This is a genomic window from Pseudomonas gingeri (assembly GCF_013385425.1).
Lineage (GTDB): Bacteria > Pseudomonadota > Gammaproteobacteria > Pseudomonadales > Pseudomonadaceae > Aquipseudomonas > Aquipseudomonas gingeri_D.
In genome coordinates this window covers 26547-126228 of record NZ_JACAQA010000012.1, presented here as the reverse complement: position 1 = coordinate 126228, position 99682 = coordinate 26547, and the positions used below count along the sequence as shown (strand labels likewise).

Genomic DNA, 99682 nt, shown 5'->3' with positions numbered 1-99682 from the left:
GTCAAGACAGTTGCTCCTACAGTTCCGTGTCGTATATGAGGCTTATGTACGCCACAAAATTGTAGGAGCAGAGCTTGCTCGCGAAGGGGCCCTCAAGACCGCCAAAAGCTTCGCGGCGAAGGCTTGGCGCCCGTCAGCGACTCTGGCGCTGTTGCAGCAGCAGATTGTTGAAACCGCTGCCGGCCAGTTGTTTCTGTGCCTTGGTCAGTTGTTCGCGATTGCTGAACGGTCCGACCAATACCCGGTACCAGGTCTCGTCCTTCACCGTCCCGGACTCCACCGCCACGGCCTGCCCGAGCAGGATGATCTGCGCCCGGACCTTGTCCGCATCGGCTTCCTTGCGGAACGAGCCGGCCTGCAGGAAGAACTGTGTCACCGCTGCCGGCTTGGCTACGGCCACGGGCGGCGGCGGTGGGGGGGTAATCCCGGACAGCGCGGCCTGGGCCCGCGCGGTGTCGATCTTCGCCGCCTCGGCCGGGGTCACCGGGGTGGTCGGCGTCGGCACGGTCTGCGGCGTCGGCAGGGTTTTCTCCGGCACGGCTTCCGGTGGCACGATGACTTCCGATTCCGGCAGCAAGGTGTAGAAGTCGTACTTGGGCTTGACCGGCTGGGTCGGGCTCGGTGGGGTCTTGTTGGCTTCGGCGATCTTGCTCGCCTTCAGCTGTTCCTGCTTGACCCGCTTGATGTCATCGCCCTTGCCCGGCTCCAGCTTCATCAGGAACACGATAAACGCGCCCACGCCGAGGCCGATCGCCAGCCACAACCAGCCCGGGATCGGCTTTTTCGCAGGAGCTTGGTAACGGCTGGCGCCACGTTTGGGTGCTGGGGTTTTCTTGGCAGCCAACTTACATACGCTCCAGGGTTTCCAGACCCAGCAACTCCAGGCCTTGCTTGAGGGTGCGACCGGTCAGCGCGGCGAGGCGCAGGCGGCTCTGTTTCTGTTCGGCGGTATCGGCGGACAGGATCGGGCAGTTCTCGTAGAAGCTGGAGAACAGCCCGGCGACATCGTACAGGTAGGTGCACAGCACGTGCGGCGTGCCTTTCTCGGCAACGCTGCCGAGCACTTCGCCGAACTGCGCCAGTTTGGCGGCCAGTTCGTGCTCGTGGGGCGCTTCAAGGACGATCTGCCCTTCGACCTGGCTGAAATCCGTGCCCAGTTTGCGGAATACACCGGCCACGCGGGTGTAGGCGTACAGCAGGTACGGCGCGGTGTTGCCTTCGAAGTTGAGCATCAGCTCGAAGTTGAAGCTGTAGTCGCTGGTGCGGTGCTTGGACAGGTCGGCGTACTTGACCGCGCCGATGCCCACCACGCGGGCGATAGTGCGCAGTTCGTCTTCGGCCAGCTCCGGGTTCTTTTCCTTGACCAGCAGATAGGCGCGGTCCATGGCCTCGGTCAGCAGGTCGATCAGCTTCACGGTGCCGCCGTCGCGGGTCTTGAACGGGCGGCCGTCGGCGCCGTTCATGGTGCCGAAGCCCATGTGCTCCATGTCCATCGGGTGGCCGACGAAGCCGGCCTTGCGTGCCACCGCGAACACCTGCTGGAAGTGCAGGGCCTGGCGCTGGTCGACGAAATACAGCGCGCGATCGGCTTTCAGCACATTGCTGCGGTAGCGCACGGCGGCCAGGTCGGTGGTGGCATACAGATAGCCACCATCGGCCTTGACGATGATCACTGGCAGCGGTTCGCCTTCGGCGTTCTTGAACTCGTCGAGGAACACGCACTGGGCGCCGTTGCTCTCGACCAGCATGCCCTTGGCCCTGAGGTCGTTGACCACGTTGATCAGGTCGTCGTTGTAGGCGCTTTCGCCCATCACGTCGGCCATGGTCAGTTTGACGTTCAGCAGTTCGTAGATCTTCTGGCAGTGGGACAGCGAGATGTCCTTGAAGCGGGTCCACAGCGCCAGGCAGTCCGGGTCGCCGGCTTGCAATTTGACCACCAGGCCGCGGGCGCGGTCGGCGAACTCCGGGGATTCGTCGAAGCGTTTCTTGGCCGCGCGGTAGAAGTTTTCCAGGTCCGAGAGTTCGTCGCTGGTAATCGGGTTTTCCTGCAGGTAGGCCATCAGCATGCCGAACTGGGTGCCCCAGTCGCCGACGTGGTTCTGGCGGATCACGGTGTCACCGAGGAACTCGAGGACGCGCGCCACGCCGTCGCCGATGATGGTCGAACGCAGGTGGCCGACGTGCATTTCCTTGGCCAGGTTGGGGGCCGAGAGGTCGACCACTACCCGTTGCGCCGGGCCTGCCTTGTGCACGCCGATGCTGGCGTCGGCCAGGGCGGCGTCGAGGCGCGCGGCCAGGGCCTGGGTGTTCTGGAAGAAGTTGATAAAGCCGGGGCCGGCGATCTCGGCCTTGCTCACGCTGTCGGCGACGGGCAGGGCGGCGATGATTTTTTCCGCCAGGTCGCGGGGTTTGAGACCGGCCGGCTTGGCCAGCATCATCGCGATATTGCTGGCGAAGTCGCCGTGGGTCTTGTCCCGGGTGTTTTCCACCTGGATCGCCGGCGTCAGCCCTTCAGGCAACACACCTTCGGTGACGAGTTGGGTGATGGCTTGTTGGATCAGCTGGCGAATGGTGTCTTTCATGGTCTTCTCTTTCGACCGCATGCGCGGCGGCGCTTCGATGCGCAGGTGGAAAAACTGGGCATTATCCGTTGCCGGGACGAGCTTGCCAACCGGTTACGGACTTGTGGCGTCTGGGCGGGCCTATTCGCGGGCAAGCTCCGCTCCCACAGGTTCTCGGTTGTACGCAAGGTTGCGGTATGGCTCGGACATTATGGGACTGATGCCACAAGTCCCGAGTCGTTTACAGTATTTGCATACAACTCGGACCTGTGGGAGCGGAGCTTGCCCGCGAAGGGGCCGGTCCGATCAATACAAATCCACCGGATCGACATCCAACGACCAGCGCACCTGCCGCCCGCTGGGCATTTGCTCCAACACCAGCAACCAACTGCTCAACAATCGGTGCAGCGAGGCCCGGCCATTGGCCTGCAACAACAACTGCGCCCGATAACGTCCGGCCCGGCGCTCCATGGGCGCCGGCACCGGCCCCAGCAGTTCGATGCCGCCCAGGTTCATCTCGGCCAGCAAACGCTCGGCCTCGCTGCAGGCTTCATCGAGAAAGCTCTCGGCCTGCCCCGGCTTATGGGCTTCGGCCCGCAGCAGGGCCAGGTGTGCGAACGGCGGCAAGCCAGCCGCCCGACGCTCGCTCAAAGCCTGTTCGGCAAAGGCGAAATAACCCTGCTCGGTCAGCTGAATCAACAGTGGATGGTCCGCCAGGTGCGTCTGGATAATCACTTTGCCCGGCTCTTCCGCCCGCCCGGCCCGGCCCGCCACCTGGACGATCAACTGGGCCATGCGCTCGCTGGCGCGGAAGTCGCCGGAGAACAGGCCGCCGTCGGCATCGAGGATCGACACCAGGGTCACCCGGGGAAAGTGATGGCCTTTTGCAAGCATCTGCGTGCCCACCAGGATGCACGGCTGGCCTTTCTGGATAGTAGCGAACAGCTGGTTCATCGCGTCCTTGCGCGAGGTACTGTCGCGGTCGACCCGCAGCACCGGGTAATCGGGAAACAGGATGCCCAGGCGCTCCTCGGCGCGCTCGGTCCCGGCACCCACCGGACGCAGGTCGACCTTGCCGCACTGCGGGCAATTGCGCGGCACCCATTCGACATAACCACAGTGATGGCAGCGCAGTTCGCCGGAGCGCTGGTGCACGGTCATGCGTGCATCGCAGCGCGAGCATTCGGACATCCAGCCGCAGTCGTGGCACAGCAGTGTCGGCGCAAAGCCGCGGCGATTGAGGAACACCAACACCTGCTGGCCGGCGGCGAGGGTCTGGCCGATGGCCTGCTGCATCGGTCCGGAAATGCCGCTGTCCAGGGGGCGACTTTTCACGTCCAGGCGCAGGAAGCGCGGTTGCTTGGCCCCGCCCGCGCGTTCGTTCAGGCGCAACAGGCCATAACGCCCGGTGTAGGCGTTGTGCAGGCTTTCCAGGGATGGCGTGGCCGAACCCAGCACAATCGGAATGTTTTCCTGGCGCGCGCGTACCAGCGCCAGGTCGCGGGCGTGATAGCGCAGGCCTTCCTGCTGTTTATAGGAACCGTCGTGCTCTTCGTCGATGATGATCAGCCCGGGGTTTTTCATCGGGGTGAACAGCGCCGAGCGCGTGCCGATAATGATGTCGGCTTCGCCGTCGCGGGCGGCGAGCCAGGCGTCCAGGCGCTCGCGGTCGTTCACCGCCGAGTGCAGCAGGGCGATGCGGGCGTTGAAGCGTTGCTCGAAACGCGCCAGGGTCTGCGGCCCCAGGTTGATTTCCGGGATCAGCACCAGCGCCTGCTTGCCGGCTTCCAGGGTCTCGCGGATCAGTTGCAGATAGACTTCGGTCTTGCCGCTGCCGGTGACCCCGGCCAACAGGAAGGCATGAAAACTGTCGAACCCGGCGCGGATCGCTTCGCAGGCGGCGCGTTGCTCGCTGTTGAGCGGCAGCTCCGGTTGCGCCAGCCAGTGTTCGTGACGCTCGCTCGGCGCATGGCGACGAACCTCCACCTGCACCAGGTCCTTGGCCAGCAGCAGGTCGAGGCTGTCCTTGCTCAGCATCAGCTTGCTCAGCAGTTGATGGGCCACGCCGTGGGGATGCTGCGCCAGGGTCGCCAGGGCTTCGCGCTGGCGCGGGGCGCGGGCGATGCGCGGATCGTCGAGGCGGGCGCCGGGGACCATCGACCAGAAGCGGTCCTGGCGCGCTTCGGCCGGCTCGCCCTGGCGCAGCAGCACCGGCAGCGCCCAGCTCAGGGTGTCGCCGAGGCTGTGCTGATAATACTGGGCGGTCCACAGGCACAGCTTGAACAGCGCCGGCGGCAGCGGCGTGCTGGCGTCGAGCAGGGCCGTGGCGCGCCTGAGCTTTTCCGCCGGGACTTCACTGTGCTCGGCGATTTCCACCAGGATACCGATCATCTCCCGGCGGCCGAACGGCACCCGCAGGCGCATGCCGGGCTGCAACGCGCTACGCGGCACACCCTCCGGCGCCCGGTAATCGAACAGGCGGCGCAGTGGCGAGGGCAGGGCAAGGCGCAGGATGGCGTCGGGCACGCGGTTCTCTCTGGGAGGGGTTCGTGGAGGGCGCGAGCCTAGCAGACGGCTCGGGCAGTGTCTTCCCGACGGAGGGCGCGCTGGCCACTTGCGCCGGGCAAAAGGTCTGGTATGATCGCCGGCTAAATTACGTGCGGTGTTCAACAATCGTGTTGAGCGGCGGCACGCCAGCCTGAGGAAGTCCCCATGAAAGCCGATATCCATCCAGCATACGTAGACATCGACGTTACCTGCAGCTGCGGTAACAAGTTCGTGACCCGTTCGACCCATGGCAAAGCTCTGCCAATCGACGTGTGCAACGAATGCCACCCGTTCTACACCGGTAAGCAGAAGACCCTGGACACTGGCGGCCGCGTACAGAAGTTCGCCGACCGTTTCGGCATGTTCGGCGCTGTCAAAAAGGCCTGAGGCTGATCGCTCCGGGAAAAACCGCTGGTTTTTCCCGGTCGATAAAAAAGGCGTCCCCCGTGGACGCCTTTTTTGTGGGCGCTGTTTGTATCGGCGGCCGCCGCATAAAAAATTGTAGACATTTTTCTGCTTGATTGTGAACAGTTTATCCCTTGTGTTTCCTGGCTCTTGGGCCAAAGTCGTAGGGACAGGCGCTTGACACCTGTGACTGGTCAGTCTTGTGAGGACTTGGCGACACGCGTATCCTCGGCGGTCCGTCTGTCCCACAGTAAAAAGCGGAATGCCCACATGTCAGATTTGAAAACTGCCGCTCTCGAATATCATGCCAATCCTCGTCCGGGGAAGCTGAGCGTCGAGCTCACCAAAGCCACCGCCACCGCCCGTGACCTGTCGCTGGCCTACAGCCCTGGCGTCGCCGAACCAGTACGCGAAATCGCCCGCGATCCTGAGCTGGCCTACAAGTACACTGGCAAGGGCAACCTGGTTGCAGTCATTTCCGATGGCACCGCGATTCTCGGCCTGGGTAACCTCGGCCCATTGGCCTCCAAGCCAGTGATGGAAGGCAAGGGCGTGCTGTTCAAGCGTTTCGCCGGTATCGACGTGTTCGACATCGAAGTCGATTCGGAAAGCCCGCAAGCCTTCATCGACACCGTCAAGCGTATCTCCATCACCTTCGGTGGCATCAACCTGGAAGACATCAAGGCCCCTGAGTGCTTTGAGATCGAACGTGCTCTGATCGAGCAGTGCGATATTCCGGTGTTCCACGATGACCAGCACGGCACCGCGATCGTCACCGCGGCCGGCATGATCAATGCCCTGGAAATCGCCGGCAAGACCCTGCCGGAAGCCAAGATCGTCTGCCTGGGCGCCGGCGCTGCCGCCATCTCCTGCATGAAATTGCTGGTGAGCATGGGCGCCAGGATCGAAAACATCTTCATGGTTGACCGTACTGGCGTGATCCACGCTGGCCGTGACGACCTGAACCAGTACAAGGCGGTGTTCGCCCACGCCACTGAGAAGCGCACCCTGGCTGACGCCCTGAAAGGCGCTGACGTGTTCGTCGGTCTGTCCGGCCCGAACCTGCTGGACGCTGAAGGCCTGCTGTCGATGGCGGCCAACCCGATCGTGTTCGCTTGCTCGAACCCGGATCCGGAAATCTCGCCAGAGCTGGCTCACGCCACTCGCAACGACGTGATCATGGCCACCGGTCGTTCCGACTACCCGAACCAGGTCAACAACGTCCTCGGCTTCCCGTTCATCTTCCGTGGTGCCCTGGACGTTCGCGCCAAGCGTATCAACGAAGAGATGAAAGTGGCTGCCGCCAACGCCCTGCGCGAACTGGCCAAGCTGCCGGTGCCTCAGGAAGTGTGCGACGCCTACGGCGGTATCAAGCTGGAATTCGGTCGTGAGTACATCATTCCGAAACCAATGGATGCCCGCCTGATCACCCTGATCTCCGATGCCGTGGCCAAGGCCGCGATCGAGACCGGTGTGGCAACCCTGCCGTATCCGAAGAACTACCCGCTGAAAAGCGTGGATGACGTGTTCAACGGCTAAGCTGTTGTAGCGTCAAACAAAAAGCCCCGGCTCGAATGAGTCGGGGCTTTTTTGTGGCTGCCGTTTGAGCGGTGTGGGTCAGCCAGGCTGAACGCGGTCCTTTGTAGGAGCCTGGCTTGCCAGCGAAGAGACCCTTGAGCCTTGCACCGTTCATGCGGACGCCATCGCTGGCAAGTCAGGCTCCTGCAAGGGCGGCACTGTGGCCGCTCTCTCGGATCAGAACAGATCGATCGGCGCCGCCTCGTCCGCCGGCAGCGGGCTGCCCGGGGCGCTACCGCCATTGCCGATCTCGTTGACCGACGGCGGTGTGTCTTCGCTCTTGAACAGCTCGAAGTAGGCATTCGGCGTGCCCGGGGTTGCCGCGCGACCGCTGATCGGATCCACCCGCAGGCTGAGGATGCCTTCCGGCTCCGCCTGGGTGTGCAACGGCTTGCCCTTCAGTGCGGCGCCCATGTAGTCCATCCAGATCGGCAGCGCCACGGTGCCGCCGAACTCGCGACGGCCCAGGCTTTCGGGCTGGTCGAAACCGGTCCAGACGGTGGTGATGTAGTCGGCGTTGTAACCGGTGAACCAGGCGTCCTTGGAGTCGTTGGTGGTACCGGTCTTGCCCGCCAGGTCGCCACGGCCCAGGGCCAGGGCACGACGCCCGGTACCGAGCTTGATCACGTCCTCGAGCATGCTGTTGAGGATAAAGGTAGTCCGTCCGTCGACGATCCGCTCGGCCACCGCTGGGGCTTGGGCTGCCGGTGCTGGGGCTTCACTGGTGCTGTTGACGGTGAACGACGGTTGGCTTGGTGCCGCGATGCCGCTGCTGGCCGCCGCGCCGGTCGGCACGCTTGGTGGATTGGCGACGAACAGGGTGTCGCCGTTGCGGCTTTCGATCTTGTCGATCAGGTAGGGGGTGATCTTGTAGCCGCCGTTGGCAAAGGTGCTCCAGCCGGTGGCAATTTCCATTGGCGTCAGGGTTGCGGTACCCAGGGCCAGGGACAGGTTGCGCGGCAGGTCCTGCTTGTTGAAGCCGAATCTGGCGATGTAGTCGATGGTCTTGTCGACGCCCAGGCTTTGCAGCAGGCGGATCGAGACCAGGTTACGCGACTTGTACAGTGCCTCGCGCAAGCGGATCGGGCCGAGGAAGGTGTTGGTGTCGTTTTTCGGCCGCCAGACCTTGTCCAGGTATTCGTCGACGAACACGATCGGCGCATCGTTCACCAGGCTGGCCGGGGTGTAGCCGTTATCCAGCGCGGAGCTGTAGATGAACGGTTTGAAGCTCGAACCCGGTTGGCGCTTGGCCTGGGTGGCGCGGTTGTAGTTGCTCTGTTCGAAGGCGAAGCCGCCGACCAGTGCACGGATCGCGCCGTTTTGCGGGTCAAGCGAGACCAGGGCACCCTGGGCCACCGGTACCTGGCTGAACTTCAGGCTGTTGTCGGCCTGGCGCTGGACGCGGATCAGGTCGCCGACCTGGGCTACGTCGGACGGTTGCTTGGGGGCGGCACCGAGGCTGTTGGTGTTGAGGTACGGACGGGCCCACTTCATGCTGTCCCAGTTGACGATTTCCGGGCCGTTGCGGGTCAGCACGTGCAGGCTGGCCTTGTCCACCTGGGTGACGATGGCTGGGTCCAGACCGCTGATGGTGCGCTGCTTGCCCAGCTCGGCGATCCAGGCGTCACGGGTCTTGCCCGGCAGCCGCGATTCCGGTCCACGGTAGCCGTGGCGCTGGTCGTAGGCGATCAGGCCTTCTTCAATCGAGTGGTTGGCCAGCTCCTGCAGGTTGCTCGGCACGGTGGTGGTGACGCGGAAACCTTCGGTGTAGGCTTCGCTGCCATAGCGACCGACCATTTCCGCACGGGCCATTTCGGCGATGTACGGCGCGTTCACTTCCGGCGTCGGTACGTGATAGCTGGCGTTGATCGGCTCGACGATGGCGGCCTGGTAGGCGGCCTCGTCGATCTTGCCCAACTTGTACATGCGGCCGAGGATCCAGTCGCGGCGCTCTTTGGCGCGCACCGGGTTGGCCAGCGGGTTGAACCGCGACGGCGCCTTCGGCAGGCCGGCGATCATGGCCATCTGGGCCAGGGTGATGTCACGGATCGACTTGCCGTAATAAACCTGAGACGCCGCTTCGATACCGTAGGCGCGGTTGCCCAGGTAGATCTTGTTCACGTACAGCTCGAGGATCTCGTCCTTGGTCAGCTGGCGCTCGATTTGCAAGGCGAGAAGAATTTCGTTGGTCTTGCGCGAGAAGCTACGCTCGCTGGACAGGAAGAAGTTCTTCGCCACCTGCATGGTGATGGTGCTGCCGCCGGACTGGATATGCCCGCTCTTGACCAATTGGGTCGCGGCGCGCATCAGGCTGCTGGGGTCTACGCCATAGTGGTTGGCGAAGTTGTCGTCTTCGGCGCTCAGCAGGGCGTTGATGAAATTGGGCGGAATATCTGCGAATTTAAGGGGCGAACGGCGCATCTCGCCGAATTCGGCGATCAGCTTGCCATCGCTGGTGTAGACCCTGAGCGGAATCTGCAATTGTATGCTGCGCAAAGTCTCGACGGACGGCAGGCCCGGACTAAGATAAAGAAAAGCGCCGCTCAGGACGAGCAGCAGCCCGCAGAACACGGCGACGAAAGACCACCCGAAAAACTTCAGCAGACGAATCAAGGCTTGTGGATTTCCAGATAAAAGAATGGGTTAGGCGTCAGGCTAAATTCGCAGCAAGCGCTGGTTCGGCGATTCGGAAAAAAACGCTGGGCATTATAAGCATTTTTGGGCGTGAGCGTCATTTGCGCTTATGTCAAGACTGCTATTAAATGCCCATCATCATAAAGGGTCCGTAAGTCGCGGATAGTAATAGGGAATCGGTAGTGCTTGGACTCTTTGGCAAAAAAGCGCATTCGCTCCTGGGGATCGACATCAGTTCCACCTCGGTAAAGCTCCTCGAATTGAGCCGCTCAGGCAATCGATATCGGGTCGAGTCCTACGCCGTGGAACCGTTGCCAGCCAATGCCGTGGTCGAAAAGAACATCGCCGAGCTCGAAGGCGTCGGGCAGGCCCTTGCACGGGTGCTGCTCAAGGCCAAGACCCATGTGCGCGGCGTGGCCGTGGCCGTGGCCGGTTCCGCGGTGATCACCAAGACCATCGAGATGGATGCCGGGCTTTCCGATGACGAAATGGAAAACCAGCTGAAGATCGAGGCCGACCAGTACATTCCCTATCCCCTGGAAGAAGTGGCCATCGACTTCGAGATCCAGGGTTATTCGGCGCGCAATCCCGAGCGTGTCGAAGTCCTGCTTGCCGCCTGTCGGAAAGAAAACGTCGAGGTCCGCGAGGCAGCCCTCGCCCTGGCCGGGCTCGAAGCCCAGGTGGTCGATGTCGAGGCCTACGCCCTGGAACGCTCCTTCGGCCTGCTCGCCGCGCAACTGGCCAGCGACCACGAGAAGCTGACGGTGGCGGTGGTGGACATCGGCGCGACCATGACCACCCTCAGCGTCCTGCATAACGGCCGCATCATCTATACCCGCGAACAATTGTTCGGCGGTCGCCAGCTCACCGAGGAAATCCAGCGCCGCTACGGCCTGTCCAACGAGGAGGCGGGGCTGGCGAAGAAACAGGGCGGCCTGCCCGACGACTACGTCGCCGAGGTGTTGCAGCCCTTCAAGGATGCGGTGGTCCAGCAGGTGTCGCGTTCCCTGCAGTTCTTCTTTGCCTCCGGACAGTACAACGATGTCGACTACATCCTGCTCGCCGGCGGCACCGCGTCGATTGCCGGGCTCGATCACCTGATCCAGCAGCGGCTCGGTACGCCGACCCTGGTGGCCAACCCCTTCGCCGACATGGCCTTGAGCAGCAAGGTCAATGCCGGGGCCCTGGCCAGTGATGCGCCGGCCCTGATGATCGCTTGCGGTCTGGCCTTGAGGAGTTTCGACTGATGGCGCGGATCAACCTTCTGCCCTGGCGCGAGCAACTGCGTGAAGAGCGCCGCAAACGTTTCCTCACCGCCCTGGTCGGCGTATTGGTGGCGGCGGTCGGCGTGGTGTTGCTGACCGACCAGTACTTCAGCGGTGCCGTCGACCGCCAGGTCGCGCGCAATGCCTACATGAACAAGGAAATCGCCCAGCTCGACGGCCGGATCAAGCAGATCAGCGAGCTCAAGGCACGTCGCCAGCAACTGATCGAGCGCATGAAGATCATCCAGGACCTGCAGGGCAACCGCTCCATCAGCGGGCGGATCTTCGATCAACTGGTGCGGACTCTGCCGGACGGCGTGTATTTCACAGAAGTGAAGATGACTGACAAGACCATCGCGATCACCGGCGCGGCCGAGTCCAACAACCGGGTGTCGGACCTGATGCGTAACCTCGAGGCCTCCGATTGGCTGACCGCGCCGACGCTGACCGAGGTCAAGGCGACCACCGCCGGCGCGGTGGACCAGGCCAACACTTTCCAGCTGAGCGTGCGCCAGACCCAGCCGAAATCAGAGGGGGCGGTTAAATGAATGTCTCCCTCTGGTTGGAAAACCTGCGCAAGGTCGATCTCGGCGACCTCGATATGCAGAACATCGGCTCCTGGCCGGCGGTGGTCAAGGTCGCTAGCGGCATACTGACCGCGATCCTGGTGCTGGCCCTGGGCTACAACTTCTACATCAAGGACCTCACCGATCAACTGGACCAGCAGCGTTTGACGGAAGTGACCCTCAAGGAGCAGTTCGCCACCAAGGCCCACCTGGCGGCGAACCTTGAAGCCTATACGCGGCAGATGGAGGATATGGAAACCTCCTTCGGCACCCTGCTCAAGCAGTTGCCGAGCGACACCGAGGTGCCGGGGCTGCTGGAGGACATCACGCGCACGGGGCTGGGCAGCGGGCTGGAGTTCGAGGAGATCAAGCTCCTGCCGGAAGTCACCCAGCAGTTCTATATCGAGCTGCCGATCCAGATTACCGTGACCGGCGCCTATCACGACCTGGCCACCTTCGTCAGCGGCGTGGCGGCCCTGCCACGGATCGTGACCCTGCATGATTTCGAGATCAAGCCGGTCGTAGCCTCACCGGCCGGCGGCAGCAAATTGCGCATGAGCATCCTGGCCAAGACCTATCGCTACAACGACAAGGGGCTGCAGAAATGAGCCGCTTGCATGGGATCTGCCTGGCCCTGTTGACGCTGATGCTGGCCGGTTGCGGCAACAGCAACGACTTCAGCGACCTCGATGCGTACATGAAGGAAGTGCGCGCGCGGCCGGCGGGCAATATCGAGCCGACGCCGAAATTTCGCGCCTTCGAGATGTTCACCTACAGTGCCGCTGCGCTACGCAGCCCGTTCCAGCCGCCGATGAAGATCGATCTGGTCAATCGCCAGAAAGGTTCCCACGAGGTCAAGCCTGATCCGAATCGGACCAAGCAATTCCTCGAAGGCTTCAACATCGAGCAGTTCGAAATGGTCGGTACCCTCTCCAACGCCAGTGGCACCTTTGCCCTGGTGCGTGGGGCCGGCGGTGTCCATCGATTGAAAGTGGGCGACTACCTGGGCCGCAATGATGGCCGTATCGTGGCTATCACTGATTCCCAGGTCGAGGTGATCGAGATCGTTCCGGACGGCGAAGGCGCCTGGCTGGAACGACCGCGCTCCATCCCTTTGAAAGAGCACTCATAGTGGAATTCGATATGAACAGGATTATTTCATCCCTCGGCATTTCGCTATGGATAGCGCTGGTGTCGCCGATGGTGTTGGCGGCCAACCTGCAAAGCCTGGATGTGGCGGCGCTGCCCGGAGATCGGGTCGAACTGAAGCTGGGCTTCGACAGCCCGCCTGCCGCGCCCCACGGCTACACCACCGACCAGCCGGCGCGTATCGCCCTGGACCTGACCGGTGTCACCAGCCAATTGGTCAAGAAGACCCGCGACCTGGGCGTGGGCAACGCGCGCAGCGTGACCGTGGTCGAGGCCAAGGATCGCACGCGGCTGATCATCAACCTGACCAAGCTGGCGCCTTACAGCACGCGTATCGAAGGCAGTAACCTGTTCGTGGTGGTAGGCCAGGGCGGCGGTTCGAGTGCTCCGGTCCAGGCCGGCGCGTCAAGGCCCGCCGCGGCGGTATCGGTGCCACCGCGAGCGGTGCCCAGGCCCTATGTGGCGGCAGGCCGGGCGATCCGCAATGTCGACTTCCAGCGCGGCGAGCAGGGTGAAGGCAATGTGGTCATCGAACTGTCCGATCCGACCATCAGCCCGGATATCCAGGAGCGTGGCGGCAAGATCAGCGTGGATTTCGCCAAGACCCAGTTGCCCGATCCCCTGCGGGTGCGCCTGGATGTGAAGGATTTCGCCACCCCGGTGCAGTTCGTCAACGCCAGCGTGGTCGCCGACAAGGCGAGCATTTCCATCGAGCCCAGCGGCGCCTTCGATTACTCGACCTACCAGACCGACAACAAGCTGACCATCAGCGTGCGCCCGCTCACCGTCGACGACCTGCAACGACGTAATGCCGAGCGTTTTGTCTACAGCGGCGAAAAGCTCTCGCTGAACTTCCAGGACATCGACGTGCGTTCGGTGCTGCAACTGATCGCCGACTTCACCAACCTCAACCTGGTGGCCAGTGACACGGTGCAGGGCGGCATCACCCTGCGCCTGCAGAATGTGCCCTGGGACCAGGCGCTGGACCTGGTGCTGAAAACCAAGGGACTGGACAAACGCAAGATCGGCAATGTGCTGCTGGTGGCCCCGGCGGACGAGATTGCCGCCCGCGAGCGCCAGGAGCTGGAGTCGCAGAAGCAGATCGCCGAACTGGCGCCCTTGCGCCGCGAGCTGTTGCAGGTCAACTACGCGAAAGCGGCGGATATCGCCAAATTGTTCCAGTCGGTGACCAGTGCCGAGTCCAAGGCCGACGAGCGCGGCTCGATCACCGTGGATGATCGCACCAACAACATCATCGCCTACCAGACCCAGGACCGCCTCGACGAACTGCGGCGCATCGTCGCCCAACTGGACATCCCGGTGCGCCAGGTGATGATCGAGGCGCGGATCGTCGAAGCCAACGTCGGTTACGACAAACAGCTCGGCGCCCGTTGGGGTGGCAAGATCAGCGGCGGCAACTGGAACACCTCGGGCGGCTCGCCGACTCTTTCCAAGCTGACCGGCCAGAGCGCCAGCACCCCGTTCGTCGACCTTGGCGCCACCACCGCCACTTCCGGGATCGGCATCGGTTTCGTGACCAACAACACGACCCTGGACCTGGAACTCAGTGCCATGGAAAAAACCGGTAACGGCGAAGTGGTGTCCCAGCCCAAGGTGGTCACTTCCGACAAGGAAACCGCGAAGATCCTCAAGGGTACGGAGATTCCGTACCAGGAATCCAGCTCCAGCGGCGCGACCTCGGTGGCCTTCAAGGAGGCCTCGCTGTCCCTGGAAGTGACCCCGCAGATCACCCCGGACAACCGGATCATCATGGAAGTGAAGGTGACCAAGGATGAACCGGACTACCAGAACGTGCTGAACAACGTGCCGCCGATCAAGAAAAACCAGGTCAACGCCAAGGTCCTGGTCAATGACGGCGAGACCGTGGTGATCGGTGGCGTGTTCTCCAATACCCAGAGCAAAACCGAAGAGAAGGTGCCATTTCTCGGCGATGTGCCGTATGTTGGCCGCCTCTTCCGTCGAGACATCGTTTCGGAAGCAAAATCCGAGCTGCTGGTATTCCTGACTCCGCGTATCATGAATAACCAGGCGATTGCTGTGAGTCGTTGATTCTGTGCGAAATTTGATTCTTGTAGGGCCTATGGGGGCTGGAAAGAGCACCATAGGCCGATTGCTGGCCAAAGAGCTGCGCCTGCCTTTCAAAGATTCCGACAAGGAAATTGAACTGCGTACCGGTGCGAATATTCCGTGGATCTTCGACAAGGAAGGCGAACCCGGCTTTCGCGACCGCGAGCAGGCGATGATTGCCGAGCTGTGCGCGGCCGACGGCGTGGTCCTGGCCACCGGCGGCGGCGCGGTCATGCGCGGCGAAAACCGCCAGGCCTTGCACGCCGGCGGTCGGGTGGTCTACCTGCACGCTTCGGTGGAGCAGCAGGTCGGGCGCACGGCCCGTGACCGCAACCGGCCGTTGCTGCGCACCGCCGACCCGGCCAAGACCCTGCGCGACCTGTTGGCGATCCGTGATCCGCTGTACCGGGAAATCGCCGACCTGGTGGTGGAAACCGATGAGCGGCCGCCACGCATGGTGGTATTGGACATCCTTGAACGCTTGCAGCAGCTGCCTCCCCGTTAAAGCGCGGGAGGAAATGCGCTATCCTCGACCACCGACATGCTCGGTGTCGGTCATGGCTTGAAGCCATCGGGCCGCGTCGATACCAGACGCCGCCGACAATCGTTAATCCTGAGACTGGACGCACGCGTCCATCTTCACTGTGGGGACACATGCAGACACTTAAGGTCGATCTTGGCGAGCGTAGCTACCCGATTCACATTGGCGAAGGGCTGCTGGACCAGCCTGGGCTGCTGACGCCGCACATTGCCGGTCGGCAGGTTGCGATCATCTCCAATGAAACCGTCGCTCCGCTCTACCTCGAGCGTCTGACCCGCAGTCTGTCAGCCTATTCCGTGGTTTCGGTGGTGTTGCCCGATGGCGAGGCCTTCAAGACCTGGGAAACCCTGCAACTGATCTTCGACGGCCTGCTGACCGCCCGTCATGACCGCCGCACCACCGTGATCGCCCTCGGCGGCGGGGTGATCGGCGACATGGCCGGCTTTGCCGCGGCCTGCTACCAGCGCGGCGTGGATTTCATCCAGGTGCCGACCACCCTGTTGTCCCAGGTCGACTCGTCGGTGGGCGGCAAGACCGGGATCAACCATCCGCTGGGCAAGAACATGGTCGGTGCCTTCTATCAGCCCAATGTGGTGCTGATCGACACCACCACCCTCAACACCCTGCCGCCGCGCGAGCTGTCGGCGGGCCTGGCGGAAGTGATCAAGTACGGCCTGATCTGCGACGAGCCGTTCCTGACCTGGCTGGAAGAGCACGTCGACCAGTTGCGCGCCCTTGACCAGAGTGCCCTGACCGTCGCCATCGAGCGCTCCTGCGCGGCCAAGGCCGCGGTGGTCGGTGCCGATGAGCGCGAGTCCGGCGTACGCGCCACCCTCAATCTCGGGCACACCTTCGGCCATGCCATCGAAACCCACATGGGCTATGGTGTCTGGCTGCACGGTGAAGCCGTGGCGGCGGGTACCGTGATGGCGCTGGAAATGTCCATGCGGCTGGGCTGGATCAGTGCCCAGGAGCGTGATCGCGGTATTCGCCTGTTCCAGCGTGCCGGCTTGCCGGTGATTCCGCCGGAAGAAATGACCGAAGCCGATTTTCTCGAACACATGGCAATTGACAAGAAAGTGATCGACGGTCGCCTGCGCCTGGTGTTGTTGCGCCGAATGGGCGAAGCCGTGGTAACCGACGATTATCCGAAAGAAGTTCTACAGGCCACGCTGGGGGCGGACTACCGCACTCTGGCTCAGCTTAAAGGTTGATAGGATTCCGATGACCAGTTTGCATGCCGACGAGGCTTTCCTCGGCCATTACCAGTTAAGTCACGACCCTTTCGCTCCCCGGGTGCCTGGCTTCAAATTCTTCCCCGCCCAGCGCAAGCCGGTGCTCGGGCAATTGCACCACCTGGCCCGCTACAGCCAGTTGCTGCTGGTGGTCACCGGCCCCCAGGGCAGCGGCAAGACCCTGCTGCGCCAGGCGCTGGTGGCGAGTACCAACAAACAGTCGGTACAAAGCGTGGTGGTCTCTGCGCGCGGTGCCGGCGACGCAGGCGGTGTGCTGCGCCAGATCGCCCAGGCGCTGAATGTCGCCCAGGCCGAGATCCAGGAGATCCTCAAGCAGGTGGTGCAACTGGCGCTGACCGGCCAGGAAGTCTACCTGCTGGTGGACGATGCCGAGTCGCTCGACGACTCCGCTGTCGAGGCCCTGCTGGCCCTGGCGGCCGGCGCGCCGGAAGGTCGCCCGCATGTCTTCCTGTTCGGTGAATCGTCGCTGATCGCGGCGCTGGAGCAGCACGGCGCGGAGGAAGAACGCTTCCACGTGATCGAATTGCAGCCCTACACCGAAGAAGAAACACGTGAATACCTGGCCCAGCGTCTTGATGGCGCGGGTCAGGGAATCGAACTTTTTTCCGCTGAGCAGATCACTGAGATTCACGAAAGCGCCGAAGGTTGGCCTGGCAACATCAACCAGGTCGCCCGTGACGCCATGATCGAAGCGATGATCGCCAGCCGCTCCGCGGTGAAGCGTCCAAGTATGGGGTTCAAGATGCCTAAGAAGCAGGTATTGGCGTTGTCCGCCGTGGTGGTGGTTGCCGTCGCGGCGGCCTGGATGATTCCGGGGCGCAACAAGGCGCCGGCCACCGCCGGCACAACCGCCAGCGAGCAGGCGCAGCTGCCATTGGGGCAGGCGCCGAAACCGAACGCCTCGGGTAATCCGACGGTGGAATTCGCCGGCAATTCGCAGCCGATGCCGCTACCGTTGGTCGGCCAGTCGCAGCCGGTGATGCGCGGTCCGCTGGCTGAAGCGGCGGGTGGCAGTATTGAAGGCGATGATGGCATCGCGCCTCCGGTTGACGGTGGTCCGGCCAAGCCGCCGACCGTCACCACCACCTCGCCGCCTGTCGGCGTGCCAGCAGGCCCGACACCGACTCCGGTAGCCAAACCAGTGCCGGCCCAGGCAGCGGCCGCCAAACCGGCCCAGACCCCGGTTCCGGTGCCCAAGCCGGTCGCCAAGGCGCCGGAGAAGGCCGTTGAGAAGCCAGCCGTGGTAGCCAAGGCTGCCGCGACCGGCCACAGCTGGTACACCGGCCAGGCGCCGGGCAACTATGTGGTGCAGATCCTCGGTACCAGTTCCGAGACCACCGCGCAGAATTTCGTCAAAGAACAGGGCGGCGAGTACCGTTATTTCAAGAAAGTGCTTAACGGCAAGCCGCTTTACGTGATCACCTACGGCAGCTTCGGCAGCCGCGATGCGGCCGTCAGCGCCATCAAGGCCTTGCCAGCGAAGGTTCAGGCTGGTAAACCTTGGCCTCGTACTGTCGCCAGCGTCCAACAGGACCTGGCCACAACTCGCTGAAGAATCGGCGGCCTTATCCAGGCCGCCTTCCCGGCACCTCAAAATTTCCGCAAGGGCATGCTGCTTCCAAAGCCGCGTGCCTTGTGGTGTCTGCGTCACAGTGGGTTTGAGTCGTCACGGTCAAAATTCAAAAATGTTTTGACTAGCACGAGATATCGCTTTAAACCTTTCATAAATGCGACATGAATTTTCGACATTTCGTCGCTAAATTTGTGAGCGTGAATGTCGGTGTGTACAATGACCTCCCTTTTGCCCCTGCAAAGCCGGCGTACGTTCGGCGTGGATGGTAAGCGGTTGAATTGAAAAGAAATTTGCCTCGATAAAGAGGCAGCCTGGTGAGAAAGTGTCTATGAAAGCAGGTCTGTACCAACCAGATGAATTCAAGGATAACTGTGGTTTCGGCCTGATTGCCCATATGCAGGGCGAACCCAGTCATCACCTGTTGCAGACGGCCATTGAGGCCCTGACCTGCATGACCCACCGCGGTGGGATCAACGCCGACGGCAAGACCGGTGACGGTTGCGGCCTTCTGATCCAGAAGCCGGACCAGTTCCTGCGCACTGTCGCCAAAGCGACATTCGGTAGCGATTTGCCCAAGCAATATGCGGTGGGCATGGTGTTCTTCAACCAGGACCCGGTCAAAGCCGAAGCCGCCCGCGAACACATGAATCGCGAAATCCTCGCGGCCGGCCTGCAACTGGTGGGCTGGCGCAAGGTGCCGATCGATACCAGCGTCCTCGGCCGCCTGGCCCTGGAGCGTCTACCGCAGATCGAACAGGTGTTCATCGGCGGCGAGGGCCTGAGTGACCAGGCCTTCGCCATCAAGCTGTTCAGTGCCCGTCGTCGCTCGTCGGTGGCCAATGCCGCCGACACCGATCACTACATCTGCAGCTTTTCCCACAAGACCATCATCTACAAAGGCCTGATGATGCCGGCGGACCTCACCGCCTTCTATCCGGACCTCAGCGACCCGAGCCTGAAAACCGCGATCTGCGTGTTCCACCAGCGCTTTTCCACCAACACCCTGCCGAAATGGCCGTTGGCGCAACCGTTCCGCTTCCTGGCGCACAACGGCGAGATCAACACCATCACCGGCAACCGCAACTGGGCCCAGGCCCGGCGCACCAAGTTCGCCAACGACCTGATCCCCGATCTCGACGAGTTGGGCCCGCTGGTCAACCGTGTCGGTTCCGACTCCTCGAGCATGGACAACATGCTCGAGTTGATGGTGACCGGCGGTATCGACCTGTTCCGTGGCGTGCGGATGCTGATTCCGCCTGCGTGGCAGAACGTCGACACCATGGACGCCGACCTGCGCGCGTTCTATGAATTCAACTCCATGCACATGGAGCCGTGGGACGGCCCGGCGGGCGTGGTGATGACCGAAGGTCGTCACGCGGTCTGCCTGCTCGACCGCAACGGCCTGCGTCCGGCCCGTTGGGTGACCACCAAGAACGGCTATATCACCCTGGCGTCGGAAATCGGCGTGTGGAACTACCAGCCGGAAGACGTGATAGCCAAGGGCCGTGTCGGTCCTGGGCAGATCTTTGCCGTGGACACCGAAACCGGCCAGATCCTCGACACCGATGCCATCGACAACCGCCTGAAGTCGCGCCACCCGTACAAGCAGTGGCTGCGTAAACACGCCCTGCGTATCCAGGCGACCATGGAAGACAACGACCATGGTTCGGCGTTCTACAACGTCGAGCAGCTCAAGCAGTACATGAAGATGTACCAGGTCACGTTCGAAGAGCGCGACCAGGTGCTGCGTCCGTTGGGCGAACAGGGCTACGAAGCGGTTGGCTCCATGGGCGACGACACGCCGATGGCGGTGCTGTCCCAGCGCGTGCGCACGCCGTACGACTATTTCCGCCAGCAGTTCGCCCAGGTGACCAACCCGCCGATCGACCCGCTGCGTGAAGCCATCGTCATGTCGCTGGAGATCTGCCTCGGTGCCGAGCGCAACATCTTCGAAGAGTCGCCGGAACACGCCTCGCGGGTGATCCTCAGCTCGCCGGTGATCTCCCCGGCCAAGTGGCGCTCGCTGATGAACCTCGAGCGTCCGGGTTTCGCTCGCCAGGTCATCGACCTGAACTACGACGAGAGCGTCGGGCTGGAAGCGGCGGTGCGCAACATCGCCGACCAGGCTGAAGAAGCCGTGCGCGCCGGGCGGACCCAGATCGTCCTCAGCGACCGCCATATCGCCCCGGGCAAGTTGCCGGTGCACGCGTCCCTGGCGACCGGTGCCGTGCACCACCGCCTGACCGAGAAAGGCCTGCGCTGCGACAGCAACATCCTTGTGGAAACCGCCACCGCGCGCGACCCGCACCACTTTGCCGTGCTGATCGGCTTCGGTGCGTCGGCGGTCTATCCGTTCCTGGCCTATGAAGTGCTGGGCGACCTGATCCGTACCGGCGAAGTGCTGGGCGATCTCTACGAAGTGTTCAAGAACTACCGCAAGGGCATCACCAAGGGCCTGCTGAAGATCCTCTCGAAAATGGGGATTTCCACCATCGCGTCCTACCGAGGTGCGCAACTGTTCGAAGCCATCGGCCTGGCCGAGGAAGTGGTCAACCTGAGCTTCCGTGGTGTGCCGAGCCGGATCAAGGGCGCGCGTTTCGTCGACCTCGAAGCCGAACAGAAACTGCTGGCCGGCGAAGCCTGGAGCGCGCGCAAGCCGATCCAGCAAGGCGGCCTGCTGAAGTTCGTCTACGGTGGCGAATACCATGCCTACAACCCGGACGTGGTCAGCACCCTGCAAGCCGCCGTGCAGCAGGGCGACTATGCCAAGTTCAAGGAATACACCGCGCTGGTGGACAACCGTCCGGTGTCGATGATCCGCGACCTGTTCCAGGTGAAAACCCTGGAGACGCCGCTGGCAATCAGCGAAATCGAACCGCTGGAGTCGATCCTCAAGCGCTTCGACTCGGCGGGGATTTCCCTCGGCGCCCTGTCGCCGGAAGCCCACGAAGCCCTGGCCGAAGCCATGAACCGCCTCGGTGCGCGTTCCAACTCCGGCGAAGGGGGTGAAGACCCGGCACGTTACGGCACCATCAAGAGCTCGAAGATCAAGCAGGTGGCCACCGGCCGTTTCGGTGTAACCCCGGAATACCTGGTCAACGCCGAAGTGCTGCAGATCAAGGTGGCCCAGGGCGCCAAGCCCGGCGAAGGCGGGCAACTGCCCGGCGGCAAGGTCAACGGCCTGATCGCCAAGCTGCGTTATGCGGTACCCGGCGTGACCCTGATCTCGCCTCCGCCGCACCACGACATCTACTCCATCGAGGACTTGTCGCAGCTGATCTTCGACCTGAAACAGGTCAACCCCAAGGCGCTGGTCTCGGTGAAGCTGGTGGCGGAAGCCGGTGTCGGCACCATCGCCGCCGGTGTGGCGAAAGCCTATGCCGACCTGATCACCATTTCCGGTTATGACGGCGGCACCGGTGCCTCACCGCTGACCTCGATCAAATACGCCGGTGCTCCGTGGGAACTCGGCCTGGCCGAAACCCACCAGACCCTGCGTGGCAACGACCTGCGCGGCAAGATCCGGGTGCAGACCGACGGCGGCCTGAAAACCGGCCTCGACGTGATCAAGGCGGCCATCCTTGGCGCCGAAAGCTTCGGCTTCGGCACCGCGCCGATGATCGCCCTGGGCTGCAAATACCTGCGCATCTGCCACCTGAACAACTGCGCCACCGGCGTTGCGACCCAGAACGAGAAGCTGCGCAAGGACCACTACATCGGTACCGTCGACATGGTGGTGAACTTCTTCACCTACGTCGCCGAAGAAACCCGTGAGTGGCTGGCCAAGCTCGGCGTACGTACCCTTGAGGAACTGATCGGGCGTACCGATCTGCTGGAAATCCTCAAAGGCGAAACCGCCAAGCAGAACCACCTGGACCTGACGCCGCTGCTGGGCAGCGATCACATCCCGGCGGACAAGCCGCAGTTCTGCCAGGTCGAGCGCAACCCGCCCTTCGACAAGGGCCTGCTGGCCGAGAAGATGGTCGAGATGGCCCTGCCGGCGATCAACGACTTGAGCGGCGCGGACTTCTCCCTGGATATCTGCAACTGCGACCGTTCCATCGGCGCGCGGATCTCCGGTGAAGTCGCCCGTCGTCACGGCAATCAGGGCATGGCCAAGGCGCCGATCACCTTCCGCTTCAAAGGGACGGCGGGTCAGAGCTTCGGTGTGTGGAACGCCGGTGGCCTGCACATGTACCTCGAAGGTGACGCCAACGACTACGTGGGCAAGGGCATGACCGGCGGCAAGCTGGTGATCGTTCCGCCTAAAGGCAGCATCTACAAGACTCAAGACAGTGCCATCATCGGCAACACCTGCCTGTACGGCGCAACCGGCGGCAAGCTGTTTGCGGCGGGTACGGCGGGTGAGCGTTTCGCGGTGCGTAACTCCGGTGCCCACACCGTGGTCGAAGGCACGGGCGACCACTGCTGCGAATACATGACCGGTGGTTTTGTCGCGGTTCTGGGCAAGACGGGCTACAACTTCGGTTCGGGCATGACCGGCGGTTTCGCCTACGTGCTCGACCAGGACAACACCTTCGTCGACAAGGTCAACCACGAGTTGGTCGAGATCCAGCGGATCAGCGGCGAAGCGATGGAATCCTATCGCAACCACTTGCAGCATGTGCTGGACGAATACGTCGAGGAAACCAACAGCGAATGGGGTCGCAACCTCGCTGAAAACCTTGATGATTACCTGCGTCGTTTCTGGCTGGTCAAGCCCAAGGCTGCCAACCTGAAATCGTTGCTTTCCAGCATCCGTGCGAACCCGCAGTGATATGCGCCTGAAGAGTTTGATGAGGTTTTTGTAATGGCTGAACGTCTGAGTAACGACTTCCAGTTCATCGATGTCGGGCGCAAGGATCCGAAGAAGAAACTGTTGCGTCAGCGCAAGAAAGAGTTCGTGGAGATCTACGAACCCTTCAAACCCCAGCAGTCGGCCGACCAGGCCCACCGCTGCCTGGGTTGCGGTAACCCGTATTGCGAATGGAAGTGCCCGGTGCACAACTTCATTCCCAACTGGCTGAAGCTGGTGGCCGAGGGCAATATCCTCGCCGCCGCCGAGCTGTCCCACCAGACCAACACCCTGCCGGAAGTCTGCGGCCGGGTGTGCCCGCAGGATCGTCTGTGCGAGGGTGCCTGCACCCTCAACGACGGTTTTGGCGCGGTGACCATCGGTTCGGTGGAGAAGTACATCACCGACACCGCGTTCGCCATGGGCTGGCGTCCGGACATGTCCAAGGTCAAGCCGACCGGCAAGCGGGTCGCAATCATCGGTGCAGGGCCTGCGGGCCTGGGCTGTGCCGATGTGCTGGTGCGCGGCGGGGTGACCCCGGTGGTGTTCGACAAGAACCCGGAAATCGGCGGTCTGCTGACCTTCGGCATCCCCGAGTTCAAGCTGGAAAAGACCGTGCTGAGCAATCGTCGCGAAGTCTTCAGCGGCATGGGCATCGAGTTCCGCCTCAATACCGAGGTGGGCAAGGATGTGACCATGGAGCAACTGCTCGCCGAATACGATGCCGTGTTCATGGGCATGGGCACCTACACCTACATGAAGGGCGGCTTTGCCGGTGAGGATCTGCCGGGTGTTTACGACGCCCTTGATTTCCTCATCGCCAACGTCAATCGCAACCTGGGCTTTGAAAAGTCGCCGGAAGATTTCGTCGACATGAAGGGCAAGAAGGTCGTGGTACTGGGTGGTGGCGATACGGCGATGGACTGCAACCGCACCTCGATCCGCCAGGGCGCCAAGTCGGTGACCTGTGCCTATCGTCGTGATGAAGCGAACATGCCCGGCTCGCGCAAAGAGGTGAAGAACGCCAAGGAAGAAGGCGTGAAATTCCTCTACAACCGCCAGCCGATCGCGATTGTCGGTGAAGACAAGGTCGAAGGCGTGAAGGTGGTCGAGACCCGTCTCGGCGAACCGGACGCCCGTGGCCGTCGCAGCCCCGAGCCTATCCCGGGTTCCGAGGAGATCATCCCGGCCGACGCCGTGGTCATCGCCTTCGGTTTCCGTCCGAGCCCGGCGCCGTGGTTCGAGCAGTTCAGCATCGAGACCGACAGCCAGGGCCGCGTGGTGGCTCCGGAACAGGCCCAGTTCAAGCACCAGACCAGCAATCCGAAGATTTTTGCCGGTGGCGATATGGTGCGTGGTTCCGACCTGGTGGTGACGGCGATCTTCGAAGGGCGCAATGCCGCCGAAGGGATCCTCGACTACCTCGGTCTCTGATCTGTACCTGACCCTCTGTAGGAGCGAGCTTGCTCGCGATGGACGTCAACGATGACGCGGGGCACCTGATGCCCCGCGGCGCCTGAGCCACCATCGCGAGCAAGCTCGCTCCTACAGGGGCGCGCATCGCCTGATGCCCGCGACAAATTGACCCGATAGACAAAAGGCACGGCTCTTGCCGTGCCTTTTGCGTCGCGCTCTGAGAAAATGCCCGCACTTTTTCTCCGGATGCCGACATGACTGCCCTGAAGAACGACCGTTTCCTGCGTGCCCTGCTCAAGCAACCCGTGGACGTCACCCCTGTGTGGATGATGCGCCAGGCCGGTCGCTACCTGCCGGAATACCGCGCCAGCCGCGCCAAGGCCGGCGACTTCATGAGCCTGTGCATGAACCCGTCGTTCGCCTGCGAAGTCACGATGCAGCCCCTGGACCGTTATCCGGGCCTGGACGCCGCGATCCTCTTCTCCGACATCCTGACCATTCCCGACGCCATGGGCCAGGGCCTGTACTTCGAAACCGGTGAAGGCCCGCGCTTCAGAAAAGTCGTCGGCACCCTGGCCGATATCGAGGCCCTGCCGATCCCCGATCCGCAGAAGGACCTGGGTTATGTCATGGACGCGGTCAGCACCATTCGCCGCGAACTCAATGGCCGCGTGCCGCTGATCGGTTTCTCCGGCAGCCCCTGGACCCTGGCCACCTACATGGTCGAAGGCGGTTCGTCGAAAGACTTCCGCAAGACCAAGGCCATGCTCTACGACAACCCCCAGGCCATGCACCTGCTGCTGGACAAGCTGGCGCAGTCGGTCACCTCCTACCTCAACGGCCAGATCCTCGCCGGGGCCCAGACCGTGCAGATTTTCGACACCTGGGGCGGCAACCTCTCGGCAGCGGCCTACCAGGAGTTCTCCCTGGCCTATATGCGCAAGATCGTCAGCGGTCTGATCCGCGAGCACGAAGGGCGCAAGGTGCCGGTGATCCTGTTCACCAAGAACGGCGGCCTGTGGCTGGAAAGCATCGCCGAGGCCGGGGCCGATGCCCTGGGCCTGGACTGGACCTGCGATTTGGGCGAAGCCCGTCGTCGCGTCGGTCACCAGGTCGCCCTGCAGGGCAACATGGACCCGACCGTGCTCTACGCCAAGCCCGAGGCCATCCGTACCGAAGTGGCGCGTATTCTCGCCAGCTACGGTGAAGGTTCCGGCCATGTGTTCAACCTCGGCCACGGCATCACGCCGGAAGTCGACCCGGAACATGCCGGTGCGTTTATCAACGCGGTGCACGAGTTCTCCGCGCAATACCATCGCTGATCCTCCCCGCGTTTTCTCAATGACCCCGCCTCGGCGGGGTTTTTGCGTTTAGTCCTTCGCGTTTTTGCTTTTCCTGATGCTACCGGTTCATTCGGCGTCATATATTCGGATCGCCATCCGGACATCTGGTCGGATTGTCAAAATGCCATACCGTCTTCTTCCATGAGATGTCGGAGTATTCTTTTTCTGAACGTTAATACGGAGACATTTGTTCTATGTCTTCAAGGTTTGTCGCGTCTAGTTACAGAATCTTAGGCAAAATCGAGGCGCTCGTGTGAATAAGTGAAGTGCAGAGCTGTCGCGCGTCTTCATGGGACCTTTCCTACATATAAAAAAATGTAAGTTCGTACAATGCGTACTCCGACATTCAATGTGTGGAGCGGCACTCAAGGCTCCAGATTTCTGATAGTCAATATTTTTGAACGTAATCGTTTATACGGCGCTGGCGTTTGTCCGGCGGACGAGGATGTTTTTGTAAGAATGGTTTTTGTAAGAGGCCCAAGAAGTGACGCCGGTGGGGCGTGGAACTTTCGCGGTTGATCTTTGCAGTCAGGACGGCGGCTCGGATTGATTGAACACCGATGGAAGTAGAAAGGGAGTCGTTCATCTTGGAGGGATGTCCGGCAACCCGATAAACAGGATAAGTCTGGAGTTGAATCGCATGAAAAGAAAGATGTCGGCACTTGGCAAGGCGTCGGGGTGTGTCTCTTCCCTGGCGGTGATCGCGGCCCTGGTCGCCTCACAGCATGTCGCCGCGCACGGTTATCTGAATGATCCGCCGTCCCGGGCGTTTGCCTGCCAGAAGGGCTTGAACAATGACTGCGGTCAAGCGCAGTACGAGCCGCAAAGCGTCGGTGAAACCACCAAGGGTTTCCCCAATGGCGGGGTGGCTGACGGCAAGATCGCCAGTGGTGGGATCGCGTTGTTCTCGCCCTTGGATATCCAGTCGGCGAGCCGCTGGTACAAGACCGAAATCACGGACCGTACGATCAACTTTGACTGGTACTACAGGGCCACTCACCCGGCGACCAAGTATGAGTACTTCATCACCAGGAACGGTTGGAACGCCAACCAGGCCCTGACACGCGCTTCGTTCGACCTGACTCCGTTCTGCTCCGTGGATGCGGGCGGGCGGTTGCCCACCGATCAGCCTCAGGGCAGTGACGGGCCAGCTCGCGAGAAGCACCCGTGCGAGATTCCCGCCGACAAGAGCGGGTATCACGTGATCCTCGGCATGTGGACCGTGGCCGACACCGGCGGCGCGTTCCACAACGTGGTCGACGTGAATATCGTGGCCGAGGAACAGGCCCCGGATGGTTGGAAAACCGTCGGTAATATAACACCGACCCAGGCCCTGTTGGCCGGCGACAAGGTCAAGGCCCGCGCCATGACCGGTGAGGGCGAAAGTGCCGAGTACAGCACTGAAATCACCATCGCCGACAGCGAGGAGGGCAAGCCGGAGAATTGGTCGTTCAAGCTGGCCGAGCAAATCAACCGGAGCCAGACGCTGGTCCGTGCCGGTGTCCGTGGCGAAGACGGTGCCATTGAACCGATCAAGGGCGTTAACCAGCTGTTCGCCAAGGCTGAAAGCGGTGTGAATCGTTATGAGCTCGATGTGCTGATGCAGGAAGACGCTGATGCGAGCATGCGGATTTCCGCTATCGGCACCAATTTTGAGCTCAAGGAAGGACGCTTGGCGATGCCTTTCCCGGTGCTAACCAACCGTAAAATGGATATCAAGGCCGAGCTCTTCGATGCCGCCAACAATCCAGTTCCAGTGGGCACCCTGACACAACTCGTGGAGGCCGGCAGCACCTGGCTGAACATGGACGTGCATAGCGAGCCGGGTATCCACCAGCTCAAGTTGATCGGCGTGACCGTCGATGGCCGTACCACTCGTCAGGATCTGGCATCCGTGGAGCTCGGCGGTGAGGGTGGCAGCCAGGATTACGACTTCAAATATCCGCAAGGTATTGCAAGTTATCAGCCCGGGACCAAGGTCTTGTCCAGGGACGGTAACGTCTACGAATGCAAGCCGCTCCCCGTAGGTGACTGGTGCAAGATCGACAGCCATCACTATGTACCCGGTGTCGGATCAAGCTGGACGGATGCCTGGATCGCTAAATAACCCCTGGCGTTCAGCGCCGGGCTGCTGGGCAGCCCGGCGTATTCGGTTTATGGGCGATATTGTTACCGGGTTTTGGGTGAGCGAAATTGTTTTACTCTAGAACGCAAATTTTTCTTCACTGGTTGTCAGCCGTCGTTATTTTATGGGCGCTGATCAGTGGCTTTTATATGGCCTTTTTGAGTACTTCGCCGGCGCTTAAAGCGGTCGTAGGTTCTTTTAATGTGTCTCTCACGGCGCTGTTTATTCCGTTTTTTATTATCAGGGTTTTTCTTTCTTTTTTTTCGAGAGGACAGACTGACCGAACACTTGCGCAGTGGACGGCTTTTTGGGTTCATAAAGTTATTTATCTGGTGACCGCCATCGTATTGGCAACCGGAGTCATGATGATGGACCGGGCCATCAATCTATTTGATCTTTTCTTGATACCCGCACCGGTTGAAAGTGTCGGGCTCATCGCTGTTTTCAAAAAAATCCACGATATTTCCTGCGTTGTTCTGGCGGTCTTGGTGGTTTTGCATATTGGCGCGGTTATCCGCCATGAAGTTTCCGGTCATCGAATACTCAGGCGGATGCTGTGGTGAGTGCGCGAACCTTCAAGGACCGAATGGGTGTCCTGAGCCTGGCGCTATGTGCGTTGCCGCTGGGTTATGCCGCGCTGTCGTTGTGGGGCGAGCGGGTCTTCCGTCAGACATTGCCGACGTTACCCACCGAGCAGGCCAACAACCGAGCCGCGCCTGCCGAACGTGCGCCGCTCAATCATGCCGCCGTTGCCACGGTGATGGGGCTGGCCGCCCAGGGGGCCTTGGCCCGCAGTGCCGAGCCGTTGAAGTTGCGGGCCAGCTTTGTTTCCAGCGCGGGTGACTCCCGTGCGCTGCTGGCGGGGGCCGAGGGCCAGCGGATCTACCGGGTGGGGGAAAGCCTGCCGGGCGGCAGCGTCCTGCGGCGGATCGAGAGCGGCCGGGTGGTGCTCTGGCGCAATGGTCGCGAGGAGCTGTTGGCCCTGGATCCGCCGGGCCGTACCACCTTGCAGGTGCTCAAGGGGCCCGTTCCTGACGCCGTCGCCCCGACTTCTTCCCTTTATCTGCGACCGACGGCCACGCCGCGTCAGAGTGAGTAAATGAACAGATCCTTCGAATCCGGGCGGCACGGCCTGAAGCTCTTGAGCCTGATCGTCAGCCTGCTGTTGGCGTCGGGTCTGCGGGCCGATGAGCCGCAATGGCAACTGGCGATGAACGATGCCGAGTTGCGCGACGTGGTGCGGGAAATGTCCTCGATTCTCGGCACCACGGTGGTCCTTGACCCCCGGGTGCAGGGGCGGATCACCGTCCTCTCCGAGCAGGCCCTGGACCGTGAAGGGGTACGCCGGTTGTTCTATTCGGTGCTCGACGCGCATAACTTCACGGTGATCGACGAAGGCGACCGCATTCTTATTGCCCCCGTGGCCGATGCCCGCACCCGCGCCAGCAGTGCCGACAGTGCCAGCGCCCAAGGCGGCCAGTTCGTCACCGAGGTGGTGGCGCTGGGCAGCAGCGTCGCGGCGGATATCGCCGGGCTGGTGCGGCCACTGGTCTCGGTCAACGGTTATGTCGGCCCGTCGGCGTCGGCCAATGCCCTGGTCATCACCGATAGCGCGGCCAACGTCCGGCGTATCGCGAAGATCGTCCGGCAGTTGGACCTCGGGCAGAAGAATGCCCATGAGGTCATCCAGTTGCGTCACGGGCTGGCGAATGAGCTGGCGCGGATGATGGAGCAATCCCTGGGGCGGCAAGGCGCTGAGTCGGGGAGCCAGGTCATCGCCGATTCGCGCAACAACCGTTTGGTGATCATCGGCACCCAGGACGTACGCAAGCGTCTGGCTGACCTGGCCCGCTCCCTCGATACCCCGTCGGCGGCCGTTACCGACAATGCACGGGTGATCCGTCTGCGTCACAGCGATGCCAAGCAGCTGGCCGAGGTGCTCGAGGCCATGGGCCAGGGACTTGCTCAGGAAGCCGGCGCTGCCGCCAGCCGGGACGCGGCTGCCGCCAAGGCCCTGGTCAAGGCCGATGAAAGCCAGAACGCCCTGGTGCTGATCGCCGAGCCGAGCCAGATCCGCACCCTGGAAAACATTGTCCGGCAACTCGACCAGCCGCGCTCGCAGGTGTTGATCCATGCGGCGATTGTCGAGATATCCGGGGATATCCACGATGCCCTGGGTGTGCAGTGGGGCGGCAAGGCCGGTAGTGCCCAGGGTGGAGTCACCTTTGCCGGAGCCGGCATTACCTTGCCGAAACTCAGTGGCAACGATGCCACGTTGCCCGACGGTGCGGTGTTGCGCGTCGGTAATGACCGTTTCGGCATGCTGGTGTCCGCCCTGGCGAGCAACACCCACAACAACGTGCTGTCCACCCCCAGCCTGCTGACCCTGGACAACCAGGAGGCGGAGATCCTGGTGGGTCAGAACGTGCCGTTCCAGAGCGGTTCCTACCAGACCGGTACGGATACCGAGCGGCCCTTCAACACGGTCACGCGCCATGATATCGGGATCAAGCTGAAGGTCCGCCCGCATATCAACGAAGGGTCGACCCTGCGTCTGCAGGTCGAACAGGAAAACTCGGAACTCGCCCCGAATACGGTGGTTCCCGGTGACCTGATCACCAACAAACGCACCCTGAAAAGCACCATCCTCGCCGATGACGGCGAGATCATCGTGATCGGCGGGCTGATCAAGGACAGCGTCCGTGTCCAGGAAAGCGGTGTGCCGCTGCTGCGGGATATCCCCTACCTGGGGGCGTTGTTTCGCTGGAACAGCGAAAAGCATGAAAAAACCAACCTGATGGTATTCCTGCGGCCGACCATCGTCCGCTCCAAAGAGGATATCTCCGAAGTCAGCGAGCAGCGCTACAACAGCTTGCGCCAGCTCAGTCAACCCGCCGATGGGAAGAGCAACTCACTGCTGTTGCCGCGCGAGGCCCGGGAACTGTTCGATGGTTCTGACAGCGAGCCGGCGATAGACCTGCGACGGCAGAAGGTCGGGGCACCATGAAGCCGCGCCTGCCGTTCGGCTTTGCCCGCCGCTACGGGGTCTTGCTGGAACCGCAAGGCGCGGGCGCGTGCCTGTCGATTCGTGCCGACACACCGTTGACCGCCGTGTCCGAAGCCCGCCGCCTGATCGCCGGCGTACTGCCGTTGCAAGTGCTCGACGAGCCGGTATTCGCCGCCCGCCTTGCAGCGGCCTACAGCGATGGCCATAGCGCCGCGCAGCAGGTGGCCCAGGGCCTGGACGATGAACTCGACCTGATGAGCCTGGCCGAGCAACTGCCGCAGACCGCCGACCTGCTGGAGCAGGAAGGCGACGCGCCGATCATCCGCCTGATCAACGCGCTGCTCGGCGAAGCGGTGCGCGAGAAAGCCTCGGATGTACACCTGGAGACCTTCGAGCACAGCCTGTCGGTGCGCATGCGCATCGACGGGCAACTGCGTGAAGTGCTCAAGCCAAGGCGCGAGCTGGCCAACCTGCTGGTGTCGCGGATCAAGGTCATGGCCCGGCTGGATATCGCCGAGAAGCGCGTGCCCCAGGACGGACGGATTGCCCTGCGGCTGGCCGGGCACGAAGTCGATGTGCGGGTTTCCACTTTGCCCTCGGCCCATGGCGAACGGGTGGTCCTGCGCCTGCTGGACAAACAGGCCGGACGTCTCGACCTGCAACGCCTGGGCATGCCGCCGCAGACCCTGGAGCGCTTCCGGCATATTCTCGGCAAACCCCACGGCATCTTTCTGGTCACCGGCCCCACCGGCTCGGGCAAGACCACCAGCCTCTACGCGGCGCTGAGCAGCCTCAACGACCAGACCCGCAATATCCTCACCGTCGAAGACCCCATCGAGTATCACCTGCCGGGCATCGGCCAGACGCCAGTCAATCCCAAGGTCGAGATGACCTTTGCCCGTGGCTTGCGGGCGATCCTGCGCCAGGACCCGGATGTGGTCATGGTCGGTGAGATCCGCGACCGCGAAACCGCCGAGATCGCCGTGCAGGCTTCGCTGACCGGGCACCTGGTGCTGTCGACCCTGCACACCAACAGCGCGGTGGGCGCGGTCACGCGGTTGCTGGACATGGGCGTGGATGCCTATCTGCTGGCCTCGTCCCTGGTCGGGGTGTTGGCCCAGCGCCTGGTCCGTACCCTGTGCCGCGAGTGCCGGAGCGCCTATGCGGCGGATGCGGCCGCCTGCCGGCGCCTGGGTGTCGACTCGAACCATCCGCCGAGGCTGTTCCGGGCCACGGGCTGCGAGCACTGCCAGCAAGGCTATCGCGGTCGTATCGGGCTTTACGAACTGATCGGCATCACCCCGGCCCTGGCGGTACTTATCCACAACGGCGCCAGTGAGCCCGAGCTGGTCCGTGAAGCCCGGACGGCCTCGCGCAGCCTGTTCCAGGATGGCCAGCGGCTGGTTCTCGAAGGCAGCACCAGTCTCGATGAACTGCTGCGCGTGACCCAGGAGGACTGAGGATGCCGACGTTCGATTACCAGGCCCAGGATGCCAACGGTCGGCGCTGTCGCGGTCAGCAGGAAGCCGACAGCCCGCGCCATGCCCGCCAGTTGCTGCGTGAGCGCGGACTGTTGCCCACGCAGCTGAAAAGCGCGCGCGGCCAGACGGGTGCGGGCAACGGCGCCCAGCGTTCGGCCGGCTTGAAAGCCAGTGAACTGGCCTTGCTGACGTTGCAACTCTCGACCCTGATCCAGGCCGGCCTGCCGCTGGAAGAGGCGTTGCGGGCGGTGGCGGCGCAGAGCGAAAAACGTCGGGTCAGCAACCTGCTGGCGGCGCTGCGTAGCCGGGTCATGGAGGGTTATGACCTGGCCTCGGCGCTTGCCGGCTTTCCCAAGGCGTTCCCGGACATGTTCCGCGCGAGCATCGCCGCCGGCGAACGCTCCGGACACCTGGGCCCGGTGCTCGAACAACTGGCCGAGTACACCGAGGCCCGCCAGCAGGCCCGGCAGAAGATCCAGATGGCGCTGGTCTATCCGATGATCCTGCTGTTTGCCTCTCTGGCCATCGTCGCTGGATTGCTCGGCTATGTGGTACCGGATGTGGTGAAGGTTTTTATCAACAATGGCCAGGCCCTGCCCCTGCTGACCCAGGGCCTGATTGCCCTGAGCAGCGGCCTGCAGCGTTACGGCTGGCTGCTGCTGATCGGGCTGGTGGCGTTGGCCTTGCTGGTGCGCTGGGCGCTGGCGCGTCCCGCCGTGCGCTGGCGCTGGCATGCCTGGTTGTTGCGGGCGCCGCTGATCGGCGGAGTCCTCAAGGCGATGGAGGCGTCCCGTTTCGCCAGCACCCTGGCGCTGCTCGGCAAGAGCGCCGTGCCCCTGGTGGATGCCCTGGAAATCGCCGCGGCGGTGATCGGCAACCTGCCGATTCGCGTGCGCATGGGCGAGGTCGCGCGCTCGGTGCGCGAGGGCGGCACCCTGACCCGTGGCCTGGAGCGCAGCGGCGATATCCCGCCGCTGATGCTGCACATGATCGCCAGCGGCGAGCGCGCGGGCGAGCTCGACCGCATGCTCGCCCGCGCCGCCGAACAGCAGGAGAAAACCCTCGCGGCGCGGATCGCCCTGGTGGTGAGCCTGTTCGAGCCGGCGATGCTGGTGCTGATGGGCGTCATCGTGCTGTTGATCGTCATGGCGATTCTGTTGCCGATTCTTAGCCTCAACCAACTGGTGAACTGATCTTATGAAAACCTCTGGAATACAGCGACAAGGTGGTTTCACCCTGATCGAAATCATGGTCGTGGTGGTGATTATCGGTGTCCTCGGCGCGATGGTGCTGCCGCAGTTCATGAGCCGTCCGGACCAGGCCAAGGTCACCGCGGCCCGGGCCGATATCAAGGCCATCGGCACCGCGCTGGAAATGTACCGCCTCGACAATTTCCAGTACCCCTCGACCCAACAGGGCCTCGAGGCGCTGGTCAAACGGCCGCTGGGCGTGCCTGAACCGCGGAACTGGAACCCCCAGGGCTACTTGAAAAGCCTGCCGGTGGATCCCTGGGGCACGCCTTACCAATACCTGAGCCCGGGCACCCGGACCAAGGGTTATGACCTGTATTCCTTTGGCTCCGACGGCGTGTCCGGCGGCGAAGAGTTTGCCGCCGATATCGGCAACTGGAGCGATTGATCCATGCCCACACGTTCCCGTGGTTTCACCCTGCTGGAGTTGCTGGTGTCCATGGTGGTGATCGGCGTGCTGGCCGGCATGATCGCCGTGAGCATGAACCCCAGCCCGGTGCGTCAGGCCCGCCAGGAGGCCGGTGCCCTGGTGCACCTGCTGCAACAGTTGCGTGAGTACGCGGTGGTCAACAGCCAGGAATATGGCTTGCGGATCGGTGCCGAGGGTTATCAGGTGATGGTCTTCGAACGGCCCGACTGGCGCCCGGCGGGGGCGGCCTATCGCTTGCCCGACGGCCTGTATTTTCGCCTGGAGTTGGAAGGCCGCCCGCTGAAACTGGGCGACCGGGTGAACCAGCCGCAATTGCTGGTGCTGAGCAGCGACGAAATGAGTGCCTTCACCCTGCATTACGAGTCCGCGCAGCGGCGCTGGTTGAGTGTGTCCGGTGACGGCCTCGGTGATCCGGCCATCGATGAAAGCTGAGTCGGGGTTTACCTTGCTGGAGGTGATGATCGCCCTGGCGATCTTTGCCGTGCTGGCGGCCAGCGTGCTGTCCGCCAGCCAGTTCGTGGTGCAGCAGAGCGGCACCTTGCAGGAGCGTTTGTTCGCCACCTGGCTGGCGGACAATCAGTTGAATGAACTGCGCCTGCAGGCGCCCCCGGCCAAGGGACGACAACAGCAAAGCCTGCGCTTCGACCAGCGCGAATGGCGCCTGGAGCAGATTGTCACGCCGACCTCGGACCCGCGCTTGCTCAAGGTCGAGATTATCGTGCGGCTGGGCAATGGCGGGCCGCCGTTGCACCACGCCAATGCCTGGCTGCGGGCCCGGAATGAATAGACAGGCCGGCTTTACCCTGGTCGAACTGGTGATTGCCCTGGCGATTTTCAGCCTGATCGGCCTGGCCAGTTATCGCCTGTACGAAGGCGTGCTGCTGACCCAGGCCCGGGTCAATGAGCACGAGCAGGGCTTGCGCAGCCTGCAGCGGGCGATGGCGGTGCTGGAGCGCGATGTCATGCAGGCGACTATCCCCAAAGAAGGCGTGGCCGTGACACTGGGCGGGGGACAGTTGAACCTGCAGCGCGGCAATGCGCGCAACCCGCTGGATGAGCCCCGCAGCGAGCGCCAGGAGATTGCCTATCGCCTGGAGGAGGGCACCTTGTGGCGTTATCGCCGTAGCCTTGATCTGCCCGAGACTCACAAGCTGCCGGTGCTCAAGGAGGTGCGTGCCTTGCAGTGGCGGCTGTATGTGGACAAGGCCGGTTGGCGCGCTGAGGGGGCGTCGACGCCGGGCCGTTCCCCGGTGCATCCGCGAGCGTTGGAAATCACCCTGTCCGTTGGTCGCTTCGAACAGATCCGTCGCGTCATCCTGTTGCCGGAGGGCTCATGAACCGCACCGGCCAGCGTGGCGTGGCGCTGATCAGTGTGCTGCTGATCATGACCCTGGCCCTGTTCGTGGTCGGTGGCCTCTTGCGCAGTCATACGCGGGCCCTGCAGAGCAGCGCGCAGCATATTCATCAGGTGCAACTGCGTCAGTGGGCGATTGCCGCGGAGAGTTGGGCGCGGGAGTTGTTGCAGGAGCCTGATCGGCTTGAGGAGAAGACCATCCATCTGGCCCAGCCCTGGGCGAGCCCATCGCTGCCGTCCGAGCTGCCGGGTGTCGAGGTGCGGATCGAGATCGAAGACCTGGCCGGGCGGTTCAACCTGACCCGCCTGCTCCTGCCCGGCAAGGCCGATGAAATCAGCCTGGAGCGTTGGGCCAGGTTGCTGTTGGCGCTGGAGATCCCGGCATTCGACCTGGCGTCGCTACGGGGTACCGAGGTCAGCGACACCAGCCAGTTGCGCCTGTTGCCCGGCGTCGACCAGGATCTTTTGCAGCGCCTGCAACCCTTCGTCGCGTTGCTGCCGCCCGAGGCCACGCTGAACATCAATACCGCCTCGGCCACGCTGCTGGCGACGCTGGAAGGCATGACGGCGGCCAGTGCCCGGGACGCTGTCGCCCAGCGCCCGGCGCAAGGTTATGCCGATGCCCATGAATTTACCCGTGCGCCGGGGCTGGATGGGTTGGGTATTGCCAGTCATGGCCTGGGTGTCGACAGCCGCTGGTTCCGGGTCACGGTCGAGGTCGGCGCGGGCGCGGCGCGACTGCGGCTGGTCAGCGATCTGGAGCGGCCTCGCGACAGCCTTCGCCTGCGTGTCCTGCAACGCCGCTTCCTGGCCCCGACTCAAGGTGAAACCCCGTTATGAGCAATTGGCTTTATCTCACGGCCGAAGGCCTGGCTGGCTGTGACGCCAGCTGGCCGGTTGGCTATTGGCAGGCGGGCGGCGAGTACCGCGTGGTCACCCTGGCGGAGGCGGCGACGTTTCTGTCGGGGCAGTCGGTGCGGGTGATCCTGCCCATGGAAATCTGTAGCGGCTTGCGTAGCGAGCCCTGGCCCGGTCGACGCAAGCCCACGGTTCAGGCGTTGGCCTACGCCGTCGAGGACCGCTTGGCCGAGGAGCTGGATGGATTGCACCTTGCGGTCGGTGCGGCGGACAAGGATTCACGCTACCCGCTGCTGGCGATCAACAAGGAGCGCTTCAAGGCGATCCTGGCGTTGTTGCGGGATTCGGGGCTGCAAGTGGAAAGCGTCAAGGTGGATGCCGACTTGCTGCCGGATGATCAGGCCTATGGCGTCTGGTGGGCTGGACGCTGGTTGGTGGGTGGGGCTATCGAGGCCCGACTTGCACTGTCGCCTGAGGATCTGGAGGTACTGAGACCACGATTGCCGGATGGGTTGTGCTGGATGGGCGCTGATCGGCAGGTCGATATCGCGGCGTTGCTGGTGGCCGGTCATTCGCGCGGGCTGGACTTGCTGCAAGGTGAGTTTCGTCAGGTGCGGGCGCGTTGGCCATTGGGCACGCTGGTGCTGTCGGCGTTGGCGCTGTTCGCTGTGTCCTGGGGTTTTACCCTGGCCCGTGCCCATTATCTGGAAAGCGCTGCGGGGCAGTTGTACGAGCAGAGTGTGCAGCGCTTCCAGCGTTTTTATCCCGAGCAAACCCGGATTGTCGATCTGGCGGCCCAGCTCAAGGCCTTGCAGGGTCAGACCGATCAGCCCGGCAGCCAGATGGGCCGTCTGGTGCAACTGATCGAACAGGTGATCGGGGGCAGCAGCGTTGAGGTTCAGCGTATCGAATACCGGGCCGGCTCGGGCTGGACGTTGTTGCTGACGGCCGGCAGCTTCACCGATCTTGAGCGCTTGCGCGAGCGCGGCCAGGGCAGCGGTTTACCGATCAGGCTGGGCAGCGCCAGCAAGGACCGTGAGCGAGTGCAGGCGGTGCTGATGTTGGAGGAGAAGAACGGATGATCAGGTCATTGGCGGTACCGGCGGCGCTGATGCAACGGTGGCAGGGCCTCGGCCTTCGGGATCGACGGATGCTGATTGGATTGGGGGTTTTCCTGGCGGTGGTGAGTTTGTTCAGTGGGGGCTGGCAACCGGCGCAACAGCGTCTGGAAAGGGGTGAGCGCCTGTACCAGCAACGTCTGTTATTGGCCGCTGAAGTTCAGCGTGCCCAGCCGACGGCTCAGCGCTCGAATCCATCGCGGTCCCTGTCGAACCGGCTAAGTGAAACGGTGGCGGCGGCAGGGCTGGAGTTGCAGCAACTGGACCAGGATGGCCAGTCACTGCGGGTCACCCTCAGTGGCAATGCACTGGCCTTGCTGCAGTGGCTGGACCAGACCGAGCAATCGGGCGCGGTGTTGCAGTCGTTGAGCCTGGAAAAGCGCGACAAGCTGCTGGTGGCGCAGGTTGCGTGGCGTGCTGATTAGGCTGTTGCATTACCCGGCAACGCCTGCAACCGTGCCAGCTTCAACGCCACCAGCAAGGCCACCACCAGCAGTGCACCGATAAACAGGCCGATGCCGTTCCAGCCGCCGTAGTGCCAGAACACCCCGCCCAGGGTCCCGGCCACGCTGGAGCCGACGTAGTAGCAGAACAGATAGAGCGACGAGGCTTGTCCCTTGGCCTTCAGCGCCCGACGGCCGATCCAGCTACTGGCCACCGAGTGCGCGCCGAAGAAACCGAAGGTGAACAGCAGGATGCCGAATACCACCACCGGCAGTGGGGTGACCAGGGTCAGGACGATGCCCACCAGCATCATCAGGATCATGCCCCAGAGCACCTTGCGCCGGCCGAGCTTGTCGGCCAGGGCGCCGATCTTCGCGGAGCTGTAGATGCCCGACAGGTAGACGATGGACAGCAAGCCGACGAATGCCTGGCTCATGCCGTAGGGTTCGGCCAGCAGACGGTAGCCGATGTAGTTGAACAGGGTGACGAAGCTGCCCATCAGCAGGAAGCCTTCGAGGAACAGCCACGGCAGGCCGGCGTCGCGAAAGTGCACGGTGAAGCCGTCGATCAGGCTGCGGGTATTGAATTGGCTGGCGCGGAAGTTGCGCGACGGCGGCAGGATCTTCCAGAACACCGTCGCCGCGATCAGCGCCAGGACACCGATCACCAGCATCGCCATATGCCAGCTGACAAAGTCGATCAGTACGCCGGTGATCAGGCGCCCGCTCATCCCGCCGATGGCGTTGCCGCCGATATACAAGCCCATTGCCAGGCCGATGTGACTGGGATGGATTTCCTCGCTCAGGTAAGTCATGCCCACCGCCGCCAGGCCGCTGAGGGAAAGCCCCACCAGGGCCCGCATCACCAGCACGCCCTGCCAGTTGGGCATCAACGCGCCGAGGATGGTGAACAGCGCCGCGCCGAACAACGCCACCACCATCACCGGCTTGCGCCCGAGGCTGTCGGAGATCGGTCCGGTGATCAGCAGGCCGATGGCGAGCAGGGCGGTGGCCACCGAGAGGATCAGGCTGCTCTGGGCGGCATTGATCCCGTATTCCTTGGACAGCACCGGCATCATCGGCTGTACGCAGTACAACAGGGCAAAGGTCGCGAAGCCGCCGGAGAACAGCGCCAGCACCGTGCGCATAAACGCCGGGGTGCCTTTTTCGATATAGGTGTCGTTGAGTTGGGCGACCACATCGTCCAGCGCAGTAGGGGGAATCTCGTGGGCGAGGGGAGCAACAGCAGTTTTCACGGGGGACCTCGGGGGGAGCAGCCGGTCAGGCAATGGAAAAAGCATATAGCTGGCTAACTATTCTTTCCAATATATTGTTCGACCTGTTTGATAGGTTTTACGACTTGATGAGGTGTTCATGGAATTGCGGCATTTGCGCTACTTCATCGCGGTGGCCGAAGAACTGCATTTTGGCCGCGCCGCCGAGGTGCTGGGGATTTCCCAGCCGCCGTTGAGCCAGCAGATCCAGGCACTGGAGCAGGAGCTGGGGGCGCGGCTGTTCGACCGGACCAATCGTCGGGTCGAGTTGAGTGAGGCGGGTCGCCTGTTTCTGCAAGAGGCGCGGTTGGTGCTGGCGCAGGTGGACAAGGCGGCGGATGTGGCGCGGCGGGCGCAGTTGGGGGAATTGGGGGAACTGAAGATCGGGTTTACCTCATCGGCGCCGTTCAACTCGACAATTCCCCAGGCAATCTTTGCCTTTCGCCAGGCATTTCCGGCGGTGCATTTGAACCTGCGGGAGATGAGCAGCAAGACGGTGGCCGATGGTTTGATGGACGAGTCCATCGAGGTGGGCTTGATGCGGCCCTTGGCGTTGCCGGAGGCCTTGAGTGTCGTGGAGTTGATGCATGAGCCGCTGGTGGCGGTGCTCAGTGCCAAGCATCCCTTGGCCGGCGGCAGCGAGGGCGGGATGTATTTGTCCGAGCTGGCGCTGGAGCCCTTTGTGTTTTTCCCGCGCAGTTATGGCAGTGGTTTGTATGCGCAGTTGCTGACCTTGGCGCGACAGGCAGGATTCAGCCCGCACTTTGCCCAGGAGGCGGGGGAGGCGATGACCATTATCGGCTTGGTGGCGGCGGGGTTGGGGGTGTCGGTGTTGCCGGCGTCTTATCAGAGGATTCGGATTGATGGCGTGGTCTATCGACCGTTGCTTGATCCGGATGCGGTGTCGGCGGTGTGGCTGGTCCAGCGCAAGGACCAGAAGTCACCGATGGCCAAGGCGTTTATCGAGTTGCTGACGCGTCGAGCGGTGCCGCAGGCTTAAGGGGGTCTGAAGCCGAGCGCGGTCCTGTGGCGAGCGGGCAAGCCCGCTCGCCACAGGGGTGTAACCGTCTAGTGCAGCGGCAGATTATCCAATGACTGATCCAGCTCGGCTTTCGCCATTTCCACCAGATGCATGGCCGAGAACGCCAGCGCCCGCTTGGAGCCGCTGAGACCATCGCCGGATTCGTAGGCGGTGGCCGCTGCGCAGGTCAGCAACTCGGAGACGTGAACCAGGGATTCTTCCAGGCTTCGACCGGATTTGGTGTTAGGCAGCCGGATAGCTCCCGGCGATGCAGATGTTGGGCTGGGCAGATAGTGATCAAGAGCACGCTGGATGGCGGCCTGATCCTTGAACCGGTCGGCAGAAGGGAAAGCGTTGGGATCCTGGACAGGTGGGGCGGGAGTTGTTTTGCTCATGGTTGAGTCCCTATATCAATAATTGGAACTGCAACCCATCGCTTGCACGCAGAAGGGTGGCAGCTGTGCGCAGGTGTGCAAGACCGAGGATATAGGACTCGGCAGACCCGAAGGTCTCCCACGCACAGCCACCATTGATCGACTTTACGGACGAATTGAGACACGTCGCGAGAAGAGGAGATAGGGCAGGCGCTGAAGCGCTATATCAGTCGGACTTGCACGTCCAGTCATCGAAATTGCGATGACAGGGCAAGACTAGTCGGGAGATATAGCAGCCGCAAGAGGTTGGGATTTTCTAGGAAATGTCCTGCAAGGGAAAGAGAATTGTCTTCCAAATCTCAGCTAACAAAAGGGTGGCGGCTGTACGCGAGCCTGCAAGACCGGAACGTCAGGCATACCGGGTGACCCGAAGGTCACCCGCGTACAGCCACCATATCGTCTGCAAACTTAAGTCAAAAAGCGGGACAAGACATCCGGCGTCGGACATCTATCTCCTGAACAACGCGAATCCCGGAGCCGCATCGCTGGGCGCGGGCACGCAGGGCTGGCGGCTCCAGGCCTGCCAGTCGTCCACACTTTCCAGGCCCGGGGCCCAGGCGCGCCATTGGGCGATGTTGAAATTGATCACTGAATGTCTTCCCGCCCCTGCGGGCTTCCTTGAACGCTATGGTTGATCCCTGAACCCCTACCAACCCTGGCGTGGCGCGATGGCCAAGTGGCGCGCATTATCCCGGTGCACAAGGCCTGTAGCAAATTTTTGGTCACATTTTGCACGATTAAATTTGCAGTTATGCGAAGGGAGAGCTAGCAACTGGCTATTATTCGTATTTTTTCGGATACGTATGTCAGATCTTTCCCGGCTTAAAGGGAAAATACCCTGGATTGGTGAAGTTATTGCGGCGTGAGAGGTAGTCCTCGTCCTGCCAAGGTGGCGCGGCAGCGGTCAAGCCCTCTACACTCGGTGATTCATTGATACACGGAGGTCTTGTCATGCGGCGTGTGGTGTTCAATCAGAAAGGCGGGGTCGGCAAGTCGAGCATTGCCTGCAACTTGGCGGCGGTCAGCGCCAGCGAGGGCTATCGGACCCTGTTGGTGGACCTCGATGCCCAGGCCAACTCCACGCAATACCTCACCGGGCTCACCGGCGAGGATATTCCCATGGGTATCGCGGACTTCTTCAAGCAGATCCTCTCGTCCGGGCCGTTCTCGAAGAAAAACCAGGTGGATATCTATGAGACGCCTTTCGACAACCTGCATGTGATCACCGCCACGGCCGAGCTGGCGGATCTGCAGCCCAAGCTCGAGGCGAAACACAAGATCAACAAGCTGCGCAAACTGCTGGACGAGTTGTCGGAAGATTACGACCGCATTTACCTGGATACGCCGCCGGCGTTGAACTTTTATGCGGTATCTGCGCTGATTGCCGCCGATCGCGTGTTGATTCCCTTCGATTGCGACAGCTTCTCCCGTCAGGCGCTGTATGGCCTGCTGGCCGAGATCGAAGAGTTGAAGGAAGACCACAACGAAGATCTGCAAGTGGAAGGGATCGTGGTCAACCAGTTCCAGGCCCGGGCGAGCCTGCCGCAGCAGATGCTCGACAGCCTGATCGCCGAGGGCTTGCCGGTGTTGCCGGTGTACCTCGCCAGTTCGGTGAAGATGCGCGAGTCCCATGAAGCCAACCGGCCGCTGATCCACTTCGATCCGCGACACAAGCTGACCCAGCAGTTCGTCGAGTTGCACACGCTGCTGGAGAAAAACGCTTAACGCCCCTTTGCGTTTTGCGCCTGCCGGCTGTGCGAGCCTCAGATACCTTGGCTGCGCAGCCAGGCCATCAACTGCGGCAGGGGAAAGGCGCCGCTCTGGCGCGCTACTTCCTGGCCATTTCTGAACAGGATCAGGCTGGGAATCGAACGAATCCCCAACTGTGCCGAGAGTTGCGGGTTGGCCTCGCTGTCGAGCTTGGCCAGGCGACATTTGCCGGCCAGTTGGGCGGCCGCCTGTTCGAACACCGGGGCAAAGGATTTGCACGGCCCGCACCAGTCCGCCCACACGTCCACCAGCAACGGCAGGTCGCCCTTGATCTGGCTGGCGTAGTCGCCCTGTTTCAATTCGAACGGTTTGTCCAGCAAGACCGCGGCTTTGCAGCGTCCGCATTTCGGCTGGTCGCCCAGTCGTTCGGCAGGGATGCGGTTGAGGCCGTTGCAATGGGGGCAGGGGATCAAGAGGGTGGCGGACATGGAAGGGTTCCCGGGTAGTGGCCAATGAACTTGAACTGGAGTCTGGGGCGCGCTTTATCAAGGGGGCCAAGGGTGTGTTGCATGTCCTCACATATTCAAACGACGCGTTTTACCTTCAGGATCTAGCCTCAGGGAATGAGCCGTCGGTCAGATTTTGACAATAGCAAATTGCGATAACCTGGCTTGACGGATAATCTTCATAGCAAGATGCGATAAGGATATTGCATGCGTGTGATTACCGAGAAGCGGATTCGGGAAGCCAAGGCAAGATGGCCTGACACTGCCAGTGCGTTGGATGCCTGGTGCCGAAGGATCAAGGGGAGCAGTCCTGAAAACTTTTCGGCGCTCAAGGCGTTGTTCCCCGCGACAGACAAGGTGGGTCGCTTGCATGTGTTTGATATTGGCGGGAACACACTGCGCCTGATTGCGGGTGTGCATTACGGTGCCCAGCAGCTATAGATCAAGCATGTGCTGGATCATCGCGAATATGACAAGGGTAAATGGAAGGAGACGTGTTGATGAATGCTGTCATCAAGCAGGCTTCCGAGCACTGGCCGTTCGTGGAGCCACTGCTGCGCAAACCAAAAAACGAGGCCGATTACGATGCCCTGGTGGGCATTCTCGACGAGTTGCTGGGCGTCATTGGCGAAGACGAATCGAACCCGCTCATGAGTCTGGTGAACATCATCAGTGATTACATAGAGGCCTATGACAAGGAGCACTGGCCGATGCCGGTGGCCAGTGGGGCCGATGTACTGCGGGAGATGATGCGTGAACATGGCTTGAACCAGAGCGACCTGCCCGGGGTCGGGCCGCAATCGGTGGTTTCCGAGATACTCAGCGGCAAGCGTCAGCTCAACCTGCGCCAGATCCGCTGGTTGGCTGAGCGTTTTGGGGTGCGGGAGCAGACCTTTATCTGAGCCGGCTCACGACGAACAACTGATCTCCAGATGCTTGCCCCACTCCGGTGGCCGCTCGGCGTAGCGCTCCATGCCCGCTTGTTCCTCGAACGGCTTGCTCAGTACTTCGTGAAGTTGCCGTACCTCTGAGTAGTCACCATTTTCCGCCGCATCGATGGCCTTCTGCGCCAGGTAGTTGCGCAGGATATACAGCGGGTTGGCCGCGTGCATCCGAGCCTTGCGCCGGGATTCATCCTGGTCCGGCTCGCGGGCGACCCGGGCCTTGTAGCGGTCGGCCCAGGCGTCGAAACCCTTGAGATCGATAAAGTCATCCCGCAGTCGCGCCGTGGCCAGGGCGGCAGACTCATCCCCCAGGCGGCGGAAGAACAAGGTGTAGTCGACCCCGCCGGCCTGCATCAGTTGCAGCAGGTTTTCCACCAGCTTCAGGTCGTCGTCTTCGGCGCTGGTCAGGCCGAGGCGGCGGCGCATCAGGTCCAGGTAGTGGGCCTGGTACAGCGGCAGGAACAAGCCCAACGCCTCGCGCAACGCTTCGACACTGATGAAGGGCGTCAGGGCCTGGGCCAGGGCACTGAGGTTCCACTGGCCGATGGGCACCTGGTTGCTGAACGAGTAGCGGCCCTGGTCATCGGAGTGGTTGCAGATGAAGTGCGCATCGAAATCATCGAGAAAGGCGAACGGACCGAAATCGAAGGTGATACCCAGGATCGACATATTGTCGGTGTTCATCACGCCGTGGCAGAAACCGTAGGCCTGCCACTTGGAGATCAGCTCGGCATTACGCTCGACGATCTCGCGGAACATCGCCAGGTACGGCTCTGGCTGTTCCAGGCATTCGGGAAAATGCATGGCCAGCACGTGCTCGCCGAGTTGCTTCTGCTGCTCCGGCTGCTTGGTGTAGTAGAAATATTCGAAATGACCGAAGCGCACATGGCTGGGCGCCATGCGCAGGACCATGGCGCCGCGTTCCTGTTTCTCGCGCCAGACCGGTGTGTCGGAGCCGATCACGCACAGCGCGCGGCTGCTGGGAATACCCAGGGCATGCAGGGCCTCGGAAGCGAGGAACTCGCGGATCGACGAGCGCAGCACCGCGCGGCCGTCGCCCATGCGCGAATACGGCGTTTGCCCGGCGCCCTTGAGGTGCAGGTCCCAATGCTCGCCCGCGGTGTTGTAGACCTCGCCCAGCAACAGCCCGCGACCGTCACCCAGGCGCGGGTTGTAGGAGCCGAACTGATGCCCCGAATAGACCATGGCCCGCGGCTCGGCTTCGGCCCAGAGCTTGTGCCCGCCGAACAGCTCGGCGAACACCGGTTCCTCGGCAATGGCCGGGTCCAGGTCGAGCAGGGCCATGGCCGCCGGACTCACCGCCACCAGACGCGGATTGTCGAGGGGCTCGGGCAGGATATGGGTGGAAAACGCATCGCCCAGGCGGGCGAAGCGGTTATCGAAGGTCAGTTCGTCGAGGGCTTTCAAACGGCCGGCTCCAGCAGAATGTCCGAGTATTCTGCTGGGATTAGCCGGCAGACGCCAGCGGCCTCATGCAAACGGCATGAGCGCCGCGCTTGTCGAGTTTCAGTCAAGCTTGTCCGGCGGCGGCAACTGCTCCGGCTCGGCCGGCGTCTTTGAGACGGGCCCAGGCGCTTCGCCTTCCACCGGTACCAGCTTGTATTCCTGGCCCTGCAGGTTCTTGAGGTAGACCTCCATCTGCCGGAACGAGATGTTGATGTGCTCTTTCTTGAACTCGCGGTTGATAAAGCGGTTGACCTCGTCGACCACCGGGTTACGGTCGCCCAGGTCACGCACGTGCATGCGCAGTTCGTGGTCCAGGGTACTTTCGCCGAAGTTCAGGAAGTACACGTGGGGCTCGGGTTCCTTCAATACTCGGGGGTTATCGCGGGCGGCCTTGAGCAGCAGTTCCTTGACCCGGTCCAGGTCCGAACCGTAGTCGACGCCGAGCTTGAGGGTCACGCGGGTGACGGTGTCGGTCAGCGACCAGTTGATCAGTTGCCCGGTGATAAAGGTCTTGTTCGGGACAATGATGTCCTTGCGGTCGAAGTCGGTGATGGTGGTGGCGCGGATACGGATCTTGCTGACCGTGCCCGACAGGGTGCCGATGGTGATGGTGTCGCCGATCCGCACCGGGCGTTCGAACAGGATCATGATGCCGGAGATGAAGTTGGCGAAGATTTCCTGCATGCCGAAACCCAGGCCTACCGACAGCGCCGCCACCAGCCACTGCAACTTGTCCCAGCTCACGCCGAGGGTCGAGAGGGTGGAGACAAAGCCGATGCCGGCGATCACGTAGGACAGCAGGGTGGTGGTGGCGTAGGCGCTGCCCTGGGCCAGTTCGAGCTTGGACAGCACCAGCACTTCCAGCAGGCCCGGCAGGTTGCGCGCCAGGGCGAAGGTGATGCCGATGATCGCCAGGGCCCCGATGACGTTGCCGATGCTGATGGGCACCATGCTCATGGTCGCGCCGGTGCCGCTGGTGTATTCGTAGAGGGTGATGTTGTCCAGGTAGGAGAACACGCTGATCAGGTCCGCCCAGACCCAGTACAGCGCCGCCACGAAACCGCCGAGCAGGGCCAGGCGGATCAGGCGCATGGATTGTTCGTTGACCTGTTCGATGTCCAGGGTCGGCTCTTCGATCAGCGGTTCGCCATCGCCGGCCTCCTTGGCCGCCTGGCGTTTGCTCAGGGCGCGCTGGTAGGCCAGGCGCCGGGCCGCGACCCCGAGGCCGCGAGCGAAGGTCGCTTCGATCACCAGCCAGAGCATCAGCAGGTACAGGGTCTCGATCAGTCGGTCGCTGAGTTTCAGGGCGGTGTAGTAGTAGCCGAAGCACACGGCGATAAACAGCGCGATGGGCATGGCGGTGAAGATCACGCCGACCAGTTTGCGGAACAACGAGGCACTGCCGCGGTTTGGAGTGCCCAGCAGCAGGCGACTGAGCAGCCAGGCCATCAGGCCGTAACAGGTCAGGACCACGGCGATGCCCAGCACGTCACCGGCCAGCGAGGCCGGTTGCAGCTCGGCGACGGAGACGATGGCCACCAGGGCCAGGACCACGAAACCGAGTCGGCGCACCCAGCCCTGGAGAAATTCGACCTGGGGTTTTTCCCAGCGGAAATGCAGTTCGGCCACGCCACCCGGCGCCAGAATCCGGTAGGCGGTGTAGAACACCAGCCAGGCCAGGGCGATTTGCAGCAGCGCGGCGCCGAGGCTGGCGTTCTGGCCGCGGGCGTCGATCTGCAGGGCATAGCCGCACAGGGCCAGCCCGAGGGCGACCGGCATCGCCAGGGCGACGTTGACCAGGATCGCCAGCGGTGTGTGCCACTGGCTGTCGCGTTTGAAGTGGCCGATATCCTTGTGCACCTTGCTCAGGCGCGCATACAGCGACTTGCGCCGCCACAGCAGGGCACCGATCAACAGCAGCAGGGGCAGGAACAGCAGTGGATGCTGGGCCAGGCCGTCGGTCAGCTCACTGAAACTGGAGGCCCAGGGCAGGGTGGTGACCTGCTTTTGCAGGCGTGCCGGCACGCTTTCGATCCAGTCCAGGTCCAGGGGCTTGTTGCTCGGGATCCAGAACATCTGCTCGTCCAGGGTCGCGCGCAGGCTCTGGGCGGTGCTGAGCAGTTGTTTCTGGTTCAGTTGCAGGGTGATGGATTCGTTGAGCAGGGCGCTCAGTTCGCGGTTCAGGCGCTCGAGCAAGTCGCTACGGGTCACCGCCAGGTCCAGCAGGGTCTTGCGCAGTTGCGCATTGACCTGGTCCGGCGGCTGGGTCGCCAGCAGGTTGTCGACATAGGTGGCCGGGCTGCTGATCAGTTCGCGCTGCTGGTTGACTTCGAACTGATAGAGGCGGATATCGGCGATTTCATCGGCCAGGTTCTTGTCCACTTGCAGTCGTGGCAGGGCCTGTTTCTGCTTGTAGAGAATCTTCGACAGCAACAGGCTGCCCTTGAGCACGCTGATCTGTTCGTCCAGGGCCTGGTCGCTCTGGGTCACGCTGTCGAGCTGCTGTTTGGTCTGCAGGTTCTGCTGGGTCAGTTCGTTGAGACGGTCGGTGCTTTTGAGCAGGTAGTCGGAGAGCTTGAGGTTGGTGGCGCTTTCGGTGGCCAGTACGCTGCTGTCGCCGGCCTTTTGCGCTTCGATGGATTGCTGGGTGACGGTCTGCTGGGACTGGGCCAGGCGCTTCTGGTTGATCAGCGACTGCATGTCCTGGATTTCCTGCTCCAGGCGCGCGGTTTTTTCCATCAGCAGGTCGTGCTGGCTGTTGCCCAGGTCCTGCAATTGGCTGTTGCCGGCCAGTTCCTGGCGGCGCAACAGGATCAGCGCGTTGATCGAGCCCAGCTCGGCGGTCAGCTGGTTGCGCTGGTCGCTGTTGAGGGGCTTGCCGTTGTCCTTGCCCTGCTTGAGGGTGTTGTTGATCTGCTGGATGCGTGTCTGGCTGGTGCTGATTTCCGACTGCGCGCGCTCGGGGCGGGTCTGGGCGGTGATGATCAGGCTGTTGGCATCGGCCAGGGCTTTTTGCAGATCGCCCTGTTGGGTGGTGCGCTCGGTCAGCAGCTGTTCCAGCTGCGACACCGACTGGTTGGCATAACGCTGGGCCACCGGGATCACCTTGGTGACTTTCAGGCGCGCCAGTTCACGCTGGTTTTCGACGGTCTGGCGCGGCGCGTCGGCGACTTGCTGCTTGGTCGCGGCCAGGCGCTTTTCATAGTCGTCCTGATTCGACAGCCAGGTCAGCGTCTGCTGCAGCACCGCTTGCAGGGCCTTTTGATCGGCGTCGGCGAGCTTGCGGTCGGCGATCCTCTCCAGGCTTTGCTGGACCGATGCACTGGTGGGCGGTTCGGCTGCTTGCAACGCGCCGACGGAAAGACTCAGGCCCAGCAGGGCCATGGCAAGAAAAGTGCGCAAGGAAGACATAAGTACCGGTCGAGCAGCGTGAAGAAAGTGGGCAGTTTAGAGGAAGAGACCCGGACCCGGGCGACTTCCTTCGGGGAATCTGACGCCGACTTTGCCGATCTTGTTCCCGTCCATGACCGCGACAGTCCACAGGGTGTTGTTCCACTCCACCTGGTCGCCGACGATGGGCGCGCCGCCGACCTTGTGGGCGATGAAGCTGCCCAGGGGGGTATTCGGGTCGACGCCTTCGAGTTTCAGGCCATAGAGGGCCGAGACCGCGCCCAGCTGGGCGTCGCCTTCGAGCACGAAGTCGCCGAAGAAGCGCAGGTCGAGGCCGCGCTGCGGCGCCTGGCTGAACAGCTTGCCGAGGGCCGGGAGGTTGTGTTCATGGCCGATCACGCAGAGCAGGTCATCGACTTCCAGGGTGGTACTACCCGACGGATGGAGCAGTTGCTGGCCACGGAACAGTGCGGCGATACGCGTACCCTCGGGCATTTTCAACTCGCGCAGGGCGGCACCGATGCACCATTTTTCAGCGCCCAGGCGATAGACGAACAGCTCCCACTCGCTGGTGACATGCACTTCCAGGGCGGCCCGGGAGATCGGCGCCGGTTCCGGCGGCACCGTGACCTTCAGCAGCTTGGCTACCCACGGCAGGCTGGTGCCTTGCACCAGCAGCGACACCAGCACGATAAAGAACGCCAGGTTGAAGTAGAGCTGTGCGTGGGGCAGGCCGGCCATCAGCGGGAACACCGCAAGAATGATCGGGACCGCGCCGCGCAGGCCGACCCAGGAAATAAACGCCTTTTCCCGGCCATGGAAGGCCTTGAACGGCAGCAGGCCGACCAGCACCGACAGCGGCCGGGCGAACAGGATCATCCACAGGGCCAGGCCCAGGGCCGGCAGGGCGATGGGCAGCAGGTCGTGGGGCGTGACCAGCAGGCCCAGCACCAGGAACATGCCGATCTGCGCCAGCCAGGCCATGCCGTCGAGCATATGCAGAATGCCGTGGCGGCTGCGCACCGGGCGGTTGCCGATCACCAGGCCGCACAGGTACACGGCGAGGAAGCCGCTGCCGTGCAGGGCGTTGGTCAGGGCGAAGACCACCAGGCCGCCGCTGATCACCAGGATCGGGTAGAGGCCGTTGGCCAGGTTGATGCGGTTGACCAGTTGCAGCATCAGCCAGCCACCACCGAGGCCGATGATGCCGCCGATGCCGAATTCGCGAATCAGGTGGCCGAGCAGGCTCCAGTGCAGGCCGGTCTGGCCGCTGGCGAGCATGTCGATCAGGGTCACGGTAAGGAACACCGCCATCGGGTCGTTACTGCCCGACTCGATTTCCAGGCTGGCGGTGACCCGTTCGTTCAGGCCCTTGCCGCCCAGCAGTGAGAACACCGCGGCGGCGTCCGTGGAGCCGACGATGGCGCCGATCAGCAGGCCCTGGATGATATTCAGGTTGAACAGCCAGGCGGCGGCCATGCCGGTCAGCCCGGTGGTGATCAGCACCCCGACCGTGGCCAGCGACAACGCCGGCCAGAGCGCCACGCGGAAACTCGCGACCCGCGTGCGCAGGCCGCCGTCGAGCAGGATCACGGCGAGGGCGAGGTTACCGACCAGGTAGGCGGTGGGGTAGTTGTCGAAGATGATGCCGCCGCCGTCGACGCCGGCGGTCATGCCCACGGCGAGGATGATCACCAGGATCGGGATGCCGAGGCGCGAGGACAGCGAGCTCACCAGGATGCTTGCGCCTACCAGCAACGCGCCGATCAAGAACAGGCTGTTGATGGTCGTCGCATTCAAAGGCAGTACTCCAGGAAAGCTTGCAAAGGCTGGGCGCAGACTGACCATGCAGTCTGCGTGCCAGCGATTCTAACCTGTTGAAATGTACCGCTGTCAAAAGCTTTAGAACCAGGCGTCCTGCATCGACAGGCAGGTATCGTCCCGCGCTTCGAGAATGGCCAGCTCATGATGGCAGCCCGGGACTTCCCAGGTGAGGAAGTAGCGCGCGGCTTGCAGCTTGCCTTTGTAGAAGGGCAGGTCCGCCGGATTGCCCCTGGCCAGGCCTTCCTCGGCGCGCACCGCCTGTTCCAGCCAGCGCCAGCCAATCACCGTGTGGCCGAACGCCTTGAGGTACAGCGCCGAGTTGGCGAGGCTGCTGTTGACCTTGCCCTGGGCCAGGTCGGTCAGCAGGCCGAGGGTCACGCTTTGCAGGCGTGCGACCAGATCCTCCAGCGGCTGGCGCAGGGTATCCAGGGAGGAATAGGCGGCGGCGCGCTTGGCGGTGTCGGCGATCAGTCGGATCAGCTGCTTCAAGCCGGCCCCGCCGTTCTGCGCCAGCTTGCGCCCCAGCAGGTCGAGGGACTGGATGCCGTGGGTGCCTTCGTGAATCGGGTTCAGCCGGTTGTCGCGGTAGTACTGTTCCACCGGGTATTCGCGGGTGTAGCCGTGGCCGCCGAGAATCTGGATCGCCAGTTCATTGGCCTTGAGGCAGAACTCCGAGGGCCAGGATTTGACGATGGGAGTCAGCAGGTCGAGCAGTTCATGGGCCTGGCGGCGCTCTATCTCGGAGGTCAGTGTGGTGGTGTCATCGAACAGCCGCGCGGCGTACAGGCCGAGATCGAAGGCGCCTTCGACGTAGGCCTTCTGGGTCAGCAACATGCGCTTGACGTCGGCGTGCTGGACGATCGAAACCGGCGCGGTGCTCGGGTCCTTGCTGTCGGGCAGGCGGCCCTGGGGGCGTTCCCGGGCGTACTCCAGGGAATACAGGTAACCGGCATAGCCGAGCATCACCGCGCCCATGCCGACGCCGATCCGCGCTTCGTTCATCATCTGGAACATGTAGCTCAGGCCCTGGTGCGGCTTGCCCACCAGATAGCCGACACAGTTGCCGTTATCGCCGAAGTTCAGCGCCGTGGAGGTGGTGCCGCGCCAGCCCATCTTGTGGAACAGCCCGGCCAGCAGCACATCGTTGCGCGGGCCGAGGCTGCCGTCGTCGTTGACCAGGAACTTGGGCACGATAAACAGCGAGATGCCCTTCACTCCGGGCGGGGCGTCCGGCAGTTTTGCCAGGACCATGTGCACGATATTTTCCGATAGCGGGTGGTCGCCGCCGGAAATAAAGATCTTGTTGCCCTTGAGCCGGTAGCTGCCGTCGGCGGCCGGTTCGGCGCGGGTGCGGATATCCGACAGCGAAGAGCCTGCGTGGGGCTCGGTCAGGGCCATGGTGCCAAAGAAGCGGCCGTCGATCATCGGTTGCAGGAAGCGGCGCTTTTGTTCGTCGCTGCCGAAGCTCTCGATCAGGTTCGCTGCACCCATGGTCAGGAACGGGTAGGAGGTCGAGGCGGCGTTGGCCGACTGGAAGTGGGCGAAACAGGCCTGGGACAGCAGGGTCGGCAGTTGCATGCCGCCATCTTCGAAACTGCGCGCTGCGTTGAGAAAGCCGGCCTCGAGGAAGGCGTCGACGGCCGGTTTCACTTCCGGGATCAGGATCGCTTCGCCGTTTTCGTAGCGTGGTTCGTTTTCGTCGTTCTTGCGGTTGTGCGGGGCGAAGAACTTTTCGGCGATTGTGCGGGCGGTGCCGATGGCGGCGTCGAAGGTTTCCCGGGAGTGTTCGGCGAATCGCTCGCGCTGGGTCAGGCCCTCGGCATCGAGGACTTCGTACAGCTCGAAAGCCAGATTGCGGGAACTGAGCAGCATCTCGGACATGGCGGCCTACCTGTGGGGGAGTGCGCCGAGTCTAGGCGGCTGAATAAGCGGTGCCTAGCAAGATTGATGTGGGTGATGGAGGGGCAGAATTCAGGGAGGTGTGTTGTCTGGGCCGGCCTATTCGCGGGCAAGCCCTGCTCCTACAGTTTTTTGTCACCCTCTGATTTTGTGTACGACACAGGACTGTAGGAGCAGGGCTTGCCCGCGAAAGCGATTTTCCACTGGGTGAAGTCGTCAGGCCTGGCGCCCATTGCGGAGCCAGACCTTCCGCCCGCCTTAACCGATGGTCATCAGGCTGGCGTTACCGCCCGCCGCCGCGGTGTTGACGCTCAACGCCCGCTCGATCACCAGGCGCTCCAGTGCAATGCCGGTTTCGCCCTGGGACAAACCGTGCACACCAACAATCGCGCCGCTACGTTGGGCAATCTGCTGGCAGACCCCGCGCAACTGGTCGGAGTGACCGTGATGCAGCACCGCGTCGAACAACACCTCGTCCTTGGTCCAGTCGGCCACACGCTGGATGCGCGCCTGCACTTCTTTCGGCAAGCGCCCGTAGAGCGCCTTGGCCGATTCGCATTCCGGCCAGACCGCCGAGCCGCCCACGGCCAATACCGCTGCCAGTTGCGTCAGCAGGTCGCCTTCGATGTCCGCCAGGCACAGCACATGCTCGCGGGGCAGGATGGCGTAGCTGTTGCGCTCGCCGGTCGGGCCGTTGAGCACTCGGGTAATCCCGCTTTGCGACTGCGCCGCAAAGGCCGCGCACAGCGCATCGAGGTCCGCCAGCTTCTGGCTCTCGGCCCAGGCCTTCAGGGCGTGGAGCGGCTTGAGCAAAGCTTCGCGCAGACGCAGGTCCGGTGCGGCCAGGGCATCGCCCCGAGCAAAGGACTGTTCGATGGCATCCGTCGGCCGAGTCGACAGCAGGCGATACAGGTACAGCGGCCCACCGGCTTTCGGGCCGGTGCCCGACAAGCCTTCGCCACCGAATGGTTGCACGCCGACCACGGCGCCGACGATATTGCGGTTCACATAGACGTTACCGGCGTGGACATTGTCGATCACCTTGGCAATGGTCTCGTCGATACGGGTGTGCACGCCGAGGGTCAGGCCGTAGCCGGAGGCATTGATCTGGGCGATCAACTGGTCGATGTCCTTGCGCTTGTAGCGCACTACGTGCAGCACCGGGCCAAAGATCTCCCGCTGCAGTTCGTCGAGGCTTTCCAGTTCGATCAGGGTCGGCATCACGAAGGTGCCGCGCTTGCATTCCTCGCCTTCGGCGATGGCCACCTGGTAGACCGTGCGGCCTTTGTCGCGCATGGCCTGGATATGTTTCTCGATACCGGCCTTGGCTTCGGCGTCGATCACCGGGCCGATATCCACCGACAGGCGTTCCGGGTTGCCCAGGCGGCATTCGGCCATGGCGCCCTTGAGCATTTCGATCACGCGGTCGGCGGAATCTTCCTGCAGGCACAGTACACGCAGGGCTGAGCAACGTTGGCCGGCGCTGTCGAAGGCCGAGGACACGACGTCGATCACCACCTGTTCGGTCAGCGCCGAGGAGTCGACGATCATCGCGTTCTGCCCGCCGGTTTCGGCGATCAGCGGAATCGGTCGGCCCTGGGTATCCAGGCGACCGGCGACATTGCGTTGCAGCAGGCGCGCCACTTCGGTGGAACCGGTGAACATCACCCCCTTGACCCGCTCATCGCCCACCAGCCGTGCGCCGACGGTTTCACCGCGGCCTGGCAGCAGTTGCACCACGCCTTCGGGAATCCCGGCTTCGAGCAGCAGGCGCACGGCCTGGGCGGCGATCAGCGGGGTCTGTTCGGCGGGCTTGGCGAGTACCGGGTTACCGGCCGCCAATGCTGCAGCCACCTGGCCGCTGAAGATCGCCAGCGGGAAGTTCCACGGGCTGATGCAGATCACCGGGCCCAGCGGGCGGTGGGCGTCGTTGCTGAAATCGTTGCGCGCCTGCACCGCGTAGTAACGCAGGAAGTCCACGGCTTCACGGACTTCGGCGATGGCGTTGGCGAAGGTCTTGCCGGCTTCGCGGACCAGCAGGCCCATCAGCGGCTGGATCTCGCCTTCCATCAGGTCGGCGGCGCGTTCCAGGATGGCCGCCCGTTCGGTGGGCGGGGTAGCCTGCCAGATCGGCGCGGCGTTCAGGGCGCACTGCACTGCGTTGTCGGCGTCTTCGGCCGTGGCTTCCTGGACATAACCCACCAGGTCGCGATGGTCCGACGGGTTGAGCACTGGCACCGGGGTTTCGCTGCTGGCGACACAGCCCAGCAGCGGCACGGCTTTCCAGTCATTGTGGGCGCTGGCCAGCAGGGCACAGGAAAGCGATGCCAGGCGATGCTCGTTGGCCATGTCGATGCCGGCGGAGTTGGCCCGGTCACGACCGTAAAGGTCACGCGGCAGCGGAATACGCGGGTGTGGCAGGCCGAAGCCGCCTTCCAGGGTCGCCATCTGCTCGATGCTGGCCACCGGATCGGCCACCAGTTCCTGGATCGAGATGGACTGGTCGGCGATACGGTTGACGAAGGAGGTGTTGGCGCCGTTTTCCAGCAGGCGACGGACCAGGTAGGCCAGCAGGGTTTCATGGGTGCCGACCGGCGCATACACCCGGCACGGACGGTTCAGCTTGCCTTCGGAAACCTTGCCTACTACCTGTTCGTACAGTGGTTCGCCCATGCCGTGGAGGCACTGGAATTCGTACTGGCCCGGGTAATAGTTCTGCCCGGCGATATGGTAGATGGCCGACAGGGTGTGGGCGTTGTGGGTGGCGAACTGCGGGTAGATGACTTCCGGTACCGACAGCAGCTTGCGTGCGCAGGCGATGTAGGAAACGTCGGTGTAGACCTTGCGGGTGTAGACCGGATAGCCCTCCAGGCCTTCGACCTGGGCGCGCTTGATCTCGCTGTCCCAGTACGCGCCCTTGACCAGGCGGATCATCAGGCGATGGCGGCTGCGACGGGCCAGGTCGATGACGTAGTCGATCACATAGGGGCAGCGTTTCTGGTAGGCCTGGATCACGAAGCCGATGCCGTTCCAGCCGCTCAGCTGCGGTTCGAAGCACAGGCGTTCGAGCAGGTCGAGGGACAGTTCGAGGCGGTCGGCCTCTTCGGCGTCGATATTCAGGCCGATATCGTATTGCTTGGCCAGCAGGGTCAGTGCCAGCAGGCGCGGGTACAGCTCGTCCATCACCCGTTCGTACTGGGCGCGACTGTAGCGCGGGTGCAGGGCCGACAGCTTGATCGAGATGCCCGGGCCCTCGTAGATGCCGCGACCGTGGGAAGCCTTGCCGATGGAGTGGATGGCCTGCTCGTAGGACGCCAGGTATTTCTGCGCGTCGTGCTCGGTCAGGGCCGCTTCGCCGAGCATGTCGTAGGAATAGCGGAAGCCCTTGGCTTCGAAGCGGCTGGCGTTGGCCAGGGCTTCGGCGATGGTTTCGCCGGTGACGAACTGTTCGCCCATCAGGCGCATGGCCATGTCGACGCCCTTGCGGATCATCGGTTCGCCGCTCTTGCCGATGATGCGGCTCAGGGACGAGGTCAGGCCGGTTTCGTTATGGGTGGCGACCAGCTTGCCGGTCAGCAGCAGGCCCCAGGTGGCGGCATTGACGAACAGCGACGGGCTGTTGCCCAGGTGCGGTTGCCAGTTGCCGGTGCTGATCTTGTCGCGGATCAGCGCGTCGCGGGTACCTTTGTCCGGGATACGCAGCAGGGCTTCGGCCAGGCACATCAGCGCCACGCCTTCCTGGGACGACAGGGAGAACTCCTGCAACAGGCCCTGAACAATCCCGGCACGGCCGCCGGCGCTCTTCTGGTTACGCAGTTTTTCGGCAATCGAGGCGGCCAGCTTGTGGGTGGCCTCGGCCATGGCTGCCGGCAGGCGTGCCTGCTCCAGCAGCATCGGCACCACTTCCGGTTCCGGGCGACGGTAGGCGGCGGTGATGGCGGCGCGCAGTACCGATTGCGGGAGGATGCTTTCGGCGAATTCGAGGAAGCACTGATGGGCGTGGTCGCTCGGAACGTCACCGCTGTCATCGGCGTCGCCACGGGACGAACCGTTGATTTCACCCGGGGTTGCACCGCTCTCGAGCTTTTCCAGGTAATTGAAAATGGCTTGCTTGATCAGCCAATGGGGGGTGCGGTCAATCGAGTGGGCCGCGGCCTTCAGGCGCTCACGGGTCGGGTCGTCGAGTTTGACCCCAAGGGTGGTCGTAGCCATTTTCTTATCCTCATGGTTACCACGATGGCGTGGCATCAGCTGGCAGAAAGAGTAGCGCTGGCTCGATCGAGGTGCAACCGGGTGCAACCCTTTTTTTGCAGGAAAAAACGGCGGCAGATCAGGAATTATTTTCCCACTTGTACCTGGCGCCTTCAGTCCGGGGTTTTCCGGGCGACAGGGGCATTTCTCGCACTGAAAAAGGGCGGGAAATCGTCGGAAAATACGCAAAATTCAATAGGTGCAACTTATTCGGGCGAAATGGGTTGCACCTTATTCGGTTTGTTGAATAGCATTCGCCGCCGCAGTGCAACCTCCTACGTGCGGTAGGTCGTGGCTGGCGATTTTCCTGAGGAAATATCGCTCATAAATGCCTGCTGCGTTTAATCGTCTGACAAACATCATGCTTTGCGTCGGTCGGACCGTCGCTCAATAAAAACAATGCCAGGGATTTTTCAATGAGTGTAAGCAACCCCACCCTGATCACGTTCGTGATCTATATCGCCGCCATGGTGCTGATCGGCCTGATGGCTTATCGCTCGACCAATAACCTCTCCGATTACATTCTCGGCGGCCGCAGCCTTGGCAGCGTTGTCACCGCGCTGTCGGCCGGCGCTTCCGATATGAGCGGCTGGTTGCTGATGGGTTTGCCCGGTGCGATCTACCTGTCGGGGCTGTCGGAAAGCTGGATCGCCATCGGCCTGATCGTCGGGGCCTACCTGAACTGGCTGTTCGTCGCCGGGCGCCTGCGGGTACAGACCGAGCACAATGGCGATGCGCTGACCCTGCCGGACTATTTCTCCAGTCGTTTCGAGGATCACAGCGGCCTGCTGCGGATCATTGCCGCGCTGGTGATCCTGGTGTTCTTCACCATCTACTGTGCGTCGGGCATCGTTGCCGGGGCGCGGTTGTTCGAAAGTACTTTCGGCATGTCCTATGAAACGGCCTTGTGGGCCGGCGCGGCGGCGACCATTGCCTACACCTTTATCGGTGGTTTCCTGGCGGTCAGCTGGACCGATACCGTGCAAGCCACGCTGATGATCTTCGCGCTGATCCTGACGCCGATCATCGTGCTGCTGGCCACCGGTGGCGTCGACACCACCTTCCTGGCCATTGAAACCAAGGATCCGGCCAACTTCGACATGCTCAAGGGCACCACCTTCGTCGGCATTCTCTCGCTGATGGGCTGGGGCCTGGGCTACTTCGGCCAGCCGCATATCCTGGCGCGCTTCATGGCGGCGGATTCGGTCAAGTCGATTGCCAAGGCCCGGCGCATTTCCATGACCTGGATGATCCTCTGCCTGGGCGGCACCGTGGCGGTGGGCTTCTTCGGCATCGCCTACTTCTCGGCGCATCCCGAGGTGGCCGGCCCCGTGGGTGAGAACCATGAGCGGGTGTTTATCGAGCTGGCGAAGATTCTGTTCAATCCGTGGGTTGCGGGTGTGCTGCTGTCGGCGATCCTGGCGGCGGTGATGAGCACTTTGAGCTGCCAGTTACTGGTGTGCTCCAGCGCCCTGACCGAGGATTTCTACAAGACCTTCCTGCGTAAGTCGGCTTCCCAGCGCGAGCTGGTCTGGGTCGGTCGCGCCATGGTGTTGTTGGTGGCGCTGGTGGCCATCGCCCTCGCGGCCAATCCGGAAAACCGCGTGCTGGGCCTGGTGAGCTACGCCTGGGCCGGTTTTGGTGCGGCGTTCGGTCCGGTGGTGCTGATCTCGGTGATCTGGAAGGACATGACCCGCAATGGCGCATTGGCCGGGATTCTGGTGGGGGCAATCACGGTGATCGTCTGGAAGCACTTCAACCTGCTGGGGCTGTACGAAATTATTCCAGGCTTTATCTTCGCCAGTCTGGCGATCTATATCGTCAGCCGGATGGGTGCGCCCTCGGCGCTGATGCTACGGCGCTTCGACGCGGCAGAGAAGCAATTCCGCCTGGAGCACTGATCGAAGGGGGGGGGGCTGAAGCCCTGAACGCTTAGCGGCCCGCCTCCCTGGAGGCGGGCCGTTTTGCTTTAAGCGCGTAGCGCTTGTTGCAGGTCTTCGAGGATATCCTCGATCGCCTCGATGCCAACGGACAGGCGGATCATTTCCGGTTTCACGCCGGCCTTGGCCTGCTCTTGCTCGTTCATTTGCCGGTGGGTGGTGGAGGCCGGGTGGCAGGCCAGGGACTTGGCGTCGCCGATATTCACCAGGCGCTTGAAGATCTGCAGTGCATCGTAGAAACGCACACCGGCTGCATAGCCGCCCTTGAGGCCGAACGAGAGGATCGCCGAAGGCTTGCCCTGCATGTACTTGAGCGCCAGCTCATGGTGCGGATGGTCCGGCAGGCCGGCGTAACTGACCCAGGCCACTTGCTCGTGGGCCTTGAGGAACTGCGCCACCTTGAGCGCGTTCTCGGTATGCCGCTCCATGCGCAAGGCCAGGGTTTCCAGGCCTTGCAGTAGCAGGAAGGCGTTCATCGGCGCCAGGGCCGCGCCGGTATTGCGCAACGGCACGGTGCGGGCGCGGGCGATAAAGGCCGCCGGGCCGAATTTTTCCGTGTAGACCACGCCGTGATAGGCGGCCTCCGGGGTGTTCAGGCCGGGGAATTTTTCCGGGTAGTCGGCCCAGGGGAAAGTGCCGGCATCGACAATCACCCCGCCCAGGGAGTTGCCGTGGCCACCGACGTACTTGGTCACCGAGTGCACGACGATATCGGCACCAAACTCGATCGGCTTGCACAGGATCGGCGTCGCCACGGTGTTATCGACCATCAGTGGTACGCCGCGGGCATGGGCAACCTCGGCGAAGCGCTGGAGATCGACGATATTGCCCGCCGGATTACCGATACTTTCGCAATAGACCAGCTTGGTGTTCTCGTCGATCAGTTCGGCGATGGCTTCGGGTGAGTCGTCGCGGGCGAAGCGCACATCGACACCGAAGCTTGGCAGCAGGTGGGCGAAGAGGGTGTAGGTGCCGCCGTAGAGTTGTGGCGTGGAGACGATATTGTCGCCGGCACGGGTCAGGGTCTGGATCGCGTAGTGGATCGCGGCGCTGCCGGCGGACACCGCCAACCCGGCGATCCCGCCTTCGAGGGCGGCGAGGCGCTGTTCCAGCACATCGTTGGTGGGGTTCATGATCCGGGTGTAGATATTGCCCGGGACATCCAGGTTGAACAGGTCGGCGCCGTGCTGGGCGTTATCGAATTCGAAGGCGACGTTCTGGTAGATGGGCACGGCCACGGCCTTGGTGGTCGGGTCCGACTTGAAACCGTGATGGAGCGCAATCGTTGCGTCTTTCATAAAATCTCGACTCAGTGGAATTCCATTAATGAGCACTGCCAGGCAGGTGCGGTCGCTTAATGGTCTCGTGTGTCTGAGTCGCCAATGACCTTGGGTGCTGCGCCCGTGGTCGGACCGCAAACCGGCGCGCCAGTGTCCGATACTGGCGCGCAATCGGCAAGTGGCCGGATTAAGCCAGCTCGTTGTCCGCCTGATTGACGAAGATCAGCACTCCGAGAATAGCCATGTAGAACTTGAAGGCCGGCTCCTGGCCATTCCAGGTCTGCGATTGCCACATCAGGAACCATTCGCCGCCGACCACCATGAAACCGAAGAACCAGACCAGGAAACCGACGGTTGCGCCGCCGATGACCCACTGCTTCGCCTGGGCGAAGCTGGCGGCGTCGCGTTTGCGCGCTTGCCAGAGTGACCAGGCTCCACGGGCCAGCAGCACCGCGGTCAGGCCTTCGCCGAAGATGATCAGCCAATAGGCGGCGTGCCAGAGCGCGGGGGTGGTGATTGCGCGGTACATCGCGGCATTGTCCGGGAAGGTGGTGTCCATGCTCAGTACATGGCGGACAAAGGCGAAGTTGGAACCGTAGTCGGTGATATTGTTGAACGTGACCATAAAGGCGAAGGCCGCGAGGGCCAGGGTGAGGACAATCTTGGCGTAGCGGGTGGTCATTGCTCGGATCCTTCTTTCCGATAGGCGGGAAAACGACCTTATCACTGCCCGGCCCCGGGAATATGTCAGACACTTCCGATGCCGCCGATACGCTGCGACCTGACGTACGCCCGGGCACAAGGTAAACTTCGCCTCCTTCGCAGGAGTCGCCATGAACTACCGTCACGCCTTCCACGCCGGCAATCACGCCGACGTCTTGAAACACCTGATCCTGACTCGTTTGATCGCCCTGATGGCGCGCAAGGAGCAGCCGTTCGCCTATATCGACAGTCACGCCGGCATTGGCCTGTACGACCTCAAGGGCGACCAGGCCAGCCGCACCGGCGAATACCTGGAGGGGATCGCCCGCTTGTGGGGCGAGCAGGCGTTGCCGGCGGTGACCGCCGACTACATGCGTGTGCTGCACGAGATGAACCCGGATGGCGAATTGCGCTACTACCCGGGCTCGCCGGAGCTGGCGCGACGCCTGACCCGTGAGCGCGAGCGGATCCTGCTCAACGAGAAGCACCCGGAAGACGGCAAGCTGCTCAAGGACAATATGAAGGGCGACCGGCGCGTGGCGGTGCACCTGGGCGAAGGCTGGCATGTGGCGCGGGCCTTGCTGCCGGTAGCAGAGAAGCGTGCGGTGCTGCTGATCGATCCGCCGTTCGAACAGCTGGATGAGATGCAGCGCTGTGCGGCATCGCTCAAGGAAGCCATCGGGCGTATGCGCCAGACGGTGGCGGCGATCTGGTATCCGATCAAGGATCAGCGCGCCCTGAAGCGCTTCTATCAGGATCTGGCCGGTAGCGGTGCGCCGAAATTGCTGCGGGTGGAATTGTTGGTGCATCCGCTGGATACGCCGGCGAGCCTGAACGGTTCGGGCCTGGCGATTGCCAATCCGCCGTGGGGGCTGGAAGAGGAGCTGCGGGAGTTGTTGCCGTGGCTGGCGCAGAAGCTGGGGCAGACCCAGGGTGATTGGCGGATGGATTGGTTGATTGCCGAGTAAGTCGGGGGCCTTGGGTTTTCCCCCGATGCTCTGAACACATCGCGCAACTGTAGGGGCAGGGCTTGCCCGCGAAGCTTTTGGCGCTCTTGAGGGCCTCTTCGCTGGCAAGCCAGGCTCCTACAGGTCTGTGGTGTCCGCAAAACCTGTGTCCGACGCCGGGTGCTGAATCAGATCGGGCAGGTCACGCCCGTGCCGCGAATCCCGCAATAGCCTTCGGGGTTCTTCGCCAGGTACTGCTGGTGATAGGCCTCGGCATAGAAGAAGGTCGGCGCTTCGTCGATTTCCGTGGTGATCGTGCCATGCCCGGCCTTGCTCAGTTCGGCCTGGTACAGCTGCTTGCTCTTCAGTGCCGCTTCCAACTGATCCGGCTTGGTGGCGTAGATCACCGAGCGGTACTGGCTGCCGATGTCGTTGCCCTGGCGCATGCCCTGGGTCGGATCGTGCAGTTCCCAGAACAGCGCGAGCAGTTGCTCGTAGCTGACGATTTCCGGTTCATACACCACCAGAACCACTTCGCTATGGCCGGTCAGGCCCGAGCAGACTTCTTCGTAGGTCGGGTTCGGCGTGAAACCGCCGGCGTAACCCACCGAGGTGCTGTACACCCCTTCACGTTGCCAGAAGCGTCGTTCCGCGCCCCAGAAGCAACCCAGGCCGAAAATCGCGAATTCCACGTTGCCGGGGAAGGGCCCCAGCAGCGGGTTGCCGTTAACGAAATGGTTTTCCGGCACGCTCATCGGGGTTTCGCGGCCAGGCAGAGCTTGTTCTTTGGTTGGGAGCACGTTTTTGTTCACCAGTATTTCCGAGCGCAAGACCATGTCACAGTCCTCTCAGTCAGGTTGGGATAAGCGATACAGTAGGATAGACCGACAGTGTGCCCGAGTGTTACAGCGCTGTCAGGCCAAAGGGCCGCGCGGGTAACGTTTGAGCTGCTGGATCAGGTCGAGACCGGGGATCGGCCGGTCGAACAGGTAGCCCTGGCCGACGTCGCAACGGTGGCGCCGCAGGAAGGTCAGTTGCTCGTAAGTCTCGATCCCTTCGGCCACCACCTTGATCTTCAGGTTGTGGGCCATGGCGATCACCGCGGAGGTGATTTCCATATCGTCCTGGTTGTCCGGGATTTCATGGATGAAGCTGCGATCGATCTTGATGATGTCGATCGGGAATTTCTTCAGGTAGCTCAGGGACGAATAGCCGGTGCCGAAGTCGTCCATGGCCAGGGTCAGGCCAAGCCTTTTCAACTGGTCGAGTTGCTGGTGGGTGTCTTCGGTGGCTTCCAGCAGCAGGCCTTCGGTCAGCTCAAGCTCCAGCAGGGCCGGCGCCAGCTGTTCTTCCTTGAGGATGCTGGCGATGGAGGCCACCAGGTCCGGGTCGGAGAACTGCTTGGGCGACAGGTTGATCGCCACCTGCAGCTTGCCCAGCCCGGAGGCGGTCAGTTGCTTGCTCATGCGGCAGGCCTGGCGCGCGACCCATTTGCCGATCGGGATGATCAGGCCGGTTTCTTCGGCGACGCTGATGAACTGGTCCGGGCGGATCATGCCGCGTTCCGGGTGGTTCCAGCGCAACAGCGCCTCCATGCCCAGCAGGCGGCCGCTGCGCAGGCAGAGCTTGGGCTGGTAGAACACGTCCAGCTCGTTCTGGGTCAGGGCCCGGCGCAGGTTGTTCTCGACGAACAGCTTGTAGCTGGCCTCGGCGTTCAGCGCCTCGGTAAAGACCTGGACCTGGTGCTTGCCGTTGGCCTTGGCCTTGTGCAGGGCCAGGCCGGCGTTGCGCATCAGGGTCTGCGGGTCGCGGCCATGCAGCGGCGCGCTGGCCAGGCCCACGGAGCCGGTGACGCTGATCAGCTGGTTGTCGACGAACATCGGCTTGTCGAGGGTGGTCAGCAGCTGGCTGGCGATCTGTTGCCCGGTTTCCAGGTCGGTATCGTCCAGTAGCACCGCGAATTCGTTACTGGCAAAGCGCGCCAGGCTGCCGCTCGGGCTCAGGCTGTTGCGCAGGCGTCGGGCCAGGCTGATCAGCAGTTTGTCGCCGGTCTGGTGGCCGAGGCTGTCGTTGATCCGCTTGAAGTTGTCGATGTCCACCAGCAGCAGGCTGATGGGCGAGTCGCTGTCGCGGGCGAAACGCTCGTCGAGGTTGCGGATGAACGCCGGGCGGTTGCCCAGGTTGGTCAGGTTGTCGGTGTAGGCCAGGCGTTCGATGCGCTGTTGCGCCAGCTTGCTCTGGGTGATGTCTTCGTAGATGCCGATGTAGTGGGTCAGTTCGCGGTTGTCACCGTAGACCTTGGAGATCGACAGCTGGCCCCAGTAGGGCTCCAGGTTCTTGCGTCGGCTCTTGAACTCGCCTTGCCAGCTATTGCTCTTGGCCAGGCTCGAGGGCGCGTCGAACAGCAGCTCGCTGAGGTTCTCCAGGGCCGGCAGCTCGGAGAGCTTCTGGCCGTGGACTTCCTCGGTGCTGTACTGGGTGATGGCGGTGAAGCTGGGGTTGACGTATTCCACCACGCCTTCGCTGCTGACCAGCAGGAAGGCGTTGGCGCTCTGTTCCACGGCGCGCTGGAACAGGTGCAGGGCGCTGGTGGCGGCCCGTCGGTTGTGGTTGTTGATGACCTGGGCGAACTGGTCTGCCAGCTCACCGGCAAAGGCGATCTCATCGGACTGCCAGGCGCGGCTCTTGCCGGTCTGTTCCAGGCACAGCACGCCGACCACCTGGCCATCGATGCGGATACTGGCATCGAGCATGGCATTGGTGTCCCGTGGGCGCAGGCTTTCGGCCATTTCCCGGGTACGCGGGTCGCGGTTGGCATTGTGGGCGTCGATGGCACGGCTGGTGTGCAGGGCTTCGAGGTAGTCGGGAAAACCACTGACGTCGATGATGTCCGGCAGCACGTATTGCTGGCGATCACGGTGATAGGAGCAGATCGGTACCAGGCGGTTGCCTTCGAGGTTCCAGATACTTGCGCAGTCGATCTCGTAGATGTCGCAGGCGCAGCGGGTGATCAGTTCGGCGGCTTCGAGCAGGGACTTGCCGGCGCTGTAGCGCTGGCGCGCCAGGCGCAGGATCAGGTCCTGCTGGGCGCGTACCCGGTCGAGGTGGAGCAATTGTTCCTGCTGGGCGCGCTGGTTCAGTTCCAGGGCAATCTGCAGGCGGCTGTTCTGGGTTTCCAGGTCGGCGGCCGGCAAGCTCGGCTCCTGGCCGAGCAGGCCCTCGACCACCAGCAGGTAGCCGCGCAGCAGGTGACGGTTGTGTTGTTTGTAGGCTTCACCGACTTCCAGCAGGCTCAGTGGCCCCTGGGTGGTGTGCAGGGTGTAGCGAATCAGGTAATGCGGGCTGTCGACCAGTTGCTGCTGGATGGTGTCGTGCAGCCGGTAACGGGCTTCCGGTTCCATCAGGCTGGCATAGGGCGAGCCGACCAGGGCGCAGAGTTCAATGGCCGGTTGGCCGAACTGGCGCTCGCAATTGGGATCGAGAAACAGCAGTGCCCAGCTTGCTTCATTCAGCCGTTCGAAACGCAGCATGCCGAGCCGCGAGGGCACCGGCAATTGCGTTACTACCTCGGCCGCCAATCTATTGGCGACATCCGGTTGGCTTTTCATTGAGAGCTCGCTTCAAGAGTACGGGTCACGCTGGGTACAAACCGTTTTTCTGGCGTGTTGGGCAAGGTTGCATTAAGCAGGTCAGGCTGACAAGCACAACAGTGGCTCCGTGCCTTCAATGTATCGGCCGAGGAGGGGATTTCTTCAATTGACGGGCGTCGCCACCCGTCTATTTCAAGGGGCGCACGGTGTTTGCTGAATCGTTTATGGCATTGCCCGGAAAACAGGCAAAAAAAGCCCCGCCAATTGGCGGGGTTGAGGTACGAGCGTGGCGCTCGGAAATCGGTACGCGGGCCCGGTCTCCTCAAGGGAAGAGACCGGGTTCGCGGTTACAGCAGGATAGTGCGGATATCCGCCAGCAGGTCGCTCAGGCGCTTGGTGAAGCGCGCGGCGGCTGCACCGTTGATCACCCGGTGATCGTAGGACAGCGACAGTGGCAGCATCAGCTTGGGCTGGAAGGCCTTGCCGTCCCAGACCGGCTGGATGGTGGCCTTGGAGACACCGAGGATCGCCACTTCCGGCGCGTTGACGATCGGCGTGAAGCCGGTGCCGCCAATGTGCCCGAGGCTGGAAATGGTGAAGCAGGCGCCCTGCATGTCGTCGGCGGAGAGCTTCTTGGTCCGGGCTTTTTCAGCCAGGGAAGCCGCTTCGGCGGCGAGTTGCAGCAGGTTCTTCTGGTCGACGTTCTTGATCACCGGAACCAGCAGGCCATCCGGCGTGTCGACGGCGAAGCCGATGTTGACGTACTTCTTGCGGATGATCGCCTTGCCGCTTGGGGCCAGCGAACTGTTGAAGTCCGGCAGTTCCTTGAGCAGGTGAGCGCAGGTCTTGAGCAGCAGCGGCAGGATGGTCAGCTTGACGCCAGCCTTCTCGGCCACGGCTTTCTGGGCCACGCGGAATGCTTCCAGCTCGGTGATATCCGCCGAGTCGAATTGGGTCACGTGCGGCACGTTCAGCCAGCTGCGGTGCAGGTTGGCGGCGCCAGCCTGCATCAGGCGGGTCATCGGCACTTCTTCGATTTCGCCGAAGCGGCTGAAGTCTACGACCGGGATCGGCGGGATACCGGCACCGCCGGTGGCGCCAGCAGGTGCGGCGGCCGGTGCTTCCTTGGCTTTCTGCATCATCGCCTTGACGTAGGCCTGCACGTCTTCCTTGAGGATGCGACCGTGGGGGCCGCTGGCGCTGACCGCGTTCAGCTCGACGCCGAATTCACGGGCCAGTTGGCGTACCGCCGGGCCGGCGTGAACCTTGGCACCCGGGTTGGCCGGAGCGGCTACCGGGGCAGCGGCTGGAGCCGGCGCAGCAGCAGGTGCGGCTTCAGCCTTGGCCGGTGCGGCAGGTGCAACTGCTGGAGCAGGAGCGGCTGGCGCGGCAACGCCCTTGACCTTCAGCTTGAGGATCAGGTCGCCGGTACCGACTTCGTCGTCGAGCTTGATGGAAATGCTTTCCACCACGCCGGCGGCCGGCGATGGGATTTCCATGCTGGCTTTGTCGGATTCGAGGGTGATCAGCGATTGATCGACCTCGACGGTGTCGCCGGCCTTGACCGAGACTTCGATGATCTTGGCCTTGCCCGCCGAGCCGATATCCGGCACGTGGATGTCCTGCACGCTGTCGGCAACCGGAGCGGCCGGTGCAGCCGCTGGCGCCGGAGCGGCAGCAGGTGCGGCGGCGGCTTGGGCCGGTGCTGGGGCAGCGGCCGACGCCGCGCCCGCGACTTTCAGGACCAGGATCAGGTCGCCGGTACCGACTTCATCGTTGAGCTTGACGCTGATGCTTTCCACGACACCGGCGACCGGCGATGGGATTTCCATGCTGGCCTTGTCGGATTCGAGGGTGATCAGCGATTGATCGGCTTCGATGCTGTCACCGACCTTGACCGAGATCTCGATGATCTGGGCCTTGCCCGACGAACCGATGTCCGGCACGTGCACTGGCTGGGCCGAGGCGGCGGCAGGTGCGGCGCTCGGAGCGGCAACTGGTGCGGCGGCCGCAACCGGCGCGGCCGCCTGGGCAACAGGTGCCGGTGCAGCCGCAGGCGCCGCAGCAGCGGCACCTTCGACTTCCAGTTCCAGCAGCTCGTCGCCTTCTTTCAGGCGGTCGCCCAGCTTCACTTTCAGGCTCTTGATGATGCCGGCTTTCGGCGCGGGCACTTCCATGCTCGCCTTGTCCGATTCCAGCGTCAGGATGCTCTGGTCGGCTTCGATGCGGTCGCCGACCTTCACAAACAGTTCGATTACTTCACCTTCACCGCTGCCGATGTCAGGTACGCGAATGAGTTCGCTCACAGGGTGTCTCCTCAGCAGTCCAGTGGGTTGCGTTTTTCCGGGTTGATCCCGAACTTGACGATGGCGTCAGCCACCACCTTGGGTTCGATCTCACCACGGTCAGCCAAGGCTTCCAGGGCTGCCAACACCACGAAATGACGGTCGACTTCGAAGAAGTGACGCAGCTTCTTGCGGCTGTCACTGCGGCCGAAACCGTCGGTACCCAGGACTTTGAATTCCTTGGATGGGACCCACTGACGAATCTGTTCGGCAAACAACTTCATGTAGTCGGTAGAGGCGATCACCGGACCTTTGCGGCCGTTGAGGCATTCTTCGACGTAGCTCAGCTTTGGCTTCTGGCCCGGGTGCAGGCGGTTGCTGCGCTCCACGGCCAGGCCGTCGCGACGCAGTTCGTTGAAGCTGGTGACGCTCCACACGTCGGCGCCGATGTTGAATTGCTCACGCAGGATCTTCGCCGCTTCACGCACTTCGCGCAGGATGGTGCCGGAGCCCATCAGTTGCACGTGGTGGGCCGCTTCCTTGGTGTCTTCCTCGAGCAGGTACATGCCCTTGATGATGCCCTCTTCAACACCGGCCGGCATGGCGGGTTGCTGGTAGGACTCGTTCATCACGGTGATGTAGTAGAAAACGTCCTGCTGCTCTTCGGTCATCTTCTTCATGCCGTCCTGGATGATCACCGCCAGCTCGTAGCCGTAGGTTGGATCGAAGGTACGGCAGTTCGGGATGGTGCCCGCGAGGATGTGGCTGTGACCGTCTTCGTGCTGCAGGCCTTCGCCGTTCAGCGTGGTTCTGCCTGCGGTACCGCCGATCAGGAAACCACGGGTGCGGCTGTCGCCGGCGGCCCAGGCCAGGTCGCCGATGCGCTGGAAGCCGAACATCGAGTAGAAGATGTAGAACGGCAGCATCGGCTGGTTGTGGCTGGAGTACGAAGTACCGGCGGCGATGAAGGAGCTCATGGCGCCTGCTTCGTTGATGCCTTCTTCGAGAATCTGGCCCTTCTTGTCTTCCTTGTAGAACATCACCTGGTCTTTATCGACTGGCTCGTAGAGCTGGCCGACGGAGGAGTAGATGCCCAGTTGGCGGAACATGCCTTCCATGCCGAAGGTACGGGCTTCGTCCGGGATGATCGGGACGATGCGCGAACCGATTTCCTTGTCCTTGACCAGCTGCGCGAGGATCCGCACGAAGGCCATGGTGGTGGAGATTTCACGGTCGCCCGAGCCGTCCAGGATAGCCTTGAGGGTATCGAGTGGCGGCGTCGGGATGTTGAAGCTTTGCGCGCGGCGCTGTGGCACGAAACCGCCCAGTGCGGTACGGCGCTCGCTGAGGTAGCGGGCTTCGGCGCTGTTGGGTTCCGGCTTGAAGAACGGCAGGTTTTCCAGCTGGTCGTCTTTGACCGGAATGTCGAAACGATCGCGGAACAGCTTCAGGCTTTCGACATCGACCTTCTTGGTGTTGTGCGCGGTGTTCTTCGCTTCGCCGGCACCGGTGCCATAACCCTTGATGGTCTTGGCCAGGATGACGGTCGGTTGTTCCTTGTGGTTGACCGCTTCGTGGTACGCCGCGTAGACCTTGTACGGGTCGTGGCCGCCACGGTTGAGTTTCCAGATCTCGTCGTCGGACAGGTCGGCAACCATCGCCTTGAGTTCCGGCGAGTTGAAGAAGTGTTCACGCACGAACGCGCCGTCTTTGGCCTTGTAGTTCTGGTACTCGCCGTCGATGACTTCGTCCATCCGGCGTTGCAGGATGCCGTCGACGTCCTTGGCCAGCAGTGGGTCCCAGAAACGGCCCCAGATGACTTTGGTGACGTTCCACTGGGCGCCACGGAACACGCCTTCGAGTTCCTGGATGATCTTGCCGTTGCCGCGAACCGGGCCGTCGAGGCGCTGCAGGTTGCAGTTGATGACGAAGATCAGGTTGTCCAGCTTCTCGCGGCCGGCCAGGGAGATGGCACCCAGGGATTCCGGCTCGTCGCACTCGCCGTCGCCCAGGAAGCACCAGACCTTCTGCTTGCCTTCAGGGATGAAACCGCGAGCTTCCAGGTACTTCATGAAGCGTGCCTGGTAGATCGCCTGGATCGGACCCAGACCCATGGATACGGTCGGGAACTGCCAGAAGTCCGGCATCAGCCAAGGGTGCGGGTAGGACGAGAGGCCCTGACCGTCGACTTCCTGGCGGAAGTTGTTCATCTGTTCTTCGGTGATGCGGCCTTCCATGAACGCACGGGCGTAGACGCCTGGCGAGGTGTGGCCCTGGAAGTAGATCAGGTCGCCGCCGTGTTCGTCGGTCGGGGCCTGGAAGAAGTAGTTGAAACCGATGTCATACAGGGTGGCGCTGGAGGCGAAGCTGGAGATGTGACCGCCCAGGTCAGAATCTTTCAAGTTCGTGCGCATTACCATGGCCATCGCGTTCCAGCGCACCAGCGAGCGAATGCGGCGTTCCATGAACAGGTCGCCAGGCATGCGTGCTTCGTGGGTGACGGGAATCGTGTTGCGGTAAGGCGTGGTGATGGCGTAGGGCAGTTGCGAGCCGCTGCGGGTCGCGAGTTCGCCCATACGGGTCATCAGGTAGTGAGCACGGTCTTCGCCTTCTTTGTCGAGAACCGATTCCAGGGCGTCCAGCCATTCCTGGGTTTCGACGGGATCGAGGTCTTGCATGGCTTGCTCCAGGGCGGAAAGGCTTCCAGAATCGGTTGCCTGAGTTTGCGACTGGCCTTGTGGGCAGACGACATAAATTCTTGGATGTCCGGAGGTTGTACCGGAGTCCTGTAGTTTTACTACAAATCGTCGACCATTTCAGCCTTTCGAATGTATAGACGAGTAGTAAAACTACAGATCGACGAGTAAAAACTTCCTGCTATGTTGTGAGCGTAATCGATATTGTTGGTTGGAAAATAATCAAGGTGACCACCTTTTTGAGGCTGGCTGCCAAAAAATAACCATTATCAGCTATTTCTAACTTTTGTTCGACAGTCCTTTCCAGAGCGTGTTTCTCGCTATCACAGACTGCGGCTGATTGTTCGATCACCAAGGATAGACCATGAGCCTTCCAATGTTGGCCGACCTGCCGGCCATTCTCCTGCCTGCCGCCAGTCGTGCCGAGCAGTCGTTTCGTGCTGCCGTCGCCGCCCTGGAGGATGATCACGGGCTGAGCGAATGGACCGCGCCACGCTGGGCGCAGTTCGCCCGGGTCGGCGCGGCCAGCGACTTCTTTATTGAACAATCGCTGCGTGACCCTTTGATGTTGCTGGAGCTGGCGCAGTTCGGCGACCTGGATCGCGGCTTCGCGCCGGGGGAGATGTGCGGGCAGATCGCCGCGGCGTTGCAGCAGGTCGAAACCGAGGACGAACTGGGCCGCGCCCTGCGCCGGCAGCGCACGCGCCAGCAGGTGCGGATCATCTGGCGCGACCTGACTCGCCAGGCGGACCTGGTGCAGACCTGTCGCGACCTTTCCGACCTGGCCGACGCCTGCATCGACCAGGGGTATCACTGGTTGTATCCACGGCATTGCCAGCAGTTCGGCACACCCACCGGGCGGCGCAGTGGCGAGCCGCAGCAGATGGTCATCCTCGGCATGGGCAAGCTCGGTGCCGTGGAGTTGAACCTGTCTTCCGACATCGACCTGATCTTTGCCTACCCGGAAGGCGGCGAGACGGTCGGGACCAAGCGCCCGCTGGACAACCAGGAGTTTTTCATCCGCCTGGGCCAGCGACTGATCAAGGCACTCGACCCTATCACCGTCGACGGCTTCGTGTTCCGCGTCGACATGCGCCTGCGCCCCTATGGCTCGGCCGGCGCGCTGGTGTTGAGCTTCAACGCGCTGGAACAGTATTACCAGGACCAGGGGCGCGACTGGGAGCGCTACGCGATGATCAAGGCGCGGGTGGTGGCCGGCGACCAGGTGGCCGGCGCGCAGTTGCTGGATATGCTGCGGCCCTTCGTCTATCGGCGCTATCTGGACTTCTCGGCCATCGAAGCGTTGCGCACCATGAAGCAGTTGATCCAGCAGGAAGTCCGGCGCAAGGGTATGGCCGAGAATATCAAGCTGGGTTCCGGCGGCATTCGCGAGGTCGAGTTCATTGCCCAGGCCTTCCAGCTGATTCATGGCGGGCGTGACCTGAGTCTGCAGCAGCGCCCGTTGTTGAAGGTACTGGGGACCCTGGAAGGCCAGGGTTACCTGCCGCCGGCGGTGATCGGCGAGTTGCGCAGCGGCTATGAATTCCTGCGCTACACCGAACATGCGATCCAGGCGATTGCCGACCGCCAGACCCAGATGCTGCCCGATGGCGAGAAGGATCGCGCGCGTATTGCTTTCATGATGGGCTTCGACAGTTGGGAGGCGTTTCATGAGCGGTTGATGTACTGGCGCGGGCGGGTCGACTGGCATTTCCGCCAGGTGATCGCCGACCCGGACGAAGAAGATGGCGCCGATTGTGAAGTGATGGTCGGCGGCGAATGGCTGCCGCTGTGGGAAGAGTCCCAGGATGAAGAGGCGGCCTGCCGGCAGTTGCAGGAAGGCGGTTTCAAGGATGCCGCCAAGGCCCTGAAGCAACTGACGGCGCTGCGCACCAGCCCGCAGTTGCGCGCCATGCAGCGGCTCGGTCGGGAGCGGCTCGATGCCTTTATCCCGCGCTTGCTGGCCCAGGCGGTGGAGCATGCCGATCCGGACCTGGTGCTGGAGCGGGTGCTGCCCCTGGTGGAAGCCGTGGCCCGGCGTTCGGCTTACCTGGTGCTGCTCACGGAAAACCCCGGTGCCTTGCGCCGCTTGCTGACCTTGTGTGCCGCGAGCCCCTGGATTGCCGAACAGATCACCCGCTTCCCGATGCTGCTTGACGAGTTGCTCAACGAAGGCCGGCTATTCAAGCCGCCCCTGGCGCCGGAGCTGGCCGCGGAGCTGCGTGAGCGCCTGACGCGGATTCCGGAAGACGACCTCGAGCAGCAGATGGAAGCCTTGCGCCACTTCAAGCTGGCGCATCGTCTGCGGGTCGCGGCCTCGGAAATCTCCGGCAGCCTGCCGTTGATGAAGGTCAGCGACTACCTCACCTGGCTCGCCGAAGCGATCCTCGAACAGGTGCTGGCCCTGGCCTGGCGCCAGACCGTCGGCCGCCATGGTTCGCCACGACGTGTCGATGGCAGCCTGTGCGACCCGGGCTTTATTATTGTCGGCTACGGCAAGGTCGGTGGTATCGAGCTGGGCCATGGTTCGGACCTGGACCTGGTGTTTATCCACGACGGCGACCCGAATGCCGAGACCGATGGCGCCAAGCCTATCGATACCGCGCAGTTTTTCACCCGCCTGGGCCAGCGGATCATTCACCTGCTGACCACCCAGACCAACTCCGGCCAGCTCTATGAAGTGGACATGCGCCTGCGTCCGTCCGGGGCTTCGGGGCTGCTGGTCAGTTCCCTGGGCGCTTTCGAGCGTTACCAGCAGAACGAAGCCTGGACCTGGGAGCACCAGGCGCTGATCCGCGCCCGGGTGCTGGTAGGTTGCAACGAGGTCGGCACGGCGTTCGAGAAGGTACGCGCGGCGGTGCTGGGGCGTGAGCGGGATTTGCCGACCTTGCGTCAGGAAGTCAGCGAGATGCGCGCCAAGATGCGCGACAACCTGGGGAGCAAGGCCACCGCGGCGGGCACGGCGGCCAATGCCTTCGAGGCCACGGCGCCCTTCGATATCAAGCAGGATGCCGGTGGTATCGTCGATATTGAATTTATGGTGCAATACGCGACATTGGCTTGGTCGAAAGCGCACCCGGCGTTACTCCGCTATACCGACAATATCCGCATTCTCGAAGGGTTGGAGCAGGCGGGCCTGATCCCCGCCACGGACGCCCACCTGCTGCGCGAGGCCTACAAGGCCTATCGCTCCGCCGCCCACCGCCAGGCGTTGCAGAAGGAGGCGGGGGTGATCACCGGCGATCAGTTCGCGGTCGAACGCCGCGATGTCATGCGGATATGGACCGAGCTGGGGCTAAGCTGATTGATATTTTAGAGGCGGGGAGGCATAAGCCTCCCCGCATCGTTTGTGGAAGCCTATGAATATTCTGATCGTTGGGCCCAGCTGGGTCGGTGACATGGTGATGGCTCAGACACTGTTCCAGTGCCTGAAGCAGCGTCATCCGCAGTGCGAGATCGATGTGCTGGCCCCGGAGTGGAGCCGCCCGATCCTCGAGCGCATGCCCGAGGTGCGGGCCGCCTTGAGCTTTCCGCTCGGCCACGGCGCGCTGGAGCTGGCCACGCGGCGGCGCATCGGCAAGTCCCTGGCCGGCCGGTACGACCAGGCGATCCTGTTGCCCAACTCGCTGAAGTCGGCGCTGGTGCCGTTTTTTGCCGGCGTGCCGAAGCGCACAGGCTGGCGTGGCGAGTTTCGCTATGGCCTGCTCAACGATGTCCGCAAGCTGGATAAGGAACGTTATCCGCTGATGATCGAGCGATTCATGGCCCTGGCCTATGAGCCGGGTGAAAGCCTGCCGACGCCTTATCCACGGCCGAGCTTGCAGATCGACCCGGCCAGCCGCGAGGCCGCGCTGGCCAAGTTCGAGCTGAGCCTGGATCGCCCGGTACTGGCGCTGTGCCCGGGGGCCGAGTTCGGCGAATCCAAGCGCTGGCCGTCGGAGCATTACGCGAAAGTCGCCGAGGCGCGGATTCGTGAAGGTTGGCAGGTCTGGCTGTTCGGTTCGAAGAACGATCATGGGGTCGGCGAAGACATTCGTCAGCGCCTGATTCCCGGGCTGCGCGAGGAGGCGGTCAATCTCAGTGGCGCCACATCCCTGGCCGAGGCCATCGACCTGATGTCTTGCGCCGATGCGGTGGTTTCCAACGATTCGGGGTTGATGCACGTCGCTGCAGCGTTGAACCGCCCGCTGGTGGCGATCTACGGCTCGACTTCGCCGGGTTTCACCCCGCCGTTGGCCGACCAGGTGGAAATTGTCCGCCTGGGCCTGGAGTGCAGTCCCTGCTTCGACCGGACCTGCCGCTTCGGCCATTACAACTGCCTGCGTCAGCTTGAGCCGACCCCGGTGAACGAAGCCTTGCAGCGTTTGCACGGCACTGCGGTCGAGGTCCATTAATTGCGCGTATTGCTGGTCAAGACCTCTTCCCTGGGCGATATCATTCATGCCTTGCCGGCCCTTACCGATGCCGCGCGGGCGATTCCCGGCATCCGTTTCGACTGGGTGGTCGAGGAAGGCTTCGCCGAACTACCGAGCTGGCACCCCGCGGTGGACAAGGTGATTCCGGTGGCGATCCGCCGCTGGCGCAAGAATATCTGGCAGACCCTCAAGAGTGGCGAGTGGCGGCGGTTCAAGGAGAGCCTGCGGGCCAAGCCGTACGATCTGGTGATCGATGCCCAGGGCCTGGTGAAAAGCGCGTTGCTGACCCGTTATGCCAAGGCCCCGGTGGCCGGTCCGGACAAACAGTCGGCCCGCGAACCCCTGGCCAGTCGTTTTTATTCGCGGCGCCTGGCGGTGTCGCGCAATCAGCATGCGGTTGATCGCATGCGCCAGTTGTTTGCCTTGGCGCTGGGTTATGACCTGCCCAGGGGGATGGGCGACTACGGCCTGGATGCCGACAAGCTGGTCGAGTTGCCGCGCAAGCCTTTCGTGGTGTTCCTGCACGGCACCACCTGGGACACCAAGCACTGGCCGGAAGCCTATTGGCGCGAGCTGGCCGTGCGCCTCGGTCAGTTGGGTGTACCGGTGAAACTGCCCTGGGGCAATGCCGAGGAAAAGGCCCGGGCCGAGCGGATTGCGCGCAACCTGAAGCATGTCGTGGTGCTGCCCAGGCTGAACCTGGCCGGGGTTGCGAAGGTACTGGCCGCCGCCACTGCCTGCGTGGCGGTGGATACCGGCCTCGGTCACCTGGCCGCCGCGCTGGATGTGCCGACGCTGTCGCTGTTCGGTCCGACCAGCTCGATCCTGACCGGTGCCTACGGCCGGTCGCAGATTCATCTGGCGAGCAACTTCCCCTGCGCGCCTTGTCTTCAAAAGAAATGCACCTACGTTCCGACAGCGGAGGACCAGCAGCGCTTCGATCTGAAGCGCGAGTTGCCTCTGTGCTTCACCCGTTTGAATCCCGAACGGGTGGCAAGCCGATTGAGCGCGCTGTTAATGGCTGAGGAGCGGCACTGATGCAATTGGCTTTTGTCCTGTACAAGTACTTTCCGTTTGGCGGATTGCAGCGTGACTTCATGCGCATTGCCCTGGAATGCCAGCAGCGCGGGCACCAGATCCGCGTCTACAGCCTGTTCTGGGAGGGCGATATCCCGCCCGGCTTCGAAGTGGTGATGGTGCCGGTCAAGGCGTTGTTCAATCATCGGCGTTACGCCAGGTTCAGTGCCTGGGTAAAGGCCGACCTGGCCAAGCGGCCGGTGGCACGGCTGATCGGCTTCAACAAGATGCCTGATCTGGACGTCTACTATGCCGCCGACGGTTGCTTCGAAGACAAGGCGCAGAACCAGCGTCATTCGCTCTATCGACTCTGGGGCCGCTATCAGCATTTCGCCGAGTATGAGCGGGCGGTGTTCGCCAGGGAGGCGAAGACTGAAATCCTGATGATCTCCGAAGTCCAGCAGCCGTTGTTCGTCAAACACTACGACACCCCGCCGGAGCGTTTCCACCTGCTGTCGCCGGGCATTTCCCTGGACCGTCGGGCGCCGGCGAATGCCGCCGAAATCCGCGCCGAGTTCCGCCGCGAGTTCAAGCTGGCGGACGATGAGCTGCTGCTGGTGCAGATCGGTTCCGGGTTCAAGACCAAGGGGCTCGATCGCAGCCTCAAGGCCCTGGCCGCGTTGCCGCCGGCCCTGAAAGAACGCACCCGGCTGTTTGTCATTGGCCAGGACGACCCCAAGACCTTCCAGGCGCAGAGTGCCGCGCTGGGATTGGGCGAGCGTGTGCAATTCCTCATGGGGCGCAGCGATATCCCGCGCTTCCTGTTGGGAGCCGATCTGCTGATCCATCCGGCCTACAACGAAAATACCGGTACGGTGCTGCTTGAGGCCCTGGTGGCCGGGTTGCCGGTGCTGGTGACCGCGGTCTGCGGTTATGCCCGCTACATCGCCGAGGCCGACTGCGGCCTGGTGCTGGACGAACCGTTCGAGCAGTCCCAGCTCAATCAGTCTCTGGAACGTATGTTGTCCGATCAGGCCGCGCGCCAGGCGTGGAGCCAGCATGGCCTGAGCTACGCCGAGACCGCTGACCTCTACAGCATGCCGCAGCGCGCGGCGGACGTGATCCTGGGGGAACTACCGCAATGAAGCTGATCCTGGCCGAACCGTTCAAGCGCTTGTGGGCTGGACGCGATGCGTTCGCCGAGGTCGAGCGCCTGGAGGGTGTGGTTTACCGTGAGCTGGAAGCGCGACGGACCTTGCGTACGGAAGTCGACGGCCGTGGTTATTTCGTCAAGATCCACCGTGGCATCGGCTGGCGCGAGATCTTCAAGAACCTGTTGACCGCCAAGTTGCCGGTCCTCGGCGCGGGGCAGGAGTGGCGGGCGATCCAGCGCCTGCAGGAAGTCGCGGTGCCGACCATGACCGCCGTGGCTTATGGCGAGCGTGGCAGCAATCCGGCGGACCAGCATTCGTTTATCGTCACGGAGGAACTGGCGCCGACCATCAGTCTCGAAGACTTCAGCATGGACTGGCCCAAGCAGCCGCCGGAGCCACGGCTCAAGCGCGCGCTGATCGCCGAAGTGGCGCGCATGACCGGCATGATGCATCGCGCCGGGGTCAATCATCGCGACTGCTATATCTGCCATTTCCTGCTGCATACCGACAAACCGGTGACGGCCGAGGACCTCAAGCTTTCGGTCATCGACCTGCACCGTGCCCAGACCCGCGCGGCGATCCCCGCGCGCTGGCGCAACAAGGACCTGGCGGCGCTGTATTTCTCGGTGCTGGATATCGGCCTGAGCCGGCGCGACCTGCTGCGTTTCCTGAAAGGCTATTTCCGCCAGCCGCTGCGCCAGATCCTGCGCGATGAAGCCGCGTTGCTGGCCTTGCTCGAGCGCAAGGCGGAAAAACTTTACCAGCGCAAACTGCGCTACGGCGGCGCGCTCTGATGTCGCTGCGCTTGCGTCGTTTGGCGAAGGATGGGGTTGATGCGTTTATCTGAATTGAAAGCGGCCGGACGGGCTCCGGCTTTGCCCCTGGACCTGGAGTTGGCGGATGCCGCCGGCCGTGCGCAGCTGCAGTTGCTGAGTCTGTTGCGTGTGTTGCCCGGTCAGCGTTATGTCGGCGCCGGGGTTTGGCGTGGACGTCCGGTGCTGGCCAAATTACTGGTGGGCAACAAGGCGCCACGGCACTTCCAGCGTGAATTGCAGGGTGTTCGGCTGTTGGCCGAGCAGGGCCTGACCACGCCGCTGTTGTTGGTCGACGGTTTGAAAGAGGGCGAGGGCGGTTGGTTGCTGTTCGAGTTTCTCGAAGGTGCCGAGAGCCTGGGCGAGGCCTGGAGCAAGGTTGAATCGCTGCCGTTGTTGGCCGACGAACAGCAACAGGTACTGGCCGAGGCGCTGGGCGTCATTGCGCAGATGCACGGCAAGGGCCTGTGGCAGGAAGATCTGCACCTGGACAATCTGCTGCGCCATGACGGCAAGCTGTATCTGATCGACGGTGCCGGAATACGTGCCGAACAGCCGGGCCAGCCGTTGTCACGGCAGAAGGTTCTGGAGAACCTCGGGGTGTTTTTCGCCCAGTTGCCCAAGGCGTTCGAGCCGTTTATCGAAGAGCTGCTGGTGCATTACCTGCTGAGCAATGGCGAACATGCGCTACCGCTGGAGGCGTTGCTCAAACAGGTGGACAAGGTCCGTGGCTGGCGCCTGAAGGACTTCCTCGGCAAGGTCGCCCGGGACTGTTCGCTGTTCAGTGTTCGGAGCGGGGCCTTTGGCCTGCGGGCCATTCGTCGCGAAGAAGAAGCAGCGCTGGCGCCGGTGCTGGAGCAAGCCGATGCACTGCTCGCCCAAGGGCCCTTGTACAAGAACGGCGGAACAGCCACGGTCGGGCGAGTCGATGTCGGTGGCCGCCCGTTGGTGCTCAAGCGCTACAACATCAAGGGGGTCGGTCATTGGCTCAAACGTTTCTGGCGGCCGAGCCGGGCCTGGCACTCCTGGCGCGAGGGCAATCGCCTGGCGTTCCTCGGGATCGCCACGCCCAGGCCGCTCGCGGTGCTGGAGCGGCGGTTCTTCTGGCTGCGCAGCCGCGCCTATCTGCTCACGGAACACCTTTCCGGGCCTGATGTGATCGAGCGTTTTGCGCCGTACGTGGAGTCGGGCGGAGTGCCGCCGGCCGAGCTCACGGCGCTGGAGCAACTGTTTGCCGAGTTGATCCGCGAGCGTATCAGCCACGGTGATTTCAAGGGGCATAACCTGTTCTGGCAGGATGACCGTTGGACCCTGATCGACCTGGACTCGATGCGCCAACATACCTCGGCCCATAGCTTCGCCAAGGCTTATGCCCGTGATCGGGCGCGCTTTATGCGCAACTGGCCGCCGAGCAGCACTTTGTATCAATTGATTGATCAGCGTTTGCCCCGCCTCCAGGGCTGATGCGTCTGCGGCGGGCGAAGCGGGTAGATGAAACCAGAGTGATCGTCTGCCTGCTCTCAGCTCCCGCATTGATAATCCTTGCTATAATCCCGCCCTTTAGTTGCTTGCCACTCCTTTGGCGGCACACATTTTTTCGGGCGCCTTGTCGCCTGCATATGGACTTTGAGAGGCTAGACCCCTGTGGCATTGACGATTCTCGGCCTGTCCGGCGCCCTTAGTCATGATCCCTCCGCAGCGCTGTACATCGACGGCAAGCTGATTGCAGCGGCCGAAGAAGAACGCTTCGTACGCGACAAGCATGCAAAGAACCGCATGCCCTACGAATCGGCGAAGTTCTGCCTGGAGCAGGCGGGTATCAAACCGTCCGACGTTGATGTGGTGGCGATTCCGTTCGCTCCCATCAGCCTGTTCGGCAAGGCTCGCTGGCACTACGCCAAGCGTTACTGGTACGCCCCGGATCGTGCCCTTGACGCGATCCTGATGGGCAACCGCCGCTACAAGCGCTATCGCAACAAGATCGTCTGGTGCCTGGAGCAACTGGGCTTCGATCCGAAGAAAGTCAAGATCGAGCCGGTCGAGCACCATCTGGCCCACGCCTCCAGCGCCTACCACTGTTCCGGTTTCAAAGAGAAAACCGCGATCCTCGGTATCGACGGCAAGGGCGAGTACGCCACGACCTTCTTCGGCTACGGCGAAAACGGCAAGATCCACAAGATCAAGGAGTTCTTCGATCCGGACTCCCTGGGCGGCCTGTACGGCGCGATCACCGAGTTCCTCGGCTTTGAAATGCTCGACGGCGAATTCAAGGTGATGGGCATGGCCCCTTATGGCGATGCCAGCCAGTATGATTTCTCGCGCCTGGCCTCCTTCGAAAACGGCGAGCTAGTGATCAACACCGACTACGCCAACGTCGTCGGCCTGCGTCGCTACAAGGAAAAGGGCAAGGGCTTCTACTTCTCGCCGAAACTGATCGAATGGTTGGGCCCCAAGCGCGAAGGCGATATTGCCGACGAGCCCTACATTCACTACGCGGCCAGCATGCAAGCGCTGTTCGAGAAGATCTCGCTGCAGATGATCGACTACTACCTGGGTGATGTTCTCAAGGAAACCGGCAAGCTGGCCTTCGCCGGCGGTTGCGCGCTGAACGTCAAGCTGAACCAGAAGATCATCGCCCGCGACGACGTCAAGGAGCTGTTCGTGCAACCGGCTTCTGGCGACGCCGGTACGGCGGTGGGCGCTGCGGCCTATGTGTCCCATGCCCGCGGTGTGCCGGTGGAGAAGATGGAGCACGTCTATCTCGGCCCGTCCTACAGCAACGAAGATGTGATCGCCGCCTGCGCGCGTCACGAGAACGCGCCGAAGTGGCGCAAGCTCGAGAACATGCCGGAGCAGATCGCCAAGATCATGGTCGATGGCAATCCGGTGGCCTGGTTCCAGGGCCGCATGGAGTTCGGTCCGCGGGCCCTGGGGGGGCGTTCGATCATCGGTTGCCCGAGCATCGCCGGCGTGGCGGATCGGATCAACCACCAGATCAAGTTTCGCGAGCGCTGGAGGCCTTTCTGCCCGTCGATGCTCGACACCGTGGCCCCACAGATGATCAAGATCGATCATCCGGCGCCGTTCATGACCTTCACTTTCGAAGTGGCTGAAGAGTGGAAGACCCGTGTGCCGGAAGTCGTCCATGAAGACGGTACTTCTCGGGCCCAGGTGCTCAAGCGCGAATACAACCCGCGCTACTACGACATGATGAAGGCGCTGGAGGTACTCACCGGTAATGGTGTCTCCCTGAACACCTCGCTGAACCGTCGTGGCGAACCGATGATCTGCTCGCCGACCGATGCCCTGAACATGTTCTTCGGCTCGGACCTGCAGTACTTGATCATGGAAGACATCCTGGTGATCAAGGAAGGAGCGGAGGCTTATGACTTGCTTGGTTGAGCGCCGTGTCCTGCAGTTCTGCCATAGTTATAGTAGTCCGTTTCTTGACTGTGCCCGTCAGTACGCCAGTCTGTTCAGTGGTACCGGCTACCGGGTAACCACGGTGTTCCTGACGGGGGCCGCTAACGCTGATGTCGCGGCCAGTTGTGCGTCGGATGAAGTGCTGTTCATGGAGTACAGCTCCAAGGCTGTTGGCGGTCTGAAGCTGGGAGCCATTCGTGATTTGCGCAAGATCATCGCGGCGCGGAATTTCAGCTTCTGTATAGCTCATCGCTCCAAACCCATCTTTATCAGCATCTTGGGCTCCTCGTTACCGATCATTGGTGTGCATCATGCCTTCGGTGACTACCAGCGTGGTAGTCGCCGGCTGTTCGCCAATTTGTTCCGTAAACGCCTGAGTCTGCTTGCTGTTTCCGATGCAGTGCGTGATGAGATTCGTCAGAGTTTGCCGGGTTGGCCTGAAGAGCGTATCAACACGCTCTATAACCGCGTTGATATCGATGCCCTTCAAGCCAGCCAGCTGCCATCGGCTCAGGCGCGTGACGCGCTGGGATTGTCACGCGAGGCTTGGATCGTTGGGAATGTCGGGCGACTTCATCCCGATAAGGATCAGGCTACATTGATCCGCGGATTTGCGATTGCCTTGCCGGGGCTGCCTCGGAATAGCCAATTAGCCATTCTCGGCAACGGTCGGTTGGAGCCGGAGCTCAAGGCGCTCGCACAGGAACTAGGGATTGCCGAGCAAGTTTTGTTTCTGGGAAACGTCCCTGAGGCCCGGCGCTACTTCAAGGCCTTCGATGTATTTGCGTTGAGTTCCAATTACGAGCCCTTTGGGATGGTCTTGCTCGAGGCCATGGCGGCGGGAGTGCCGCTTCTTGCTGCCGATTGTGGCGGCGCCAAGGAAGTCGTCGAGGGTGTCGGTATTTTATTTCCGTTGGCGGATGCCGAGCATCTGGCGCAGGGGCTCAAGCGCCTCGCTGCGCTCGATGATGAACAACGTCTGGCCTTTGCCGGACTCATGCTGGCGCGCTTGCGTGAGCGTTTTTCGGATCAAGCGGTGCGTGAGGCCTTCTGGCGCTTGCCGCAGGTTGCCGATCTGACTGTTGAGGCTTGATTTGACGGGCTTCCAGTGGAGAGATGTATGAGTAAGCGCTTCAAGATTCTGCAATTGCAGCCAGACTACAATGTCAAAAGAAATGATTTCTCCGATTTGGCCGAACAGATAGTCCTGGCTCTACCGAAGGACCGCTATGAGGTCACGTCGGCTTTTTTGCGCGGTCGCCCTGGGCCTGGCGAACCCGTCAGTCGCGCTGAGCATTCGGTTTACTTCGAGTTTTCCAGCAGTGCCCTCAAAGGCTTTATGCGTTTGTGCGTGATGTGGCGTTTGTATCAGTTCTGTCGTAAAGGACAGTTCGATGCGGTGGTCTGCAATCGTTTCAAGCCGGTAAACATGCTGTTGCAGCTCAATCGCTGGTTGAAAATTCCCCTGTGCATTGGCATCTCCCATGGCTTCGGTGAATATGATCGATTTTACCGGCGTCGCCAGGTCAAGGTGCTGGCTGACAAGCACTGGCGTTTTGTCGGGGTTTCACCGGCGGTGAAAGCTTATCTGTTGGGTTGCCAATCCGGCTTTACCGATAAAAACACTTATGCGATCAGTAATGCGATCGATATCGAACAGGCTGAAAGCTTGCAGCACTCGCGCGAGCGCTCGCGTGAGCTGTTGGGGCTGTCGCCTTCGGTTCGCTTGATTGGTGCGCTGGGGCGCCTGGTTCCGGTCAAAGGGCACACTTATCTGCTTCAGGCCTTTGCCGGGCTCAAGGACAAGTATCCCGACGCTCAGTTGGCAATTATCGGGGCCGGACGGGAGGAGGCTAACTTGAAGGCCGAAATTGAGCGTTTGGGATTGGAGGGGCGCGCCTATCTGCTGGGTTTTCGTGAAAACGCACTTCAGTATGTCAGGGCATTCGATATCTGGGCCATGCCTTCTCTTAGCGAAGGTATGAGCCTTGCACTGATGGAGGGTATCAGTGGGCATTTACCTGTCATTGCCTCCGATATCCCGGCGATGTCGTCTGTGGTTCAAGCGGCGGGCGGTTTGCTGGTGAAACCGGCTGATGTGCCATCCTTGACGAGTGCGTTGGACAGCTACCTTGGGCTCTCGGATGAGGCGCTACAAGCCAAGGGCGAGCAGGCCTACCGCTACTTGCACGAGCACCATGACATTGAGGTCTATCGCCAGGAGTATCTGAATCTGATTGAAACGGGTTTGGTTCAAGCGGGTAGGGCGCATCCATGAAAGACGGATTGCCATTGGTGTCGGTCGTTATCGCGTCCTATAACCACGGTCCTTACATTGAGCAGAGCATTCTCAGTGTCCTGAACCAGACTTACCCGAATATTGAATTGCTGGTGGTCGACGATGGTTCCAACGATGACAGTGTCGAGCGCATCCGGCGTCTGCAAGTCGAGCATGGCTTCGATTTTCAGGTTCAGGAGAATCAGGGGTTGCCCCGCACGCTCAATGGTGCGATTGCCCGGTCCAAGGGTAGTTTGATTGCTCCGTTCGGGTCTGACGATATTATGTTGCCCGAGCGCATAGCAATCCAGGTCGCCCATATGGACGGTAAGCCTGAGGTAGGGATCTGTGCTGGCAATATGGAACTGATCGATAGCGATGGCAATCCTTTCCCCGAGAAGCGCCCGCGCCGGGATGTGCCATTCCGGCGCTTGGATTTCGATGACATGTTTCTTGATCGCAAACCCTATCCGCCTGCGCCTACCTTGCTGATTCGACGTGAGGCCCTTGAGAAGGTAGGTGGCTTCGACCCGGCGATCCGTCTGGAGGACCTGCTGATCGAGTTGAAGATTACGCACGCTGGTTACTTTATCGATGCGCTAGGGGTGTCGATGGCCCGTTATCGTAAACACGCCAGTAACTCATCCAAGAATCATCGATTCATGATTGAGGCTATTCTCAAGACCTATGCCCTGTTCAGTGATCACTCTGCCTACGACGAAGTGCGTTACAAATTCCTGAATTCGATGTTTGTCAAAACAGCCAATCGAGATCGAGTACTGGCCCGGGAGTTGCTCAAACAATTGCCCTTCAAATATTTCGACCGCAAGACCTTGCGTGGTTTGGGGCGCTTGTTTTTCTCGCCGCGGAAGAAGGGGTGAGCGAGGTTCATCTGGTGGTCTCCGCGGTGTTGCGGCCGACAGAGTATTCTGGACGGTGACGGGACCCCATTGCTCCAGAGGGCGTTTAGGTGTCCCGTGTGCTTGTATTGGTTTGGGTTGTCGTTTATCAAAGTTGCTTTGAAGCAATCGCTTGGTTGCCGCGATTGTTTGCGATATTCAGGGCGGCGATCAGGGCCAAAGGAATCCAGAGTAGAAACCAGTGTTCACGAGGTCGGGTGAGAATGTTGCCGCCTTCGGTCAGGCCTGCACCTATGCCATAGACCAGTAAGGTCGATGCGAGGACGTACAGTGGTTGAATACGCTGTTTGTAACCACTGAGCAGGCCTCGGACCAGTATGAAGGTCCAGGGAATCAAACCGATGATGCCCGCGTAGTAGAGGACCCCAAGGGAGAAATTATGGGGCTCATAGAGCAGGTATCCTATGCCGACGTCGATGCGCAGTTCCGAATCGTATCCATGGCCGATCCACGGATGATTGGCGATCATCTCCAGGGCTGCCATCCAGATTTGAGGCCTATAGGAGCCGCCGCGCTCACCCAGCAGGTCGGGAAACACCAGCAGTATTGCCGCCGTGCCCAGCAGCATGCTGGCGATCAATGTCAGTGCGCGTCGGTTGCGGGTGATAATGGACAGCCAGCAGATGGACATTGCCAGGGCAAGTAGGGGGGTGCGTGAACCCGTCGCCAGGACTGCGCCAAGCATGATTACCATGGCCGGTACGCTGAACCAGAGGGTTGAGAGGCGCTCGGTGGTAATACACATGCACAGCCAGTAGATGCAGAAAAAACCGAACAGGTGAGAGCTTAATAGCGGGTTAGTGAAGGCACCTCCTCCGATCATGCGTTCACCGGGCACATAGTTTTTTATAAACGGCACCAGGTAGCTGATCGTAGCGATCAGGGCGACGAGCGCGGCACAAAACATCAGAGGTTTGAGCACTGCATTGCGGTGCTGCAGCAGCATGGCGCAGCCGGCGAAGAGCATGAGTGGTTGTAATGGGATTTTCATCATCCCGAAGTCTGTCCTCTCCGAAGGGCCCCACAGCAGGCTTAGGGACACCCAGATACAGAACGCGAGAAACCCGATAATAATCGGCTCACCCAGCAGTGTCTTGATTTCCCCCGGGCGCAGGCAGAGCATCAGCAGCGAGGGAACACCGAACAGCCCGAGGTAAAACGAAGTCAGCGCATTGCGGCTCTCGAGAAAGAACATCCCTGAAAGCAAGATCAGCAATCCCAGCGGCAGAATCCATTGGCAGAGGAAGTCGAAGATGCGGTTTGAGGCAGTGGTGAGGCTATTGGGTTGCATGCAGGCAAGTCATTCCACAAGAGTGATCATTCCCCATCATAAATGGGCGGCATTTCAATGTCATTGGTCGAGGCCCGGGATTGTTGGTTATGTCGTGTGCAGGTACGACCGGGAAGCTGTGCTAAAGTCAGCCTCCTTTTTCATAATCGCCGCGTGATATGACCGAATCCAGTCTCAGCGCAAGCCCCTCGAGCTTGAAAGTATACTTCCGCCTACTCGGCTACGTACGGCCTTATATCGGCCTGTTTGCCCTGAGTATCGTGGGTTTCCTGATATTCGCTTCGACCCAGCCGATGCTCGGCTATATTCTGAAATATTTCGTCGACGGCCTGTCCGATCCGCAAGCCGCGCTGTTCCCGACGGTGCCTTACCTGCGCGACTTGCGCTTGCTGCAGGCCGTGCCGTTGCTGTTGGTACTGATTGCCGCCTGGCAAGGGTTGGGGTCGTACCTGGGTAACTTTTTCCTGGCCAGGGTGACCCTGGGCCTGGTTCACGATTTGCGGGTAGAGCTGTTCAACAACCTGCTGACGTTGCCCAATCGTTATTTCGACACCCACAACTCCGGGCACCTGATTTCGCGCATTACCTTCAACGTGACCATGGTCACCGGGGCGGTGACCGACGCGATCAAGGTGGTGATCCGCGAAGGCATGACCGTGGTCTTCCTGTTCCTCTCGCTGCTGTGGATGAACTGGCGCCTGACCCTGGTGATGGTTGCCATCCTGCCGTTGATCGCGGTGATGGTCAGCACCTCCAGCAAGAAGTTCCGCAAGCAGAGCAAGAAGATCCAGGTCGCCATGGGGGATGTGACCCATGTTGCCTCGGAAACCATCCAGGGCTATCGCGTGGTCCGCAGCTTTGGCGGTGAAACCTATGAGCAGAAGCGCTTCCTCAAGGCCAGCCTGAGCAACACCGACCGGCAGTTGCGTATGACCCGCACCGGTGCGATCTATACGCCGATGTTGCAAATGGTGATCTATAGCGCCATGGCGGTGCTGTTGTTCCTGGTGCTTTACCTGCGCGGCGATGCCTCGGCCGGCGACATGATCGCCTACATCACCCTGGCCGGTTTGCTGCCCAAGCCGATTCGCCAGTTGTCCGAAGTCAGCTCCACGGTCCAGAAGGGTGTGGCCGGTGCTGAAAGTATCTTCGAACAGCTTGATGTAACCCCGGAAGTGGACACCGGTACCGTGGAGCGCGAGTCGGTCAGTGGTCATCTGGAAGTGCGCAACCTGAGCTTTACCTACCCGGGAACCGAGCGTCAGGTCCTGGATAATGTCAGCTTCAGTGTCGCGCCTGGACAGATGGTGGCCCTGGTCGGACGCTCCGGCAGCGGCAAGTCGACCCTGGCGGCTCTGATCCCGCGCTTCTATCACCATGACAGCGGGGAGATTCTTCTCGATGGCGTGGAGATCGAGGACTATCGACTGCTGAACCTGCGTCGACACATTGCCCAGGTCACCCAGCATGTCACCCTGTTCAGCGACACCGTGGCGAACAATATCGCCTACGGCGATCTGGCCGGCGCGCCCCGGGCCGATATCGAGGCCGCGGCGGCGGACGCCTATGCCAAGGACTTTGTCGAGCAACTGCCGCAGGGCTTTGACACCCTCGTGGGTGAGAACGGTGTGCTGCTTTCCGGTGGTCAGCGCCAGCGTCTGGCAATCGCCCGGGCGCTGCTCAAGAACGCCCCGCTATTGATCCTCGATGAAGCGACCTCGGCCCTCGACACCGAGTCGGAGCGGCATATCCAGGCAGCCCTGGATCATGCCATGCAAGGGCGCACCACCCTGGTGATCGCCCACCGCCTGTCGACGATCGAGAAGGCCGATCTGATCCTGGTCATGGATCAGGGCCGTATCGTCGAGCGCGGTACCCATGCCGAGCTGCTCGCCCAAAAGGGTTACTACTCCCGTCTCAATGCCATGGGCATGGACGAACCGGCGCACGTCGGGCTCGTCTGATCCGTTGACAGGGCGCGCGATGCGGATCGTTGCGCCCTGTTTTTGTCTAGGCAAGCCTTCGCCAACCCTGTGTTAATATCGCGCCCCTGTTCATTTTTTATGTGGGTTGCTCCATGAAGTTGTCCATGCCGCGATTCGATCAAGCCCCTGTCTTGGTGGTCGGCGATGTCATGCTCGACCGTTACTGGCATGGTGGTACCTCACGGATTTCTCCTGAGGCGCCGGTGCCGGTGGTCAAGGTAGAGCACATCGAGGATCGCCCCGGTGGTGCCGCCAACGTTGCCCTGAACATCGCCGCTCTGGGGGCCCCGGCGTCGCTGGTGGGTGTCACCGGTGACGACGAGGCCGCCGACAGCCTGGCCAACAGCCTCAAGGGCGCCGGGGTCCGGGCTCTGTTCCAGCGCATTGCGCACCAGCCGACCATCGTCAAGCTGCGGGTCATGAGCCGCCACCAGCAGTTGCTGCGAATCGATTTTGAAGAACCCTTCGCCACCGATGCCCTGGCCCTCGGGGCTGAAGTCGACGGCTTGCTCGAAGGTATCAAGGTGCTGGTGCTGTCCGACTATGGCAAAGGCGCCTTGAAGAATCATCAGGTCCTGATCCAGGCCGCCCGGGCGCGGGGTATTCCCGTGCTGGCCGACCCCAAGGGCAAGGACTTTTCGATCTACCGTGGCGCGAGCCTGATCACGCCGAACCTCAGCGAGTTCGAAACCATCGTCGGCGGTTGTGCCGATGAGCATGAACTGGTGGCCAAGGGTGCCCAGTTGATGCAGGACCTGGACCTCGGTGCCTTGCTGGTGACCCGTGGCGAGCATGGCATGACCCTGCTGCGCCCCGATCATCCGGCGCTGCACCTGCCGGCCCGGGCCCGTGAAGTGTTCGATGTGACCGGTGCCGGCGATACGGTGATCTCGACCCTGGCTGCGGCCATTGCCGCGGGCGAAGAACTGCCTCACGCGGTGGCCTTGGCCAACCTCGCCGCCGGCATCGTGGTCGGCAAGCTGGGTACAGCGGCCATCAGTGCACCTGAGCTGCGCCGGGCGATCCAGCGCGAGGAAGGTTCCGAGCGCGGTGTGCTGGGCCTGGAGCAATTGCTGCTGGCGGTCGACGATGCGCGGGCGCACAACGAGACGATCGTGTTCACCAACGGCTGCTTCGATATCCTCCATGCCGGTCACGTGACCTACCTGGAGCAGGCGCGGGCCCAGGGCAATCGCCTGATCGTCGCGGTCAATGACGATGCCTCGGTAAGCCGCCTCAAGGGCCCTGGCCGTCCGATCAACAGCGTTGATCGGCGCATGGCCGTGCTGGCCGGCCTGGGTGCCGTGGACTGGGTTATCAGTTTCCCCGAGGGCACCCCGGAGAACCTGCTGGCCCAGGTCAAGCCGGATGTGCTGGTCAAGGGTGGCGACTACGGGATCGACCAGGTGGTCGGTGCTTCCATCGTGACGGCCTATGGCGGTACGGTGAAAGTGCTTGGGCTGGTGGAAAACAGCTCGACCACGGCGATTGTCGAGAAGATCCGCAGCAACTGACTAAGCGCCGGGCCCATGTGTGGAGCCGGCTTGCCGGCGATGAGGTCCTTGACCTTGTGGTGACTATACGGTCGCCATCGCCGGCAAGCCGGCTTGTATGGTAGGACTTGAAGGGAGGAGGAGGGACAAAGCCGGATTCTGACTGTTCGCGCAGTACAGACCGTGGGAGATTTCACCCCTCCTCCTTTCACCCAAGCGCCGATAAAGAATGCTTCAGGCTAGACCGACGATAGGAACAAGCCTGCGCCTCTGGGTGACCCCTTCAAGTACCCAAACCTTATCCCGGAGGATGCTTAATGGCAATGCTGGTTCCCGTCTCAAAACCGATAGTGGGCGTAGATGTCGCCAAGAATGAGCTGGTGATCTACCAGGCTGAACGCGATCTGCTGGAGACCATTGCCAACACCAAGGCGGCCATCAAGAAGTGGCTAAAGGCGTTGCCTGGAACTGTCACCATCGCCATTGAAGCCACGAACATCTATCACGTGCTTTTTGCCGATTTGGCCTATGAAGCCGGGTGTGACATTTACATGATCGGTGGCTATGAACTGAGCCACTATCGAAAAGGCGTGAATGTACGCGCCAAGACCGATGCCCTCGATGCCCGCCTATTAGCTCGGTACCTGAAAAATGAGGCCGAGGAGTTACATCCATGGACGCCGCCGTCCCCTCTTTATCGCCAGTTGTTGAGCCTGTTCCGTCGGCGTGCTGCATTGGTCCAGGCCCGTACCAGCCTGGTTCAAAGCTGGGCCAATGAGCCGCTTCTGAAAACCTCATTCGCCGCTCAGGTCCGCTCGATGCAAAGACTCGAAGCGCTCGTCGAAAAAATGATCAAGGACCTGCTGGAAAAAGCTGGCTTGATGGGTCAACTGAAACGCTGCATGAAGGTTGAAGGTATTGGTTTTTTAACGGCTGCCCGGTTGCTGGCTACTTTTCAGCGTGGTGAGTTCAGGGGATGCGATGCATTTATCGCCTTTCTTGGGATGGACCTGAGGGTGTCCAAATCGGGGCAAAAGGACGGACGTCGCAGCCTGACCAAACGAGGTGACTCAGAGGCTCGTCGACTGCTGCATAACGCCGCCATGTCTGCCAGCCGTACAGCGACCTGGAAACCGCTCTACGAAGAGCTAAGGGCCCGTGGCTTCAGCACGACTCAGGCGTTGGTCATCCTTGCCCGTAAATTGGCGCGGGTGGTGTTCGCCCTGTTAAAAAACCAGAGCGAGTACCAATCTAAAGTTGCTTAAGGGCTTCCCCGCAACCATAGAATCTCCCACAGGGATGGCGTACATTCCTCCCTGTCAGCGCCCGGTTTTCACCGGCACGATCTTGCGCAAGATCTGCCGGGCCTTGCCGGTCAGGCGCCTGATCTTCGAGTCCTTTTCAGGCTCCGCCATCCCCTGCTGCCGGACCCAGTCCTTCCAGCGAATCCGCTCCTCGCGCACCACCCAGCCTTCCTGTCGGGCAAAGCTTTCCGCCAGGTACAGGCCACGGGTACTGGCCGGGTGCAATTGATCCTTTTTCAGGGTGTACAGCTCGGCACACGGCCGTCCGTCCTTGAGTGGCATCAGGTACAGATCGGGACGACTGCGGTCCAGGCGCGCCACCAACTGATCGTTCTCCAATCGTTCGTCGACATGGAACAGGCTCAGGGATTTGGCGTCGCGGGGGACCTCGAGCCGCAGGTCATAGATCAACTGCAGTGAAGCGGTGGGCAGGTGCACGTAGGTCTGCGGTCGTTCCATCAACTGCAGCGCGCCGCAGCGTACCGGCCTTGCCGCGCCGGACAAGGGCGTCAGGCGAAAGGGCAGGGCTTCGCGATAATGCAGCGCCGCGGAGTAGGGCGCCGGCAGCCAGGTGTCGTTGAAGCGCCCGGTCAGCCAGCCTTCCGGGGTTTCCAGCAGGCACTCTTCGGCGATTTCGGCAATCGCGGTGAGCAGCGGAATGGCCAGTTCATGGGCCGGCACATAACCTGAAATCAGCTTGAGCACCACGTCGCCGCGATCCTGGCGGCGCTGGCGGACCAACACCCAGTAGTCGCGGTTGTGCCAGTGCAGGGTCAGTCGCACCGAGACGCCGAGGTTGGCCAGTTCCAGGGTGAAACGCTCGGGGTCGTCCACCGCGACCGGTTTGCGTTTGTGCAGGGTTTGCGCAAAGTTCAACGGCATCCCGACGCTCTGGTAGCTCAAGCCTTCGGGGGTCGCCTCGACGAGTAATGGCAGGGTCTTGAAGTCGCTGGGGTTCTTGCGTATCAGCGTCCGCGGCATCTCGGCTCCTTCTTGCGTCGGGGTCGGCCGCCTGGGCGGCATCAGTTTTGGCGAATGACCCGGGCCACCGTCGCCACATTATGGGCAAGGTGCAGCGGGTTGATGGTACCGACAATAGCACTGGCAACGCCGGGCTGTGCAAATAGCAGTTCGAAGCTGGCCCGCACCGGGTCGATACCGGGGTCCAGGCAGATGTGGCCGCTGGCCAGGGCCTTTTTCACCAGGATCGCCTTGCCATGGTCAGCAGCATAGTCAATGACCGGCTTCTCGCCCTGTTCGTTCAGATTGTAGGTGATCATCGCGCAATCACCTTGTTCCAGAGCCTTCAGGCCGCCTTCGACGGTTTTGCCGGAAAAACCGAAAGCACGGATCTTGCCTTCGCCCTTCAAGGCCGCGAGGGTCTGGTAGACCTCGCTGTGTTCGAGGATCGCCAGGTCGTTGCCGTCGGAGTGCACCAGCACCAGGTCGATAAAGTCGGTTTCCAGGCGTTGCAGGCTGCGCTCCACGGAGAATCGGGTATGGACGGCACTGAAGTCATGGCTCGACTGGCCGGCTTCGAACTCTTCGCCGACCTTGCTGACGATCACCCACTCCTGGCGCTGTCCGCGCAGCAGAGGGCCCAGGCGTTCTTCGCTGCGACCGTAGGCCGGCGCGGTGTCGATCAGGTTGATGCCCAGATCGCGGGTCAGATGCAGCAGTTGGCGGGCTTGCTGGTCGTCGGGAATCTGGAAACCGTTGGGGTATTTGACTCCCTGGTCGCGGCCGAGCTTGACGGTGCCCAGGCCCAGGGGGGACACCTGCAGGCCGGTACTACCGAGGGCTCGATGCAGGTCGTGCAGGGTCGGCAGGCTCATGGCAGCAGTTGCTCCCAAGGGGTTTGCGCCATCGTCGGCTTCGGCAGGTCGGGCAAGGTGGCTGCCGGGCCCGGACGGATACCGTCGCGTTCCAGGCTCTTGAGCACTCGGTCGGCGAAGTCCGGCGCCAGGGCCAGCTTGGTCGGCCAGCCCACCAGCAGGCGATCCTGTTCGGCGAGGAAGGCGTTGTCCGGACGGGTCAGGCCCGATTGCAGCGGTTCGGCGCGCTCGACCCGCAAGGTGGCCCATTGCGCCTGGCTCAGGTCGACCCAGGGCAGCAGGTTGCCGAGTTCCTTCTGGGCGCTGGCGATCTGCGCGGCGGGCTCGCGGGCGACGCCTTCGGCCTCGGCGATATCGCCGCCGAGGTACCAGACCCACTGGCCATCGGCCGCCGGATGGGTGGTCACGGTAATCCGTGGCTTGGGTCCGCCGCCCAGACAATGGGCGTACAACGGCTTCAGGCTTGGGCCTTTGACCAGCACCATGTGCAAGGGGCGTGTCTGCATGGCCGGCTGGCTCAGGCCGAGGGCCTTGAGCAGCGCGGCGTTGCCCGCCCCGGCGCTGAGCACAATGCGTTGGGCATGGATATCGCGGCCATCGACCCGCAGGCCCACCAGTTGCTCGTTGTCCAGCAGGGGTTCGATATCGTGGCCGGCCAGCAGGCCGTCACCGGCCAGTTCGGCCAGGCGGGTGATCAGGCTCGGCACATCGATCACCAGTTCGGCCAGGCGATAGACCTTGCCCTTGAAGCGCGGGTTTTGCAGGGCGGGCGGCAGTTGTTCGCCCTTGACCTGGTCGACCCGACCGCGCACGGCCTTGCTGGCGAAGAAGCTGGTGAGATTGCCGGCCAGGGTGCCGGGAGACCACAGATAGTGGGCTTCGGAGAGCAGGCGCACGCCCGACAGGTCGAGCTCGCCGTTGCCGGCCAGGGCCTCGCGCCAGCGCCGCGGCATGTCGGCGATGGCTTCCGAGGCGCCGCTCAGGGCACCGTGCAGGGCGTATTTGGCACCGCCGTGGATGATGCCCTGGGATTTGAGGCTCTGTCCGCCGCCGAGGCTGGCGCGTTCCACCAGTACCGTCGAAAACCCCTGGCGGCGCAGGCGCGCGTTGAGCCAGAGACCGGCAACGCCGGCGCCGACAATCAGGACATCGGTGGAGAGAGCGGATGGCATGCGGCGACCTCGGTGTTCAAGACAAGGCTCGCAGTATACAGGTGGCGAGCGGGCTAGTGCCCGGCGGTCTTCGAGAACAGCTGGATCACCACCACACCGAGGACGATCAGGCCCATGCCGAGCATCGCCGGGATATCCAGCTTCTGCCCGTAGAGAAACAGCGCCGCGACGCTGACCATGACAATGCCCATCCCGGCCCAGACCGCGTAGGCCACGCCCACCGGCACCGTGCGCACCACCAGGGTCAGCATCCAGAAGGCGATGGCGTAACCGACGATGATCAGCAACAAGGGGATCGGCGTGCTCAGGCCCTTGACCGCTTTCATGGAGACGGTGGCGATGACTTCGGCGCAGATGGCGATGGCCAGGTAGTAGTAAGCGTGCATGGGACAATCTCTCGTATTTGGGCCTGCTGATAAGGTTGGCATTCTAGAGACTCACCAGATGGGGTAAAGTCATTACCTATCTGAAAAAAAGATGGGTTGCCCATGAGTATTCAGTGGAACCTGGAGCAGATGCGCCTGTTCGTCGGCGTTGCCGAGCAGCGTTCGTTTTCCGCCGTGGCCCGCCAGCAACACAAGGCGCAGTCGGCGGTCAGCAATGCGATCGCCCTGTTGGAGACCGATCTGGGGGTGACGCTGTTCGAGCGTAGCAGCGGCCGCCAGCCGAAGTTGACCGAGGCCGGGGCCGCGTTGCTGGAGGAGGCGCGGGAAGTGCTACGCCAGTGCGATCGTCTCAATGGTAGGGCGCTGGCCTTGATGCGTGGCGAGGAAGCCTGTTTGCGCCTGGCCCAGGACGAGGCCATGCCCTATCAGCCGGTGCTCGACAGTCTGGAAGCGCTGTCGGAGCATTACCCCAGCGTCGAGGTGCAACTGGCCAGCGGTGCCCAGGGTGATGTCGCGCGCAAACTGGTGGAGCGACGGGCGGACCTGGGCCTGCTGTTCCACCACGACCAGATGCCGCAAACCCTGGAGCGACGGGCGTTGGGCAGTGTCGAAATGGTCACGGTGTGCGCGGTCAATCACCCTTTGGCGGCTTCGCTGCGGGTCAACCGCCAGCAACTGGCCCGGCATCGGCAATTGCTCATTTCCCCGCAACAGAGCGGTTACCCCGGCGACGAACAGCTCAGTCCGCAGGTCTGGCGGGCGGACTCCTTCTACGTGATGGCTGAGCTGTTGATGCGCGGCCTGGGCTGGGCCTGGCTGCCACGGCACGTGGTGCAATACCCGGCGTACCAGAACCAGATGGTCGAGCTGAGCAGCGAATGGACGCCGCCGGCGCTGGTGGTTGAACTGGTCTGGCGCCGCGATGAGCCCCTGGGACCGGCGGCGCGCTGGCTGGCTGAACGCTTTGCCGAGCACTTGCAGGCGATCGGCTGAAAAAGTCGATAAACTCCGTCGCCATGAATAGAACTCTCTACAGCTTTTTGTTTCACCTGGGGCTGCCGCTGGTGGCGTTGCGTCTATGGCTGCGGGCGCGCAGGGCGCCGGCTTATGCCCGGCGGGTCGGCGAGCGCTTTGCCCGTGGCCTGCCGACATTGCGCCCGGACGGGATCTGGGTGCACGCCGTGTCGGTTGGCGAGAGTATTGCCGCCGCGCCGATGATTCGCGCCTTGCTGGCGAAGTATCCGCAGCTGCCGATCACGGTCACCTGCATGACGCCCACCGGTTCCGAGCGGATCAAGGCGCTGTTCGCCGACGAGCCGCGCATTCAGCATTGCTACCTGCCTTACGACTTGCCGTGGGCGGCGGCGCGTTTTCTCGAGGCGGCGCGGCCAAAGCTGGCGGTGATCATGGAGACCGAGCTGTGGCCCAACCATATCCATCAGTGCGCCAGGCGCGGGATTCCGGTGGCGCTGGCCAATGCGCGACTGTCGGCGCGTTCGGCCAAGGGTTATGGGCGATTCGCCCGCCTGACCCGGCCGATGCTGGAGGAAATGAGCCTGATCGCGGTGCAGACCGAAGCCGAAGCCGAGCGTTTCCGGCAACTGGGCGCCCGGCCTGAATGCGTCGAGGTGACCGGCTCGATCAAGTTCGATTTGAGCATCGACCCGCAACTGCTGGTGCGCGCCGCTGAACTGCGTGGGCAATGGCAGGCACAGGAACGGCCGGTGTGGATCGCCGCGAGCACCCATGAAGGTGAGGACGCGGTGGTGCTGGCGGCCCATCGGCAATTGTTGGGCAACTATCCGAACGCCTTGCTGATCCTGGTGCCGCGTCACCCGGAGCGCTTCGACAGCGTGTTCGCCTTGTGCCAGGAGCAGGGTTTTTCGACGGTACGGCGTTCCAGCGGCGAGCCTGTCAGTGCGCAAACCTCGGTGTTGCTCGGTGACACCATGGGCGAGCTGCTGTTTCTCTACGCCTTGGCTGACAGCGCGTTCGTCGGCGGCAGCCTGGTGCCCAACGGCGGGCATAACCTGCTGGAGCCGGCGGCGCTGTGCAAGCCGGTGTTGAGCGGGCCGCACCTGTTCAACTTCCTCGAGATCGCTGCGTTGATGCGTGAAGCGGGGGCGTTGCAGGAAGTGGAGGATGCCGAAGGCCTGGCGGTGGCGGTGCAGCGCCTGTTCGAGTTGCCGCGTGATGCGCAGAAGATGGGTGAGGCGGGGCTGAAGGTGATGCGGGCCAACCAGGGCGCGTTGCAGCGTTTGCTGGATGGGTTGGGGCGTTTGTTGTCGCGCTAGAACCTCAATCAAGGATGAACACGATTTTGTGGCCGCAATACGTCCTGTAGGAGCAGGGCTTGCCCGCGAAGAGGGCCTCACTGGCGCCAAAAGCTTCGCGGGCAAGCCCTGCTCCTACAGGTTTCGTGGTGTTCTCAAGGTCCCGATCAATACTTTGGATTGCCCTTGAGATTGGCCGCGGCTGCCTTCGCCAGATCCGGTGGCAGGAAGTCCTTGTCCGGGTTGTAGTCGGCCTTCAGGTAGCGCTGCAGGTCGCTCAGGTCGCCCGGGTTCAAGGTGCCCGCCGCCTGCTTCAGGCGCAGGTTGTCGAGAATGTAGTCATAGCGGGTGTTGTTGTAGTCGCGCACCGAGGTGTACAGCTGACGCTGGGCATCCAGCACATCGACGATATTGCGCGTCCCCACCTGATAACCGATTTCGGTCGCTTCCAGCGCACTCTGGTTGGAGATGATCGACTGCTTGCGCGCCTGCACCTGTTCCACATCGGTGTTCACCGCACGATGCAGGTTGCGGGTGTTTTCCACCACCTGGCGACGCAGGGCTTCACGCTGCTGCTCGGTCTGGCTCAGGCGCGAAGTGGATTCACGCACTTGCGAGCTGGTCAGGCCGCCACTGTAGAGCGGCACACTCAATTGCAGGCCGATCGTGGTCTGCTTCACTGGGCCGGCATAACTCTGACCCAACGCATTGGGGTTGCCCAGGCCGAAACCGTCGTTGTCGCCGGCCTCGTACTTGGCCACCGCGTCAAGGGTCGGGGCATGGCCGGCCTTGCGCTGCTTGAGGGTTTCCTCGGCGGCGCTGACGGCGTAGTTGCTCGCCAACAGGTTGAGGTTCTGCCGGGCCGCGGTGTCGACCCAGGCCTTGGCGTCATTCGGGGTCGGCGCCAGCACCGGCAAGGTGTGGACGATGCCCTGGATCGAGTTGTACTGACGGTTGGTCAGGGTGATCAGGGCTTCGAAGGCATCCTCCACCGAGCGCTGGGCAGCGATCCGGTTGGCCCGCGAGGTGTCGTAGCTGGCCTGGGATTGCAGCACGTCGGTCTTGTCCGACAGGCCGACGTCGAAGCGCTCGTTGGACTGGTCGAGCTGGCGCTTGAACGCCGCTTCCTCGGCTTTGGTCGAGGCCAGGGTGTCCTGGGCGCGCAGTACCGCGAAATAGCTTTCGGCGCTTTGCAGGATCAGGTTCTGCTCGGTCGCCGAGAGTTGCAGGGCGGCCTGTTCGTTGACGTCCTTGGCGGCCTGGTACTGGAACCAGCGGTCGGCCCGGAACAGCGGCTGGGACAGGGTCGCCTGGTAGGTCGTGGCGCTGCGGTTGAGGTTCATCGACGGCTGGTCGATGGAGGTCTGGACATTGTTCGTACTGGCGCCGGCCGACAGGTTCGGCAGCAGGCCGGCCCGGGCCTGGGGCACGACTTCCTTTTGCGCGTCATAGTTGGCGCGGGCGGCGGCCAGGTCGGCGTTGTTGCCCACGGCTTCCTGGTACACGCTGACCAGATCGGTCTTGGCCGTCAGGGGCGTTTCAGCTGCCCAGACCAGTCCGTTGGTCGCACAAGACACGGCCAGGGCCAGTGAAAGTTTGCGCAGCATGAGGCAGTTCCTAGAGTAAATATTACGGTGGTAATGCGATGGCCGAGGCTACTGCCCGGCCTGTCCAGCGTCAAGAAGTAGCGAGTGTAGTGCCGGGGCGGGTCGGCAACAATCCTGTATATCTGCCATTTATCCAGACGAATAAGGGGGCGATGGCATTATGTCGCAGTCTTCTCTACACTCGGCTTGTTCTTGTCGGGGTGCCTTGCTATGAGGCTGAGATCGGATAATTCCGGATCCCGTTGAACCTGATCAGGTTAGCGCCTGCGTAGGGAACAAGATTTCTCGTCCCCCGGCGAGTCCTCTTGTGCTCCGTCCGGGATGTTGTTCGACAATCGAACAGCCTTCACGAGCACCGAGCACAGCACCAGCCCTGGTGCGTCCGTGCCTTCAGGTTCGTCCCGACAATCCCCCTGGATACCGTCTGGAGAGCCGTGATGAGTACAAAATTGAAAGATGCCGCCAACCTCAGCGATTCAGCCAAGGTCGATGAGCAATCGGTACAGCCTTTTACCCGTTCGCAGAAAATCTACGTGCAGGGCTCGCGCCCGGATATCCGTGTGCCGATGCGCGAAATCAGCCTGGATATCACGCCGACCGACTTCGGCGGCGAGGTCAACGCCCCGGTGCTGGTCTACGACACCTCCGGTCCCTACACCGATCCGAACGTGATCATCGACGTGCGCAAGGGCCTGGGCGATGTGCGCTCGGCCTGGATCGACAGCCGTGGCGACACCGAACGCCTGACCGGGCTGAGTTCGAACTTCGGTCAGCAGCGCCTCGCTGACCCGGAGCTGACCAAGCTGCGTTTCGCCCATGTGCACAACCCGCGTCGGGCCAAGGCCGGCGCCAACGTCAGCCAGATGCACTACGCGCGCCAGGGCATCATCACCGCCGAGATGGAATACGTCGCCATCCGCGAGAATCTCAAGCTGGAGGAGGCTCGCGCCGCCGGCCTGCTCAAGCAACAGCATCCTGGCCACAGTTTCGGTGCGAGCATCCCGAAACAGATCACCGCCGAATTCGTCCGCGAGGAAATCGCCCGCGGTCGCGCGATCATCCCGGCCAACATCAACCACGTGGAGTTGGAGCCGATGATCATCGGCCGCAACTTCCTGGTGAAGATCAACGGCAATATCGGCAACAGCGCCCTGGGTTCTTCCATCGAGGAAGAAGTGGCCAAGCTGACCTGGGGCATCCGCTGGGGCTCGGACACGGTCATGGACCTGTCCACCGGCAAGCACATCCATGAAACCCGCGAGTGGATCATCCGCAACTCGCCGGTGCCGATCGGTACCGTGCCGATCTACCAGGCCCTGGAGAAGGTCAATGGCGTGGCCGAGGACCTGACCTGGGAGCTGTTCCGCGACACCCTGATCGAACAGGCCGAGCAGGGCGTCGACTACTTCACCATCCACGCCGGCGTACTGCTGCGCTACGTGCCGATGACCGCCAAGCGCGTCACCGGGATCGTTTCCCGTGGCGGTTCGATCATGGCCAAGTGGTGCCTGGCGCATCATAAAGAGAACTTCCTCTACACCCATTTCGACGAAATCTGCGAAATCATGAAGGCCTACGACGTCAGCTTCTCGCTGGGCGACGGCCTGCGTCCGGGTTCGATTGCCGACGCCAACGACGAAGCGCAGTTCGGCGAGCTGGAGACCTTGGGCGAGTTGACCAAGATCGCCTGGAAGCACGACGTGCAGTGCATGATCGAAGGCCCGGGGCATGTGCCGATGCAGTTGATCAAGGAGAACATGGACAAGCAGCTGGAGTGCTGCGACGAGGCGCCGTTCTACACCCTTGGCCCGCTGACCACTGACATTGCGCCGGGCTACGACCACATCACCTCCGGTATCGGTGCGGCGATGATCGGCTGGTTCGGTTGCGCCATGCTCTGCTACGTCACGCCCAAGGAGCACCTGGGCCTGCCGAACAAGGATGACGTGAAGACCGGGATCATCACCTACAAGATCGCCGCCCATGCCGCCGACCTTGCCAAGGGTCACCCGGGCGCGCAGATCCGCGACAACGCCTTGAGCAAGGCGCGCTTCGAGTTCCGTTGGGAAGACCAGTTCAACCTGGGCCTGGACCCGGATACCGCACGGGCCTACCACGACGAGACCCTGCCGAAGGATTCGGCCAAGGTCGCGCATTTCTGCTCGATGTGCGGGCCGAAGTTCTGCTCGATGAAGATTACCCAGGAAGTCCGTGAATACGCGGCCAACCAGCGGATCGAAGCGGTTGATGTGGAGGCGGCGCAGGGCATGGCGGAGCAGGCGGAGCGCTTCAAGCGCGAAGGTAGCCAGTTGTACCAGAAGGTCTGATGCGGTCTGAGGTAACCGGGCGCTTGTAAGGGCCTCTTCGCGGGCAA

72 protein-coding genes, 1 pseudogene and 1 riboswitch are annotated in these 99682 nt (G+C 62.3%); of the genes and pseudogenes, 48 read left to right on the top strand and 25 right to left on the bottom strand.

All coding sequences use genetic code 11. The features are described from left to right. Nucleotides 1–133: 133 nt before the first annotated feature. From HX830_RS17470 to HX830_RS17460, 3 genes are all read right to left on the bottom strand, one after another. Nucleotides 134–844, bottom strand: coding sequence for an SPOR domain-containing protein (locus tag HX830_RS17470; RefSeq protein ID WP_152737761.1), 711 nt, complete (start codon nt 842–844; stop codon nt 134–136). 1 nt (nt 845) lies between these two features. Then, nucleotides 846–2582 carry an arginine--tRNA ligase gene (gene argS, locus HX830_RS17465; RefSeq protein WP_177101503.1) on the bottom strand — a complete coding sequence of 579 codons (1737 nt, stop codon included), beginning with the start codon at nt 2580–2582 and terminating at the stop codon, nt 846–848. 285 nt (nt 2583–2867) lie between these two features. Then, a complete protein-coding gene (locus HX830_RS17460; protein ID WP_177101501.1) occupies nt 2868–5087 on the bottom strand; it encodes a primosomal protein N' in 2220 nt (739 codons plus the stop codon). Nucleotides 5088–5273: 186 nt separating this feature from the next. Between HX830_RS17460 and rpmE the strand changes: the two genes are divergently transcribed. Beyond that, nucleotides 5274–5495 carry a 50S ribosomal protein L31 gene (rpmE, locus tag HX830_RS17455; RefSeq protein WP_100940403.1) on the top strand — a complete coding sequence of 74 codons (222 nt, stop codon included), beginning with the start codon at nt 5274–5276 and terminating at the stop codon, nt 5493–5495. Nucleotides 5496–5783: 288 nt separating this feature from the next. After that, a complete protein-coding gene (locus HX830_RS17450; protein ID WP_152737760.1) occupies nt 5784–7052 on the top strand; it encodes a malic enzyme-like NAD(P)-binding protein in 1269 nt (422 codons plus the stop codon). A 216-nt stretch (nt 7053–7268) separates the two neighbouring features. Here the strand turns inward: HX830_RS17450 and HX830_RS17445 are convergent, their stop codons facing one another. Beyond that, nucleotides 7269–9701 (bottom strand): penicillin-binding protein 1A, encoded by a 2433-nt coding sequence (locus HX830_RS17445; RefSeq protein WP_371317534.1) that lies wholly within the window; start codon nt 9699–9701, stop codon nt 7269–7271. 206 nt (nt 9702–9907) lie between these two features. Between HX830_RS17445 and HX830_RS17440 the strand changes: the two genes are divergently transcribed. The 24 genes from HX830_RS17440 to gspM all read left to right on the top strand — a co-directional run bounded on the left by HX830_RS17440 (nt 9908) and on the right by gspM (nt 37765). After that, nucleotides 9908–10972, top strand: a complete 1065-nt coding sequence (locus HX830_RS17440; protein ID WP_177101498.1) for a type IV pilus assembly protein PilM — start codon at nt 9908–9910, stop codon at nt 10970–10972. Continuing rightward, complete coding sequence (locus HX830_RS17435; RefSeq protein WP_177101496.1) at nt 10972–11538, top strand: PilN domain-containing protein; 567 nt, start codon at nt 10972–10974, stop codon at nt 11536–11538. Before HX830_RS17440 ends, HX830_RS17435 begins: the two co-directional genes overlap by 1 nt. Beyond that, the gene (gene pilO / locus HX830_RS17430; protein ID WP_152737757.1) at nt 11535–12164 is read left to right on the top strand and encodes a type 4a pilus biogenesis protein PilO; all 630 of its coding nucleotides are present in this window, start codon (nt 11535–11537) and stop codon (nt 12162–12164) included. Before HX830_RS17435 ends, pilO begins: the two co-directional genes overlap by 4 nt. Continuing rightward, nucleotides 12161–12688 (top strand): type 4a pilus biogenesis lipoprotein PilP, encoded by a 528-nt coding sequence (gene pilP, locus HX830_RS17425; RefSeq protein ID WP_103495031.1) that lies wholly within the window; start codon nt 12161–12163, stop codon nt 12686–12688. The genes pilO and pilP overlap by 4 nt, the downstream gene beginning before the upstream one ends. Nucleotides 12689–12699: 11 nt before the next feature. Further along, nucleotides 12700–14775: a type IV pilus secretin PilQ gene (pilQ, locus tag HX830_RS17420; protein WP_177101494.1), complete on the top strand. Its 2076-nt coding sequence runs from the start codon at nt 12700–12702 to the stop codon at nt 14773–14775. Between the two features lie 4 nt (nt 14776–14779). Beyond that, nucleotides 14780–15298: a shikimate kinase AroK gene (gene aroK / locus HX830_RS17415; protein WP_103495030.1), complete on the top strand. Its 519-nt coding sequence runs from the start codon at nt 14780–14782 to the stop codon at nt 15296–15298. A gap of 149 nt (nt 15299–15447) precedes the next feature. Beyond that, nucleotides 15448–16548 (top strand): 3-dehydroquinate synthase, encoded by a 1101-nt coding sequence (gene aroB / locus HX830_RS17410; RefSeq protein WP_103495029.1) that lies wholly within the window; start codon nt 15448–15450, stop codon nt 16546–16548. A gap of 10 nt (nt 16549–16558) precedes the next feature. Next, nucleotides 16559–18142 (top strand): AAA family ATPase, encoded by a 1584-nt coding sequence (locus HX830_RS17405; RefSeq protein ID WP_177101492.1) that lies wholly within the window; start codon nt 16559–16561, stop codon nt 18140–18142. Nucleotides 18143–18491: 349 nt separating this feature from the next. Continuing rightward, entirely contained in the window at nt 18492–22940 is a 4449-nt protein-coding gene (gene gltB / locus HX830_RS17400) for a glutamate synthase large subunit (protein WP_152737753.1), read from the top strand. A gap of 33 nt (nt 22941–22973) precedes the next feature. Then, nucleotides 22974–24392: an FAD-dependent oxidoreductase gene (locus HX830_RS17395; protein WP_103495026.1), complete on the top strand. Its 1419-nt coding sequence runs from the start codon at nt 22974–22976 to the stop codon at nt 24390–24392. Between the two features lie 236 nt (nt 24393–24628). Then, complete coding sequence (gene hemE / locus HX830_RS17390; RefSeq protein ID WP_177101490.1) at nt 24629–25696, top strand: uroporphyrinogen decarboxylase; 1068 nt, start codon at nt 24629–24631, stop codon at nt 25694–25696. 661 nt (nt 25697–26357) lie between these two features. After that, nucleotides 26358–27824: a lytic polysaccharide monooxygenase gene (locus HX830_RS17385; protein ID WP_177101488.1), complete on the top strand. Its 1467-nt coding sequence runs from the start codon at nt 26358–26360 to the stop codon at nt 27822–27824. An 86-nt stretch (nt 27825–27910) separates the two neighbouring features. Beyond that, entirely contained in the window at nt 27911–28405 is a 495-nt protein-coding gene (locus HX830_RS17380; RefSeq protein ID WP_103497983.1) for a cytochrome b, read from the top strand. Continuing rightward, nucleotides 28402–28941 (top strand): type II secretion system protein N, encoded by a 540-nt coding sequence (locus HX830_RS17375; protein ID WP_371317533.1) that lies wholly within the window; start codon nt 28402–28404, stop codon nt 28939–28941. The genes HX830_RS17380 and HX830_RS17375 overlap by 4 nt, the downstream gene beginning before the upstream one ends. Continuing rightward, nucleotides 28942–30849, top strand: a complete 1908-nt coding sequence (gene gspD / locus HX830_RS17370; RefSeq protein ID WP_177101486.1) for a type II secretion system secretin GspD — start codon at nt 28942–28944, stop codon at nt 30847–30849. Then, nucleotides 30846–32309 carry a type II secretion system ATPase GspE gene (gspE, locus tag HX830_RS17365; RefSeq protein ID WP_177101484.1) on the top strand — a complete coding sequence of 488 codons (1464 nt, stop codon included), beginning with the start codon at nt 30846–30848 and terminating at the stop codon, nt 32307–32309. Before gspD ends, gspE begins: the two co-directional genes overlap by 4 nt. A gap of 2 nt (nt 32310–32311) precedes the next feature. Beyond that, on the top strand, nt 32312–33523 hold the full coding sequence (gene gspF, locus HX830_RS17360; protein ID WP_177101481.1) for a type II secretion system inner membrane protein GspF: 1212 nt from the start codon (nt 32312–32314) through the stop codon (nt 33521–33523). A gap of 4 nt (nt 33524–33527) precedes the next feature. Further along, complete coding sequence (gspG, locus tag HX830_RS17355; RefSeq protein ID WP_177101479.1) at nt 33528–33968, top strand: type II secretion system major pseudopilin GspG; 441 nt, start codon at nt 33528–33530, stop codon at nt 33966–33968. Nucleotides 33969–33971: 3 nt separating this feature from the next. After that, the gene (gene gspH, locus HX830_RS17350; protein WP_103497988.1) at nt 33972–34442 is read left to right on the top strand and encodes a type II secretion system minor pseudopilin GspH; all 471 of its coding nucleotides are present in this window, start codon (nt 33972–33974) and stop codon (nt 34440–34442) included. Next, on the top strand, nt 34432–34797 hold the full coding sequence (gene gspI, locus HX830_RS17345; protein WP_103497989.1) for a type II secretion system minor pseudopilin GspI: 366 nt from the start codon (nt 34432–34434) through the stop codon (nt 34795–34797). Before gspH ends, gspI begins: the two co-directional genes overlap by 11 nt. Then, a complete protein-coding gene (gene gspJ, locus HX830_RS17340) occupies nt 34790–35347 on the top strand; it encodes a type II secretion system minor pseudopilin GspJ (protein WP_103497990.1) in 558 nt (185 codons plus the stop codon). Before gspI ends, gspJ begins: the two co-directional genes overlap by 8 nt. Next, the gene (locus tag HX830_RS17335) at nt 35344–36204 is read left to right on the top strand and encodes a type II secretion system protein GspK (RefSeq protein ID WP_177101477.1); all 861 of its coding nucleotides are present in this window, start codon (nt 35344–35346) and stop codon (nt 36202–36204) included. Before gspJ ends, HX830_RS17335 begins: the two co-directional genes overlap by 4 nt. After that, nucleotides 36201–37304 (top strand): type II secretion system protein GspL, encoded by a 1104-nt coding sequence (gene gspL / locus HX830_RS17330; protein WP_177101475.1) that lies wholly within the window; start codon nt 36201–36203, stop codon nt 37302–37304. Before HX830_RS17335 ends, gspL begins: the two co-directional genes overlap by 4 nt. Further along, the gene (gene gspM / locus HX830_RS17325; RefSeq protein WP_177101473.1) at nt 37301–37765 is read left to right on the top strand and encodes a type II secretion system protein GspM; all 465 of its coding nucleotides are present in this window, start codon (nt 37301–37303) and stop codon (nt 37763–37765) included. The genes gspL and gspM overlap by 4 nt, the downstream gene beginning before the upstream one ends. On the opposite strand, the gene HX830_RS17320 is transcribed toward gspM, so the two are convergent. Beyond that, on the bottom strand, nt 37762–39006 hold the full coding sequence (locus tag HX830_RS17320) for an MFS transporter (protein WP_442757372.1): 1245 nt from the start codon (nt 39004–39006) through the stop codon (nt 37762–37764). The genes gspM and HX830_RS17320 overlap by 4 nt on opposite strands. Nucleotides 39007–39157: 151 nt before the next feature. On the opposite strand from HX830_RS17320, the gene HX830_RS17315 reads away from it, so the two are divergent. Continuing rightward, complete coding sequence (locus tag HX830_RS17315) at nt 39158–40057, top strand: LysR family transcriptional regulator (protein ID WP_177101460.1); 900 nt, start codon at nt 39158–39160, stop codon at nt 40055–40057. A gap of 68 nt (nt 40058–40125) precedes the next feature. On the opposite strand, the gene HX830_RS32165 is transcribed toward HX830_RS17315, so the two are convergent. Then, a complete protein-coding gene (locus tag HX830_RS32165; RefSeq protein WP_247263110.1) occupies nt 40126–40473 on the bottom strand; it encodes a DUF6124 family protein in 348 nt (115 codons plus the stop codon). 511 nt (nt 40474–40984) lie between these two features. Further along, nucleotides 40985–41101: pseudogene (locus HX830_RS17305) on the bottom strand (beta-ketoacyl synthase chain length factor); the annotation flags it as partial. Nucleotides 41102–41463: 362 nt separating this feature from the next. Between HX830_RS17305 and HX830_RS17300 the strand changes: the two are divergent. Then, a complete protein-coding gene (locus tag HX830_RS17300) occupies nt 41464–42237 on the top strand; it encodes a ParA family protein (protein ID WP_177101458.1) in 774 nt (257 codons plus the stop codon). A gap of 38 nt (nt 42238–42275) precedes the next feature. Here HX830_RS17300 and trxC read toward each other — a convergent pair whose 3' ends face one another. Continuing rightward, the gene (trxC, locus tag HX830_RS17295; RefSeq protein ID WP_152737727.1) at nt 42276–42710 is read right to left on the bottom strand and encodes a thioredoxin TrxC; all 435 of its coding nucleotides are present in this window, start codon (nt 42708–42710) and stop codon (nt 42276–42278) included. Between the two features lie 225 nt (nt 42711–42935). Between trxC and HX830_RS17290 the strand changes: the two genes are divergently transcribed. Together HX830_RS17290 and HX830_RS17285 are read left to right on the top strand one after the other, a co-directional pair. Beyond that, on the top strand, nt 42936–43169 hold the full coding sequence (locus tag HX830_RS17290; protein WP_177101456.1) for a type II toxin-antitoxin system HigB family toxin: 234 nt from the start codon (nt 42936–42938) through the stop codon (nt 43167–43169). A gap of 59 nt (nt 43170–43228) precedes the next feature. Then, on the top strand, nt 43229–43630 hold the full coding sequence (locus HX830_RS17285) for a helix-turn-helix domain-containing protein (RefSeq protein WP_103498015.1): 402 nt from the start codon (nt 43229–43231) through the stop codon (nt 43628–43630). Nucleotides 43631–43636: 6 nt separating this feature from the next. Here the strand turns inward: HX830_RS17285 and selO are convergent, their stop codons facing one another. The 5 genes from selO to putA form a co-directional block, all read right to left on the bottom strand. After that, the gene (gene selO / locus HX830_RS17280; RefSeq protein WP_177101454.1) at nt 43637–45100 is read right to left on the bottom strand and encodes a protein adenylyltransferase SelO; all 1464 of its coding nucleotides are present in this window, start codon (nt 45098–45100) and stop codon (nt 43637–43639) included. Between the two features lie 99 nt (nt 45101–45199). Continuing rightward, a complete protein-coding gene (gene mscK, locus HX830_RS17275; protein ID WP_177101452.1) occupies nt 45200–48550 on the bottom strand; it encodes a mechanosensitive channel MscK in 3351 nt (1116 codons plus the stop codon). A 36-nt stretch (nt 48551–48586) separates the two neighbouring features. Then, nucleotides 48587–50329, bottom strand: coding sequence for a potassium/proton antiporter (locus HX830_RS17270; RefSeq protein WP_103498018.1), 1743 nt, complete (start codon nt 50327–50329; stop codon nt 48587–48589). Between the two features lie 102 nt (nt 50330–50431). Beyond that, nucleotides 50432–52234, bottom strand: a complete 1803-nt coding sequence (locus HX830_RS17265) for an acyl-CoA dehydrogenase (protein ID WP_177101450.1) — start codon at nt 52232–52234, stop codon at nt 50432–50434. Nucleotides 52235–52510: 276 nt separating this feature from the next. Next, nucleotides 52511–56464, bottom strand: a complete 3954-nt coding sequence (gene putA / locus HX830_RS17260) for a trifunctional transcriptional regulator/proline dehydrogenase/L-glutamate gamma-semialdehyde dehydrogenase (RefSeq protein ID WP_177101448.1) — start codon at nt 56462–56464, stop codon at nt 52511–52513. Between the two features lie 455 nt (nt 56465–56919). Here putA and putP point away from each other — a divergent pair, with 455 nt between their 5' ends. After that, entirely contained in the window at nt 56920–58404 is a 1485-nt protein-coding gene (gene putP / locus HX830_RS17255) for a sodium/proline symporter PutP (RefSeq protein ID WP_177101446.1), read from the top strand. A 68-nt stretch (nt 58405–58472) separates the two neighbouring features. On the opposite strand, the gene HX830_RS17250 is transcribed toward putP, so the two are convergent. Both HX830_RS17250 and HX830_RS17245 read right to left on the bottom strand, forming a co-directional pair. Further along, nucleotides 58473–59741, bottom strand: a complete 1269-nt coding sequence (locus tag HX830_RS17250; RefSeq protein WP_177101443.1) for an O-acetylhomoserine aminocarboxypropyltransferase/cysteine synthase family protein — start codon at nt 59739–59741, stop codon at nt 58473–58475. 169 nt (nt 59742–59910) lie between these two features. After that, nucleotides 59911–60405, bottom strand: a complete 495-nt coding sequence (locus tag HX830_RS17245; protein WP_177101441.1) for a DUF2165 family protein — start codon at nt 60403–60405, stop codon at nt 59911–59913. 151 nt (nt 60406–60556) lie between these two features. On the opposite strand from HX830_RS17245, the gene HX830_RS17240 reads away from it, so the two are divergent. After that, nucleotides 60557–61393, top strand: coding sequence for a 23S rRNA (adenine(2030)-N(6))-methyltransferase RlmJ (locus HX830_RS17240; protein WP_103498024.1), 837 nt, complete (start codon nt 60557–60559; stop codon nt 61391–61393). Between the two features lie 167 nt (nt 61394–61560). Here the strand turns inward: HX830_RS17240 and msrA are convergent, their stop codons facing one another. The 4 genes from msrA to aceE all read right to left on the bottom strand — a co-directional run bounded on the left by msrA (nt 61561) and on the right by aceE (nt 69925). Beyond that, nucleotides 61561–62208: a peptide-methionine (S)-S-oxide reductase MsrA gene (gene msrA / locus HX830_RS17235; RefSeq protein ID WP_152737717.1), complete on the bottom strand. Its 648-nt coding sequence runs from the start codon at nt 62206–62208 to the stop codon at nt 61561–61563. 78 nt (nt 62209–62286) lie between these two features. Further along, complete coding sequence (locus HX830_RS17230) at nt 62287–64980, bottom strand: putative bifunctional diguanylate cyclase/phosphodiesterase (protein ID WP_177101439.1); 2694 nt, start codon at nt 64978–64980, stop codon at nt 62287–62289. Between the two features lie 329 nt (nt 64981–65309). Beyond that, nucleotides 65310–67268 (bottom strand): dihydrolipoyllysine-residue acetyltransferase, encoded by a 1959-nt coding sequence (gene aceF, locus HX830_RS17225; protein WP_177101437.1) that lies wholly within the window; start codon nt 67266–67268, stop codon nt 65310–65312. Between the two features lie 11 nt (nt 67269–67279). Further along, nucleotides 67280–69925 carry a pyruvate dehydrogenase (acetyl-transferring), homodimeric type gene (gene aceE / locus HX830_RS17220; RefSeq protein ID WP_103498028.1) on the bottom strand — a complete coding sequence of 882 codons (2646 nt, stop codon included), beginning with the start codon at nt 69923–69925 and terminating at the stop codon, nt 67280–67282. 382 nt (nt 69926–70307) lie between these two features. On the opposite strand from aceE, the gene glnE reads away from it, so the two are divergent. The 10 genes from glnE to HX830_RS17170 all read left to right on the top strand — a co-directional run bounded on the left by glnE (nt 70308) and on the right by HX830_RS17170 (nt 83923). After that, on the top strand, nt 70308–73247 hold the full coding sequence (gene glnE, locus HX830_RS17215; protein ID WP_177101435.1) for a bifunctional [glutamate--ammonia ligase]-adenylyl-L-tyrosine phosphorylase/[glutamate--ammonia-ligase] adenylyltransferase: 2940 nt from the start codon (nt 70308–70310) through the stop codon (nt 73245–73247). A gap of 55 nt (nt 73248–73302) precedes the next feature. After that, nucleotides 73303–74337 (top strand): lipopolysaccharide heptosyltransferase II, encoded by a 1035-nt coding sequence (gene waaF, locus HX830_RS17210; protein WP_152737714.1) that lies wholly within the window; start codon nt 73303–73305, stop codon nt 74335–74337. Then, a complete protein-coding gene (gene waaC / locus HX830_RS17205; protein ID WP_177101433.1) occupies nt 74338–75396 on the top strand; it encodes a lipopolysaccharide heptosyltransferase I in 1059 nt (352 codons plus the stop codon). Continuing rightward, nucleotides 75396–76520, top strand: a complete 1125-nt coding sequence (locus HX830_RS17200) for a glycosyltransferase family 4 protein (RefSeq protein ID WP_177101431.1) — start codon at nt 75396–75398, stop codon at nt 76518–76520. Before waaC ends, HX830_RS17200 begins: the two co-directional genes overlap by 1 nt. Further along, nucleotides 76517–77323, top strand: a complete 807-nt coding sequence (gene rfaP / locus HX830_RS17195; RefSeq protein WP_152737711.1) for a lipopolysaccharide core heptose(I) kinase RfaP — start codon at nt 76517–76519, stop codon at nt 77321–77323. The genes HX830_RS17200 and rfaP overlap by 4 nt, the downstream gene beginning before the upstream one ends. A 39-nt stretch (nt 77324–77362) precedes the next feature. Continuing rightward, nucleotides 77363–78805 carry a lipopolysaccharide kinase InaA family protein gene (locus HX830_RS17190; protein WP_177101429.1) on the top strand — a complete coding sequence of 481 codons (1443 nt, stop codon included), beginning with the start codon at nt 77363–77365 and terminating at the stop codon, nt 78803–78805. Nucleotides 78806–78985: 180 nt separating this feature from the next. Then, nucleotides 78986–80743: a carbamoyltransferase family protein gene (locus tag HX830_RS17185; RefSeq protein WP_177101427.1), complete on the top strand. Its 1758-nt coding sequence runs from the start codon at nt 78986–78988 to the stop codon at nt 80741–80743. Continuing rightward, nucleotides 80727–81857, top strand: coding sequence for a glycosyltransferase (locus HX830_RS17180; protein ID WP_177101425.1), 1131 nt, complete (start codon nt 80727–80729; stop codon nt 81855–81857). Before HX830_RS17185 ends, HX830_RS17180 begins: the two co-directional genes overlap by 17 nt. Nucleotides 81858–81884: 27 nt before the next feature. Further along, nucleotides 81885–83042, top strand: a complete 1158-nt coding sequence (locus tag HX830_RS17175) for a glycosyltransferase (protein ID WP_177101423.1) — start codon at nt 81885–81887, stop codon at nt 83040–83042. Then, a complete protein-coding gene (locus HX830_RS17170) occupies nt 83039–83923 on the top strand; it encodes a glycosyltransferase (protein ID WP_177101421.1) in 885 nt (294 codons plus the stop codon). Before HX830_RS17175 ends, HX830_RS17170 begins: the two co-directional genes overlap by 4 nt. Nucleotides 83924–84050: 127 nt before the next feature. Here the strand turns inward: HX830_RS17170 and HX830_RS17165 are convergent, their stop codons facing one another. Then, nucleotides 84051–85253, bottom strand: coding sequence for an O-antigen ligase family protein (locus HX830_RS17165; protein WP_177101419.1), 1203 nt, complete (start codon nt 85251–85253; stop codon nt 84051–84053). 158 nt (nt 85254–85411) lie between these two features. Here HX830_RS17165 and msbA point away from each other — a divergent pair, with 158 nt between their 5' ends. The 3 genes from msbA to HX830_RS17150 all read left to right on the top strand — a co-directional run bounded on the left by msbA (nt 85412) and on the right by HX830_RS17150 (nt 89996). After that, complete coding sequence (gene msbA / locus HX830_RS17160) at nt 85412–87217, top strand: lipid A export permease/ATP-binding protein MsbA (RefSeq protein WP_177101417.1); 1806 nt, start codon at nt 85412–85414, stop codon at nt 87215–87217. Between the two features lie 113 nt (nt 87218–87330). Continuing rightward, on the top strand, nt 87331–88752 hold the full coding sequence (hldE, locus tag HX830_RS17155; protein WP_177101415.1) for a bifunctional D-glycero-beta-D-manno-heptose-7-phosphate kinase/D-glycero-beta-D-manno-heptose 1-phosphate adenylyltransferase HldE: 1422 nt from the start codon (nt 87331–87333) through the stop codon (nt 88750–88752). A 296-nt stretch (nt 88753–89048) separates the two neighbouring features. Then, nucleotides 89049–89996 carry an IS110 family transposase gene (locus tag HX830_RS17150; RefSeq protein ID WP_177101413.1) on the top strand — a complete coding sequence of 316 codons (948 nt, stop codon included), beginning with the start codon at nt 89049–89051 and terminating at the stop codon, nt 89994–89996. 54 nt (nt 89997–90050) lie between these two features. On the opposite strand, the gene HX830_RS17145 is transcribed toward HX830_RS17150, so the two are convergent. Genes HX830_RS17145 through HX830_RS17130 form a run of 4 tightly spaced genes read right to left on the bottom strand, consistent with a single transcriptional unit; the run spans nt 90051 to nt 93428 of the window. Next, nucleotides 90051–91016 (bottom strand): metal ABC transporter ATPase, encoded by a 966-nt coding sequence (locus HX830_RS17145; protein ID WP_103498042.1) that lies wholly within the window; start codon nt 91014–91016, stop codon nt 90051–90053. A 41-nt stretch (nt 91017–91057) separates the two neighbouring features. Beyond that, the gene (locus HX830_RS17140) at nt 91058–91870 is read right to left on the bottom strand and encodes an aldo/keto reductase (protein WP_177101412.1); all 813 of its coding nucleotides are present in this window, start codon (nt 91868–91870) and stop codon (nt 91058–91060) included. After that, nucleotides 91867–93042: an NAD(P)/FAD-dependent oxidoreductase gene (locus HX830_RS17135; protein WP_177101410.1), complete on the bottom strand. Its 1176-nt coding sequence runs from the start codon at nt 93040–93042 to the stop codon at nt 91867–91869. The genes HX830_RS17140 and HX830_RS17135 overlap by 4 nt, the downstream gene beginning before the upstream one ends. A 53-nt stretch (nt 93043–93095) precedes the next feature. Beyond that, on the bottom strand, nt 93096–93428 hold the full coding sequence (locus HX830_RS17130) for a DMT family transporter (RefSeq protein WP_103498045.1): 333 nt from the start codon (nt 93426–93428) through the stop codon (nt 93096–93098). 108 nt (nt 93429–93536) lie between these two features. On the opposite strand from HX830_RS17130, the gene HX830_RS17125 reads away from it, so the two are divergent. Both HX830_RS17125 and waaA read left to right on the top strand, forming a co-directional pair. Then, nucleotides 93537–94421, top strand: a complete 885-nt coding sequence (locus HX830_RS17125; protein WP_177101507.1) for a LysR family transcriptional regulator — start codon at nt 93537–93539, stop codon at nt 94419–94421. 23 nt (nt 94422–94444) lie between these two features. Continuing rightward, nucleotides 94445–95722 (top strand): lipid IV(A) 3-deoxy-D-manno-octulosonic acid transferase, encoded by a 1278-nt coding sequence (gene waaA / locus HX830_RS17120; RefSeq protein WP_177101394.1) that lies wholly within the window; start codon nt 94445–94447, stop codon nt 95720–95722. A gap of 146 nt (nt 95723–95868) precedes the next feature. Here the strand turns inward: waaA and HX830_RS17115 are convergent, their stop codons facing one another. Next, complete coding sequence (locus tag HX830_RS17115; RefSeq protein ID WP_103498048.1) at nt 95869–97308, bottom strand: TolC family outer membrane protein; 1440 nt, start codon at nt 97306–97308, stop codon at nt 95869–95871. A gap of 186 nt (nt 97309–97494) precedes the next feature. Next, a riboswitch (TPP riboswitch) is annotated at nt 97495–97600 on the top strand. A gap of 145 nt (nt 97601–97745) precedes the next feature. Here HX830_RS17115 and thiC point away from each other — a divergent pair. Continuing rightward, nucleotides 97746–99635, top strand: a complete 1890-nt coding sequence (thiC, locus tag HX830_RS17110; RefSeq protein WP_103498049.1) for a phosphomethylpyrimidine synthase ThiC — start codon at nt 97746–97748, stop codon at nt 99633–99635. Nucleotides 99636–99682: the final 47 nt, after the last annotated feature.

Excerpts from the sequence above, each read along its gene's own strand:
- msrA (WP_152737717.1), bottom strand. The coding sequence starts at position 62,208 with ATGGTCTTGCGCTCGGAAATACTGGTGAACAAAAACGTGCTCCCAACC.
- HX830_RS17175 (WP_177101423.1), top strand. The coding sequence starts at position 81,885 with ATGAGTAAGCGCTTCAAGATTCTGCAATTGCAGCCAGACTACAATGTC.
- HX830_RS17170 (WP_177101421.1), top strand. The coding sequence starts at position 83,039 with ATGAAAGACGGATTGCCATTGGTGTCGGTCGTTATCGCGTCCTATAAC.
- HX830_RS17135 (WP_177101410.1), bottom strand. The coding sequence starts at position 93,042 with ATGCCATCCGCTCTCTCCACCGATGTCCTGATTGTCGGCGCCGGCGTT.
- gspE (WP_177101484.1), top strand. The coding sequence starts at position 30,846 with ATGAAGCCGCGCCTGCCGTTCGGCTTTGCCCGCCGCTACGGGGTCTTG.
- HX830_RS17140 (WP_177101412.1), bottom strand. The coding sequence starts at position 91,870 with ATGAGCCTGCCGACCCTGCACGACCTGCATCGAGCCCTCGGTAGTACC.
- waaA (WP_177101394.1), top strand. The coding sequence starts at position 94,445 with ATGAATAGAACTCTCTACAGCTTTTTGTTTCACCTGGGGCTGCCGCTG.
- aroB (WP_103495029.1), top strand. The coding sequence starts at position 15,448 with ATGCAGACACTTAAGGTCGATCTTGGCGAGCGTAGCTACCCGATTCAC.
- mscK (WP_177101452.1), bottom strand. The coding sequence starts at position 48,550 with ATGTCTTCCTTGCGCACTTTTCTTGCCATGGCCCTGCTGGGCCTGAGT.
- gltB (WP_152737753.1), top strand. The coding sequence starts at position 18,492 with ATGAAAGCAGGTCTGTACCAACCAGATGAATTCAAGGATAACTGTGGT.
- HX830_RS17245 (WP_177101441.1), bottom strand. The coding sequence starts at position 60,405 with ATGACCACCCGCTACGCCAAGATTGTCCTCACCCTGGCCCTCGCGGCC.
- thiC (WP_103498049.1), top strand. The coding sequence starts at position 97,746 with ATGAGTACAAAATTGAAAGATGCCGCCAACCTCAGCGATTCAGCCAAG.
- pilP (WP_103495031.1), top strand. The coding sequence starts at position 12,161 with ATGAGCCGCTTGCATGGGATCTGCCTGGCCCTGTTGACGCTGATGCTG.
- HX830_RS17165 (WP_177101419.1), bottom strand. The coding sequence starts at position 85,253 with ATGCAACCCAATAGCCTCACCACTGCCTCAAACCGCATCTTCGACTTC.
- HX830_RS17115 (WP_103498048.1), bottom strand. The coding sequence starts at position 97,308 with ATGCTGCGCAAACTTTCACTGGCCCTGGCCGTGTCTTGTGCGACCAAC.
- hldE (WP_177101415.1), top strand. The coding sequence starts at position 87,331 with ATGAAGTTGTCCATGCCGCGATTCGATCAAGCCCCTGTCTTGGTGGTC.
- rfaP (WP_152737711.1), top strand. The coding sequence starts at position 76,517 with ATGAAGCTGATCCTGGCCGAACCGTTCAAGCGCTTGTGGGCTGGACGC.
- HX830_RS17405 (WP_177101492.1), top strand. The coding sequence starts at position 16,559 with ATGACCAGTTTGCATGCCGACGAGGCTTTCCTCGGCCATTACCAGTTA.
- HX830_RS17200 (WP_177101431.1), top strand. The coding sequence starts at position 75,396 with ATGCAATTGGCTTTTGTCCTGTACAAGTACTTTCCGTTTGGCGGATTG.
- gspI (WP_103497989.1), top strand. The coding sequence starts at position 34,432 with ATGAAAGCTGAGTCGGGGTTTACCTTGCTGGAGGTGATGATCGCCCTG.
- HX830_RS17240 (WP_103498024.1), top strand. The coding sequence starts at position 60,557 with ATGAACTACCGTCACGCCTTCCACGCCGGCAATCACGCCGACGTCTTG.
- HX830_RS17385 (WP_177101488.1), top strand. The coding sequence starts at position 26,358 with ATGAAAAGAAAGATGTCGGCACTTGGCAAGGCGTCGGGGTGTGTCTCT.
- gspG (WP_177101479.1), top strand. The coding sequence starts at position 33,528 with ATGAAAACCTCTGGAATACAGCGACAAGGTGGTTTCACCCTGATCGAA.
- HX830_RS17130 (WP_103498045.1), bottom strand. The coding sequence starts at position 93,428 with ATGCACGCTTACTACTACCTGGCCATCGCCATCTGCGCCGAAGTCATC.
- HX830_RS17150 (WP_177101413.1), top strand. The coding sequence starts at position 89,049 with ATGGCAATGCTGGTTCCCGTCTCAAAACCGATAGTGGGCGTAGATGTC.
- gspM (WP_177101473.1), top strand. The coding sequence starts at position 37,301 with ATGATCAGGTCATTGGCGGTACCGGCGGCGCTGATGCAACGGTGGCAG.
- glnE (WP_177101435.1), top strand. The coding sequence starts at position 70,308 with ATGAGCCTTCCAATGTTGGCCGACCTGCCGGCCATTCTCCTGCCTGCC.
- aceE (WP_103498028.1), bottom strand. The coding sequence starts at position 69,925 with ATGCAAGACCTCGATCCCGTCGAAACCCAGGAATGGCTGGACGCCCTG.
- waaF (WP_152737714.1), top strand. The coding sequence starts at position 73,303 with ATGAATATTCTGATCGTTGGGCCCAGCTGGGTCGGTGACATGGTGATG.
- HX830_RS17285 (WP_103498015.1), top strand. The coding sequence starts at position 43,229 with ATGAATGCTGTCATCAAGCAGGCTTCCGAGCACTGGCCGTTCGTGGAG.
- putA (WP_177101448.1), bottom strand. The coding sequence starts at position 56,464 with ATGGCTACGACCACCCTTGGGGTCAAACTCGACGACCCGACCCGTGAG.
- gspJ (WP_103497990.1), top strand. The coding sequence starts at position 34,790 with ATGAATAGACAGGCCGGCTTTACCCTGGTCGAACTGGTGATTGCCCTG.
- HX830_RS17300 (WP_177101458.1), top strand. The coding sequence starts at position 41,464 with ATGCGGCGTGTGGTGTTCAATCAGAAAGGCGGGGTCGGCAAGTCGAGC.
- HX830_RS17290 (WP_177101456.1), top strand. The coding sequence starts at position 42,936 with ATGCGTGTGATTACCGAGAAGCGGATTCGGGAAGCCAAGGCAAGATGG.
- argS (WP_177101503.1), bottom strand. The coding sequence starts at position 2,582 with ATGAAAGACACCATTCGCCAGCTGATCCAACAAGCCATCACCCAACTC.
- HX830_RS17435 (WP_177101496.1), top strand. The coding sequence starts at position 10,972 with ATGGCGCGGATCAACCTTCTGCCCTGGCGCGAGCAACTGCGTGAAGAG.
- HX830_RS32165 (WP_247263110.1), bottom strand. The coding sequence starts at position 40,473 with ATGAGCAAAACAACTCCCGCCCCACCTGTCCAGGATCCCAACGCTTTC.
- pilQ (WP_177101494.1), top strand. The coding sequence starts at position 12,700 with ATGAACAGGATTATTTCATCCCTCGGCATTTCGCTATGGATAGCGCTG.
- HX830_RS17180 (WP_177101425.1), top strand. The coding sequence starts at position 80,727 with ATGACTTGCTTGGTTGAGCGCCGTGTCCTGCAGTTCTGCCATAGTTAT.
- gspL (WP_177101475.1), top strand. The coding sequence starts at position 36,201 with ATGAGCAATTGGCTTTATCTCACGGCCGAAGGCCTGGCTGGCTGTGAC.
- HX830_RS17250 (WP_177101443.1), bottom strand. The coding sequence starts at position 59,741 with ATGAAAGACGCAACGATTGCGCTCCATCACGGTTTCAAGTCGGACCCG.
- pilO (WP_152737757.1), top strand. The coding sequence starts at position 11,535 with ATGAATGTCTCCCTCTGGTTGGAAAACCTGCGCAAGGTCGATCTCGGC.
- HX830_RS17315 (WP_177101460.1), top strand. The coding sequence starts at position 39,158 with ATGGAATTGCGGCATTTGCGCTACTTCATCGCGGTGGCCGAAGAACTG.
- HX830_RS17190 (WP_177101429.1), top strand. The coding sequence starts at position 77,363 with ATGCGTTTATCTGAATTGAAAGCGGCCGGACGGGCTCCGGCTTTGCCC.
- gspF (WP_177101481.1), top strand. The coding sequence starts at position 32,312 with ATGCCGACGTTCGATTACCAGGCCCAGGATGCCAACGGTCGGCGCTGT.
- HX830_RS17145 (WP_103498042.1), bottom strand. The coding sequence starts at position 91,016 with ATGCCGCGGACGCTGATACGCAAGAACCCCAGCGACTTCAAGACCCTG.
- trxC (WP_152737727.1), bottom strand. The coding sequence starts at position 42,710 with ATGTCCGCCACCCTCTTGATCCCCTGCCCCCATTGCAACGGCCTCAAC.
- hemE (WP_177101490.1), top strand. The coding sequence starts at position 24,629 with ATGACTGCCCTGAAGAACGACCGTTTCCTGCGTGCCCTGCTCAAGCAA.
- HX830_RS17265 (WP_177101450.1), bottom strand. The coding sequence starts at position 52,234 with ATGTCCGAGATGCTGCTCAGTTCCCGCAATCTGGCTTTCGAGCTGTAC.
- HX830_RS17230 (WP_177101439.1), bottom strand. The coding sequence starts at position 64,980 with ATGAAAAGCCAACCGGATGTCGCCAATAGATTGGCGGCCGAGGTAGTA.
- putP (WP_177101446.1), top strand. The coding sequence starts at position 56,920 with ATGAGTGTAAGCAACCCCACCCTGATCACGTTCGTGATCTATATCGCC.
- HX830_RS17450 (WP_152737760.1), top strand. The coding sequence starts at position 5,784 with ATGTCAGATTTGAAAACTGCCGCTCTCGAATATCATGCCAATCCTCGT.
- gspD (WP_177101486.1), top strand. The coding sequence starts at position 28,942 with ATGAACAGATCCTTCGAATCCGGGCGGCACGGCCTGAAGCTCTTGAGC.
- HX830_RS17395 (WP_103495026.1), top strand. The coding sequence starts at position 22,974 with ATGGCTGAACGTCTGAGTAACGACTTCCAGTTCATCGATGTCGGGCGC.
- HX830_RS17335 (WP_177101477.1), top strand. The coding sequence starts at position 35,344 with ATGAACCGCACCGGCCAGCGTGGCGTGGCGCTGATCAGTGTGCTGCTG.
- msbA (WP_177101417.1), top strand. The coding sequence starts at position 85,412 with ATGACCGAATCCAGTCTCAGCGCAAGCCCCTCGAGCTTGAAAGTATAC.
- rpmE (WP_100940403.1), top strand. The coding sequence starts at position 5,274 with ATGAAAGCCGATATCCATCCAGCATACGTAGACATCGACGTTACCTGC.
- gspH (WP_103497988.1), top strand. The coding sequence starts at position 33,972 with ATGCCCACACGTTCCCGTGGTTTCACCCTGCTGGAGTTGCTGGTGTCC.